This window comes from Achromobacter spanius (assembly GCF_029637605.1).
Taxonomy (GTDB): domain Bacteria; phylum Pseudomonadota; class Gammaproteobacteria; order Burkholderiales; family Burkholderiaceae_B; genus Achromobacter; species Achromobacter spanius_E.
Map to the genome: position 1 here is coordinate 3761513 of NZ_CP121261.1, position 114134 is coordinate 3875646.

The following is a 114134-nucleotide window of genomic DNA, read 5'->3' on the forward strand; positions in this document are numbered from 1 at the left end:
TCATACATGGGCGTGCAGCAGCGCGATGGCTGGCGCTATCTGTACGACGCATCGACAACGCTGTTGATCAGCCCTGACGGCACGGTGCAAAAGCTGGCGATACGCGACGGCCGCGTCGACATCGTTCAAGGCCAGGCGTGGGTTTACGGCATGCCGGCCGTCGGGGAGGTGGCCGACACCGCCAGCGCGGATGAGGCGGCGTCACATGCCGCCCTCGCGGTCAACGCCGAAGCTTCCCTCATGCAGGTGTACGCCGCCGACGGCAAGCCCTTGCTGGATGCGGATACCGCCATGCGCCTGCGCAGCTATGACGTCAGCGCGTTTTCTCCCGGCAAATCCGCCCAGCGCGGTTCCGGTGACCAGGCCATGCCGCTGGCACTCTTGCGCGACCTCAACGGCGCACGGCCCCTGGCCATCCTGACCGCCACGGGCAAGATCGTGTCGAACCCGCAATGGGAAAACATCAACACCTATGACGTGACGATGCCGCTGGTGGTGCGCGCCACGAACGATAAGGTGGGCGCCATCGACGGCCAGGGCGACTGGGCCGTGCCGCCCGAGTACAACGACATGCGCCGGTTCAAGGGCCCCTACACCTGGGCGCGCACCGGCGACATGCGTCGCAACGACGCCTTGCTGATCGATGCGCGCGGCAAACCGGCTAACTTGCCGGAAGCAGTCAGCGCGGCGGCGTCCGAGCTGGAAGGCGAGCTGCTGGTCTACCGCGCGGCGGACGGCAACCGCGAACGCCGCTGGGGCCTGTGGAACATTCGCCTGGGCGCGCCCGCGCTGAAGCCGGAATTTGATCGCATCAAGGAATTCGACGACGACTGGGCCCGTGTGCAGGACAAGGGCCGCTGGGGTGTCGTCAACCGCCAGGGCCAGTGGGTCGTGCCGGCCACGCACGACAGCGCCTACAACATGGAATACCTGGGCAACGGCTTCATGCTGGTCAACGAGCCCGAAGGCAAGGGCCTGGCTGGCCGTTATGGTGGCAGCCCATACCGGATGGTCAACCTGCGCACCGGCAAGCGCAGCGACATCATCTACGGCAAGCCGGACAAGCTGCAAAACGGACGCTACATCGGCGAACTGGCCGACGGCAGCGCCGTGCTGTTCGACGCGCAGGGCGGGACGACGAAGGTTTCAGATGGCCGCATCGACAGCAAAGCGCAGCATGGCGACTGGCTGATCGTGCACCAGGACGAACGCGAAGGCGCCATCAACGCGCGCGGCAACCTGCAAGTGCCGGCCCTGTATGGCGAATTCAATCCCTTCTTCGTGCAGCCCGAGGGCTTGGCGCGCGTCAACCAAGGGCCTGGCTATCGCGTCATCGACCAACACGGCAAGACGGTGCTGGAGAAGTACGGCGACGGCTTCCCGCTGGCGTCCATGCAACGCGTGCTGTTCGAAGACGACCGCGCGTCCACCTCCATACTGACGGACCTGCAGGGCCGCGAGGTCGCGCGCCTGTCCAACCGCTTTCCGGTGGGCTACCAGCGCGCCAGCGAAGGCGTGGTGCCTTACAGCGAAAGCTACGGCAAGCAAGGCTTTCTGAATGCGGCGGGCAAGCGCATCGTGGGCGCGCACTTCAGCGACCTGGGCGCGCTGAAGCACGGCCTGGCCCGGGCGCAACGCCTGGACCGCACGGGCAAGCTGTACGGCTACATCGATCTGAGCGGGCGCTTTGCCATTCCGCCCGCGTTCACGTGGGCGCAAGACTTCCAGGACGAACGCGCCATGGTGTTTCGCGACCACCTGGTCGAATTCATCGACACACGCGGCAAGACCACCACCACCTTCGGCATGCTGTGCGACCAGATCGTGATCTTCGACGCGGAAGAAAACCAGAGCTGGCCGCGCGAAGCCCTGACATGCCCTGACGCGACGCGCATCGATCCCCCCGCCCTAGACACCGCCAAAGCAGAATGACCATGACGTCACGAGTGATCCGCACCACCCGTATCGCCTGCGCCCTGGCCGCGCTGGGCGCATCCCTGTCCGCGCACGCGCAGATGGGCCATGTGTTTTGCGTTGACGAAACCCGCGCGCGCAACGACGTCGCTGTCGACGACATCTCGTACCACACGCCCTACGCCAACGGCTGCATCCGCAACCTGGCGGATGGGCGCGCCGCCGTGCTGCTGCCGTCCGCGCTGGAGCCGATGCGCCGCGTGCCATCGGACGAGTCCCTGCGCCGCCATGCCTGGGGCTTTCTGGATCAGAACGGCAGGCTGGTGATCCGCCCGATCTTCGAGAACGTGCGCGACTTTCGCCACGGGCTGGCCGCCGTGCAATGGCAAGGCAAGTGGGGCTTCATCAACCCGCAAGGCCGCATGGCCGTGCCGCCGCGCTACGACAGCGTGGGCGACTTTGCCGAAATTGGCCTTGCCGTGGCCACGCTGGACGGACGCCATGTGTTCATCAACCGCCAAGGCGACACGGTGGGCGAGCCGTTGGACGCCGGCGTCGAAAGTTTGGTGATTGAAGACGGCGTGCCCGCGCGGGCAACGGTAGCCTACAAGCTGGAATACCGGTCGCCAACGGGCGAACGCCGCTTCGCCACGCCCGGCGTGAAGGTGACGCAAGCCTATGGCCAGGGGTTTTTCATTGCCACCAACGGCGAGTATCGGCACGGCCTGGTCGACCGCGACTGGAACTGGGTGCTTGAACCCGTGTACGACGATATCTCGGTCAATCGCGACGGCATGCTGGCCGTGGCTTATGGGCCGGACGGCGTCGTGCTGCTGGGCACGGACGGCACGGTAATCGGCGCGGACCAGCACTACGAATCGCTGAACCCCGTGGGCCGCAAGTTCTGGAGCGCGCAGTTGGGCGATCGCAAGGGCTATGCGGTGCTGGACACCGCCGGCCAGCCGGTCGTGACCATGACGTCGCCCGAAGCCCGCGCCTCGCAGCGCTTTGGCGACGCGATCGTGTACCCGTCGGGTGACACGATGATGGCGTTGGTGCCCGGCCAGCCCAAGCCAGTGCCGCTGGGCGCGGGCCTTGCAGCCACCGTCGATGAAGAAGGCTTCGTGCTCTTCAAAGGCGACACAGGGATCGGCCTGCTGACGCCCCAGGGCGCGTGGCTGCACGGCGACACCGCCCCCGCCTGGCTGGCGGAGGCCGGCAAGATGGAAGTGCATCAAGGCCGGCTGTGGATCAGGAACCGGGAAGGCGCACTGCTCAATATCGTCGACGCCGACGGCCACGCATTGCTCAAGCCGGAAGCCGTCGAGGCCGTGCAGAACATGCAACTGAAGGCGTTGCCCATGGACTTGCCTGGCGCTCCCTTGGGGATGCTGGGCCAGTCGCATTGCCAATGCGGCCCTGCGGGCGCCGGCTTGCTGCTGGCGGACGGCAGCCTGGTGACCGACCCGTCGTGGACGGACCTGACGATGCTGGACGTTGACCCGGACGGCGACACCGATGCGCTGGTATCCACCGACGCCCTCAAGCCGGAACAACTGCGCTACGCCGCAACCACCGCTGACGGCATCCGCTTGCTGGACGCCCAGGGCCGCGTGATGAATCTGCCGGCGCAGCAATACATTGGCGCGTTTCACCTGGGTTATGCGCTGGTGTACGCCAACGGCGTGAACCAAATGATCGACCGCGACGGCAAGCTGTATGGCTTGCCCGCCGATGTGTTCGATTCGCAAGTGGTGGCGCCGGGTGTGATGCGCTACGTCAAGACAGCCAGCGCCGATGCGCCGTGGGGTCTGTACGACTTCGTGGCGGGCAAGGAACTGGCCGCGCCCGCGTTTCAGGAGATCGGTGCGTTTGAAAACGGGCGCGCTGTTGCATCGCTGGGCAGTGACCGCGTGGGCGTGATCGATCTGCAAGGCAAGTGGACCGTGCCGGCGCGCCATCATGCCGTCGCGCGGGTCAACGACAACTTGTGGAAGGTGATGCAGGCGGGCGCGCAGGACGAGGGCACCAACCGCCCCGTTGCGCTGTTCAATGACCAAGGCCGCGCGCTGACGCCCTTCATCAGCCGGTTGCAGATTGGCCAGACGGAAGACGGCACCATCACGGCCGAGAGCGATCATCGGCGTTGGATCTTTTCAGCAGATGGCGTCAACGCGCAGGACCTGGAAGACGCGTTATATACGCGCCTGGGCGACTGGCTGGAAATTCGGCGCACGGCTCGTCATGGATATCTGAACGAACTCGGCGAATGGCAGATTCCGCCCAGCGCCGCCACCGGCTCGGTGTTCCAGGGCTCGCCCGCGCGTGCGCTGGCCACTGATGAAAGCGGTGCGCGCCTGATCGACACGGCGGGCAAGACGGTGGCGACGCTGCCCGCGGGCGAATGGCAGTGGCCGCAAGGTTCACCGCAACTACTCAGGCATTACGAAGTGAACGGCCGGCTGCGTACGGACTATGTCGACACGAGCGGCAAGACGCGGCTCACGGCCGAGGGCGTCACGTCGGCATTCTCGGAAGGCCAGGCCGTGTCGTTGCTGCCGACCCGCGCGATGCGCGCGGTGGATGCCAAGGGCGCACTCACCGGCCCGGCGTTCAATGCGCTGGGCACGCTGCGCGACGGCCTGGCGCCGGCTTTGGCCGATGTGAACATCGGCTTTGTCGACCGCCAGGGGCAGTACGTCATTCAGCCCGCGTACAGCACCGTCACGCCGTTCAAGAACCAGCGCGCGGTGGTGTCCACGATGGACTATTCGGAACTCATCGACCCCGCCGGCCACGCGCTGGCCCGCGTGGAAATGATCTGCGGCGTGCGCGCGCTGTATGGCAGCGCGGGGCAGCGTTTGTGGCCCAACACGATGCCGGCGCGTTGCGACCGCTAAGGCGGCCGGGCGTTTGAAGCCCGTGCTTGAAGCGCATTCTTGAAGCGCGGGCGTGAAGCCCTGGCGTTGGACGCCTATTGCGTGTCCAACGCCAGGTAACGCTGGGTCTGAACGATGGCTTCGCGTTCCTTGAAGCTGGTCAACTGGTCGGCCAGCGCGCTGCTGTCGCCCGTTTGCTTGATGGCGGCCAGCGTGGCCTGCATGGCGTGAATGGCGGCGCGCTGCAGGTCCGACGGAATGATGGCCAGTCGATAACCCATGGCCGCCAGGTCGGGCAGCGGCACCAGCGGCGTCTTGCCGCCGTAGAACATGTTGATGAGCTTCAAGCCTGGCAGGCGATCGGCAATGGCGCGGATCTGCGCCAGCGTCTCAGGCGCTTCCACGAAAATCATGTCGGCGCCCGCCTTCAGGTAACGCTCGGCGCGCGCCAGGGCGGCGTCAAACCCTTCGACCGCGATGGCGTCCGTGCGCGCAATGACCAGCGTATCGGGGTCGCTCAATGTTTGCCGCGCGATGTGGACCTTGCGGCACATTTCCTCGACGTCCACCAGGCTCTTATCATCCAGGTGGCCGCAGCGCTTGGGAAACGATTGGTCTTCGATATGAAAGGCCGCCACGCCCGCGCGTTCCATGATGCGTACCGTGCGCTCAACATTGGCGGACCCGCCGAAGCCCGTGTCTGCGTCGGCCACCACCGGCAGCCCGCTTGCGTCCACGATCTTTTCCACGCGGTCCATCACTTCCGTAAAGCTGAGCAGGCCGATGTCCGGGTAGCCCGCCGCCCGTGCGATGGCGCCGCCGCTGGCGTACACAGCGTTGAATCCTGCCATGGCCACCAGCCGCGCGGACATGCCGTCATACGCGCCGGGCGCCACCACGATGCCATCGGCCAAATGCTGGCGCAGCAAGGCGCCGGGTGTCAGAGAGGAGTTCATGCGGGTTCCTGAAAGCGGGATCGATGCGTGCATGATCGGCTTGCCGGACTAGAATGTCCAATATATGGAATGTTGATGTTCAGTATTTAAAAGGTATCGATATGGAACTGCGGCATCTGCGGTATTTCGTGGTGACGGCCGAGGCCCAGCACTTCACGCGCGCGGCGGAAATCCTGGGCATGGCGCAGCCCCCGCTGAGCCAGCAGATTCGTCAGTTGGAACAGGAAGTGGGCACGCCGCTGTTCGACCGGACGGGGCGCGGGGTGGTGCTGAACGACGCGGGCCGCGCGTTCCTGGCCTGCGCGCAGGATATTCTGCATCGCGCGGAGGCCGCGGTGCAGACGGCCCAACGCGCTGCCCGAGGCGAGGTGGGAGAACTGGCGCTGGGTTTTACGGAGTCGGCCTCGTTCAATGGCGTGGTGACGGAAGTGATCCGACGCTATCGCCAGCAGTATCCCGACGTTGAGATGACGCTGTCGCAAGGCGATAGCGAGACGCTGGTGGCGCAACTGCGCGATGGGGCGATCGACGCCGCCTTCGTGCGCCCGCCGTTCGCGCTGGACGGCGGGCTGACGTTCACGCAGTTGACCGAGGAACCGCTGGTGGTGGCCTTGCCGCTGGGCCACGCGCTGGCGCGCCGCAAGCGCTTGGCGCCGAAGGATCTGACGCAGGAACGCTTCATCCTGTATTCGCGCAAATCCGGCTATGGGCTAAGCGCGGACATCATGGCGGCGTGCCGCCAGCACGGCTTGAACCCGCTGATCGGCCAGCGCGCACCGCAGTTATCGTCGGCGGTGAACCTGGTGGCTGCAAGCATGGGCGTGGCGGTGGTGCCGGCGTCATTACGCCCCCTGCGTCCCGACGGCGTGGTCTACCGCCCCTTCACCCTGGACTGGCCCCGCGCGGTGCTAGGCCTGGCGGTACGCGCAGAAAATCCCCGCGGCCGCATAGAAAACCTGTTGCGCCTGGCAAGCGAAAAGCCAAGGCCAACCCCGTAGGATGGGTGCAGCGCGAGGGGGCCAAAAAAAGAACGCAGACGCCGTTCGCGCGAAACCCATCAAGCAACGCCCCAATTCGTATCAAGCCCAACGCAAGAACCCGCACCGCAAGATGGGTTCCGCGCGCTAACCGCTTCGGTTTTTATCACGCCCCTGCCGCGCTGCACCCATCCTACGATGGCACTGACGTAAGATGGTCACCCCTCATGCGACTCATGTACCGCCACCGCCCCGCGCTTCCAATAGCTCGCGGCGCGGATACGAGACTTATCGATCGCATGCCGTGACACCATGATTTCGCGCACGGCCTTGGCCACGGCGGACTCTGCCGCGACCCAGACATAGCCTTCCCCTTCAGGCAGCGTCAATTCACGCGCCGCATCCAGCAGCAGCGTGCTATACCCCGGCGCGGTGCCGTTACGCGGCAACCAGCGCACCGACACATTCGCCGCCGACTTCAGCAGCATCTCGTTCTCAGCAGACGGCACTTCAATCAGCACCACCGCCTGCGCCTCTGCAGGCAATTCCTCCAGCCGGCGGGCAATTGCGGGCAGCGCGGTTTCGTCGCCGATCAGCACGTGCCAATCAAACGCCTTGGGCACCACGAACGAACCGCGCGGGCCGCCAATGCCCAACTGCTGACCCGGCTGAGCTTGTTCCGCCCACATGCAAGCCGGGCCGTCGCCATGCAGCACGAATTCAATCTCCAGCTCACGACGCTCCGCATCAAAACGGCGCGGCGTGTAATCACGCGCCGCAGGCTTCGGCACCCCTTCAGGAAACTTGACGCCATCCGGACCCACGCTGGGCAATGCCGGCGGCAGCAAAGGATCGGCAGAGAAAAACAGCTTCACGTGGTCGTCAAACGAAGCGGACACAAAGTCCTGCAAGTCGTCGCCGGTGAAGGTAACGCGGGCCAACAGGCCCGCGACGCGCTCAACGCGCTGAACAGTCAGTACGCGCATCTTCAAGTTGTGGCGCACGCGCTCCACGGTCAGGTCACTACGATTCATCAAAGCTCCAAATTCTGGAAAAGTGCGGGATCAAGCACAGGGCTTGCCGTTGATCTCGTCGGTAGCGCGCGCCAGGATGGCGGCAATGCGGCGTTGTTCGGCGGGCGAGGCATCGGTGCGTTCCATCAGCGCGCGGCGGATCGCGTGGCGGGCCTCGACAAACTCGGGCACCCAGCCCGTACGCGCGTCCTCGCCTTCCGGCCCCAGGCTGCGCGGCTCGCCGCTCCATGCCTGCCGCATCCAATCCATCTTGCGAGCGATGTGCTTGAAGCGGTTGAGCATCATCGACACGCGCTCACGATTCGCGTCCAGATGGACCCGGCCGGGTTCCGCCAGGTGGTAGCGCTTCTTGGCGCCGTCCTGCTCCACCGTGGCATAGCCCAGCTCTTCCAGATAGGTCAGCGCGGGGTACACCATGCCGGGGCTGGGCGTGTAGAAACCATTGCTAAGCGTGCCGAAGGCCTTGATGAGCTCATAGCCGTGGCTGGGGTTCTGTTCCAGCAAGCCCAGCAGCATCAATTGCAAGTCATCGGCGGACACGCGGCGGCCGCGGGTAAAGCCACGGCCGTCGCCGCCAAACCCGCCAGCGTCGCCGCGCCCCCCGTCAGGCGGTCCGGAAAACCAATCACCCCCGGCACTGGCGTGGTGGGGGTGATGGTGGCGGTGGTGGTGATGATGGCCACGATGCCCGTGGGCATGGGCGTGGCGATGGAAGGGATCGACGTTGTGCTGATGCATAGAATGCCTCTTACGATGTATCTAACGATATAGATCTTACGATACACCCGCAAAATTCCAGCCGTCAACCGGAAGCTTGTATCGCTAGGCGACGCCCCCCGTGTCGGAACCCGTAGCCAACCAGCGCGTAAACGCCGCCGCCCGGGGTTCGTCGGGCGCCGCCGCGTAGACGACCAGGCGCAGATGACGGCTTTCGTCGACAGTCAGCGTGGCGTGTTCCAACGCCACATCCCCCAGCGTCTCCACATGCAGCTTGCGCTGGCCCATGCAAGCAGATAAAGATGGCGGCGTTCGGCGGCGTCCAGCTTCAAAACGCGCGCCAGGTTTTCCAGGAAGGTGGCCGACACGCTGATGTTGCGGCCTTGCTCAAACCACGTGTACCAGGCCAGGCCCACGCCGGCCAACGCGGCGACTTCCTCGCGGCGCAGCCCGGGGGTGCGGCGGCGGCTGCCGGCGGGCAAACCCAGGTCCGACGGGTTGAGGCGTGCACGCCGCAGGCGCAGGAATTCGGCCAGGTCGGGACGCGTGCGGTCCAGGCGTTCGGGGATGGGGTTTGGGGTCATGAAGGGACGCGAATCGGGTTTGGTGGACGAGGCGACTGCGGGCTGATTACGGCTGACGGGTTACGGCTGGCACGTTGCTGTTGCCCGGCTATTGCCTGTAGTAACAGCATAAACAGCTAAATTGTATAAGGCTACGAGCCCGCCCAGAATAGCGCGGATCCCAATCCAATAGCGCTGACATGACCTCGAACGCCCTGCCTTCCCCACGCTCCCGCGCCACCCCCGACACCCCCACTCTGGGCCCGCTGGGTCTTGCTGTCCTATTGTCGGGCGGCTTCATCACCATCTTCGATTTGTTCGTGGTGAACGTCGCCATCCCCAGCATGCAAAGCACGCTGGCGGCCAGCTTTTCACAAATCAACTTCATCATTGCCGCCTACGAAATGGCGTATGGCGTGTTGCTGATCGCGGGCAGCCGCCTGGGCGACCGCCACGGCCGGCGCCGCTTGTTCATGCTGGGCATGGCGGGCTTCGCGCTGGCCTCCGCGCTGTGCGGACTGGCGCCCAACGCCAACGCGCTGATCGGCGCACGGGTACTGCAAGGCGTGGCGGCGGCCATGCTGTTTCCGCAGGTCTATGCGTTGATACGTGTCAGTTTCGACGGCCAGGCGCGGCGGCGCGCGTTCGGTCTGATGGGCATGACGCTGGGGCTGGCCGCCATTGCGGGCCAGGTGCTGGGCGGCTGGATCGTGCATGCCGACCTGTTTGGCCTGGCGTGGCGCACCATCTTCCTGATCAACGTGCCGCTGGGTTTGTTGGCCTGGCGCTTGGCGCGCCACATTCCCGAATCCCGCGAGCCTTACGGCGCGGCCATGGATTGGCACGGCGCGGTGTGCGTGGCCACGGGCCTGGCCTTGCTGCTGCTGGCGCTGATTGAGGGGCCGGCGCGACACTGGCCCTTGTGGTCGGTAGCGTGTGGCGCCGTGGCCGTGCTGCTGTTGCTGTCGTTCGTGCGTATGCAACGTAGTGTCAAGGCGCGCGGCGGCGCCCCGCTGGTCGACATGGGCTTGATGACGCAGCCGCGCTTTGCGGTGGGGTGCCTGTTGGTAATGCTGGTGTTCTCGACCGCCAGCGCCATGTTTCTTTGCTACGCAATGCTGGTGCAAACCGGCTTTGGTCTGGACGCGTTGACGGCCGGGTTGATATTCGCGCCGGCAAGCGTCGGCTTTGTGGCCGGGTCCATGGCCGCGCCACGCCTGGTGGCCCGCTTCGGCACGCCCGCCATTACGCTGGCCGCCCTGCTGTACGGCGGCGCCACCGCGGCATTGATGGTGCAGGTGGGCGTGGCCGGCGCGGACTTGTCGCCGTGGTCGCTGGTGCCCGCCCTGGTGTGGCTGGGCGCGGCGCAGGGCGCGGTCAATACGCCACTGGTCAACGTCGCGCTGGGCCTGGTCGAGGACCATCACGCCGGCATGGCGGCTGGCGTGGTGTCAACCCTGCAACAGGTAGGCGCCGCGCTGGGCGTCGCGGCGGCGGGCATGCTGTTTGGCGGCGCCTTGCAAACCCATGCCGACGCCAGCGCGCCCGAACGCTACGCGCATGCCTTCAGCGCGGCGATGCAGTTCAACGTCGCGGCGATCGCGGCGGCAGTGCTGTTGTTATGGTGGTTGAGCCGCCGGGGTTTGTAGCCTCGGGCCGCGCCACAAAAGCGGGTTGACCGCGGGCCTGAGCCGCTGACTCAGCCCACCGCCTCAGCCCGCCGACAACTCCCTCGCCCGCGCTTCGGCCTTGCGCACCGCCTGCGTGATCGCATCGGCCACGCCGGCATCCCGCATGTGCGACAGCGCCGCGTAGGTGGTGCCGCCCTTGGACGTGACGCGTTCCTGCAATTCCGTCAGTGGCACCGCTTCGCTAGCTGCCAAGCCCGCCGCCCCTCGAAACGTGGACACGGCCAGGCGGCGCGCATCGTCGGCCGAAAAGCCCAGTTCCAACGCCCCCTTTTCCAGAGCCGCCATGAAATGGAACACGTAGCCGGGGCCGCTGCCCGTCACGGCGGTCACGGCGTCGATCATGGCTTCGGTATCGGTCCAGATGCGCTCGCCCACGGCGGCGAACAGGGCGTCCACCCGATTGCGGTCGGCTTCCGCGCACGCCGGCGTGGCGTACAGGCCCGTCATGCCCAGGCCCACCTTGGCGGGCGTGTTGGGCATGGCGCGTACGATGCGCGCGTGTCCGCCCAGCCATTGCGACAACGACGCCAGATCCACTCCCGCCGCGATGCTGATCACGGTGGCGTCAGCCGGCAGGAATTCACGCACCTGCCCGCAGGCTTCTTGCAGCCCTTGCGGCTTGGTGGCCAGCACGCACAATACCGCGCCGCCAATGTCAGCCCCCACGCTTTCCCGGCAGGCCAGGCCGCGCGCGATGAGTGCGTCGCGCGTGGGCGCGTAAGGCTCAACCACCAGGAAATCGGCTAGTTCACGGCCCTGTCCGAGTAAGCCGTCAATGATGGCGGAGGCCATGTTGCCGCCTCCGATGAAAACGATTTTTTCGCGCATAGGGATGGGGTCCAAGGAAGATTGCAAGCCGGGTGTGCAAGCAGGTTTGCAGTAGATTGCATAACGCACGATATGATTGTATTTCGATCATTTTGGCGGCTGCAATCCGGGCGTGCCATTAGACGACGAGGCGGGCATTGCTGCACGCTAAGCCCGTGTCGCCATGCAGGATTTCCGCCTAGGACATACCCTAAAATCAATTGATATACGATTAATCAAATCGAAAAGCGATTTAATCGATCGTATGCTGTGCCTCAATGCACTCGGGTTCCCTTGAACCCCGAGCTTCATTCGGGACCACAGACATGACCAACGGCATCACCCTGCTAGACGCGTTGACCCAGGCCCTGGGCGCCGACGCCATCCTTCATACCGAGGCCGACACCGCGGGCTACACCGAAGACTGGCGCGGCCGGTACAAGGGGCCGGCGCTGTGCGTCGCCCTACCGGGCAACACGCAGCAGGTGGCCGACATCGTCAGGCTCTGCAAGGCGCATGCCACGCCGGTATTGCCCCAGGGTGGCAACACCAGCCTGTGCGGCGGCGCGGTGCCGGCCGCCAGCGGCAAGCCGCCCGTCATTGTGAACCTGGCCCGCATGCGTCGCGTGCGCCGGGTCGACGCGGCCAACAATTCCATGGAAGTCGAAGCAGGCTGCGTGTTGGCCACGGTGCAGGACGCCGCCGCCGCCGAAGGCCGGCTTTACCCGATCAGCCTGGGCGCCGAAGGCTCCTGCCAGATTGGCGGCACCATCGCCACCAACGCGGGCGGCACCGGCGTGCTGCGCTACGGCAATACCCGCGACAACATCCTGGGCCTGGAAGTGGTGCTGCCCGACGGCACCATCTGGAAAGGCCTGACGGCGCTGCGCAAGAACAACACGGGTTTCGACCTCAAGCATCTGTTCATCGGCGCCGAGGGCACGATGGGCATCGTCACCGCCGCCGTGCTCAAGCTGCATCCCCTGCCCACCCGCCACGCCGTGGCCTGGGTGGCGCCGGACAGCCCGCAAGCGGCGTTGGACATATTGGGCATGTTCCAACGCACCTGCGGTTCGCGCCTGTCTGCCTTTGAAATGATCGACAGCAACCAACTGGACATCGTGATGGCGCACGTGCCGGGGCGCAAGAATCCGCTGGACGGCACGCACCCGTGGCATGTGCTGATTGAACTGTCCGACACCGGCAGCGGCGAAGAACTGCAAGACCTGTTGCAGCAGACACTTGAGCAAGCTTCTGAACGTGGCCTGCTGCACGACGCCGTGCTGGCCAGCAACGACACCCAGCGCGCCGCGCTGTGGGAAGTGCGCCACAGCGTGTCCGAAGGCAATAAGAAAGCGGGCGTGGGGCTGACCACCGACAGCGCCGTGCCGGTCTCCAGCGTGCCGCGCTTTATCGACGAGGCCACCGCCGCCGTGCGCAGCTTGGTGCCGGACCTGCCCGTGCTGATCGTCGCGCATCTGGGCGATGGCAACGTGCACTTCATTCCCTTCTTCACGTTCGACGCCTGGAACGCCCTGCCCGACCGCGACACGATGGCCGCCGACATCCGCCGCGCCGTCAACGACGTGGCCGATGCGCTGGGCGGCACCTTCAGCGCCGAACACGGCGTGGGCCGCACGTCGCTGGCCGAGATGGCGCACTACAAGTCGCCGGTTGAGCTGGCGATGATGCGCGCATTGAAGTCCACCTTTGATCCCGCCAATTTGTTCAACCCCGGCCGCTTGCTGCCATGAACGGCGGTCTTTGACCCGCCGCCTTTGATCCCTATTCCTTGATTAGCCCCCTTGACCCGTCGTCCCTGACCCGACCCGCAGGAGTCTTCCATGAAATCCATCCCCCACAACGCTTCGCGCCGCAACGCGCTGAAATCCGTCGCCGCCGGCGCCGCCGCCCTGGCCATGCCCATGATCTGGACGCCGTCGCGCGCGGCCTCCAAGCGCATCGTGGTGCGCGATGACGGCGGCATCTACAGCAAGGCGTATGGCGCCGTGTTCTACAAGCCGTTCTCGGAAGCGACCGGCATCCAGGTGGTGGGCGTGCAGGCAAACGCCGAGCCCACCGCACAGATCCGCAGCATGGTCGACACCGGCAACTACACCTGGGACATGGCCAAGATCAGCCAGCCGGCCATCTTGATGCTGACCGAAGGCGGCAAGGTCTATCTGGAAAAGCACGGCCTGGAATCCGACCCGGTCATCTCCACCATTCCGAAGCAATACATGTCGCCCTTTGGCGTGGGCAACAACGTCTACACCACCGTGCTGGCGTACCGCACCGACGCCTTCAAGGGCCGCCGCGCGCCCGAGTCGTGGGCCGATTTCTGGAACGTGAAAGACATCCCCGGCCGTCGTGGCCTGCGCAAGCACCCGTTCGACACCATCGAAGAAGCCCTGATGGCCGACGGCGTGCCCGCCGACAAGGTCTACCCCTGCGACATCGACCGCGCCCTGGCCAGCCTGGACAAGATCAAGCCGTCGGTGGACGTGTGGTGGAACACGGGCGCGCAGGTCGAACAGATGCTGGGATCGGGCGAAGTCGACATGATCGCCACCTGGGTGTCGCGCGCGCAATCGGCCATTGCCAATGGCGCGCCGGTGCAGATCGTGTGGGACCAGAACATCTGGGGCTGCGACAACTGGGCCATTCTGAAAGGCTCGCCCAACGCCGACGCCTGCCGCGAATTCATCAAGTTTGCGTCCGACCCCAAGCGCCAGGCGTCGCTGGTGGAGTACTTTGCCGCCGGCGTCACGCAGCCCGCCGCCTTTGACTACATCAAGGCGGACGTGGCGCGCAATTGCCCCACCCACCCCGACAACATCAAGACCGGCTTGCACATCAACGCGGCGTACTGGCTGGACAAGCAGCGCGACGTGCTTGAGCGTTTCAACGGCTGGGTCCTGCAGTAAGTCGTCAACCGCGCGCCACGCCCGTGGCGCGCACCGGGCATCTTTAACGTGTTGAACACCATGTCTTCTTCCAATCTGCAAATTTCGGGCCTGGGCAAACGCTATGGCGATTTCGTTGCGCTGGCGCCCACGCACCTGGACGTCGCCCGCGGCGAATTCCTGACGCTGCTGGGTCCGTCCGGCTCGGGCAAGACCACCCTGTTGAGCCTGATCGCCGGCCTGGCGCAGCCCGACGAGGGCCGCGTGCTGATCGACGGCACCGACGTCACCTATGGCGCGCCGTACGAACGGGATATCGGCATGGTGTTCCAGAACTACGCGCTGTTTCCACACATGAGCATCGAGGAGAACATCGCGTTCCCCCTGAAGATGCGCAAGGTGCCGGCGGCCGAAGCGCGCCGCCGCGCGCACGAGGCGCTGGAAATGGTGCGCCTGCCGCACGTGGCCACGCGCCTGCCCCGCGAGTTGTCGGGCGGCCAGCAGCAACGCATTGCACTGGCGCGCTGCATGGTCTACCGCCCCGCCATCATCCTGATGGACGAACCGTTGGGCGCGCTGGACAAGAAGCTGCGCGACCAGATGCAGTTGGAGATCAAGCGCATCCACCGCGAGCTGGGCACCACCATCGTGTACGTCACGCATGACCAGGAAGAGGCCATGACGATGTCCGACCGCATCTGCCTGATGAACGGCGGCGCGATCGAACAACTGGGCACGCCGGCCGACCTGTACTTCCGCCCCCGTACCTTGTTCGTGGCCGATTTCCTGGGCGAATCGAACCTGCTGCAAGGCGAAGTCACGTCGGTGGACGGCGACACGCTGACCGTGAAGCTGGCGCATCAGGGCGTGACCGGCCAGGCGCTGTCCAACGGCGCCCCCATCAAGGCCGGCCAGAAGGTCACGGTGATGCTGCGTCCGCAGAACCTGCGCGTGGGCGTGGGCGCGGCCGAGCCCGGCCTGGCGCGGCCCGACCTGACGCGGCCCGACCTGACCGGCACGCTGCTGGACGTGATGGTGACCGGCAGCCTGACCAAGCTGTATCTGGACTCGGGCGTGCCAGACGCCGCGCCTATCGTCGTGGCGTATCCGACGCAGCGGCAGGCCGAGCAATACGCCATCGGACAACCCTTGACCGTTAGCTGGCAAGCCGCCGACGCAGTGGCGATTGCGGAGTGAACGCATGACTACCCTTGCCACCCCTCGCAAGCGCATGAGCCCGGGCCGCCGCCATTTCCTGATGGCGGCGCCGCTGGTCGTGCTGTTATTGGTGCTGCTGATTTACCCGGTCGGCCAGTTGCTGTTGTTAAGCGTGGTCGACGACCAGGGCTTCACGCTGGCGCAGTACCACCGGCTGTTCGATTCGTCGGTGTATATCAACGTGCTGCTGATCACGTTGAAGATCTCGTTGTGGACGACGTTCTTCTCGGTGGTCGCGGGCTACCCCGTGGCCTACCTGATCTCCAGCCTGACGGCAAAGCGCAAGACCTCGCTGTTGTTCTGGGTGCTGCTGTCGTTCTGGACCAGCTTCCTGGTGCGCACCTTTGCGTGGGTGGTGCTGCTGGGCCGCAATGGCGTGGTGAACCAGTTACTGCAGGCGCTGGGCATCCTGGATGCGCCCGCCAACCTGCTCTACAACTTCGGTAGCGTGCTGGTGGGCATGGTGCATGCGCTGATGCCGCTGGCGGTGCTGACGATGCTGTCCGTCATGGAGAACATCGACCGCAACCTGCCGCGCGCCGCGTCCACGCTGGGCGCGCGCCCGGGCACCGCGTTCTGGAAGATCTATTTTCCGTTGTCGATGCCGGGTGTCGCGGCGGCGGCCATCATGGTGTTCGTGACTGCCATCGGCTTCTTCATCACGCCCGCGCTGCTGGGCGGGCGCAAGGAGACGATGATCACGCAGATCATCATCGACCAGGTGCAGCAGACCATGAACTGGGAGTTCGCCGGCGCCGTGTCGGTGCTGCTGCTGGTGGTGGTGCTGGTGGTGTTCGCCATCTACGACAAGGTGCTGGGCCTGTCCACCATGACGGGCGGCGCGTCTACCCGCGTGCGCGCATCCGGCAAGGAAAGCCTGTCGCGCCGCGCGGGTGATGCGGTGCTGACGGTGCTGGCCAATGTGTCGGATGCGCTGTTCGCGCTGCTGCCCAAGCGCATGCGGCGCTCGGTGTCGGGCACCGGGCAGTCGCGCACGCTGTGGTGGATGGTGCTGATTGTGCTGGCGTTTCTTAGCGCGCCGGCGTTCTTGATGATTCCGCTGTCGTTTGATTCCGGGTCCGGGCTGACGTGGCCGCCCAAGGGCTTTTCGCTGCAATGGTACGAGCAGATGTTCACGTCGCCCGTATGGATGCAGGCCATTACGCGGTCGCTGATCGTGGGGGTGGGCACGGGCTTGCTGGCGATGCTGATCGGCACGCCCGCCGCCTTCCTGCTGGTGCGCGCCAACATGCGCGGCAAGTCGGCGATGCTGGCCTTCGTGCTGTCGCCCATCGTGGTGCCGCGCATGATCATCGCCGTGGGCATGTTCTATTTCTTCGCCCGCGTGGGCCTGGTGGGCTCGATGATCGGCCTGATCCTGGCGCACACGGTGGTGGCGGTGCCGTATGTGGTGATCACGATGATGGCGGTGCTGCGCAACTACGACACGCGACTGGATCTGGCGGCGCAAAGCCTGGGCGCGGGGCCGTGGTCCACGCTGCGCTTCGTGACGTTCCCGATTCTTGGCGCGGGGCTGATGTCGTCGTTCCTGTTCGCGTTCGCCACGTCGTTCGATGAATTGACGATTGCGCTGTTCGCCTCGGGCGGTCTGAACGCCACGCTGCCCAAGCAGTTCTGGGACGAGGTGACGCTGCAGATTTCACCCGTGATTGCGGCGGTATCCACCTGCTTGTTCATTTTCATTGCCGCGCTGATCTGGCTGGCCGACAGGCTGCGCCGCCGCAGCCTGGCCAACTGAACCCGGCGCGTTTGATTTATCTTTAGGAACCCCAATATGCTGAACGCAACCCATCTGCGCGGAGTCTTTCCCGCGATCCCGACGCCGGTCAACGCCGACGACACCATCAACGCCACGGCGGCCCAGGCGCTGGTGGCCTACCTGCTCAAGCAAGGCATCGACGGCATCGTGCCGTTGGGCGGCACGGGCGAGTACGGCGCGCTGGCCCGCGCCGAACGCATCCGCATGTGCAAGCTGACGGTGGACGCCGTGGCCGGCCGCGTGCCGGTGATCCCTGGTGTGCTGGACCCCGGCTTTCATGATGCGCTGCAAGCGGGCAATGAATTCGCGGATGCTGGCGCGGATGCCTTGATGGTGCTGACGCCGTACTACACGACCCCGACGCAAGCGGGCATACGCGATTATTTCCTGCGCTATGCGGACGCGTCGCCGCTGCCCGTGATGATCTACGAAATTCCGTACCGCACAAGGATTGCGATTGCGCCGGAGGTGCTGCATGAGCTGTCGCGCCATGAAAACATCATCGGCATGAAGGCCTGCAATACAGACATGTACCACTTCCTGCGCACGGTGGCGGGGGTGGATGAATCGTTCGCGGTGTTCAGCGGCGAAGACACCTTGTTGCCGGTGCATCTGGCCGCCGGCGCGAAGGGCGGGATCGTGGTGACGGCAAGCCTGCTGCCGTCGGCGTGGAAGCAGGTGTATTCGTTGGCAATGGAAGGTCGCACGAGTGAATCGATGGCACTGCATCGCCGCTTGATCCCGTTGATGAACCTGGCGTTCGCGGAAACGAATCCGGGGCCAATGAAGTCGGTGATGGATTTGATCGGAGTGAATGCGCCCGAGGTGCTGGATCCGTTGGTGGCGCCGGCGGAGGGGTTGCAGGCGGCGCTGCGTGAGGAGTTGATGCCGCTGTTGGCGGAGTTTGAGGGGGTGAGGTAGGCGGATTTGGCTGTGCGATGGGTTGCGCGCGGTGGGTGTTGGCGTTCTTGCGGTGATATTGTCGCGCTTCACCCATCCTACGATTTCTTCGGCATGCGTTGCACGATGGGTTACGCGCGATGGGTGTTGGCGTTCTTGCGGTGATCTTGCCGCGCTTCACCCATCCTACGGTGGCTTCGGCGTGCGTTGCGTGATGGGTTGCGCGCGGTGGGGGTTGGCGTTCTTGCGGTGATTTTGCCGCGCTTCACCCATCCTACGATGGGGCGCTTGAACGTCGCATTGTAGGATGGGTGAAGTGCGTGTGGGCGTGTAGAAGAACGCTGGCGCCTAGCGCACGGAACCCATCACAGAAGCATCCCCTACCTCGAATACCCCGCGAACTTCGATTTTGAAATCGATGTGGCCGCCACCTGCACGTGGGGGGCCAATTCGGCTTCGACGCGGGCCACTGTCCAACGTGTCGTGGGGACCGAAATATTGATGGCGGCCACCGCGAACCCGCGATGGTCCGTCACGGGCGCCGCCACTGAAATATCGCCCAACACCGTCTCGTTCACGATGATCGCGTAGCCTTTTTCGGCCACGCGCTGCACGCGGTCCAGCAACTTCTCGGGGTTCACTTCGGTATACGGTGTGATCGATTCCAGCCTGGTCTGCGCCAGAATCTCGCGGCGATGCTCATCCGACAGCCGTGACAAGATCGCCGTGCCTGACGCCGTGAAAAATGCCGGCAGGCGACTGCCGACAGCGATGTCCACGTTAACCAGATGATGGCCGGGAAAGCGTGCCACGAAGACGATCTCGTGGCCGTCCAGCTCTTGCAGGTTCGTCGTTTCACCCAGCGTGCGGCTGATGTCCAGCAGATACGGCGATGCCTTGTCGATCAGCTCGTTCGCGCGCACATAGTTGTACGAAAACTGCAGCACTTTCGGCGTCAGCCCATAGTTGCGCGTATCCGGGATGCGGCGCAGATAGCCCAGCGTTTCCAGCGTGTAGACCAAGCGCTGCGTGGCGCTGCGGTCCAGGCCCGACTCACGCGCGATGTCGGCCAGGGTCATGTGCCGTTTTGAACCGTCGAAGGCGTGCAACACCTGAAATGCTTTTTCTGTGGAACCGACAAACAGCGACGACCGGGTTGCGGTGGGCGCCTGCGGTTCTTGTGTGTCGTCGATGCTTGTTTTGCGCACGGGAACAGCCTATTGAGTTCTAGGGAGGCCACGCAAACATCAACGCGATGCGGGATTTGCCGGCCCGCATCGCGTATTGCGCTTGATTTAATTGTAATTCAATTATTAATAGCAGATATCAATCACTTTCAGCAGCCACCATCAGCGGCACGCCGGGCTGCGATGCCGAACGGGTGCCCGCCACGGGCTGGCATGACGCGGGGTGATAGGTGTGCACCACCGACAGCTTCACTTGATCACTACGATTACCTTGCGCCGCGTGCAACGTTCGGCAGTGGAAGAACACCACGTCGCCGGCCTGAAGCTCGGGGCACACCGCGCGCGCAATCCAATCGGTATTTTGCGGCACGTCTTCGCGAAAGAATTTCTTGTCGTCGAATTGTTCGGGCGCAAAGGCCGCCGCGTGGGAACCCGGGATGAAAGACAAACCGCCGTTGTTGCGCGTTTCGGGCCCCAGGGCCAGCCAACAGGAAACCAGGTCGGTGTCCGAAAAAGACCAATATCGAATGTCTTGATGCCACCCCGTCAGGCTGCCGTAGGCCGGGTGCTTGGTCATCACGCAGTTGTGATGAACCGTGGACAGCACGGGCGGTTCGTCGAAGTAACGCCCCAACCACTGGCCAATGCGCGGGTCCGTCGCCCATTGCGCAAACAAAGGGTCGCGGGCATAGGCGTTCAACAAGCGCCGCACCGTCAAGCCGCCTTCAGCCCCGCGCGACGCGGGCGCGCCGGGGTATTGCAGGTCGGCTTCGTATTCGATGGGCGCCACATGCTCCGCCAAGTGGCGCTGGGCCAGCGCGCGCAGCGAGGCCACCTGGCTGGGGTCCGCGAACTGGCGGGCCACCACAAAGCCCTGCTTGCGCAGGACGGCTATCTGATCATCATGCAGAAACCCGGACATCTCAATCCTCACACCCCGCGGCGGTTGCGAAGCGTCTGCCTGCGGGGCAGGCGCGTACCGGTCAGGCGCCGGTATACGCGGGGATGGCTAGATTACCAAAGCGCCCGGGGCCGCGCGTCAGGCGGAAGGCGTTTTTTCAGCCTGTGGCGGCAAGGGCCGCTGGGATCGTCCGGCGTCGCGTTCCTGGACCTCGTGATGGACCCATTCTCGCCACACGGCCACCAGCAGCGCCATCAACACGGGGCCGACAAACAAGCCCACGATGCCCATCGTCTTCACGCCCCCCACCAGCCCGAAGAAGGTCGGCAGAAACGGCAGTTTGACCGGGCCGCCCACCAGGCGCGGGCGCAGCGTTTTGTCGACGATGAACAGTTCGACACTGCCCCAGACCATCAGCGCGATGCCCGCAACCAGATGGCCGGAGCCCACCAAATACAGCGACACCAGCGTGAACGACAGCGGTGCGCCGCCCGGGATCAAGGCCATGAAGCCGGTCACCACGCCCAGCAGCACCGGCGACGGCACGCCCGCCACCCAGTACGCAATGCCCAGCACCAGACCTTCGCCCAGGGCAATCAGACCCATGCCCGTGACGGTGGAATTGATGGTGGCCGGCACCACGCGCGAAAAACGCTGCCAGCGGGCCGGCAGGATGCGTTCGCCCAGCACGTCCAATTGCGCCACCATGCGCACGCCGTCCTTGTAGACGAAGAACAGCGTGATCAGCATGAACAGCACGGTCAGTAACAGCTGGAACACGTTGCCCGTGGCCGCCAGCACCATGCGGTAGATGTTGCCCAGGTGCTCGCCGCTGACCGCCTCGACCAGTTCGCCCAGCGCATGCGGCTGGCCAATATAGGATTCCCAGTACTCGCCCAGGCGTTCGCCGAAGACGGGCATGGACGAGATCCAGTTGGGCACCGCCACCCCGTGGCGGTTGGCCGCGATGGCCCAGGCGAAGAAGGTGCTGGCTTCCTTGATGGCGTAGGACAGCGCGAATGACATCGGCACGATCAGCACCACGACGACCATCAGCAAGGCCAAGGAAGCCGCTATTGCCGTACGGCCACCGCAGCGCACGACCAGGCGCCGGTACAGCGGCCAGGTGGCCAGGCCGATAATCATTGCCGCCAGGGCGGGGACGAGGAATCCGCTAAGGAAGTACACCCCTGCCAACAGCACAAGCAGCAGCAGCCAACGGGCGATCAGGTAAGCGGGAAGTACAGGCTGCATAGAGCGGATCGACAGTAAGGGCGTTGTAGGCTTTGACTGTCGGACTATACAGACGTTTCAAAAAATACGAGGGACACGATCCCTGTATTTACTACGGGGTTTCCCGTGGTCTGACTGCGTGGCGTGAACGCGTGACGCGCCACCGGACGCGCCACGCTCAGGGCTTACAGCGCGTACTCGGCCGCTTCTTCGCGCGGGCTGCGACGGCGCGGCGGAGTTTGGGCCAGACCCGCTTGGGCCAAACCGGTTTGAGCCAATACGGGCTCGGCTTGGGGCTGAGCCGCCGGCGCGCCCATTGTCATGGCGCTGGGCATGCCCAGTTGACGCTGGTAGACGCCGCAACTGGCCGCCGCCGGGTCGGTTTCGTCACGGCCGCTAAGCAAGGGGCATCCGGCGAACAATTCCGCCACCCAGTCGGTAAAGGCGCGCACCTTGGGCGACAACTGCCGGCTTTGCGGGTACAGCACCGAAATCGCGGTGGAGCTGGGTTTCCACTGCGGCAGGATCTCGATCAGCTCGCCCGACTGCAAATAGGGCAACGCCATATAGCGGGCCACTTGTATCAGGCCGAATCCCTTCAAGCCGCAATCCAGATAGGCGCCGGCTTCATTCACCGCCACCGTGCCCTTCATGTCCACTTCCTGATGCTTGCCGTCCACCTTGAAGTCCCACGCGCAGTTACGGCCCGTGCGGCTCATGAAGTAATGCACCGCGTGGTGGTCGCGCAACGATTCGATGGTTTGCGGCATGCCATGGCGCGCCACATAGGTGGGCGACGCGCAGGTAACCGTCTGCAGGGTGCCGATACGGCGCGCCACCAGGCTGGAATCTTCCAGGTCGCCCGCGCGGATCACGCAGTCCACGGCCTCTTGCACCATATCCACCGGGCGGTCGCCCAGGCCAAGCACCAGCTCGACGTCGGGGTATTTGTCGTGGAAATCACACAATGCGGGAATCAGGATCAGCCGCCCGATGCAGGTCGGCACATCGATGCGCAACCGCCCTTTCAGGCGCAGCGCCGCTTCCTGGAAGCAGGCCTCGGTTTCTTCGACGTCTGCCAGGATGCGCACGCAGTGCTGGTAATAGCCCGCGCCGTCCGGCGTCAGGCCGATACGGCGCGTGGTGCGGTTGAGCAGGCGCACGCCCAGCAGGCGTTCGAGGTTCTGGATGATGGTGGTGACGGTGGTGCGCGGTAGCGAGAGGCTGTCGGCCGCCCGCGTGAAGCTGTTGGCGTCCACGACGCGCACAAACACCTGCATAGCCTGAAAACGGTCCATGGCAACGGTGTCCTTTAGGCAAATAAGTCGGGGTGAACGGAGCATAACCCGATTTCGGCGCTGATTAGTCATCCGTGTCGAACAGTGTTGCCGAAATAACTGAGTTTATCCGGCCCCACAAAACACTCAGAATGCAAACCATCTTGAAGTGCCCTTGCCTCCCGGCGATCCCACAGGGCATGTCAATCCTCAGCTTTCCGTCCCCGTAGAAACCAGCCGCCAACTGGGTTTTCTGCCTCGGGATCCCAACTCTGTTGAATGTTGCGATGCAGCATAAGCAAGGTCCAACGGATGCTCAGGACTGCCATGCCCGACCGCCGCGGCCGCCTCCGCCCCAGGCCCAAACAAGCGCGCTTTCGCACCTATACCACTCAAGGAAACATCATGGTTTCGCGTAATCGTATTGCTTTGCTCGTTGTTTTTGCTGCCGTGCTGGCGGCCGGAGGCGGCTACGCCCTGACCCGCGGCCCCGCCGGCGGCAATGTCGCCATGGCCCAGGGCGCCCCGGCCGCCCCGCCCGTGGAAGTGGCCGAAGTGGTCAACAAGACCATCGTGGACTGGCAGCGCTATTCCGGCCGCCTGGAAGCCATCGACCGCGTCGACATCCGCCCGCTGGTGTCGGGCACCCTGACCAAAGTGCATTTCCAGGACGGCAGCATCGTCAAGAAGGGCGACGTGCTCTTCACCATCGACCCGCGCCCCTACAAGGCCGAGGTGGACCGCGCCGCCGCCGCCCTGACCGCGGCCCGCGCCCGCGCCTCCTACACCGCCGCCGATCTTGCGCGCGGCCAGCGCCTGCTGAAGGACAACGCCATCGCCCGCCGCGATTTCGAGGAAAAGCAGAACGCCGCCCGCGAAGCCGCCGCCAACCTGCAAGGCGCGCAGGCCGCGCTGGACTACGCCAAGCTGAACCTGGGCTACACCAGCATCGAAGCGCCGGTTGACGGCCGCGTGTCGCGCGCCGAAGTCACCGAGGGCAACGTGGTGGCCGCCGGCGCCGGTTCGGTGCCGCTGACGACCCTGGTGTCGGTGTCGAAGATGTACGCATCGTTCGACGTGGACGAACAAACCTTCCTGAAGTACGTCAACCCCGCCCGCAACGACAAGGCGGGCTCGGTGCCGGTTCAACTGGGCCTGGCGAACGAAGAAGGTTATTCGCGCACGGGCGTCGTGCAGTCGGTGGACAACCGGCTGGATGCCACCTCGGGCACGATCCGTGTGCGCGCCGAGTTCGACAACGCCGACGGCTCGCTCTTGCCCGGTTTATATGCCCGCGTGCGCCTGGGCGGCAGCGAGCCCCGTTCCGCCGTGCTGATCGATGAGAAGGCCATCGGCACCGACCAGGACAAGCGCTACGTGCTGGTGCTGGACGACAAGAACCACGCCGTCTACCGCCAGATCAAGCTGGGCGCCAACCAGGAAGGCCTGCGGGTCGTGGATTCCGGGCTTGCCGTCGGCGACCGCATTGTCGTCAACGGCTTGCAACGCATCCGCCCCGGTGACGCCGTGACCCCCACCGTCGTGCCCATGGTCGCCGCCAAGCGCGCGCCGGTGCAGACCGCCGCGGCCCAAGTCCAGTAAGGCCCGCGCGTCTTCAGAGAACGTTCATGAATATCTCAAAGTTCTTCATCGACCGGCCGATCTTCGCCGGTGTGCTGTCCATCCTGGTGCTGTTGGCCGGCCTGCTGGCCATGTTCCAACTGCCCATTTCCGAATACCCGGAAGTCGTGCCGCCGTCGGTGGTGGTGCGCGCGCAGTATCCGGGCGCCAACCCCAAGGTCATCGCCGAGACCGTCGCGTCGCCGCTGGAAGAATCCATCAACGGCGTCGAAGACATGCTGTACATGCAGTCGCAAGCCAATAGCGACGGCAACCTGACGCTGACGGTCAACTTCAAGCTGGGCGTGGACCCGGACAAGGCGCAGCAACTGGTGCAGAACCGCGTGTCGCAAGCGCTGCCGCGCCTGCCGCCGGACGTGCAACGCCTGGGCGTGACCACGGCCAAGAGTTCGCCCACGCTGACGCTGGTGGTGCACCTGATCTCGCCTAACGACCGCTACGACATCACCTACCTGCGCAACTACGCAATCCTGAACATCAAGGATCGCCTGGCTCGCATCACGGGCGTGGGTGAAGTCACGGTGTGGGGCTCGGGCAACTACTCGATGCGCATCTGGCTGGACCCGCAAAAGGTCGCCCAGCGTGGCATGACGGCGTCGGAAGTCGTGGCCGCCATCCGCGAACAAAACGTGCAGGTGGCTGCCGGCGTGATCGGTGCATCGCCCACGCAAGGCGACGTGCCGCTGCAACTGAACGTGAATACGCGCGGCCGGCTGCAAACCGAGGAAGAGTTCCGCGACATCATCCTGAAGACCTCGCCCGATGGCGCCGTGACCTATCTGTCCGACGTTGCCCGCGTGGAACTGGACGCCCAGGAATACGGCCTGCGTTCGCTGCTGGACAACAAGCAGGCGGTGGGCATGGGCATCATGCAGTCGCCGGGCGCCAATGCCTTGGACGTGTCGTCCCAGGTGCGCGCCGCCATGGCCGAACTGTCGCAAGACTTCCCGCCGGGCGTGGAATACCGCATCGAATACGACCCCACGCAGTTCGTGCGGTCCAGTATCGAAGCCGTGGTGCACACGCTGCTGGAAGCCATTGCACTGGTGGTGCTGGTGGTGATCCTGTTCCTGCAAACCTGGCGCGCATCGATCATTCCGCTGCTGGCAGTGCCGGTTTCCATCGTGGGGACGTTCGCGCTGCTGCTGGTGTTCGGCTATTCCATCAACGCGCTGTCACTCTTCGGGATGGTGCTTGCCATCGGGATTGTGGTGGACGATGCGATCGTGGTGGTGGAAAACGTGGAACGCAACATCGCGGCGGGCTTGAGTCCACGCGACGCAACGTATCGGGCCATGCGTGAAGTCAGCGGCCCCATCATCGCCATCGCGCTGACGCTGTGCGCCGTATTCGTGCCGCTGGCCTTCATGACGGGCCTGACCGGCCAGTTCTACAAGCAGTTCGCCATGACCATCGCCATTTCGACGGTGATCTCGGCCTTCAACTCGCTGACCCTGTCGCCCGCGCTGTCGGCCCTGCTGCTGAAAAGCCATCACGACAAGCCGGATTGGCTGACCCGCGGCATGAACCGCGTCTTCGGCCGCTTCTTCAACTGGTTCAACAACATGTTCGGCCGCGCGTCCGAGTCCTACGGCACGGGTGTGTCGCGGGTGATCCGCCGCAAGGCAGGCGCCATGGGCGTGTACGCGGTGCTGGTGGCCGCGACGCTTGGCGTGTCGTACCTGGTGCCCGGCGGCTTCGTGCCCGCGCAGGACAAGCAGTACCTGATCGGCTTCACGCAGTTGCCCAACGGCGCGTCGCTGGACCGCACGGAAGCGGTGATCCGCCGCATGAGCGATATCGCCCTGAAAGAACCCGGCGTGCAATCCGCGATTGCGTTCCCCGGCCTGTCGATCAACGGCTTCACCAACAGTTCCAGCGCCGGCATCGTGTTCGTCACGCTCAAGCCCTTTGCCGAACGCAAGAGCGCCGAGCTGTCGGGCGACGCCATTGCCGCATCGCTGAACCAGAAGTTTGCCGCCATTCAGGACTCGTTCATTGCCGTGTTCCCGCCCCCGCCCGTGATGGGCCTGGGCACGCTGGGCGGCTTCAAGCTGCAACTGGAAGACCGCGCGGCGCTGGGCTATGCCGAACTGGACAAGGCCAAGCAGGCCTTCCTGGCAAAGGCGCGCGAAACGCCTGAACTGGGCCCGGCGTTCTCCAGCTATGAAATCAACGTGCCGCAATTGGATGTGGACCTGGACCGCGTGAAGGCCAAGCAGCTGGGTGTGCCGGTGACGGAAGTGTTCGACACCATGCAGATCTACCTGGGCTCGATGTACGTGAACGACTTCAACCGCTTTGGCCGCGTGTTCCAGGTGCGGGCGCAAGCCGATGCCCAGTTCCGCGCGCATGCCGACGACATCCTGCAACTGAAGACCCGCAACGCGGCGGGCGACATGGTTCCGCTGTCGTCCTTGGTGACGGTCAACCAAACGTTCGGCCCGGAAATGGTGGTGCGCTACAACGGCTACACCGCCGCCGACATCAACGGCGGCCCGGCGCCCGGCTATTCGTCTGACCAGGCGCAAGCCGCGGCGGAACGTGTCGCCGCCGAAACGCTGCCGCGTGGCGTGAAGTTCGAATGGACCGACCTGACGTATCAGCAGATCCTGGCGGGCAATGCCGGCTTGTGGGTGTTCCCCATCAGCGTGCTGTTGGTGTTCCTGGTGCTGGCCGCGTTGTACGAAAGCCTGACCTTGCCGCTGGCCGTGATCCTGATCGTGCCAATGAGCATCCTGGCCGCGCTGACGGGTGTGTACCTGACGGGCAACGACAACAACATCTTCACGCAGATCGGCTTGATGGTGCTGGTGGGCTTGTCGGCGAAGAACGCGATTCTGATCGTGGAGTTTGCCCGAGAGCTTGAGATGAGTGGCCGCACGCCGCTGGAAGCCGCGATTGAAGCCAGCCGCCTGCGTCTGCGCCCGATCTTGATGACGTCCATCGCCTTCATCATGGGTGTGGTGCCGCTGGTGCTGTCGTCGGGCGCCGGTTCGGAAATGCGCCATGCGATGGGGGTGGCCGTGTTCTTCGGGATGTTGGGCGTGACCTTGTTCGGCCTGTTCCTGACGCCGGTGTTCTACGTGTTGCTGCGTTCGCTGGGCGGCAAGCCGCTGCATTCGGCGGCCCCGCATGAAGCGCCAGAGTGCGCGCCGCACATCGACACGAACGCGCCGCCCACCACGCAGCCTCACGCCTGAAGTTGGCCAGAAGAGAAGCCAGCGCGTCTTGCCCCACAAGGCAAGGCGCGCGCCAAAGAGAATTCATCATGATCCAAAGACTGACCCGCGGTTCCGCCCTGCTTGCCGTCCTGCTCGTGCTGGCCGGCTGCGCGGTGGGCCCCACCTACGAAAAGCCCTCCGCCGCCGCGCCGGCGGCCTTCAAGGAAGCGGCCCTGCCCGCGTCTGAAGCCGGCACCTGGAAGCCCGCCGAACCGTCGGAAGACGCGCTGCGCGGCGCCTGGTGGAAGGTGTTCGGCGACGAAGGCCTGAACCAGTTGGAAGAAGAAGCGCAGCAGGCCAACCAGAACCTGCAAGCCGCCGCCGCCCGTCTGGCGCAGTCGCGCGCACTGCAACGCGAGGCCCGCGCCGGTTTCTTCCCGACGCTGGACGCGGCCTTTGGCCCGAACCGCCAGCGTCCGTCGGCCGTGTCGCAAGGCCTGCCCGACGGCACGTCCACCAGCCCGGTGACGACGTGGCGCGCGCAAGGCGCCGTGTCGTATGAAGCCGACCTGTTTGGCCGCGTGGCATCCACCGCGGACGCCGCCACCGCCGACGCCCAGCAAAGCGAGGCGCTGTACCGCTCGGTGCTGCTGGCCTTGCAGGCCGACGTGGCATCGACCTACTTCCTGGTCCGCGAGCAGGACGCCGAATCGCAGCTTTACCACCAGACGGTCAAGCTGCGCACCGACACGCTGCAATTGATCCAGCGCCGTTTCGACGCCGGCGACATCAGCGAACTGGACCTGGCGCGCGCCAAGTCCGAACTGGCCTCCGCGCAGTCGGAAGCGCTGGGCATCGACCGCCGCCGCGCCGCCGCCGAACACGCGCTGGCCGTGCTGCTGGGCCGCGCCCCGTCTGACTTCACGATGCCGCCGCAGCCGATTGAAAAGGTGGCGCTGTCGATTCCGGCAGGCTTGCCGTCCACCTTGCTGGAACGCCGCCCCGACATCGCCGCCGCCGAACGCGCCATGGCCGCCGCCAATGCCCGCGTGGGCGCGGCCAAGTCCGCGTTCTTCCCGCGCCTGGACATCACCGGCGCCTTTGGTTATGAATCGTCCGACCTGGGCAACCTGTTCCAGTGGTCCAGCCGCACGTTCCTGCTGGGCCCCCTGGTGGGCGCCGCGCTGTCGATGCCCATCTTCGACGGCGGCCGCCGTCAGGCCGGCCTGGACCGCGCCCGCGCCGTGTACGAGGAAGACGTTGCCGTGTATCGCCAGACGGTGCTGAACGCCTTCCGCGAAGTGGAAGACAATTTGGCCAACCTGCGCATCCTGGCCGACCAGACCAAGGCGCAAGACGCCGCCGTGCAAGCTTCGGCCCGCGCCGCGATGCTGTCGCACACGCAGTATCGCGAAGGTAGCATCAGCTACCTGGACGTGATCGAAGCCGACCGCAGCGTGCTGCTGCAGCAACGCGTTGCCGTACAGTTGAGCGGCGAACAGGCCCGCTCGGCGGTAGCCTTGATCCGCGCCATCGGCGGCGGCTGGGACAACCCCGTCCCCCCGGATTCAGTGGCAGCCCGGTAGGATGGGTAAAGCGCGGCAGGGGTCGACCAAAGAACACGACTTTTGAACGCGCGTAACCCATCACACGATGCCAAACCCGTAGGATGGGTGAAGCGCGGCACAGTCTGGCCTAGCACCCAAACGCCAATCGCGCGTAACCCATCATGCAACGGTTGCTGTGTGGCTAAGCTTCAGAAGAACTGTGGCGCTGCTTGATGGGTTTCGCGCGATTGGCAATTTTGTTCTATTGAAATCCCTGCCGCGCTGCACCCATCCTACGGTTGGGGTTTCTCGCGTTGCGCCACGCGCTGCGCCACGCGGTATCCGGCGAAGACATAGAACGCCGCGCTGTTCACGACCAGCCATGCGCCCAACCCGCCCAGCAGCGCTACCACCGGCCCCACGGCGCGCACCCCGCCTTGGGTCCATACCGCCACGCCCAGGGCGCCGATTGTCACCAGCGCCAGCACCAGCCACTTCACCACCACCAATCCGGCGGACCTGCCCGCCATCACCCACACCACGCCTATCGCCAGGGCCAGCGCCGTGCCCGCGCAGACCGCCACCAACGCGAACGCCGCCCACGCGGCGCCGGCGGATCGCAGCAACAGGCTCAGCACCTCAATCCCCACGCCTAAGCCGCCCGTCATGACCAGCACCGCCAGCGCCAACGGCGACCACATGCCCGGCGGCGCGCGGCGGGCGTCCATGTCGGCCACGAAGCGGTGCATCGCCGATGACGCCATCGGGTCGTCCGCATCCTCCGTGCCGGACAGCGCCGCCTCTACCTTGCGGCATTGCGCGATCAATGTGTTCAGTCCGGCCTTGGGCCTGTCGTCGGTTGAGGGCATCACAGTCTAGTCATCGTCCCATCGCAGTCAAATCATGGTCGGGTCTTCGTCACTTCACCGTCACCTCACAGCCTGGTCACGCCCGGCGCGTGTTCAGCCACCGTGTTGCGCAGCGCCGCCATGGCCTCTTGCACCGCCAGCGGCCGGAACGCATCTTCGCGCCAGTACATCGCCACCGATCCAAAGCCCGACAGCCGCACCGGAATGATCCGCATCGCCCGCATCTGCGAAAAACGCAGCGCCGCGCGGTGCGAGGCCACGCCAATCATGTCGCTGTTATTGATCAGCGTCAGGTTGATCGTGACCGAATTCGATTCCACGTGATCAGCCGGCGGCGCTTGCCCGGCCGCCGCCAGTGCCGCGTCCACCGCGTTGCGGATCGGTGTGCCCTTGGGCCACAGAATCCATCGATACGACAACAGATCCGGCCAGGTCGGCTGTTCAATCGCGAACAGCGGGTGACGCGGGCGCGCCACCAGGTGGATGGGTTCCAGGTACAGCGCTTCAAAGCGAATGGCCGGGTCGTGGTGTTCCGGCGCCGAGCGGCCCACCACGATATCCAGATCGCCTTGCGCCAATTGCGCCAGCAGCCGGTCGGTAGTGCCTTCCACCAGCTTGACGCGCGCTTGCGGCATGCGTTCCAACAGCTTCATCACCGCCAGCGGCACGGTGTCGGAGGCCGACGCGCCGGATGCCCCAATCACCACGCGGCCGCCACCGCCTTCGCGCAACGCAGCCATGTCGGCGCCGGCGCGGTCCAGTTGCGCCTCCAGCCGCTGCGCGTGCGCGATCAGCACCTCGCCATGCGGGGTGGGACGCAAGCCGCGCGCATGCCTTTCAAATAGCGGCAGCCCGATATCGTCTTCCAGGTCTTTCAGCCACTTCGACAGGCCGGGCTGCGTGGTGTTCAGCATGGCCGCCGAATGGCTGATGTTGCGGGTCTGCGCCAAGCTCAACAGCATCTTCAGATTGCGCAGCCGCAGGCGGTGGGTCCAGTCCATGCAGGCCCTCGTCCGTGGGGGGTTGTCTCGTATGTATATGGTTATTGGTATGGATAATAAGATAATTTCATTTCAAAACACATAGCTGTTCTACGCATAATCGTCTTCGAACTGGACCAGCCGCGAACCACGTGGCGGCCACCCGTAGAAGCCGGCATCAGCCGGACAACCCGGAGACAAGCATGCCCGACGGCCACACCACCGGTGCCGAGCGCAGCAACTACTACGCCCGCATCGCCAAGAAGCACATGGCCCCACTCTGGGAGTCATTGCATAACCTCGTACCCCGCGAGCCCGCCCCGCGCTGCGTGCCCGCCATCTGGAAGTACGACGACGTGCGCGACGACGTCATGGCCTCCGGCTCGCTGATTAGCGCCGAGGAAGCCGTGCGGCGCGTGCTGATCCTGGAGAACCCCGGCCTGCCGGGCCAGGCCAGCATCACGCAAAGCCTGTACGCGGGCCTGCAACTGATCCTGCCCGGCGAAGTGGCGCCCAGCCACCGCCACACGCAATCGGCGCTGCGCTTCATTGTCGAAGGCCGGGGCGCGTACACCGCCGTCAACGGTGAGCGCACCACCATGCATCCGGGCGACTTCATCATCACGCCCTCCTGGACCTGGCATGACCATGGCAATGCCGAAACCGTCGAGGGCGGTGAACCGGTCGTCTGGCTGGACGGCCTGGACATTCCCTTGCTGCGCTTTCTGGATGCCGGCTTTGCCGAGAACTATCCGCAAGCCGCCCAACCCGTGACCCGCCCGGAAGGCGACAGCATGGCGCGCTTTGGCCACAACATGGCGCCCGTGCGCCATCAGGTGTCCAGCGGCACCTCGCCCATCTTCAACTACCCCTACGAACGCAGCCGCGAAGCGCTGGACGCGCTCTATCGGCATGGCGAACTGGACGCCTGGGACGGCGTGAAGCTGCGCTACCTGAACCCGGCCACGGGCGGTTATCCCATGCCCACCATGGCCACCTTCATGCAGTTTCTGCCGGCCGGCTTTCAGGGCAAGTCCTATCGCAGCACCGACTCCACGGTCTACAGCGTGGTGGAGGGCCGGGGCATCGCGCGCATAGGCGAAGAGGAATTCCACTTCGGTCCCCGCGATGTCTTCGTGGCGCCATCGTGGCTGCCCGTGCAACTGGCCGCGCTGGACGACGCCACGTTGTTCAGCTATTCCGACCGCCCCGTGCAGGACGCGCTGGGCGTATGGCGAGAAGCGCGCATCGGCTGAGTCAAGCCGCGCGGTTCGCTGCTCGGCTTCCGCGGTCCGCTTCCTATGTTGTTTTCCCCTTCATCGATCAAAGGTTGATCCATGCCTTTCGTGTTTGCTCCCGCCGCTCCCGTCGCCGTGCCCGTAGCCGGCGGCCAGGATGCCTTCCCCGTGCGCCGCGTCTACTGCGTGGGCCGCAACTACGCCGCCCACGCGCGCGAGATGGGCTTTGACCCCGACCGCGAACCGCCCTTCTTTTTCTGCAAGCCCGCCGACGCCGTCGTCCCGGTGGCCGACGGCCAGACGCTGGAGCTGCCCTACCCCCCCGAGACCGCCAATCTGCATTACGAGATTGAACTGGTTGCCGCCATCGGCCGTGGCGGCGCCAACATTGCCGTGGAAGACGCGCTGCAACACGTCTGGGGCTACGCCGTGGGCCTGGACATGACGCGCCGCGACTTGCAGATGAAGATGCGCGAAGCCGGCCGCCCCTGGGAATTGGGCAAGGCCTTCGACCAGAGCGCGCCCATCGGCCCGTTGCATCCCGCCGCATCCATCGCGGGCATCGAGCAAGCGGGCATCTGGCTACAGGTCAACGGCGCCGACAAGCAACGCAGCGACATCGGCAAGCTGATCTGGTCCGTGGCGGAAACCATCGCCTACCTGTCGCGCTACTTCCGCCTGGAACCGGGCGACCTGATCTACACCGGCACGCCGGAAGGCGTGGGCCCCGTGGTGCGCGGCGACAAGATGCTGGGCGGCGTCGACGGCATGGGCACGCTGAGCGTGCAGATGGTCTGACCCGGAGCTCACCATGCAACTGCACAGCTTTTTCAATAGTTCCACGTCGTACCGCGTGCGCATCGCGCTGGCGCTCAAGGGCCTGCCCTACGAGGTCCTGCCCGTGAACCTGCGCAAGCAGGAGCAACGCGCGCCCGACTACGTGGCCAAGAACCCGTCGGCCGGTGTGCCGCTGCTGATTGATGGCGACGTCCAGTTGTCGCAATCGATGGCCATCATCGACTACCTGGACGTCACGCATCCCGAGCCGCGCCTGATACCCGTGGACACCCTGGCGCGCGCGCGGGTGCTGGAACTGTCCAACGCCATTGCCTGCGACATCCACCCCGTCAACAACATGCGCATCCTGCGCTATCTGCAAGACGTGCTGGGCGTCAGCGACGCGCAGAAAAACACCTGGTACCAGCACTGGGTAAGCGAAGGCCTGAGCGCAGTCGAAGAATTGCTGGTTCGCCATGGCCACGGCGCGTACTGCTTTGGTGATGCGCCCACGCTGGCCGATTGCTGCCTGGTGCCGCAAGTGGCCAACGCGCAGCGCATGGGCTGCGACCTGTCGGCCTTTCCACGCATCCTGAGCGTCCATGCGCACTGCAACGCGCAGCCCGCGTTCCAGCACGCCGCGCCCGCCCGCCAACCCGACGCCACCCCATGACGCAATGACCACGAGCACACCCATGCAAGAACCCGACACCCACGGCGCGCCGCTGCGCGAATACACCGACCCCGCCTACCAGCCCCTGTGCGCCAACCTGGCCGAGGTGCGCGCCCACATCGACCGGCTGGACGACGAGATCGTGCGCCTGATCGCTGAGCGCGCGATGTATGTGAAAGACGCGGCGCGCTTCAAGCGCGACGCCTACCAGGTCAGCGCGCCCGCGCGGCAGGCCCAGGTCTTTGACAAGGCGCGCGCGCTGGCCACCCGGCACAACCGCGGCTTTGCCAATCTGGAAGCGGTGGTGGACGCGACCTATCGCGCGATGGTGGCGGCGTTCATTGCCAACGAGCAAACCTATTTCGACAACATGAAAAATGTGGGAGACACGGATGACTAAGTTTTTGCCCCTGAGGCGCCCCCTGAGCGTGATGGCGCGCGCATTGACGTTGGCGGTGGCCTCCTGCGCTTCGCTGGCCGCCACGACTGCCAACTCACAGGCCGCCGACGCCTGGCCGTCGCAACCCTTGAAGGCCATCGTGCCGTTCGGTCCCGGGTCCAGCCCGGATCAGGTGGCGCGTGTGGTCGGTGAAAAGGCCAGCGCCATCCTCGGCCAAACCATCGTCATCGAAAACAAGCCCGGTGCCAGCGGCAACATCGGCACCTACGCCATCGCCAACGCCAAGCCCGACGGCTATACCTTCGGCGTGTCCATCACCGGCCCCCTGGTGAACAACACGCTGCTGTTCGACAAGCTGCCCTATGCGCCCGCCACCGACTTGTCGCCGCTGACGCTGGCCGTGCATCAGCCCAACGTGCTGGTCGTGCCCGCTTCGGCCGGCATCGCCAATGTGGGACAGTTGCTGGACGCGCTGAAGAAGAATCCGGACAAGTACAACTTTCCTTCGCCCGGCGCGGGCACGGTGTCGCATCTGGCTGTCGAGCTATTGCTGCAGCAGATTGGGGCACGCGCCACGCACGTGCCCTACCCGTCGTCACCCGCCGCGCTGACGTCCCTGCTGTCGGGCGATACGCAGTTTGCCGCGCTGCCGCCCATTGCCGTCATGCCGATGGTGAAGGACGGGCGCTTGAAGGCGCTGGCGGTGACCTCATCCAAGCGCTCCGCGCTGCTGCCCGATATTCCGACCTTGGCGGAAGTGGGCGTGCCGGGCATCGAGGGGTCGGCGTGGATCGGCTTCGTGGTGTCGTCCAAAGTGCCGGCCGACGTACAGAAAAAATTGTCGGATGCACTGATCCAGGCCATCCGTGACCCCGAGGTGGCCAAGCGCCTGCAAGCGCAGTACATGGACCCCGTGGGCAGCACGCCGGCCGAATTCCGCGCCTACATGGACGAAGAGCTCAAGCGCTGGGAACCCTTGATCAAGAAGCTGGGCATCAAGGGGCAGTAAGGCATACGCAAGACAAGCAAGGAGAACTCGATGGTCATTACCGAACCCTCCCGCCAGGTCCCGCTCTACGGCGAATTCGACGTCGTGGTGCTGGGCGGCGGCCCCGCTGGCGTGCTGGCCGCCACCAGCGCCGCCCGCAACGGCGCGCGCGTGCTGCTCGTGGAACGCTACGGCTTCCTGGGCGGCATGGGCACCGCCGCTGGCGTGTCCAATTTCTGCGGGCTGCACGCCAACATTCACGGCAACATCCGCCAGGTGGTGCACGGCATGACCGACGAACTGTTGGACCGCATGCGCGCCATGGATGGCTTGAACGACCCGCACCTGATCCTGGGCAAGATCCACGCCCAGGCCTATGACATATCCGCCTTCAAATGCGCGGCCGACGGCATGGTGCAGGACAGCGGCGCACAGGTGCTGTTCCACGCCCTCGCCACCGGCCTGGCGCGCGACGAACAAGGCCGCGTCGACGTCTTGTTCCTGGAGACCAAGTCCGGCCGCTGCGCGGTGCGCGCCAAGGTCTTCATCGACTGCTCGGGCGATGGCGACATCGCGCAATGGGGCGGCCTGCCGTTTGAGAAAGGCGACGAACACGGCCACATGCTGTATCCCACGCTGATGTTCAAGGTGGGCAACGTGGACGGCGCGCGAGCCCAAGAAGCCTGGAAGACCATTCCGCTGCTGATGGATGAAGCCGTGGCCAGCGGCGAATTCACGTTCCCGCGTCGCGGCGCCATCGTGCGCCCGCAAAAGCACGACTACGAATGGCGGGTGAACGTTACGCAACTGGCCAATCCCGATGGCAGCGCGGCCGACGGCACCGACGCCGGTTCACTGTCGGCCGGCGAACTGGAAGGCCGCCGCCAGATCATGCAGTACCTGGCCTTTCTACGCGCCAAGGTGCCGGGCTTTGAGCAAGCCTACGTGCTGGACATCGCACCGCAGCTTGGCATACGCGAAACCCGCCGCATCGTGGGCGAAGCCGTGTTAACCAAAGAGCACGTGCTGGGCTGCGCCGACTTTGAAGACAGCATTGGCGTGAACGGCTGGCCCTTGGAAATGCACACGGCCGGCGACGTGAAATGGGTCTGGCCGCCCATTCCGGAATCTCGCGGCTACAACCAACTGCCGTTTCGGATGATGGTGCCCAAGCGCGGGCCGGGCGTAGCCGACAACGTGCTGGTGGCGGGCCGCTGCGCGTCCATGACGCATGAAGGCCAGTCCGCCGCGCGCGTCAGCGGCAGTTGCTTTGTGATGGGCGAAGCGGCGGGCACGGCGGCGGCCATGGCGCTGCGCGCGGGCGTCGCGCCGGCCGAGTTGCCCATCGCGGCCTTGCAGGCGCAACTGACACGCCAGGGCGCCTTCCTGGGCGGCCAGGAATGAACCGGCACGGAACCTTGATATGAATGCATCCTCGACAACAACGACAACGGCAACAACCACACCCGCCACGCGCTCCGTCATCGTGGTCGGTGGCGGCATCGGCGGGCTTGCGGCCGCGCTGGCGCTGACCCGGCAAGGCATCGCCGTGCAACTGCTGGAGCAGGCCGCGCACATCGGCGAAATCGGCGCGGGCATCCAGCTTGGCCCCAACGCCTTCGCGGCGCTGGACGCGCTGGGCGTGGGCGACACAGCACGTGCGCGCGCGGTGTTCACCGACCACATCATCATGATGGACGCGGTGGATGCGCAGGAGGTGGTCCGCATCGACACGGGCGATGCGTTTCGTGCGCGCTTCGGCGGCCCGTATGCGGTGATCCATCGCGCCGACATCCACTTATCAATACTGGAAGCCGTGCAGCAGAATCCGCTGATCCGCTTTCGAACGTCGACGCAAATCGTCGCCATGTCGCAAGACGCGCAAGGCGTGGAGGTGGTCGACACGAATGGCGAACGCTACCGCGCGGACGCCGTGGTGGGCGCGGACGGCGTGAAGTCCGTGATCCGCGAACGCACCGTGGGAGACCCCGCGCGCGTGACGGGCCACGTGGTCTACCGCGCCGTGGTCGAACGCGAGAACATGCCCGAAGAACTCCGCATCAACGCACCCGTGCTGTGGGCGGGGCCGCGCTGCCATCTGGTGCATTACCCGCTGCGCGGCGGCCAGCAATACAACCTGGTCGTCACCTTCCACAGCCGCGAAGAAGAGCAATGGGGCGTGCGCGAAGGCAGCAAGGAAGAGGTGCTGTCGTACTTTGAAGGAATCCATCCGCGCCCGCATCAGATGCTGGACCGCCCGACGTCATGGAAGCGCTGGGCCACCGCCGACCGCGACCCCGTCGAGCACTGGGGCCAGGGCCGCGTCACCTTGGTGGGCGATGCCGCGCACCCCATGACGCAGTACATGGCGCAGGGTGCATGCATGGCGCTGGAAGACGCGGTCACGCTGGGCGAAGCCGTGCGCCAATGCGGGCACGATCTGGAAGCCGCATTCCGCTTGTACGAGTCGGTGCGTATTCCGCGCAGCGCGCGCGTGGTCTGGTCGACCCGGGAAATGGGCAGGCTGTATCACGCGCGTGGCGTCGAACGCACCGTGCGCAACATGCTGTGGACGGGCCGCGGCCAGTCCCAGTTCTACGACGCGTTGCAGTGGTTGTACGGCTGGAAGGTTGAGCACTGCCTGACGCCAGCGTAGGGACTCAATACAGAAGCACAAGACCGAAGCACAACAGGAGACAACCATGACATGCCATTTCCTACGGGGCGCCGCTGCCCTGGCGTTGGCGCTGACGGCATGCGCCGCTGGCGCGCAGGGCAAGCCGCTGGACATCGGCTTTATCGGCACGCTGTCCACGCCCGCCGGCTACATCGGCGAAGACGAGCGCGACGCCTTCATGCTGGCCGTCAAGGAAGGCGGCGGCAAGCTGGGCGGCGTGCCGGTCAATGTGCGCGTGGAAGACGACGCACTCAAGCCCGCCAACGCCAAGCAGACCGCCGACAGGATGGTGCAGGACGGCGTGCGGCTCTTCACGGGCGTGAACTTTTCGAATGTCATGGCGGCGGTTGGCCCCACGGTGCTGAACGCGGGCGGCTTCTACGTCAGCCTGAACGCCGGCCCCTCCAACTACGCGGGCAAGGCCTGCAACCCGAACTACTTCGCGGTCGCCTTTCAGAACGACTCGTACGCCGACACCGCGGGCATCGCCGCGAACGAATTGGGCGTGAAGCGCGTGGTGGTGATGGCGCCCAACTACCAGGCCGGCCGCGATGCCGTCGCCGGCTTCAAGCGCGCGTACAAGGGCGACATCGTTGAAGAGATCTACACGAAGTTGGATCAGTCGGATTTCTCGGTTGAACTAGCCCGCATCCGCGCGTTGAATCCCGATGCGATTTTCCAGTTTCATCCGGGCGGCGCGGGCATCAACCTGACCAAGCAGTTCGCCAATTCGGGCCTGTCGGACAAGATCAAGATGATCACGCCGATCTATTCCATGGACGAACGCATGCTGGCCGCGACGGGCACGGCGGGCAAGGGCTTCTACCTGAGTTCGCTATGGAGCGCGGATCTGGACAACGCGCAGAACAAACATTTCGTCGAGGCCTTCACCAAGACCTATCAGCGTGCGCCCACCGCGTATGCGGCGCAGGCCTACGACACCGCGAATCTGATCGCGTCAGCGTTAAAGGCGGTCAACGGCGACATCACCGGTCGCGCCGACGACTTCCGCGCCGCGCTGCGCAAAGCCGACTTCGCCAGCGTGCGCGGAAAGTTTAAATTTGGGCCGAATCAGCATCCCATCCAGGATTGGTATCTGCTGCACATCGAAGCGGATTCAAGCGGCAAACTGGTCTACAAAAACCTAAAGGTGCTGGCGCGCGATCACACGGACGTGCACGCGGCAAACTGCAAAATGTAGATGCACGCAGCAAACAGCAAAATGTAGGTGCACGCGGCAGACAGCAAAATATTGGTGCATGCGGCAGACAGCAAAATGTAGGATGGGTGGAGCGCGCCAAATCCGTGAAAAGAACACAGGTGTGAATCGCGCGTAACCCATCAGGCGATGCCGGATGACGCATACATCATCAGAATCAAAAAAACAGCCGACAGATGGATAGGCTCTTAGTCCATTCTGCCGGCTGTTTTTTCTATTGTGAGCGCTAAGCTGCTTTCACCGCTGCTTGATGGGTTCCGCGCGTTTGGCGTTCGTGTTCTTGCCTACACCATGCCGCGCTACACCCATCCTACGGGTCCGGGATCAATCCGCGTAGGATGGGTGTGGCGCGCGGGGCTCGTAAAAAGAACCCCACCGCCGATCGCGCAAACCCATCACTCCCTCAATTCAAACTAGCCCCCGAGATCTTCACGATCTCCTGGTACTTCGTTTTCTCACCTTTCACAAATTCGGCAAACGCTTCCGGCGTAATCGGCGCGGCTTCCGAACCCATCATCAACAGGCGCTGCTTCACGTCCGGCTGCTGCATCGCATCCGCATAGGCCTTGTTCAGCTTTGCCACCACCGGCGCGGGCGTGCCGCCGGTCGTGAACACCCCGAACCAGGTGCCCAGGTCAAAGCCCTTGATGCCCGACTCTTCAACCGTCGGCACGTCGGCCAGCAGCGACGAACGCTTGGCCGTGGTCACGGCAAGCGCCTTGACCTTGCCGTCCTTGATCAAGGGCGCCGATGCGGCCAGGTTGTCGAACATGAAATCCGATTGGCCAGACAACAAGGCCAACTGCGCGGGCGCCGCGCCTTGATAAGGAATGTGTTCAACCTTGATGTCGGCGCGCGCCTTCAGCAGTTCGCCCGACAAATGGCCCGCGCTGCCGTTGCCGCCCGAACCGTAGTTCAGCTTGCCCGGGTTTTTCTTCGCGTAGGCGATCAGGTCCGCCAGCGTCTTGATGTTGTTCTTCTCGGCGAATTCATTGTTCATCACCAGCACATTCGGCACCGCCGCCACAATCGTCACAGGCGCAAAGTCCTTGACCGGGTCGTAGGGCAGGTTGGCGAACAGCCAGGGATTGATGGCGTGCGTGGCCACCGCGCCCATGACCAGCGTGTAGCCGTCGGCCGGCGCCTTGGCCACCAGATCGGCGCCGATGTTGCCGCCCGCGCCCGACCGGTTTTCCACGATCACGGGTTGGCCGAGCGATGCGCGCACTTTTTCGGCAAGCAGGCGGGCCATGGTGTCCAGCGGGCCGCCGGGCGGGTAAGGCACGACAAAGCGGATCGGCTTGGTCGGGAAATCGGTGGCTTGGGCCAGCGCGGGAGCGCCGAAAGGCAAGGTGGCGGCAAGCGCCACGGCGCCTTGCAACAGGGCGCGGCGGACCGCGCTACGGGGGGGATTCGTCATGATGTTGTCTCCTCATCCAGATCAATGGCGGCCTGTAGCATACCGCAGCAAAGGCCTCGGCGTAACAAAGGGATACGCGCCAGATTGGCCTGATATTCGTGGGCGTTAACTAGCCTGAACGCGCTGCCCGCAGGATCAGCCTTGCGGCGTGGGATCGGATTTGCGCCTGACAAGGGCGGTGAGCGATACACCAAGCGCGTTCATGACCTTGCGCAGGGTGTGATAGCTGGGGTTCGCGCCGGGCGCGAGCACCCGATAAAGATTCGTTCTGGCAAGCCCTGTTTCACGAGCGATTTCTGTGATGCCGCGCGCGCGCGCCACGTCGCCTAGGGCTTGCAGGAACGCATCAGGATCGTCCTCCGCTGCCGCGTCGGCCAGGTAATGCGCGATCGTTTCGTCATCTTTCAAATAATTCGCTGCGTCGAAGTCGCGTAATTTGCTCATTTCTCGATGCTCCGCTTAATGTCCGTCCAAAGGCGTTTGGCGCGGGCGATATCCCTGGCCTGGCTGGTCTTGTCACCGCCACAAAGCAGCACGTAGACCAGCTCGTCGGCCCGGGCGTAATACAGGCGGTAGCCGGCGCCAATACTCACGCGCATTTCACTGACGCCCTCACCCACCGCCTCTACGTCGCCGAAATTCCCATGCATGGCGCGCGACAATCGGCGCAGGATTTGAGCACGCGCCCGGAGGTCTCGGCGAACCCAGCAAGCGGGAGAAAGCCTCGGTTTCTCGGAATCTAAGCATACCGAGGATTGTCGCTCAAAAGGTACATTTAGAACAACGGCCAGATCCTTCTTCGGCGTAAGCCGGCCACATACTTTCGTCGCGCTAAAAACAAAACACCCCAAAACCCGGATCGCAATCCAAGCTTTGGGGTGTTTGCCAAAACGGCGGTTCTTGACGGATCAGTGCAGGATCTGGCTCAGGAAAAGCTGGGTCCGTTCGTTCTGCGGGTTGTCGAAGAACTGGTCGGGCGTGTTCTGTTCGATGATTTCGCCACGGTCCATGAAGATGACGCGGTTGGCGACTTTGCGTGCGAAGCCCATTTCGTGGGTGACGCAGATCATCGTCATGCCGCTTTCCTGGGCCAGCGTGACCATCACGTCCAGCACTTCCTTGACCATTTCAGGGTCAAGCGCCGACGTCGGCTCATCAAACAGCATGATCTTCGGGCTCATGCACAACGACCGCGCAATGGCCACGCGCTGCTGCTGGCCGCCCGACAACTGGCCAGGGAACTTCTTGGCCTGCTCGGGAATGCGCACGCGCTCCAGGTATTGCATGGCTGTGGCCTCGGCTTCCGCGCGCGGCTTCTTCAGCACCCACATGGGTCCCAGCGTCAGGTTTTCCAGCACCGTCAGGTGCGGGAACAGGTTGAAGTGCTGGAACACCATGCCGACGTCCTTGCGGATCGTCTCAATGTGCTTCAAGTCATTGGTGAGCTCGGTGCCATCGACAATGATGTGGCCCTTCTGGTGCTCTTCCAGACGATTGATGCAGCGGATCATCGTGGACTTGCCCGAGCCCGACGGGCCGCACACCACAATGCGCTCACCCTGCGCCACGTCCAGATTGATATTGCGCAACACGTGGAACTGGCCGTACCACTTGTTCACGTCCTGCAAACGAATAATGGCATCCGACATGCCTGTACTCCCGTAAATATCGCTGTGCGCGCCCGCCGGCAGGCAGGCGCGCGGCATTGACTAGCGTTGGTGACCCGTCGCAAGACGTTTTTCAAGCGCCTGGCTGTACTTGGACATGGAAAAGCAGAACACGAAGTAGATCAGCGAGATGAACAGATACGCCTCTACGCCGAATCCACGCCATGCCGCATCCGACAAGGCTGCCTTGGCTGCCAGTGTCAGGTCGAAAATGCCGATGATGACCACCAGCGAGGTGTCCTTGAACAGCGCGATGAAAATGCTGACCAGCGGCGGAATCACGATCTTCAACGCCTGCGGCAAGATGATCTTGCGCATCTGCTGCCAGTACTTCAGGCCCAGCGAATCCGCGCCTTCGTACTGCCCCTTCGGGATCGCCTGCAAACCACCGCGCACCGTTTCCGCGATGTAGGCGGCGGCAAACATGATGATGGCGATCTGCGCGCGCAGAAGCTTGTCGATTGAAAACCCTTCCGGCAGGAACAGCGGCAGCATCACCGACGACATGAACAGCAGGCTGATCAGCGGCACGCCACGGATCAGCTCGATGTACACGACGCACAGCGCCTTGATGGCCGGCATCTTCGAGCGCCGGCCCAAGGCCAGCAGCACGCCGATGGGGAACGCGAAGGCGATGCCGAACGTGGACAGGATCAGCGTCAGCGGCAGGCCGCCCCAGCGCGCGTTTTCCACGTAGGTCAGGCCAAACACGCCGCCCCACATCAAGAGCGCAACCGCCGTCAGGCCCACGACCCAGATGACGGCCAGCTTCCAGTTCCAGAAGGCGCGGATGCCGCTGCACACAATCACGGCCACCAGCAGGATGGTGGCGATCAGCGGCCGCCATTGCTCGTCAAACGGATAGGTGCCGAACAGGATCAGCCGATGCTTCTCGATGATGAACGCCCAGCAGGCGCCACCCGAGGCCCGGCATTCCTGGGCATTGGCCGCGTTGAAGTCGGCTTTGAAGAACGCCCATTCCAGCAGCGCCGGCACCGACATCAGCAGGAACCACGCAAGCAGTACGGTGATGAGGATGTTCAGCGGCGACGAGAACAGGCGGGATTTCAGCCACGCCCAGGGGCCCACATGCGTGCTGGGCGGCGGCATGGCGTCGGTGGGGGTATGCGTAGTGCTGCTCATCTCAACGCTCCACCAGCGCGATGCGCTTGTTGTACCAGTTCATGAATATCGAGATCGAGAGGCTGACCGTGAGGTACGCGCCCATGATGATAAGGATGCCCTCGATGGCCTGGCCCGTCTGGTTCAGCGTGGTGTTGACCACCGACACGATGTCCGGATAGCCGATAGCCACGGCCAGCGAGCTGTTCTTCGTCAGGTTCAGGTACTGGCTGGTCATCGGGGGGATGATCACGCGCAACGCCTGCGGCAGGATCACCAGGCGCAGCACCTTCGCGCGCGGCAGGCCCAGCGAACCGGCGGCTTCCCATTGGCCGTTGTTGACGGCCTGGATGCCCGAGCGCACCACTTCGGCAATAAAGGCCGAGGTGTAGATCACCAGGCCCGCCAGCAGCGCGGCGAACTCCGGCGATAGCGTCAGTCCGCCCGCGAAGTTGAAGCCCTTGAGTTCCGGCATTTGCAGCGACAGCGATGCGCCGCTGACCAGCCAGCCAATGAACGGCAGCCCGATCAGCAAGCCGATGGCCCAGCGGCCCAGCGGAAACATCTGGCCTGTGGCTTCGTGACGCTTCTTGCCGTAGTGGCCCAGGACAATGATGGCGACGATCGCCAGGCCCAGGCCCCCCAGCATCCAGTCCAGCGAATTGCCTTCCAGCGACGGTACCTTCAGGCCCCGGTTGGAAATGAAGACGCCGGGCATCGGATTGTGCGCCTGGCGCGGACCCGGCATGTTTTCCGTGATCAGCGCGTACCAGAAGAACAATTGCAGCAAGAGCGGCACGTTGCGCATCACTTCGACGTAAACCGAGGTGATCTTGGCGACGAGCCAATTCTTGGACAGGCGGCCAATACCGATCAGGGTGCCCAGGATGGTGGCAAGCACGATGCCGATGACGGCGACGCGCAAGGTGTTGAGCAAGCCGACCAGAATGGCGCGGCCGTAATCATTCGTGGGGGAGTAGTCGATGGCCGTTTCGCCGATCGCAAACCCGGCTTCTCGGCTCAGGAACCCAAAGCCCGTGGCGATATTGCGCACGGACAGGTTGTGTAGCGTATTGGAAACCAGGAACCACACTGCCCAGGCCACCGCTGCCAGCGCGAACACCTGGTACACCACCGAGCGCACGCCCGGGTCGTTCCAGTTGAGCCGCCGGCGAGGAGCCGCAATTGGGGCATTATTTTTAGAAGTCGTCATGATGAATCTACAGAAGTCGTAAACCGGGCGGCAACGCCGGCAAGGCCACCCCTACTCCTGCCGCCCGCTCGGGTGGCGGGCTAGGCAAGACGGAGCGCCAGGCTCCGTCTTGCCAGGCAGCCGTGTTAGCGCACCGGCCAGCCGTACATCAAACCGCCTTGCTTGTACGACGCGTTCAAACCACGCTCCAGCTTCATCGCGCTGTTCTTGCCCAGCGTGTTTTCGAAGCTTTCGCCGTAGTTACCCACGCTCTTGATGATGTGGTAAGCCCACTTGTCGTCCACGCCCAGGTTCTTGCCCATGCCCGGAGTCACGCCCAGGATGCGCTGGATGTTGGGGTTGGAGCTCTTGGTCATTTCATCGACGTTCGCCTTGGTGATGCCGTATTCCTCGGCTTCCAGCATGGCGTTCAGCGTCCAGCGAACGATGTTGAACCATTGTTCGTCGCCCTGGCGGACCATGGGGCCCAGCGGCTCCTTGGAGAAGTCTTCCGGCAGGATGACGAACTTGTCCGGGTTCTCGAGCGTGGTGCGGGTGGAGGCCAGTTGCGACTTGTCGGTGGTGAAGGCGTCGCAGCGGCCGGCCGAGAAGGCGCGGATGATTTCGTCGTACTTGTCGATCACGACCGGCTTGAATTCAATCTTCTGCGCGCGGAACCAGTCGGCCAGGTTCAGCTCGGTGGTGGTGCCCGGCTGCACGCAGACGGTGGCGCCGTTCAATTCCTTGGCGCTCTTGATGTTCAGGTCCTTGGAGACCATCACGCCTTGCGAGTCGTAGTAGTTCACGCCCGCACCGATCAGGCCCAGCGTCGTGTCGCGCGTCAGCGTCACGGTGGTGTTGCGGGTCAGCACGTCGATTTCGCCGGATTGCAGGGCGGTGAAGCGTTGCTGGGTGTTCAGGGGCGTGAACTTGACCTTGGTGGGGTCGCCGAACATGGTCGCGGCGATGGCGCGGCACATGTCCACGTCAATGCCCTTGTATTCGCCCTTGCTGTCAGCAATCGAGAATCCCGGAATGCCCGTTGAAACCCCGCATTGGACAAACCCTTTCTTCTTAACGTTATCGAAGGTCGCGCCCGCATTGGCAGCCGCGGATGCAGCGAACAGTGCCGCGCCAATAGCAGCGAGTTTCAGTACTTTCATCGTGATCTCCGTGTGGGACAAATCGAGCTTGCGACGGCCGGGTTGGGCCGAAGCATGGGGCGGATGGTAGCGTCCGGACACGGGCGGGCACATCCGGGAATTCCCTTGAAATATAGGGACACTGGCGAAATCAATTGATGTTTTCGTTCGAAAACGGGGACGCCTTTTTTCGGTTGAACGGCGTTCGAAGATGCGTTCATTTCGTTCTGCTCAAAAGGTGTCCACTTGGTCACGCGGAAACGCTTTTTCACAGGACCGGGGTGAATCGGCTGATGCCTGGCTCCTGTCCCCGAGTTACTATGGCGGCTTCATCCGACAGCCGCCATGATCGAATTCCAGCACGTATTCAAATCATATGGTCGCGGCCGAAATATCCTGGCCGACATCAACTTCCGCGTAAGCGCGGGAGAATTCGTTTTCGTATCCGGGCCGTCTGGCGCCGGTAAATCCACGCTGCTCAAGCTGATTGGCGGGCTGGAGCCCGCCAGCCGCGGGTCCATCCAGGTCAACGGACAACGCCTGGACAAGCTGCCCGCGCGAGCGCGCCCCTACCTGCGGCGCGCCGTGGGCGTCATTTTGCAAGACACCCACCTACTGTTCGATCGAAGCGCGTTCGAAAACGTCATGCTGCCGCTGGCGGTCCAGGGCCACGCCTGGGATTCCGCCGCGTCGCGCGCCCGCGCCGCCTTGGACAAGGTGGGCCTGTCGGGCAAGGAAGACCTGAATCCCATTGAATTGTCCGGCGGCGAACAACAACGCCTGGCCATCGCGCGCGCCATCGTGAACCGGCCCGCCATCCTGATTGCCGACGAACCCACCGCCAACCTTGACGACGACAACGCGCAGCGCATCATGAACGTGTTCCGCGATTTCAACCGCGTTGGCGTGACGACGCTGATCGCCTCGCACGACCAGGGGCTGATGGCGCGCTACGCCTCTCGCACCCTGCGCATCGACCCGGGCAAGTTCGCCGACTCGCACGGCCCCGCCACGCCACCCTCCCCGCCACCCGCCGCGGGGCAGTCAGCTTCGGGCTCGGCGCGCGCAAGCGGCCGCACCGAGCCCGGCATGGGTAATCCGGGAGCCTCGTCATGAACGCCTGGCTGCGGCAACACCGCTATGCGTTGATGGTCACCGTGCGCCGGCTGGCCAAGCAACCGTTCTCATCCTTGGCCAATCTGCTGGTCATGGCCCTGGCGCTGGCCCTACCCTTGCTGGGCAGCGCCATCCTGGTGTCCGTGCAGCCCGTGGCACGCCAAATGTCCGTCACGCCGGAAGTCACCGTGTTCCTGCGGGTGGATGCCCCGGCGGGCGCCGCCGCGGACGTGGCCAAGCGCATCAAGGACGACTACCAGAACGACGTGCGCGCCGTGCGCGTGGTTGATCGCGACGCGGCGCTGGCCGACCTGCGCGCCAACCCCGCCTGGCAACAGGCGCTGGCCGTGCTGCCCGGCAATCCGCTGCCCGATGCCGTGGTCGTGACGCTGGCCGATGGCGACAACCTGGCCGGCCGTGCCGACAAGCTGGCGGGCGATTGGAAGCAATGGAACCATGTCGACCTGGTGCAGTTGGACAGCGCCTGGGTACAACGGCTTGAAGCCATCCTGCGGTTTGCCCGCATCGGCCTGGGCTTTTTGGCCGCCTGCGTGGCCGTCGTGGTGCTGGCCACGGTGTTCAACACCGTGCGCATGCAAGCGTTGTCGCAACGCGAAGAGATAGGCGTCGCCCGTCTGGTGGGCGCCACGGAATCCTTCGTGCGCCGTCCCTTCCTGTACTTGGGCGCGTTGTCGGGCGCGGTGGCCTCGCTGCTGGCGATCGGGGTGTCGGCCATCGCGCTGTCACCCTTGAACGAGGCCCTGCTGGGGCTGGCCCGCAGCTACGGCGCGGAATTCGCCCTGCACTTGCCCGGCGCGTCTGTCCTTGTCACGGCCGTGGTGGCATCCGCCGCGTTGGGCGCGCTGTCAGCCCGCTGGTCCGTCACGCGCAGCACCCGCTTCTAGGGCGCTTGCGTACACCGGGCGCCTGAAACCGAGCGCCTTGGTTGCGCATTAAAGCCACGTATAAAGCCCGAACCTCCCCGTGATCCGGGGAAAGACTCCGCGCGCGCCTGTGTACGATGGTTGCCAGTTGCCGGTGGCCAGCGCTGGTGTTGCGTTTGGTGTTGCGTTTGGTGCTGCGTTTGGTGCTGCGTTTGGTGCTGCGTTTGGTGCTGCGTTTAACGCTGTATGTGACGGCGTTTTGCCTTTGTCTCTGGCGCTGGGTTGGCTTTGCAATTGAATGAAAACGGGGCCGCATCACTCGCCGCCGTTACAAGCATTTCTCCCGTTGTCTTTCGGGATATGCAAGAATAAAGCGAAATTTTTCTACACTTTTTGAAACATACCGTCCCGCAGGGCTTAGTCCTTCATGTCCCAATCGCCGTTCTTGCCTGATAAGTCCCATGGTCTCCCGACTTGAAGCCCGCGCAACGCGCCACTACTTCGACAGCGCGTTCCAATGCCAAGCGGTGAAAGTGCTCCCCAACGAGTACTACGTCACCAACGAAGACCTGATGATCTCGACCGTGCTTGGGTCGTGTGTCGCCGCCTGCATTCACGATCCGGTGACCGGCGTGGGGGGCATGAACCATTTCATGTTGCCAGAAGGCGACATGCAGTCGCCTGCGTCGGCGACGATGCGCTACGGTGCGTTCGCCATGGAAGTGCTGATCAACGAATTGCTCAAGGCCGGTGCCTCGCGCGACCGGCTGGAGGCCAAGGTGTTCGGCGGCGGCGCGGTGCTTAGCGCCATGCAGCAGATGAACATCGGCGAACGCAACGGCATTTTTGTCCTGAACTACCTGAAGCTCGAAGGCATTCCGGTCAAGGCGCAGGACCTGGGCGACGTGCACGCGCGTCGCATCAATTATTTCCCGCGTGACGGCCGGGTGATGGTGCGCAGGATGGCGCCGCACCACCAGCGCGCCGAAGAAATCATCGCCAAGCGCGAACAGGCCGCGGCCCAAAGCGTGCAGGCAAAAACGCAAAGCCCGCCGCGTGTGGAACGCTTCACCCAACCTGGCGTCGAGCGTTTCGACAAACCGGCTCGGCCGGGCGTGGAACGTTTCGACAAGCCCGCGCGCCCTGGCGTGGAACGCTTCGACACCCCGGCCCGCCCCGCGCGTCCGGGCGTCGAACGCTTCGACACCGCGCTGTCGCGCCTGCGCAAATCGGAAACCACAGGGACTTGAACGGCGCTTCGGCAACGTAAGCGACGCCTGGCAAGGGTCCCGCGCCTACAATCGGCGCATGTCCGCCATCCGTCTTTTTTTCGCGTTGTGGCCATCACCGCCCTTGGCCGCGTCCTTGGCCGAATGGGCGCAAGCCGCCCGCCCGCATTGCGGCGGCCGCGTGATGCGCACCGAGACCCTGCATTTGACGCTGGCTTTCCTGGGGCCGGTAGAAGCGCAGTTGGCGGATGCGCTGGCCGCCGCCACGCCTGAGCGCAGCGTGCCTCCGGGGGAACTGGCGCTGGACGGCTACGGGGTGTTCAAGCGCCAACGCATTCTGTGGGCCGGGCCGCGTGAGGCCGGGCCGCGTGAGGCCGGGCCGCGAGAGGCCGAACCGCACAACGCGCCGGCCCCGCTGCAAGCCATCCACGACGGCCTGTGGCAATGGTTGGCCGGCCATGGCCTGGCCGCGCCGCCGCAGCCCTTTCGCCCGCACGTCACCTTGCTGCGCAACATCGAGCGCGACGACCCGCCGCCGCCCCCGCCCGACCCGTTGATCTGGCGCTATGACCGCCTGGTGCTGGTGGCGTCCGAATCGCAGACGGGCGGCAGCCGCTACCGGATCGTGGCGCAATCGCGTCCGCTTTCACCGTAGCCGCTCTGGCACAATCAGGCGGTTGCAACTCCTGGGATTGCCATGATCATCCTGCTGGACCAAGACGGCGTGCTGGCCGATTTCGAACACGCTTTCCTCGACGCCTGGCGTCTGCGCCATCCCGACATCCCGCCCGTGGAATTCGAAGACCGCAAGTCTTTCCATATCCGCGAGGACTACGCCCCCGAACTACGCAAGATGGCCGAGGCCATCTACACCGCGCCGGGCTTCATCCGCGAGCTGCCCCCGGTGCCCGGCGCCCTGGACGCCGTGCGCGAGTTGCTGGCATTGGGCATGGACGTGCGCATCTGCTCGTCGCCGCTCTCGCAGTTTGAAAACTGCGTGGCGGAAAAGTACCTGTGGGTGGAAAAGAACCTGGGCCGCGACGCCACCAACCGGCTGATCCTGACCAAGGACAAGACGCTGGTGCATGGCAACCTGCTGATCGACGACAAGCCCAAAATTGAAGGCGCCGTGAAGCCGCGCTGGAAGCACATTCTGTTTGACGCGCCCTACAACCGGCAGGTGACTGACCGCCCCCGCATCACCTGGGCCAACTGGCGCAATGTGCTGGCGGGCGAGCTCTATACCGCGGACGCATGAGGCCTGCTGGACGCTATTCAGCCGTCATGATTTAGGACTATTCTGTGCTGGCTGTACCCCCACCCCGGAGGAGTCCGCACCATGAATCTGCACCGCCTGCTCAAGCAGCGAGAAGCCGACCACAAGCCCTTGCGTGTTGCATTGCTGGGCGCCGGAAAGTTCGGCGCCATGTTCATGAGCCAGGCCCCCCGCACGCCGGGGATGCGGCTGGTGGCGGTGGCGGATCTGGCGCCCGATCGCGCCCGCGCCGCCCTAACCCGGGTGGGCTGGCCGGCCAGCGCGCTCAATGCCGCCAGCACCACTGACGCGCTGAAGAACGGCAAGGTTTTCTTCAGCGACGATCCGCTTGCCATCATTGCCAGCCCCGATGTCGACATCGTCATCGACGCCACCGGCCAAGCCGCCGCCGGCATCACCCACGTGCTGGCCTGCTGCGAATACGGCAAGCACATCATCATGGTCAACGTAGAAGCCGACGCCCTGGCCGGGCCGCTGCTGGCGCGCCGCGCGCGCGAAGCGGGCATCGTGTATTCACTGGCCTATGGCGACCAGCCCGCCCTGATCTGCGAAATGGTCGACTGGGCGCGCGCCAGCGGTTTCGAGGTCATGGCGGCCGGCAAGGGCACCAAGTACCTGCCGGAATTCCACACGTCCACGCCCGACACCGTCTGGCCGTACTACGGCTTCACCGCCGAAATGGTGGCCGCGGGCGACTTCAACGCGCAGATGTTCAACAGCTTTCTGGACGGCACCAAAAGCGCCATCGAAATGGCGGCGGTATCGAACGCCACCGGCCTCTTGCCCTCGCCGTCGGGCCTGCATTTTCCGCCGTGCGGCGTGGACGACCTGGCCCGCGTGCTGCGGCCTCGCGAAGACGGCGGCATTCTGCACCATCGCGGCCAGGTGGAAGTGATTTCATCGCTGGAGCGCGACGGCCGCCCCGTGTTTCGCGACCTGCGCTGGGGCGTCTACGTGACGCTGGCCGCCGACAGCGACTACGTGCGCCGCTGCTTCCAGGAATACGGCCTGGTCACCGACCCCAGCGGCAACTACACCGCCATGTACAAGCCCTATCACCTGATCGGCCTGGAACTGGGCATCAGCGTGGCCAGTGTGGGCTTGCGGCGTGAACCCACCGGCGCGCCGGCCGGTTGGCACGGCGACGTGGTCGCTACCGCCAAGCGCGACCTGCAAGCGGGCCAGATCCTGGACGGCGAAGGCGGCTACACGGTGTTTGGCCGCTTGATGCCGGCGCCCGACTCGGTGGAAGAAGGCTATCTGCCTTTGGGGCTGTCGCACGGGGTCAAGCTCAAGAATCCGGTGCGGCAATCGCAGGCCATACGCTGGCGCGACGTGGAGTACGACGAGACCTCAACGGCGGTGCAGTTCCGGCGGGAAATGGAACAGACTTTCGCTTGAACACACGCACCCGCACACAAACCCGCGCATAACGCCTCACACGAAAACTCGCACCCCGCCCCGCCCGCTACACCGGCGCGGGGCGTTCTGCCTGGAACAGCCGCAGGCGGTCGGCCGCGTTGCGCAGATGCTGTTCGGCCGCGCGGCCGGCGGCGTCCGGGTCCGCCCCTTCAATGGCGACGAAGATGGCCTGATGCTCGCTTTGCACCGCCGCCATGCGCTCTGCATACCGGCGCGCGGTGTTGTGACGCGCGCTGCGGATGACGCGGCGCACGTTCGCTTCCAGATAATCGTTCAGCGAAACCAGGTGCGGGTTGTGCGTGGCCTGCACGATGGCCTGATGGAATTGGTAGTCTTCCTCGTCGCCCAGCTTGTCGTTGATCAGCGCGTATTCCATGCCGACCAGCGCCTGACGCATCTTCTTCAAGTCCTGATCCGTGCGGCGCTGCGCGGCATAGCGCGCGGCGGTGACTTCAATGGACAGCATCAATTCCAGGATGTGTTCCAGGTCCTGCGTGTCGCCAGGCGTGGGCGCGTTGATGCGAAAGGCGTTGCGTTGAAAGTTGGGATCCACGAACACGCCGCTGCCCTGCTGCGACGTGATCAGCCCTTCGGATTTCAGGCGCGCCAGCGCCTCGCGCACCACCGCGCGGCTGACCGAATAGGTTTCGGTCAACTGCTTTTCGGTGGGCAGGCGGTCGCCAGGGGCCAGCGCCCCTTGGCGTATCTGCTCGGCCAGCGCATCGCCCAACGCGGCGGAAAGTGAGCTCTTGGGCGCGGTGCGCGGCGGATCCTGATCTTGATTCGGCGGCATGGAAGGTCGTGGAAACGTGATGGTTGCGTCCTGCACTTTAAGCGATATAGATGCCGCCGTTGACCTGCATGACTTCCCCCGTCACGAAGCCCGCCAGCGGTGAACACAGGAACGCGATCGCCCCCGCGATTTCATCGGCCGTGCCAAAGCGGCGCAGCGGCGTGCTTTCCAGCAGATGCGCGCCTTTCTGGCCGATCAGCTCTTGCGTCATGGACGTGGCGATGATGCCCGGGGCCACCGCATTCACCCGGATCTGCGGCGCCAGTTCCAGCGCCAGGCTGCGCGTGAAGCTTTGCACCGCGCCCTTGGACGCCGAATACGCCGCATGTGCGTAGCTGCCGCGCTGCGCGGCCAAGGACGTCAGCAACACGATAGACCCGTTGTGGCGCAGATGGCGCTGGGCCGCGCGGCACGCATAGAAGGTGCCGTCCAGGTTCACGCGCATCAGCGTGCGCCAAGCCTCGTCGCTGGTGTCCTTGACCAGTTGCTCCGGATAGATGCCGGCGCAATGCACCAGGTGGTCCAGCCCACCGAAATGCTTGGCCGCTGCCTCGAACACCCGTTCGCAATCATGCGACACCGACACATCCAGCGCATGCGTGTAGATGCGTTGGCCGGTCGGGTCGAGTTCGGCGGCGATGTCGTCCAGACGCGCGCCGTCGATGTCCGTCAGCACCAGGCGGGCGCCATGGGCCGCCATCAGGCGCGCCGTTGCCAAGCCGATGCCATTGCCCGCGCCCGTGATCGCGGCCACCTGTCCTTCAAATGAAATCATCCTGTCTCCAGTCGTCTGTCTTTGGTCTTCTTCGTGCGAGTTCGGCGGTCGTTCTGATCGCCGTGTCATTTGCGATTGAACTCCTGAATGCGCCGCTTGACACGAGAAAAACGCTTGCCCTATTATTTATCAGACAACTTAAGTAAGTTATCGGACAACTTGTCTGGAAAGCGTAAAGCAACTCACGTTTTCCGGCAAGCCAGTCAGACAAAAACAAGGCCGAAGCGCCGCAAAACAGGACGGGGACAACAGGGTGAATACCACCGGCAGCACGACGGTTTTCGCCCCCATCTTGCGATACCCCCATCCCGATTTGCCCGACTCCGGCCTACAAAAGCGGCCACCAAGCGCGCTTGATTGACGGTCGTACGCATTCTTGACGCACGTAAATGCGCACGTGAATGCGCACATAACTCGCACACAAAACCACTCCCGTCCCACGGAGGAGACACGCATGAAATTGGCTTTCACCACCGGCCTGCTGTGCCTGGCCGGCATCGCCGCATCGGCGCACGCCGCACCCGTCAAGATCGGCCTGATCGAAACGCTGTCCGGCCCGCAGGCCTCGACCGGCCTGATGTTCCGCGCCGCGGTCAAATATGAACTGGACCGCATCAACGCGGCGGGCGGCTGGAACGGCCAGCCGCTGGAACTGGTTGAATTCGACAACCAGGGCGGCCCCGTGGGCGCCTCCGACCGCTTCCGCGCCGCCGCCGCCGAAGGCGTGCAGGTGCTGGTCCAGGGCTCGTCGTCAGCCATTTCCGGCCAACTGACCGAAGACGTGCGCAAGCACAACCTGCGCAACCCCGGCAAGGAAGTCGTCTTCCTGAACGTGGGCGGCGAAGCGCTGGAACTGACCGGTCAGAAGTGCCACTTCTACCACTTCCGTTTCACCACCAATGCCGACTTGCGAGTGAAGTCGCTGGCCTCGGTCATGTCGGCCGACGGCACGCTGGGCAAGCGCGTGTACGCCATCAACCAGAACTATTCCTGGGGCCAGGACATGGAGGACGCCACCGAGCGTTTCGCCAAGCAATACGGCTATGAAGTGGTGGGCAAGACGCTGCACGAAGTCAACAAGATCCAGGACTTCGCCCCCTACGTCGCACGCATCCGCTCGGCGTCGCCCGACACCGTCATCACGGGCAACTGGTCCAACGACCTGCTGTTGCTGATGAAGGCCACGCAGGCCGGCGGCCTGAAGGTGCGCTTTGCCACCGTGTTCCTGGACCAGGTGGGCAACCTGGCCAACGCGGGCGAGGTGGCGATGGGGCATTACATCGCCCACCCGTACAACATCGAAGCGGCGGGCGAGGAAGGCGCCAAGTTCGCCGAAGACTACAAGGCCAAGACCGGCCACTACCCCAGCTATACGGAACCACAGACGGTGATCGGCATGCGCTTTCTGGGTGAAGCGCTGAAGCAGGTGCAGCCCCAAGACGGCAAGCTGTCCGTGCCGGCGCTGGCCAACGCGTTGGAGAAAGTCACCTATACCTCGGCGCTGGGCACCTACACGATGCGCGCCGAAGACCACCAGGTGCAATTGCCGATGGTGGTGTCCAAGGTCAGCAAGAACGCCAAGTACAAGGCCGACGGCACGGACATGGGCTTTGAGCCGGTGAAGGTGTTGGCGGCGGCGGACGTGTCGGCGCCGGTGCAGGCGACGTGCAAGATGAAGCGGCCGGAATAAGGGCTGCTTGATGGGTTGCGCGCGTTCGATAGTTGCTTGCGCGGCGTGATTTACGCGCGCTTCACCCATCCTACGTAGGATGGGTGGAGCGCGACAACCCCGCCCCGCGAACCCCGACTCGAACCGCGCGCAACCCATCACCCGCCCCACCAAAAAAAACATGCTCCCCGGCGCGGGCCGGCTCGCAACATGCCCCGCCGTCTTGACGCAAGAATGATGGATCAGACATGGAATACTTTACCGTCTCGCTGTTGAACGGCGTGATCTACGGCCTGCTGCTATTCATGGTGTCGGCGGGCCTGACGCTGATTTTCGGGATGATGGGCGTTCTGAACTTCGCGCACGCCTCGTTCTACATGATCGGCGCCTACGCCGCCTATACGCTTTCGCCCATCACCGGCTTCTGGACGGCGCTGGTGCTGGCCACCGCCATTGCGGGCGTGCTCGGCATGGGCGTGGAACGCTTTTTCCTGCGCCGCGTCCACAAGTTCGGCCATGCGCAGGAACTGCTGGTCACCTTCGGGCTGGCCTTCATCGTGGCCGAGCTCATCAAGCTGTTCTATGGCGACTTCCCCGTTGACTACCGCGTTCCCCAATTCCTGAACTTCGCGGCCTTCCGCGTGTTCGATGCGGACTACCCCTTCTACCGCCTCTTGATGGGCGGCGTGTCGCTGGCGATGTTTGCCGTCATCTACCTGCTGCTGTCGCGCACCCGCGTGGGCATCGTCGTGCGCTCGGCCATCTACCGGCCGCGCATGGCCGAGGCGCTGGGCCACAACGTGCCGCTCGTCTTCATGAGCGTGTTCGGCGTGGGCGCGGCCATGGCCGGCTTGGCCGGCGCGGTGGCGGGCGCGTTCTACACCACCAACCCCAACATGGCGCTTGAACTGGGCGTGCTGGTGTTCGTGGTGGTCGTCGTGGGCGGGCTGGGCTCGCTGGAAGGCGCCATGATCGCCTCGTTGCTGATCGGCCTGATCAGTTCGTTTTCGGTCGGTATCGACGCCAGCCTGGCGTCGCTCTTCGGCCTGTTCGGCGCGGGTGAATGGGCGGAGAGCGTGGGCGGCCTGATGACCGTGAAGGTATCCAGCCTGGCAGCCACCCTGCCCTTCCTGCTGATGCTGGTGGTGCTGCTGGTCAAGCCGTCGGGACTGAAAGGAGAGCAAGCATGAGCCACACCCGTCTTGCCTCCAGCGTCTTGCTGCTGGCCCTGTGCGTGGCCGCGCTGTGCGCCTTGCCCTGGCTGTTGCCTCCGGGCCAGTTGGTGGCAGCCGTGCAGATGCTGATTGCCGCGCTTTTCGCCTGCGCCTTCAACCTGCTGGCCGGCCAGGGCGGCATGCTGTCCTTTGGCCATGCCGCCTACTTTGGCGTGGGCACCTTCGCCACCATCCACGCCATGAACGCCCTGGGCGGCGCGGGCCTGCTGCCCACGCCCTTGATGCCGCTGGTGGGCGGCGTGGCCGGGTTGTTGTTCGGGCTGGTTGCCGGCTGGTTCGCCACCATGCGTTCGGGCGTGTACTTTTCGATGATCACGTTGGCCCTGGCCGAACTGCTGCACGCGCTGGCGCCGCATCTTAAGGGCGTGTTCGGCGGCGAAGCGGGTGTGTCCGCCATGCGCATGCCGGCCTGGGGCTTCACCTTCGGTTCCGACATCGAGGTGTACTTCCTGGTGCTGGCCTGGGTGCTGATTTCGCTTGCCGCGCTCTACGGACTGACCCGCACGCCACTGGGCCGTTTGACGCTGGGCCTGCGTGAAAACGCCAACCGCCTGCGCTACCTGGGCTACCGTCCGCACACGCTAAAGACCATGGTGTTTGCCTTGTCGGCCATGTTCGCCGGCATCGCGGGCGGCTTGCAGGGCTTGAATATCGAGGCCGGCAACTACGTGCTGTTCGAGGTCAAGCTGTCCACCGACGCCGTGCTGTTCGCCTACATCGGCGGCGTGAACGCCTTCCTGGGCCCCGTGCTGGGCGCCGCCGTGCTGACGTTCCTGTCGCAGACGCTGGCCGACATCACGCGCTCGTGGCTGCTGTACCAAGGCGTTCTGTTTGTGCTGGTGATGCTGTTCGTGCCCGACGGCCTGGTGGGCCTGGTGCAGCGCGCCGCCAAGTCGCTGCGTGAACGCGGCCTGGCCAACTGGTTGCCGCGCGCCCTGGTGTCGGTGGCGGGCGGCCTGCTGTTGACCGCCGCCACGGTGTTCTCGGTAGAGCTGCTGCAACGCATGTTCGCGCGCGACTACCGCTCGCTGCTGGCCATGAACCCCGACGCCGGCTGGCCCCCCATTACGCTGTTCGGCCAAGACTGGGCGCCGCTGGCCTTGTCGACCTGGCTGGTCCCCGTGGTGCTGTTCGCCTTGGGGCTTGCGGCCTGCCGCTGGGCGCTGGCCCTGTGGCGCAACGACGGCGACGCCGCCCCTGTGCTGGAGCCCGCAAAATGAGCCACGACATCCTGACCCTGACCGATGTGCGCAAGTCCTTTGGCCAAGCGGAAATAATCCGAGGCGTGAACCTGGCCGTCGAAGCCGGAGAACGCCATGCGGTCATCGGCCCCAACGGCGCGGGCAAGTCCACGCTGTTCCATTTGATGTCAGGCTCGTTCGCACCCACCTCGGGCGACATCAGCCTGCGCTCGCAATCCATCGGCGGCCTGACGCCCGAAGCCATCAACCGGCTGGGCCTGGCGCGTTCGTTCCAGATCACCAATGTGTTCCCGCGCCTGTCCGTCCGTGAAAACCTGCGCCTGGCGGTGCAGCGCATGCACGGGCTGGTCTACAACTTCTGGCGCCCCATCGCACGCAACCGCGCGGTGAATGAAGACGTGGACAGCCTGCTGGAAAAAGTGCGCCTGACGGACAAGCAACACACCGCCGCGGGCGACCTGAATTATTCCGAACAGCGCTCGCTGGAAATCGGCATGACGCTGGCCTCGCGCCCCAAGGTCATCCTGCTGGATGAACCCATGGCCGGCATGTCGCAGCACGAAGTCGATTACACGGTGGAACTGATCAAGGACGTGACGCGCGACTGCACCTTGTTGATCGTTGAACACGACATGCAGGTGGTGTTTTCGTTGGCCGATCGCATCAGCGTGCTGGTGTACGGCGAGATCCTGGCCACCGGCACGCCCGCCGACATCCGTGGCGACGCCCGCGTGCGCGAAGCCTACCTGGGAGAGGAAACGGTATGAGTATTTACCCAACAGCGCACCCCACCCCGCACCCAACCCCGCCGTCGCCCCTGCTCAGCCTGCAAGGCGTGCATGCGCACTACGGCAAGAGCCACATCCTGCACGGCATCGACCTGTCCATCGGACGCGGCGAAGTCGTCAGCCTGCTGGGCCGCAACGGCGCGGGCCGCTCCACCACTCTGAAGAGCATCATGGGCCTGGTGGATGTGACCGGCGGCCGCATCGCCATTGAAGGGCGCGACATCACCAACAAGCGCCCCTTTGAAATCGCGCGCGCCGGGCTGGGCTTTGTGCCGGAAGAACGCGAGGTCTTCGCCAACCTGACCGTGGACGAAAACCTGCGCATGGGCGAACAGCCCAAGCGCGACGACGCGCCCCACTGGACCGCTGCGCAGATGTTCGACTACTTCCCGCGCCTGAAGGAACGCAGCAACACGCGCGCGGGCAACCTGTCGGGCGGCGAACAGCAGATGCTGACCATGTGCCGTTCGCTGCTGGGCAACCCCAAGCTGATGCTGATCGACGAACCCACCGAAGGGCTGGCGCCGAAGATCGTGGAAGTGATCGCCGACGTGATCCGCGATATCCACCAGCGAGGCGTGTCGGTCGTGCTGGTGGAACAGAAGCTGACGATCGCGCTGAAAGTGTCGACGCGCGTCAGCGTCATGGGCCACGGCCGCATCGTGTTCGAAGGACCGCCCGCGCAGTTGCATGAGCGCCAGGACGTCGTCCAGGAATGGCTGGCGGTCTGACCGCCAGCATTGCGCAAATCCTCTACAGGCACCTATCTTGGACCACACTCCCTTGGACCACACCACAGAAGTCATCCACAGCGAGCTGCGCGGCCAAAGCGTCGTCATTACCGGCGGCGCCAAGGGCATCGGCTTTTCCACGGCGCAGGCCTTCTTGCGCCAGGGCGCGCGCGTGGCCTTGCTGGACATGGACGCCGCCGCACTGGACGCCGCCGTGGCGGAACTGACAGCGGCGGGCGGCGACGCCATGGCCGTGCAGGCGTCCGTGACTGACGCCGACGCGGTCGAGCGCGCGTTCGCCCAGGTCGAACAAGCCTGGGGCCGCATCGACGTATTGGTCAACAACGCCGGTATTTCCGCCAACAAACCCACGCTGGAAGTCACCGTCGACGAATGGCGCCGCGCCGTCGACATCAACCTGACGGGCGTGTTTCTTTGCGCGCAGGCGGCCGGCCGCCGCATGGTGCCGGCCGGCTCGGGCTGCATCATCAACCTGGCCTCGATGTACGGCGTGGTGGCCGCGCCCGACCGCGCCGCCTACTGCGCCACCAAGGGCGCCGTCGTGCTCTTGACCGAAACGCTGGCGGTGGAATGGGGCCCGATGGGGGTGCGCGTGAATGCGCTGGCGCCCGGCTACGTGGAAACCGACCTGGTGCGCGACCTGGCCGCGCGCGGCCGTCTTGACCCCGAACGTCTCAAGCAGCGCACGCCCCTGCGGCGCATGGCGCAGCCGGCCGAAATGGCCGACCTGGCGGTATTCCTGGCATCGCGCCAGGCCGCCTACATCACCGGACACACCCTGGTGGCCGATGGCGGCTGGAGCCGCTACAGCTACCTTTAATCGTACTGACGCAAAAAACATTCTGGAGACACACTCATGGCCACCTACCAACCGCTTGAGCCCCAGGCGCCCTGGCGGCAACTGACGGTCGACGCGGGCGACTGGCAGCAGGCGGACCCCGCCCTGCTCGGCACCATGCTGACCCAACTGCACTGGATACGCGCCTTCGAAGAGGCCGTGCTGGACCTGGCCGCCGAAGGCCTGGTGCACGGCCCCGCGCACTCGTCCGTGGGCCAGGAAGGCGGCGCGGTCGGTTCCGTGCTGGCGCTGGGCGCGGGCGACCAGATCAACGGCTCGCATCGTGGGCACCACCAGTTCCTGGCCAAGGCGCTGCAACACGTCGCCCCGCTGGGCCTGGACCCGCGCAACCCGCTCAGCCCCGCCATTGACGAGGTGCTGCAAAAGACACTGGCCGAGATCATGGGCCTGGCGCAAGGGTTTTGCCGGGGCCGTGGGGGCAGCATGCACTTGCGCTGGCTGGAAGCGGGTGCGCTGGGCACCAACGCCATCGTGGGCGGCGGCGTGCCGCTGGCGGCGGGCGCGGGTTGGGCGCACAAGCACGCGGGCACCGACCGCGTGGCCGTCACCTACTTCGGCGACGGCGCGGTGAACATCGGGTCCGTGCTGGAAACGATGAACCTGACCGCCGCGTGGAAAACGCCGCTGTGCTTCTTCATCGAAAACAACCGCTACGCCGTGTCCACCACGGTGGAAGAGTCCACCGCCGAACCGCGCCTGTCCGCGCGCGGCCTGGCCTTCAACATTCCGTCGTGGAAAGTCGACGGCATGGACCCGCTGGCCGTGCATCTGGCCATGTCCGAAGCCGTGGCGCACATGCGCGCGGGCAATGGTCCGACCATCGTGGAAGTGGACGTCTACCGCTTCTTCCACCAGAACGGCCCGTTTCCCGGCAGCGCCTTTGGCTACCGCACGAAGGACGAAGAAGCGCAATGGCGCCGCCGCGATCCGCTGGACAAGATCGCCAATGAAATGATTGGCCGCCAACTGATCACGCAAGCGGAAGTCGACGCGCTGCGCCAACGCTGCAAGGACGTCATGAAAGACGTGTGCGGCCGCCTGACCGAAGCGGCTGACGGCGGCAAGCGCCGCGTGCGCGCCGACCTCTGGCCGCGCCCTGACTTTCGCGACGTGGGCCTGCGCAGCGATGCTTCCGAGCTGGCCGGCCTGCGCTACCAGGACGCCGACGACTACACGGGCGCCAAGGTCGAACGCAAGTTCGTCGATGCCGTGGCCGACGTGCTGGACCGCCGCATGGAAACCGATGCCGGCGTCATCGTGCTGGGCGAAGACGTGCATCGCTTGAAGGGCGGTACCAACGGCGCCACGCGCGGCCTGAAGGACAAGTACCCGGACCGCGTGCTGGGCACCCCCATTTCTGAAAACGCCTTCGCCGGCTTGGGCGGCGGCCTGGCGATGGACGGGCGCTACAAGCCCATCGTTGAATTCATGTATCCCGACTTCATGTGGGTGGCGGCCGACCAGATCTTCAACCAGATCGGCAAGGCCCGCCACATGTTCGGCGGCGACATCGACGTGCCTTTCGTGCTGCGCACCAAGGTTGCGATGGGCACGGGCTACGGCTCGCAGCATTCGATGGACCCGGCCGGCATCTTCGCCACCGCGCCGGGATGGCGCATCGTGGCACCGTCCACGCCTTACGACTATGTGGGCCTGATGAACACCGCGCTGGCCTCCAAGGACCCGGTGCTGGTGATCGAACACGTGGACTTGTATGCCTCGTCGGGCGACGTGGCCGACGGTGACCTGGACTACGCCATTCCCTTTGGCCGCGCCCGCGTGCGCCGCGAGGGCGGCAAGGTCACCATCCTGACCTACCTGTCGATGGTCAGCCGCGCGCTCAAGGCGGCCGAGGAAGCGGGCGTGGACGCCGAGGTGATCGACCTGCGCACGCTGGACCGCGCAAGCCTGGACTGGGACACCATCGGCGCCAGCATCCAGAAGACCAACAACGTGCTGATCGTGGAGCAAGGCGCGCGCGGCACGTCCTACGGCGCGATGCTGTCCGACGAGATCCAGCGCCGCTACTTTGATTGGCTGGATCAGCCGATCAAGCGCGTCACCGGCGGCGAAGCCTCGCCCAGCATCTCGAAGGTGCTGGAACGCGCGGCGTTCGCCGACACCGAGGAAGTGCTGGCGGGCCTGGCCGACGTGCTGGCCGATCTGGGAGAACAGGCATGAGCGCGCTGCACATGACCGTGCCGATGGAAGTCGGCATCTGCTGCCAGGACCTGGACGCGCTGCTGGCGTTCTACACGGACGTCGTCGGCCTGACGCTGGTGAATCGCGTGAGCGTGCCGGCCGACAAGGCGCGCGCCACCGGCCTGACCGTGCACGGCTACGACGTGGCGCGCTTGCAGACGCCTTACGGCGAACGCATCAAGCTGCTGCAACCCAGCGTGGCGCCTGAGGCCGCCGTGCGCGGCGCGGCCATCCTGGACCGCCAGGGCGCCACCTACCTGACCTTCATCGTGCGTGACCTGGCCGGCGTGGTGCGCGGCCTGCAAGCGCGCGGCGTGGTGTTCGACAGCGCGCCCGCGCCGATGGAAGTGCGGCCCGGCACCTGGCTGGCGTTCTTCCGCGACCCCGAAGGCAACGTGCTGGAGCTGGTCGAATACGACGACCCCGCCGCCTACCGGCCCGACCTGGCCGCCGCCGCTCACTAGGACGAATATCGTGGCTCACTTAATCAAGCTCCCTTCAATTGCCGCCGATACGTCGGACGGCAACCTGCATCAGTGGCTCAAGAAAGAAGGCGACCCGGTTGCCGTCGGCGACGCGCTGGCGGAAATCGAAACCGAAAAGGCCATTGTCGAAATCAACGCCGAACACGCGGGCGTGCTGGGCCGCATCGTGGTCCCGGCCGGCGCGGCATCGGTGCCGATCAATACGGTGATCGGTGTGTTGCTGGCCGAGGGTGATGATGCATCGGTCATTGATCGCTTGCTGGCGGAACATGGCGGGGCGGCGGTGGTTGGCTCGTCGGGCAGCACGGCACCCGGAGTTGCGGCGTCGGCTGCCGCAACGTCGCCTGCCGCAGGATCGCCTGCCGCAGGATCGCCCGCCGCAGGATCGCCTGCCGCAGGATCGCCCGCCGCGCCCGACCTATCCGCGTCTGGCATTGCCCCTGCCTCCAACGCTCCCGTCCCCGGTGAACGCCTGTTCGCCAGCCCCTTGGCACGCCGGCTGGCCGCGCAGTGGCATGTGAACTTGCTCGGCGTGACAGGCACCGGCCCGCATGGCCGCATCGTGCGCCGCGATGTCGAATCCGCGCGCGACCGTGCGCCCAACGCCGCCGCAGCGGCCGCCACCACCCTGCCCTCGTCGAACCGCCCCGCCGCCCGCCGCGTGCCGCACACCGGCATGCGCCGCGCCATCGCCCGCCGCCTGACCGAGAGCAAGCAGAACGTGCCGCATTTCTACCTGTCGGTGGACTGCAAGATGGACGCACTGCTGGCGCTGCGAGCGCAAGCCAATCATGGCGGCGCGGTGAAGCTGTCGGTCAACGACTTCATCGTGCGCGCCGCCGCGCTGGCGCTGCGCGAAGTGCCTGAAGTGAATGTCAGTTGGCATGACGACGCCATCGAATACCACGCGGGCGCCGACATCTCGGTGGCGGTGGCCACCGACGGCGGCCTGGTCACGCCCATCGTGCGCGATGCCGACGTGAAGCCACTGTCCGCCATCGCTGCCGAAATCGTCGAGCTGGCCGGCCGCGCCAAGATCAACCGCTTGAAGCCCGAGGAATTCACGGGCGGCTCGTTGACCGTCAGCAACCTGGGCATGTACGGCATCACCCAGTTCGCCGCCATCATCAACCCGCCGCAGGCCGCCATCCTGGCCGTGGGCGCTGCCGAACGCCGACCTGTCGTGAGCGAGAACGGTGAATTGGTGGCAGCTACCGTCATGACGGTGACCCTGTCAGCCGACCACCGCGCGGTGGACGGCGCAGTCGGCGCGCGCTGGCTGGCGGCCTTTCGCACGTTGATCGAAAACCCCGTGCGGATTTTGCTGTGAGCCAGGCGATGACCAAGACTGATGCGGATGTTGCTGCGAGGCTCGGGATGACGAAGACCGATGCGGGGTTTGCTGTGCAGCCCGCGATGACGAAGACTGATGCGTTTTGTTTGCTGCGAGGCCCGCAATGACGAAGACCGAGTTTGACCTGATCGTCGTGGGCGGCGGCCCTGGCGGCTACGTGGCCGCCATCCGCGCCGCGCAGTTGGGCATGTCGGTGGCGCTGGTGGAACGCGCCGAGCTGGGCGGCATCTGCCTGAACTGGGGCTGCATTCCCACCAAGGCGCTGCTGCACAGCGCGACGGTACTGCGCGCCTGCCAGGAAGCCTCGCACTACGGCGTGGCAGGTTCCAGCGAGGCGCGCCCCGACCTTGGCGCCATGGTGGCGCGGTCACGCAAGGTGGCGGGCCGACTGGGCCAGGGCGTTGCACACCTGATGAAGAAGAACGGCGTGACGGTGTTCGCGGCCACGGCAAAGTTGGCGGGTGCGGGCAAGCTGTCGCTCGACAATGGCACGACGCTGTCGACCAAACTGGCGCTCGACAAGGGCACAACACCGACAAGCAAACTGGCGCTAGACAACTGCACCACGCTGACGGCCAAGCACATCATTCTGGCGACGGGCGCGCGCGCCCGCGAACTGCCCGCCTTGCCGGTGGGCGAACGCATCTGGACCTATCGCCAGGCCTTGATGCCCACCGAAATTCCGAAGACCTTGCTGGTGGTGGGTGCGGGCGCCATCGGCGCGGAGTTCGCCAGCTTCTACCGCGCCATCGGGTCCAACGTGACGCTGATCGACATGACACCCGAAATCCTGCCGCAGGAAGATGCGGAAATCTCGCAGTTGGCACGCAAGGCGTTTGAGAAGCAAGGCATCCGCGTCATGACGCAATGCGCCGTCACCACGTCTGCGTTGACCGACACGGGCGTGAAGGTGACGTTGGAACAGCAAGGCAAGAAGACAGACCTGGAGGTAGACCGCGTCATCGTCGCGGCAGGCATCGTGGGGAATGTGGAAAACCTGGGGTTGGAGCAAACGCGTGTGAAGGTCGAAAAAACCCACATCGTCACCGACGGTTTATGCCGCACGGACGAGCCGGGCATCTACGCTATCGGCGACGTGGCCGGCGCACCCTGGCTGGCCCACAAGGCCAGCCACGAAGCCGTGCTGTGCGTTGAAGCCATTGCCGGCAAAGCCGTCCACGCCATCGACCCCCTGCGCATTCCCGCCTGCACGTATTCGTATCCGCAAGTGGCCAGCATCGGCATGACGGAAGCCCGTGCGCGCGAACACGCGAAGGCGCACGGCGGCGACATCCGCGTCGGCAAATTCAGCTTCGCGGGCAACGGCAAGGCCATCGCCATGGGCGAAGACCAGGGCCTGGTGAAGACGGTGTTCGATGCAAAATCAGGAGAGTTGCTGGGCGCCCACATCATTCACCCGGAAGCGTCAGAGCTGATCACGGGCTACGGCGTGGCAACCTCACTGGAAGCCACCGAGGAAGATCTGATGCACACCGTCTTCGCGCACCCCACCTTGTCGGAAACACTGCATGAATCGGTGTTGAGCGCCTTTGGGCGGGCGTTGCATGGGTAAGATCGCCTGATGGGTTCCGCGCGATCATCACTAGCTCATCGGTGACGTACAGCGCGCGCTTCACCCATCCTACGTGGACCGGTCCACGTAAAATGACCGGTCCACGTAGGATGGGTGAAGCGCGACATCACCGCCAATAGCAAGCAAACATCCATCGCGCGAAACCCATCACACCCGCCCCGCAAAAAAATCCAAAAAGCACGCAATCCGTCGCGACAATTGCGTATTCCGGTGGTACACCGCGTGCATCGGCTGCAACTGATCGCTGTACACCCCTTCCATCACCTTCACCAACCGTCCCGCTGCAATATCCTCGCGCACGACAAAATCAGACAGGCAAGCGATGCCCACTCCCCGCAACGCCAACTGCCGCTGCGTCTCGCCACTTGACGTCGCCAAGGTCGGCGTCGCCTGATAGCTGGTTCCGCCCGCATGCTTCAGCGGCCACAGGTTCAGGCTTTCAGGCTGTGTAAAACCCAGCACCTCATGCTTGGCCAAATCCTCCACGGTTTCCGGCGCCCCATGCCGCGCGATGTATTCAGGGCTGGCCATCATCCAGCGAGGCGACGGCCGCAAGACGCGCGCGTGCAGCGTGGAATCCGTCAGCGGACCCATACGAATCGCAATATCCGTGCGGTGCTCCATCAAATCCACGATGCGGTCGTTGCTGGTCAGCTCCAGCGATATCTCGGGATATTCCCGCCGGAATTCCCCCACATGCGGCACCACGCAATGCAGCATCACCGGCACCGACGCATCCACCCGCAAGCGCCCCGCCGGCCGCTGATGCACCATGCGCATGCACTCTTCGGCCTCTTCCAACGACGCAACAATCTGCCGCGCCTTGGGCAGGAAACGCGCGCCCTCTTCCGTCAGCTCCATGCGCCTTGTGGTGCGGTTCAGCAGCATCACGCCAAGATCCTCTTCCAGGCGCGACAGCGCGCGGCTGACACCTGATGCGGTCTGGCCCAGGAGTTCAGCGGCGGCGCTGAGAGACCCCGCGTCCACCACCCCCAGGAACACGCGCAATGCGTCGGAATTCAAAGCCATGTGAAGCGTCCTTGCGCTTGAAAAACAGCTGATCTGCTGTGTGGGGAATTTACAGCTTTTATGCAGTATCCCGCAGCAGTACCCCGTAGCAGTATCCCGCAGCAGTACCCCGCAGCAGTACCCCGCAGCGCTACCCCGCAGCAGTACCCCGCATCCGCACTGCTGCCGCGCCACCCCAAAAAAAACGGCGCCCCCAAGGGCGCCGCTTCCTGCATCAACCAAGCCCGATCAACGCTTGGCTTTCTGCTTCAGTTGCGACAAGTCACGCACCGCGCCGCGATCGGCCGACGTGGCCAGCGCCGCATAAGCTTGCAAGGCCTGCGACACCACACGTTCACGCCCGACCGGTTCCCAGCCATCAGCACGCGCATCCATCGCGGCGCGGCGGCGGGCCAGTTCTTCGTCGGACACGGCCAGGTGCATCTTGCGGTTCGGGATGTCGATCTCGATGACGTCGCCTTCTTCCACCAAACCAATCGTGCCGCCCTCGGCCGCTTCCGGCGAGGCGTGGCCGATCACCAGGCCCGACGAGCCGCCCGAGAAACGGCCATCGGTGAACAGCGCGCAGGTCTTGCCCAGGCCCTTGGACTTCAGGTAGGACGTGGGGTACAGCATTTCCTGCATGCCCGGGCCGCCCTTGGGGCCTTCGTAGCGGATCACGACCACGTCGCCCGCCACGATCTTGTCGCCCAGGATGCCTTCAACGGCGTCGTCCTGGCTTTCGAACACGCGGGCGCGGCCCGTGAAGACCCATTGCGATTCGTCCACGCCGGCCGTCTTGACGATGCAGCCCTTCTCGGCCAGGTTGCCGTACAACACGGCCAGGCCGCCGTCCTTGGAATAGGCGTTTTCCTTGCTGCGGATGCAGCCCGTCTGGCGGTCGGTGTCCAGCGTCAGGAAGGTGGCGTCCTGGCTGAAGGCGACCGTGGTGGGGATGCCGCCGGGGGCCGCACGGTAGAACTTCTGCGCTTCTTCGCTTGCACCGCCGGCCACGTCCCACTGCTGGATGGCGTTGCCCAGCGTGCCGCTGTGCACGTTGCCGCAAGACAGGTCCAGCAGATCGGCGCGTGCCAGTTCGCCCAGGATGCCCAGGATGCCGCCTGCGCGGTGCACATCTTCAATGTGGTACTTGTCGGTGGCGGGCGCCGCCTTGCACAGGCAGGGCACCTTGCGCGAAATGCGGTCGATGTCGGCCATGGTGAAGTCCACGCCGGCTTCCTGCGCCGCGGCCAGCAAGTGCAGCACGGTATTGGTGGAGCCGCCCATGGCCACGTCCAGCGCCATCGCGTTCTGGAACGCGCTCTTGGTGGCGATGTTGCGCGGCAGAACCGATTCGTCTTCTTCCACGTAGTAGCGGCGGCACAGGTCCACGACCAAGCGGCCGGCTTGCTCGAACAAGCCCTTGCGCCAGGCGTGGGTAGCAACAATAGTGCCGTTACCCGGCAGCGCCAGGCCGATGGCTTCGGTCAGGCAGTTCATCGAGTTGGCGGTGAACATGCCGGAACAGGAGCCGCAGGTGGGGCACGCGCTGCGTTCCACTTCGGCGACTTCGGCGTCCGACACCTTCGGGTCGGCGGCCTTGATCATGGCATCGATCAGGTCGATCTTGGCGATGACCTTGCCGTCGGTGGGCGACTTGACCTTGCCGGCTTCCATCGGGCCGCCGGACACGAACACCACCGGAATGTTCAGGCGCATTGCGGCCATCAGCATTCCCGGGGTGATCTTGTCGCAGTTCGAAATGCAGACCATGGCATCGGCGCAATGCGCGTTGACCATGTATTCGACCGAGTCGGCGATGAGTTCGCGTGACGGCAGCGAATACAGCATGCCGCCGTGACCCATGGCGATGCCGTCATCGACGGCGATCGTGTTGAATTCCTTGGCGACGCCGCCGGCGGCTTCGATTTCCTTGGCGACCAGCGCGCCCAGGTCGCGCAGATGCACGTGGCCCGGCACGAACTGCGTGAAGGAGTTCACCACCGCGATAATCGGCTTGCCGAAATCACCGTCCTTCATGCCAGTGGCGCGCCACAGGGCGCGGGCGCCGGCCATGTTGCGGCCGTGGGTCGATGTGCGGGAACGGTAGTGCGGCATGATTTGTCTCGAGTGCTGTTAGCGTGGCGGCAAAACGCTAAATAATACGCTGGATCGGGGCGACGCTGCCCGCGAGCCGCCCGGACCCTTACTCCCGCAACGCCAGCAGCGCCTCTTGCAGGTGGCGCAGGCCCCGGCTAAGCGGCTTGTCGCGGCGCATCACGATGGCCAGGTCGCGCGACAGGCGCGGCGTCAGCGCATGCACCGCCAGCGCCTCGCGGTGCCCCGCGCCCGACACCGCCAGCTTGGGCAACACCGCGCAGCCCAGCCCCGCCGCCACGATTTCCTTCATGGCTTCAGTGCTGCCCAGCTCCATGAAGGGCTTGGCCGCCACGCCCGCCGCTTCGAACCAGTCATCCACCAGGCGGCGCGTGCGGGCACCGGGCTCAAACAGCACCAGCGGCCACGGCGCCAATGATTGAGGCGTCACCTGAACGGGAATGGAGGCCGCGTCGCGGGCGGGGAAGATCGCCACGAATTCGTCTTCGATCAGCGGCGTCACCTGGAACATCCGGCCCGGCGCGGGCAGGGTCACCAGCCCCATGTCCAGCGTGTTGTTCTCCAGCCCGCGCAGCATGTCCGCCGTGTTGCCGGTGCTGGCCACGATGTCCAGCGCGGGAAAGCGGCGGCGCAACTGGGCCAACACAGGGGGCAGCAGATAGGTGCAGGCGGTGGCGCCGGTGCCCAGCCGGATCCGGCCGGATACCTGCGAGGCATGCGCGGTCATGGCCTGCTCGGCCTGCGCCAGCGCGGCGTCGATCACGCGGATATGGGTCAGCAGTTCAAGCCCTGCCGCCGTGGGCCCGGCACGGCGACCCACCCGCTCAACCAGCTTCAAGCCAAAACGCCTTTCCAACTGACGCACTTGCAGGCTGACCGCCGGCTGGGTCACGCCCCCGCGCTCGGCGGCGGCGGAGAAACTGCCCAGCTCAATCACCTGCGCGAAGAGGCGCAGATGGTCCAGGTTCAAGCCTCGCATGACGTTCACCCAAAGTTTTACTTATGCAAATCATAATCTTCCAAAGCTTTATTTATGATTTATTTCGGACCACACTGGCGGCTGGCTTTTCCCCCCTCTTTTTTCCCTTTTTCTGCGCCTCACCCGCCCTGTTATGTCACCCAACACCCCCACCGTCCTGATCCGCGACAGCGCCGAAGCGGACCTGCCCGCCATCAAGACCATCTACGCCCACCACGTCGAACACGGCACCGCCTCGTTCGAGCTGGAACCGCCTTCCATCGCCGACATGCGGCAGCGCCGCGCGGGCGTGCTGGAAAAGGACATGCCGCACCTGGTGGCCGAGATCAACGGCGAGGTCGTCGGCTATGCCTACGTCACGCCCTACCGTCCGCGCCCCGCGTACCGGCATACGGTCGAGGACTCGGTCTACGTCAAGGCCGGCCGCGCGGGCTTGGGCATTGGCGGCAAGCTGCTGGCCGAGCTGATCACGCGTTGCACCACCACGGGCTGGCGCCAGATGCTGGCGGTGGTGGGCGACAGCCGCAACGCCGCGTCGCTGGCGCTACACGCCAGCCAGGGCTTTCATCCGGTGGGCACGCTGCGTTCGGTGGGCCATAAGCATGGGGAATGGCGCGACACGGTGCTGATGCAGCGCAGCCTGGGTGAAGGCGACAGCACGCCGCCGCAGCGCCCGTGATCGGCCCGCGCGCCGTCGTCTGCCTGGGTCTGACCCAGTTGGTGAACTGGGGCGTCACGTTCTATCTGATCGGCGCGTTCGGCCCCGCCATGACGGCCGACCTGGGCTGGGACGCCCCCCTCATCTATGGCGGGCTTTCCGCCGCCATCGTGACGATGGCGCTGGTGTCGCCGCTGGCGGGCAGCGCGGTGGACCGCTGGGGCGGGCATGTGGTGATGCCGGTGGGCGCGGTGGTGGCCGCCGCCGGTTGCGCGCTGCTGGCCGCCGCGCATACCGCGGCTTGGTATTACCTGGCATGGCTGTTGCTGGGCATTGGCATGCGGCTAAGCCTGTACGACGCCGCCTTTGCCGCGTTAGCGCGCGCGGGCGGTCCCACGGCGCGTCGGGCGATGTCGCAGATCACACTGTTTGGGGGCTTGTCGTCCACGGCGATGTGGCCGGCGGGTCACGCGCTGGCCGCCTGGCTGGGTTGGCGCGGCGCGGTGCTGGTCTATGCCGTGCTGGCCCTGGCCACCTTGCCGCTTTACCTGGCGCTACCCCGCCAACGCTACGCCGCGCCCGCCACCGCCGCCGACAGCAACGCCCCCGGCCTGACCCGCAGCCTGGCCGAACGCCGTCTGGCCGGCATGCTTTACGCCGTGATCGCCATGCTGACCAACTTCCTGGCGGCCGGTACCGCCGCGCATCTGATTGCCTTGCTGACCGGAGTGGGCCTGGCCAGCGCGGCAGCGGCCGGCGTGTCCGCCCTGTGGGGCATCGGCCAATTCGCCGCGCGCATGGCGGATGTGGCCGTGGGCGCCCGGCTGCATCCGTTGACGCTGAACTGGGCCGTCACCGCGCTGATGCCGTTTTGCTTCGTGCTGGGCTGGTTCTCGAACGGGAACCTGTATGCCACCGCCGCCTATGCGTTTTTCTACGGCGCCTGCAACGGCCTGTTGACGATCACGCGCGGCACACTGCCGTTGGCCTTGTTTGATTTCCGTAGCTACGGCGCGCTGGTCGGCGCGCTGCTGGTGCCCAGCTTCTTGCTGACGGCCGCGGCACCCGTGGCGTATGCCTTCGTGATTCAGACCCAAGGCGCGCGCGCCGCCATGGCGATGTCCGTGGTTTTGGCGGCCGTGATTGCCACGGCGGCTTGGCTATTGCGAAGGCGGTTTATCGGGAGGGTGACGGCAACGGCCGTGTAGGACTCGCGGCCGTTCCCAAAATCCCGGCCAATCCCGAAACCAAAGCTGTCGAAAAAATCAGCCTTCGGCGGCCGAAGCCACCACCCACTTTTCCCAGCCAATTTTCCTGAGCTTGCAGGCCGGACATTCGCCACAGCCATAACCCCAATCGTGCCGCGCGCCGCGCTCGCCCAGATAGCAGGTGTGGCTGTCTTCAACAATGGTTTCCACCAAGGCATCCCCGCCCAGTTGATGCGCCAGCGCCCAGGTTTCGGACTTGTCTATCCACATCAGCGGCGTTTCGATGGTGATGCGCGAACCCAGCCCCAAGCCCAGCGCCACCTGTTGCGCCTTGATGGTGTCGTCGCGGCAATCGGGGTAGCCCGAAAAATCCGTTTCGCACATGCCGCCCACCAGCACATCCAGTTGGCGTCGATACCCCAGCGCCGCCGCCAGCGTCAGGAACAGCAGGTTGCGCCCCGGCACGAAGGTATTGGGCAACCCGTTGGCCTGCATTTCGATGGCGCGGTCGCTGGTCATGGCGGTGTCGCCCACCTGGCCCAGCACCTTCAGGTCCAGCAGATGGTCTTCACCCAGGCGCGGCGCCCAGTCGGGAAAGTTCGCGCGGATCTCGCGCAGCACGTTCAGCCGGGCCGACAGTTCGATGTGATGGCGTTGGCCGTAGTCGAACGCCACCGTTTCCACATGGGCGTAACGGTCCAGCGCCCACGCCAGGCAAGTGGTGGAATCCTGGCCGCCCGAAAACAGCACGAGCGCGCGACGTTGATGATTTTGCATAAAGGGGGCTTCTAGAAAGACGAAGGGACATCACGGACTTTAACCGAGACAAACCCGCGCCCCGTAAGGAACGCTGCGTAAAATCAAGCGATTCGATTTTCCTGGTTTTACCGCAACGCCCACGCCTTTCCCTTTCCCTCCCTTCTTCAGCCCGACGGATCCACCGCCCGATGAAAGCCATTCGCCCGCAGTCCGACTCCGCAGAACCCTTGCGCCACGATATCCGGCTGCTAGGCCGTTTTTTAGGCGCCGTTATTGAAGAATGCGAAGGCAAGCGTGTCTTTGACACCATCGAAACACTGCGCCGCACGGCGGTGAAATTTCGTCGTGAAGGCAATGAGGCGGACAGCAAGCTGCTGGAGCAGCGCGTCAAGCGCTTGCAAGGCAACGACCCGAATTCGGTGGCGCGCGCCTTCAGCTACTTCCTGCACCTGGCCAACATTGCCGAAGACCGCGACCAGAACCGCAGCCAGCGCGCCCGCGCGTTGGCCGGCGACACCGCCCCGCGCGGCAGCCTGCGCGACGCCGTGCAGACGCTGGGCAAGCAAGGGGTGGGCGTGGCCCGCATACGCAAGCTGCTGGCCGACGCCAGCGTGGTGCCGGTGCTGACCGCGCACCCCACCGAAGTGCAGCGCAAAAGCACGCTGGACGTGCATCGCGAAATTGCCGCCGCGCTGACCCAGCGCGGCAACCCGCTGACGCCGGAAGAGCTGGCCGAACTGGATGCCGCGCTGCTTGGCCGCGTGGCCACCTTGTGGCAGACCCGCATGCTGCGCTACACGCGCCTGACGGTGGCCGACGAGATCGAGAACGCGCTGTCGTACTACCGCAGCACCTTCCTGCAAGTTATCCCGCGCCTGTACGCGGATTTATCCAAGCTCTTGAACCGCGAAACCGCCAAGCCGTTTGCCGCCCCGCCCCCGCCGCTGGAACCGTTCCTGCGCATGGGTAGCTGGATCGGCGGCGACCGCGACGGCAATCCCAATGTGGACGCAAGCACACTGGAGCGCGCGCTGCTGCGCCAGGCCACCGTGCTGTTCGAACACTATCTGCAAGAGGTCCACGCGCTGGGCGCGGAGCTGTCGATCACCACCATGCTGATCTCGGCCGACCCGGAATTGCTGGCGCTGGCCGACAACAGCGGCGACGATTCCCCCCACCGCCGCGACGAGCCCTACCGCCGCGCGCTGGTCGGTGTGTACGCCCGCCTGGCTGCCACCGCCCAGGCGCTGACCGGGCAGAATCTGGCGCGCCGCCGCACCGTGGCGGCGCCCGCCTACCAGGCGCCACAAGAACTGTCGGCCGATCTGGCCGTCATCGCCGCGTCGCTGGCCGCGCACCACGGTTCGCCGCTGGCCAAGCTGCGGCTGTCCGGCCTGCAACAAGCCATTGAGGTGTTCGGATTCCACCTGGCCACCGTCGACCTGCGCCAAAGCTCCGACGTGCATGAAAACGCATTGGCTGAATTGTTCGAACGCGCCGGCGTCCAGCATGAGGGCAAGCCGCTGGACTACCTGTCGCTGGACGAAGACCAGCGCGTGGCGCTCTTGCGGGCCGAACTGGCCCAGGCCCGCCCCCTGGCCTCGCCCTGGATTGCTTACAGCGAAGACACCACGCGCGAACTGGCCGTGCTGCGCGCCGCCGCCGCCGGCCGCGCGCGCTACGGCAAGCAGGCGGTACGCCAGACCATCGTGTCGCACACCGAAACCTTGAGCGACCTGCTGGAAGTGATGGTGTTGCAAAAGGAAGCCGGCCTGATCGCGCCGGCCGGCCAGGACATTGCGCCCGAAGACGGCCTGATGGTGGTGCCGCTCTTCGAAACGATTCCCGACTTGCAGCGCGGGGCAGACATCATGGCCGCCTGGCTGGACTTGCCCGAAGTGCGCCAGCGCGTGAAGCAGGCGCAGAACGGCGCGCAGGAAGTCATGCTGGGCTATTCCGACAGCAACAAGGACGGCGGTTTCCTCACGTCGAACTGGTCGCTGTACCAGGCTGAACGCGCACTAGTGGATGTGTTTTCTTCCCGCCACGTGCGCCTGCGCCTGTTCCACGGACGCGGCGGTTCGGTGGGACGCGGCGGTGGCTCCAGCTTTGACGCCATCCTGTCGCAGCCCCCGGGCACGGTGGCGGGCCAGATCCGCCTGACCGAGCAAGGCGAAGTCATCCAAAGCAAGTACAAGGACGCCGAGGTGGGCCGCTGGCACCTGGAACTGCTGGTGGCCGCCACGCTGGAATCCAGCCTGGCGCCGCGCGCCGAGGCCACCAGCGCCGAAGACGCGCACATGGCGCAGCACGGCCCGGCGATGTCATTCATGTCCGAAACGGCGCAGCGCACCTACCGTGGCCTGGTCTACGACACGCCGCGCTTTGCCGAGTACTTCTTTGCCGCCACGCCCATCAGCGAAATCGCGGGCTTGAACATCGGTTCACGCCCGGCCTCACGCAAGAAGGGCCAGCGCATTGAAGACCTGCGCGCCATTCCCTGGGGCTTTTCGTGGGCGCAATGCCGGCTGATGCTGACTGGCTGGTACGGCATGGGATCGGCCATCGAGGCTTATCTGGAAACGGGCGCCCCCGACGCGCCCCGCTCGCGCCGCGCCCGCCTGGCGCAACTGCGCGAGATGGCGCGCGAATGGCCGGCGTTTCGCACGCTGCTGTCCAATATGGAAATGGTGCTGGCCAAGTCCGACCTGGCCATCGCCGCGCGCTACGCGCAACTGGTTCCGCAGCGCGCGCTGCGCGAGCGCGTGTTCGGCATGATCAGCGCCGAACACGGCCGCACGCTGGCCATGCTGAAGCTGCTGACCCAGCGCGAACTGCTGGCCGACAACCCGGCCCTGCAAGATTCCTTGCGCGAACGCTTCGCCTACATCGATCCCTTGAATTATCTGCAGATCGACCTGATCCGCCGCCACCGCGCGGCGCAGAAACACCCCGAGGCGGATGTCGACAAGCGGGTGCAGCGCGCCATCCACTTAACAATCAACGGCATCGCGGCGGGGCTGCGCAATTCCGGTTAGGCGGCAGCGTCCACCAGCCGAACACCCGCTAATGCCCGTTTGTCCACCCCTGGCGACTTTTAGTACTATCCCTGACAGAAATTCTAAGTACGCACAAATGTTCGTATATAGAACACAATGATTTTTCTGGCCGAACGGCACGGAAAGGCACCCCGGACGAGACAGAGATCCACCAGATCCCCCCTGATTCCCCGCGTGCCCGCCGCGACGTTCGCCTGCAAGCATCAAGCGAGCCGTCATGGATACTCCCCTTAAAAATCTGGCCGTCATCGGCGCAGGCGCCATGGGCAGCGGCATTGCCGCCTTGTTCGCATCGAAGGGACTGAACATCGTCCTGATCGACCCGATGGAAGGCGCGTTGGACCGCGCTCGCGCCGTCATCGACCGCCAACTGAACGTCTACGCCCCTACCCAGGTGCAGGAAGCGCTCCAGCGCATTCGCATGGAACCGGGCCTGGAAGCCGCCGCGAACTGCGAACTGGTCATCGAGGCCGTACCGGAGAACCTGGAACTCAAGCGCGGCATCTTCGCCAAGCTTGACGCGCTGTGCGCCCCGTACACGCTGTTCGCCACCAACACATCAGGCCTGTCCATCAACGCGATTGCCAGCGCCGTGGCGCGCCGCGACCGCTTCGTGGGCACCCACTTCTTCACGCCAGCCGACGTCATCCCGCTGGTGGAAGTGGTGCGCAACGACGACACCTCGGAAGCGACCGTCGCCCAAGTCATGGCGACCTTGCGCTTTGCCGGCAAGCGGCCGGTGCTGGTGCGCCAGGACATCCCCGGCTTCATCGCCAACCGCATCCAGCACGCTCTGGCCCGCGAAGCCATTTCGCTTTTGGAAAAGGGCGTGGCCAGCGCGGAAGACATCGACGAAGTGGTCAAGTGGAGCCTGGGCATCCGCCTGGCCCTGTCGGGCCCGCTGGAACAGCGCGACATGAACGGCATCGACGTGCACTACGCGATTGCCAGCTACCTGTACAAAGACCTGGAAAACCGCACCGAGCCGTCCGACCTGCTGAAAAGCAAGGTCGACAGCGGCCAGATCGGCGCCAAGAGCGGCCAGGGTTTCTACACCTGGAGCCCCGAACGCCGCGAGCGCGTGCTGCGCGAGAAAAGCGCCACGCTGGGTGAACTGGCTGCCTGGCTGAACAGCAAGGCCGGCGACACCTGACGGCGCTTTTTTTCCGACGCCGCAATCGAATTCAAGACAAAGACAGATAAGGCGCGGGGGCCACGCCCACCGCGCCATCGGGCCACGAGCCCCACCACACAAAGAAACCAATCGTCGGTCTACCCGCGCATCGCCCCCCGATGACGCCCGGGACCAGACACTAGAGAACCGCCTACGGAGTTGTTGGAGGCACCATGAATAAACTGGCTTCATTTTTCACCGAGCTGATGCGCAAGTATCTGCCGGATCCTTTTGTTTTCGCGATTGCACTGACGCTATTGACCGTGCTGCTGGCCATGGGCATCGAAGGCCAGAGCATCGGCGACGTGACCCGCGCCTGGGGCAAGGGCTTCTGGAGCCTGTTGGCGTTCACGACCCAGATGGCCGTGATTCTGGCCATGGGCTACGTGCTGGCCACCGCGCCGCTGACCGACCGGCTGCTGAACCGCATCGTCAGCCACGTGCACAAGCCGCATACCGCCATCATCGTCGCCACCCTGGTGGGCGGCGTGGGCAGCTACCTGAACTGGGGCTTTGGTCTGGTCATCGGCGGCATCGTCGCCAAGAAGCTGGCGTTGAAGGTCAAGGGCGTGCACTACCCGCTGATCATCGCGGCGGCCTACAGCGGCTTCACGATGTACGGCCTGGGCCTGTCCGCCAGCATCCCCGTGCTGGTCGCCACCCCCGGCCACCCCACCGCCAATCAGATGGGCACCATCCCGCTGTCGGAAACCATTTTCTCGGTGCCCATGCTGATCACCAGCTTGGTCATCATCATCACGCTGCCGCTGCTGAACGCCTGGCTGCACCCCAAGAAGGGCGAGAAGGTCGTTGAAGTGGACCCGGGCATCGACCGCGACGCCAACGCTTCCAACGCCGGCGAAGACATGCTGGAAAAGGGCACCATCGCCTCGAAGCTGAACAACAGCCGCATCCTGAGCATGCTGATCGGCGCGCTGGGCATTGCCTACGTCACGTTCCACTTCATGGACGGCGGCTCGCTGGACCTGAATCTGATCAACTTCATCATCCTGTTCCTGGGCATCATCCTGCTGGGCACGCCGGCCGCCTACGTGGCCAAGCTGACCGAAGGCATCAAGACGATCTCCGGCATCATCCTGCAATACCCGTTCTACGCCGGCATCATGGCCATCATGGCCGCGTCGGGCCTGGTGACGTCAATCTCGCAATTGTTCGTTGACTTCGCCACGCCGGCCACGCTGCCGTTCTGGGGCCTGATCAGCTCGTTCTTCATCAACTTCTTCGCACCGTCCGCCGGTGGCCACTGGGTGATCCAGGGTCCGTTCATGATCGACGCGGCCAAGGAAATCGGCAGCGCGATGAACCAGACGACCATGGCCGTCATGCTGGGCAACGCCTGGAACGACCTGGTGCAACCCTTCTGGATCCTGCCGGCGCTGGCTTTGTCGAAGCTGAAGCTGCGCGACGTGATGGGCTATACCGTCATCATGATGCTGTGGGTGGGCGTGATCCACATCACCGCCGTGCTGGCCTGGGGCTACGCCACGCACTGATTCCCACGCGCTTACCTCAAACAGACAGGAAACCGATATGAGCAAACCGACTGCGTATCTCGTCACCGGCGGCAGCGCCGGCATTGGCGCCGCCATCATCCGCATGCTGCTGGATGCGGGCCATAAAGTGGTCAACATCGACTACCGACTGCCCGAGAATCCGCCGGCCGGGCTGGTCTCGTATCAGGCCGATCTGACCGATGAAGCGCGCACGAAAGCAGTCGCCGCCGAAGTCACCAACGCCTACAACATCGTGGGCCTGGTGAACAACGCCGGCGCCACCCGCCCGGGCACGGCCGACACGGCCACCCTGGCGGATCTGGACTATGTAGTGAACCTGCACCTGCGCACGGCGCTGATCCTGGTGCAGGCCGCGCTGCCCGCCATGCGCGAAGCCGGCTTTGGCCGCATCGTGAACATGTCGTCGCGCGCCGCGCTGGGCAAGCCCGAGCGCGTGGTCTATTCGGCCACCAAGGCCGGGCTGGTGGGCCTGACGCGCACGCTGGCCATGGAGCTGGGCGGCGACGGCATCACAGTCAACGCCATCGGCCCGGGCCCGATCGCCACCGACCTCTTCACCAAGAGCAATCCGGCGGGCGCTCCGCAAACCGAACGCATCATCAACAGCATCGTCGTCAAGCGCCTGGGCACGCCGGAAGACGTGGCGCGCGCCGCCATGTTCTTCCTGTCGCCCGACAACGGCTTCGTGACGGGCCAGATGCTGTATGTGTGTGGCGGCACGACGCTGGGCGTCGCCCCCATCTGAGCGCGCGCGCCATGGCTGCCCACCTTCACCTTCGTGCCTGCCCGCCGCAACTAGCGACGCAGCAGCGCGTGGTTGATCTGGTCGGCGGCGCGGCGCAAGGGCGGCAGGAAGGCGTCCAGCATGGCTTCGCGCGAAAAGCGGTTGGACTGACCGCTGACGTTCATCGCGGCAATCACGCGGCCGCTGCGGTCAACAATGGGCACGGCCACCGATTGCAAGCCGGGTTCCAGTTCCTGTGCCACGCAGGCGTAGCCATCGGCGCGCACGCCGGCCAGCAGGCGCTTGAGCTCGGCGATGTCGGTAACGGTTTGCGGGGTGTAGGCCTGGATCTGGCTCATGGCCAGCACCCGGTCCAGTTCCGCTTCCGGCAGGCCGGCCAGCAGCACGCGGCCCATCGACGTGACCCACGCCGGCAGGCGGCTGCCCACGGCCAGGTTGATGGTCATGACCTTGTGCGTGGACAGGCGCAGGATGTAGACGATGTCGGCGCCTTCCAGCACCGACACCGAGCACGATTCGCGCGTCTGCTCTGCCACTTCTTCCATGTAGGGCAAGGCCAGGTTCCACAGCGGCGTGCCGGACAGGTAGGCGTAGCCCAGTTCCAGGATGCGCGGGGTCAGTTCGAACTTGCGGTCGGTGACAGTGACGTAGCCCAGGTGTTCCAGGGTCAGCAGGATGCGGCGCGCGCCGGCACGGGTCAGCCCGGTAACGGCGGCCACTTCCGACAGCGTCATCTGCGAGCGGCCGGGGCCGAACGCCCGGATCACCGACAGGCCGCGCGCGAAGGACTGCACGTAGCTGTCGCTGGGTTGTTGGGGGTCAAGCTCGGCCATCCGTATGGTCCCAAGAGTAAAAAGCTCGCCGCTGGCGAGCCGTTCGTTGCCATCACCGGCAACGCCAAACGATGGAGGATCGCCGTGCGTCGGCCTGCCTTGACGCTGTGCGGTCCCCATGAAACGATGTTCTTCAGCAGAACGTAAGTTCTAATGAAGAACAAATTATGACACGCCACCTATGAGCGAACATCATGATCTCTAAGCTTGTTGCAAGCGCGGCGGCCGCCCTGGCGGACGTACCCGACGGCGCCACCGTCATGATCGGCGGCTTCGGCACTGCCGGCCAGCCCATGGAATTGATCGACGCCCTGCTCGAACAGGGCGCGAAAGACCTGGTCATCATCAACAACAACGCCGGCAACGGCACCACGGGCCTTGCCGCCCTGCTGGGCGCGAACCGCGTGCGCAAGATCATCTGCTCGTTCCCGCGCCAGGCGGACTCGCAGATTTTCGACGGCCTGTACCGCAGCGGCAAGCTGGAGCTGGAACTGGTGCCGCAAGGCAACCTGGCCGAGCGCATCCGCGCCGCCGGCGCCGGCATCGGCGCGTTCTTCTCACCCACCGGCTACGGCACCCCGCTGGCCGATGGCAAGGAAGTGCGTGAGATCAACGGCCGCCACTACGTTCTGGAATATCCGCTGCACGCCGACTACGCGCTGATCAAGGCCGAACGCGGCGACCGCTGGGGCAACCTGGTCTACCGCAAGACGGCCCGCAACTTCGGCCCCATCATGGCCAGCGCCGCGCGCGTGGCCGTGGCGCAGGTGCGCGAAGTGGTTGAACTGGGCACGCTGGACCCCGAAACCGTCGTCACCCCCGGCATCTTCGTGCAGCGCGTCGTAGAAATCGACGCCGCCCCGGCCGCCAAGGAGCAGAAATGAGCACCAAACTGACCCGCGACCAGATCGCCGCCCGCGTCGCGCAGGACATTCCCGAAGGCGCCTACGTCAACCTGGGCATCGGCTTGCCCACGCTGGTGGCCAACCACCTGCCGGCTGACCGCGAAGTCATCCTGCATACCGAAAACGGCATGCTGGGCATGGGCCCCGCGCCCGCCAAGGGCGAAGAAGACTACGACCTGATCAACGCCGGCAAGCAGCCCGTGACCGAACTGCCGGGCTGCTCGTTCTTCCATCACGCCGACTCGTTCGCAATGATGCGCGGCGGCCATCTGGACATCTGCGTGCTGGGCGCCTTCCAGGTGTCGCAACACGGCGATCTGGCCAACTGGCACACCGGCGCGCCCGACGCCATCCCCGCCGTGGGCGGCGCGATGGACCTGGCCATCGGCGCCAAAGACGTCTTCGTGATGATGGAACTGCAAACGCGCGAAGGCCAGAGCAAGCTGGTCGAAGCCTGCACGTATCCGCTGACGGGCGTGCGCTGCGTATCGCGCGTGTACACCGACGTGGCTGTGTTCGACATCCGCGCCGACGGCGTGACCGTCACCGATATATTCGGCGACGTCACCGCCGACGAACTGCTGGCCCTGACCGGCCTGCCGCTGAAGTTTTCCCGCTAATCAGGAGCCCCCATCATGCTGTTCATGGTTCAAATGCAAGTCAACCTGCCCGTCGACATGCCGGGCGAGCAAGCCAACAAACTGAAGGCGGACGAAAAGGCGCTGGCCCAACAACTGCAACGCGACGGCAAGTGGAAAGAGCTGTGGCGCGTGGTTGGCCGCTACGCCAACGTCAGCATTTTCGATGTCGAAAGCAATGACGAACTGCACACGCTGCTGTCGTCGCTGCCGCTGTTTCCGTACATGGACATCAACGTCACGGCGCTGGCGCGCCACCCCTCGGCGATCTGACCGGAGCCTTCCATGCCCTACATCATCGAAACCTTCGACAAGCCCAACCACCAGGAAGTGCGCCAGCAGCATCGCGCGGCGCATCTGGAATACCTGGACGCCAACAAGCAGTTGCTGCTGGCCTGCGGCGCCAAGCTGCAAGACGACGGCAAGGACGCGGGCGGCGGTTTGTACATCGTGGACCTGGACACGCGCGAAGCCGCGCAACAGTTCATCGACGCCGACCCGTTCTCGCAAGCCAATCTGTTCGACCGCGTGACCATCACGCGCTGGCGCAAAGCCTACGTCGACGGCACCTGCCACCTGTAATCCTGTCGCGGCCGCCTTTGCGCGGCCGCGTTTTCATCCGAGGTATCCCCACATGGCTTACGCCGATCTCAGCCAGGCCCGGCTGTTCTACGTCATCGATGGCCCCGCCGACGCGCCGGTGCTGGTGTTTTCCAATTCGTTGGGCACCTGCTCCGACATGTGGGCGCGCCAGATTCCCGAACTGACCAAGCATTTTCGTGTGCTGCGCTACGACACGCGCGGCCACGGCAAGTCGTCGATTCCAGATGGCGAATACAGCTTTGCGGCGCTTGCCGGCGACGTCGCCGAACTGCTGGCGCACCTGAATATCAAGCGCGCGCATTTCTGCGGCCTGTCGATGGGCGGCCCCACCGGCATCGCGCTGGCGTTGGCGCACCCGGAACTGGTTGGCAAGCTGGTGCTGTGCAACACGGCCGCGCGCATCGGGTCGGTGGAAGGCTGGAGCACCCGCATCGCCGCCGTGGCCGATCAGACGTTGGAAAAGATGGCGCCCACGCTCGTGGAACGCTGGTTGACCGACGACTACCGCGCCGCCGAGCCGGGCCTGACGCAAGTGCTGATCGACATGCTGCGCCGCACGCCGGACGCGGGCTATTCGGCCAACTGCGCCGCGCTGCGCGACGCCGACTACCGCGACCAAGTGTCCGCCATCACCGCGCCCACGCTGGTCATCAGCAGCACGCACGACCTGGCTGCCACGCCTGCGCAGGGCCAGGAATTGGCCGCTGCCATTCCCGGCGCGCGCTATGTTGAATTGAATACGTCCCATATTTCAAACTGGGAACAACCGGAAGCCTTCACCCGCGCGGTCGTCGACTTCCTGACGGAGTAACCGCATGCAGCGCTGGAAACATCGGCCCGAAGGCTCCAATTGGGGCGACTTCGGACCCGACGACCAACTCGGCCGCCTGAATCTGATCACCGAAGAACAAGTGCTGAAGGGCGCCCGGGAAATCCGCGCGGGCAAGACGTTCTGCTTGTCGCTGCCTTTGGACCTGCCCGGCGGCAATGTGCTGAACCCACGCCGCCATCCGCCGCAACTAAGCCCGACCAAGCTAGCGGATACGCCGTACCTGAACTTTCCGTTGCGCAACGTCAACCCGGACGCGGTGGATGTATTGAGCGATGACCAGGTGCTGCTGTCGATGCAGTATTCGACGCAGTGGGATGCGTTGGCGCACGTGGGTGCCCTGTTTGACGCCGATGGCGATGGCAAGCCCGAGCTGCGCTACTACAACGGCTTTCAGGCGGGTGTGGACGTGGTCGGCCCGGCGGATAGCGAACATACCGGCTGCGGTTGCTCAACCGGCGGCCCGTCCGCGGCGCTGAAGCTGGGCGTGGAGAATCTGGCGCAGAAAGGAATGCAGGGGCGTGGCGTGCTGGTGGACCTGTTCCGCCACTACGGCCCGGGCCGCACGCTGATCGGCCATGCCGAGTTGATGCATGTGCTGGAGAAGGATGGCGTCACGGTGGAGCCCGGCGACATGCTGGTGCTGCGCACAGGCTACGCCGAGGCCGTCGTGGCGATGAACGGCACGCCGGATCCGGAAGTGCTGCATACGTACGGCGCGGCGCTGGACGGTACGGACACGGCCTTGCTGCAATGGATCACGGACAGCGGCATCGCCGCGATCTGCGCGGACAACTACGCGGTCGAGGCTTACCCGGCACGCGAAAAGACCGGCCCGCGCGCAATGTTGCCGCTGCATCACCATTGTCTGTTCAAGCTGGGATTGCCGCTGGCGGAGCTTTGGTATTTGAAAGACCTGGCGGAGTTTTTGCAGGCGAATGGCAGGCATCATTTCATGCTGACCGCCCCACCGCTGCGTTTGCCGCACGCGATCGGGTCACCGGTAACGCCAATCGCGACTGCTTGATGGGTTTCGCGCGATTTCCATTGTGTTCCTTGCGGATGCCTTCTCGCGCTGCACCCATCCTACGGGTTGATGGATGGTGGCGGGGTTGTGGCGGGATGGGTTGTGATGTCACCGCTGCATGATGGGTTTCGCGCGATTTCCATTGTGTTCCTTGCGGATGCCTTCTCGCGCTGCACCCATCCTACGGGTTGATGGATGGTGGCGGGGTTGTGGCTGGATGGGTTGTGATGTCACCGCTGCATGATGGGTTTCGCGCGATTTCGATTGTGTTCCTTGCGGATGCCTTCTCGCGCTGCACCCATCCTACGGGTTGATGGATGGTGGCGGGGTTGTGGCTGGATGGGTTGTGGTGTCACCGCTGCATGATGGGTTTCGCGCGATGGGCGTTGCGTTCCTTGCGAAGGCCGGCACGCGCTGCACCCATCCTACGGGTTGATGGATGGTGGCGGGGTTGTGGCTGGATGGGTTGTGATGTCACCGCTGCATGATGGGTTTCGCGCGATTTCCATTGTGTTCCTTGCGGATGCCTTCTCGCGCTGCACCCATCCTACGGGTTGATGGATGGTGGCGGGGTTGTGGCGGGATGGGTTGTGATGTCGCCGCTGCATGATGGGGTTCGCGCGATTTCCATTGTGTTCCTTGCGGATGCCTTCTCGCGCTGCACCCATCCTACGGTCGTGAATTGTAGGATGGGTGCAGCGCGCCGGATTGATGGCAAGAACACTGCCGCGCATCGCGCGAAACCCATCAAGCGGCGGTGATGTTGTGGCTGGAATGGCGATGTAGCCACCGCTGTTTGATGGGTTTCGCGCGATTTGCGTTGTGTTCTTTGCGGATGCCTTCTCGCGCTGCACCCATCCTACGTGCCTATGAACGACGGCGCGGCGCGACGAATACCATCGCGTGCCTGTGCACGGCGTTGCCCCACCACGATCATCCCTTCAGGCATGCACCACGATTATCCCTTCAGGCATGCATCACGATCATCCCTTCAGACACGTACTCATGAACGTCTTGCGCGCATCGCCCGTCAATTTTTGATCGCCCGCCTTGGCGTTGCAGTCTTTCATTTTTTGCTGCTGCGGCGTCAGCGGCTTGCCGGATGACGTTGTCTCGCCTTTCAGGCAACTGCTCATGTAGGCCTTGCGGTCGTCGCCCGTCTTGCCCGTGGCCGACTTATTGCATTCCGTCATGCGCTGCTGCTGCGGCGTGGGGGTCTTGGCGGGGGTAGCGGGGGTTTGGGCGTAGGCCCCAAAAAAACATGCGGACAACACCATGGCCGAGGCCATCCGAGTAGTACGGGAAAGCATGAGTTTTCTCCCTGGCGTGTAGGACCCGCCTGCGTGGATACACGCATCAGACCGGGCTGCCGGCCGGTTGCCGACCCGGCCATCATCGAACAAACCGCCACGCACCGCAAGCATCGGAAAGTTAGGAAAAGACAAGGCCGAAAAATCTCAATCTAGAGACATTCCGACGCATCCTTGTCATTAGCCGACGAATCTAGGAACAACCCACGCAACCTGTTACCGAATCATCCTTTTGACCCGTTGTGCATGGGCGCGGAAAGGTGTGAGATAGCCCTGTCCGCCCCAATAAGCGGATGGCGCAAACGGCGGCGCGGACAGCTAAGCGCCCCACCGCCGGCACACCTGGAGACCGCCATGAAACTCGCCCTTGCTTCCCTTGCTTTGCTGGCCGGGATGTCCGGCGCCGCCAGCGCGCAAAACCTCACTTACGGCGTCACGCTGGGTAATGTGCAATCGGTACGCGACACCAACATCAATATGTCCACCATCACCGGGTCGCTGGCCAACCTGTCGGGTCGCCCCGTCTCCAGCGCGGTGCTGACTTACGTGCTGTACGACGCGCAAGGCCGCGAAGTGGGCCGGGTCAACGATGACGTGATCGGCCCGATTCCCCCGGGGCAGATCCGGCTGGTCAAGGCGGTGACGCCGCTGCAATTCACGAAGGTCACCGTGCTGGACGTCCGGGCGCAATAGGCCGACGCGGCAAAAACCCTTATTCAAGCAGGGTTTAGACAGGCAGTTGTAGGGGCAAATATGGGAAAATTCCGCTTGCCGACTCGATAACAGGGGCTTCCAAACGAAGCCCCTTATTGCGTCTGTCGGCGTGCCAGCAAGCCTGGCCTAGATACTAGGAAGCCACCACCATGTTCCCCAAAAGACTCACCGAAGGCTATCAATCATTCCTGGACGGCCGTTTCCATTCGGAAAGCAGCCGCTATCAAAAACTTGCCGAACTGGGGCAAAGCCCGGAAATCCTGCTTATTGGCTGCTGCGATTCGCGCGTGTCGCCGGAAGTGATCTTTGATGCCGGCCCGGGCGAGATGTTCGTGGTGCGCAACGTTGCCAACCTGGTTCCGCCCTGTGAGCCGGATTCCGAATCGTCCTACCACGGCACCAGCGCCGCCATCGAGTTCGCGGTCAACGGCCTGAACGTAAAGCACATCGTCGTGCTGGGTCACGCCTCTTGCGGCGGCATCCGTTCTTTCTTCGACGATGCCAAGCCGCTGTCCAAGGGCGACTTCATCGGCAAGTGGATGTCGCAGATCGAACCGATGGCCGAGCGCCTGGGCCCCGGATCGGGCGACCGCCAGACCAAGCTCAAGCGCCTGGAACTGGCCGTCGTCGAGCACAGCCTGAACAACTTGATGACCTTCCCGTCCATCCGCCGCCGCGTGGAAAAGGGCGAACTGGAATTGCACGGCACCTACTTCGGCGTGGCCACCGGCGTGCTGTTCCTGCGCGATCCGGCAACGGGTGAATTCAACCCTTGCCTGGAAACCGGCGTCACCGAATAAGGCGCATATCCGGTACGCTTGCGGCTGCTTTTCGCTTTGTTCAAAGACGCTACGCAACCGACAAGGACCGCTATGAAATTGTTTTTCTCGCCGGCTTCACCCTTCGTGCGCAAATGCATGGTCATTGCCCACGAACTGAACCTGACAGAACGCATTGAAAAACTGCCCAGCGCCGCTGGCCCCGTCGCCCGCGACAAGACCATCATCCCCAGCAACCCGCTGGGCAAGGTGCCCACCTTGATCACGGACGACGGCCAGGTGCTGTACGACAGCCGCGTCATCTGCGAATACCTGAACGACCTGGGCGGCGGCACGCTGTTCCCCGCGAACGGCCGCGCGCGCTGGCAGGCGCTGGCTGATCAGGCCTTGGGCGATGGCGTCATGGACGCGGCGCTGCTGGCTCGCTATGAAACCGCCCTGCGCCCGGAAGCCTTGCGCTGGTCCGATTGGGTCGACGGCCAGATGAGCAAGGCGCACGATGCGCTGGCGCAACTGGAAAAGAACGTGGCCAGCCTGGAAGGCCGAGTGGATATCGGCACCATCACCATCGGCTGCGCCTTGGGCTACCTGGACTTCCGTTTCGCCAGCTACGACTGGCGCAGCACCCACCCCGGCGTTGCCGCATGGTTCAAAACCTTCAACGCACGCCCGTCGATGCAGGCAACCCTGCCCCCGACCTGACACGGTTACGCCTTGACGCCTAGTGCGACGGGCTGACACGACGCCGCGCCCGCAACGCGGTAAATTTTGACGCAGGAAGTTCTGACGCCAAATATTGAACTTGTCAGCCCCCGGCAGAACCAAACCTCTGGTTCTTGTCGACTCGCACAGGGAGCAAGGATGAACGTCACTGCGATCTCCCCCGTTGCCCGCGTTGCCGCGCCCTACTCGGCGCATATCGCGCGGGTAGACGACACCCGCCCCAGTTGGGAAGCCGAACGCCTGGCCCAGACAGCTGCCACGCGCGAGGCCCAGCGCAGCGCGCAGGCGCAAGCCGCGTGGGAAGCCCGGCGCGTTGCCCGCGTACGTGAAACAGCTGAAGCGGCTGATTCCGCCAAAGCGGCCAACGCCACCGAATCTCCGTCACAAACCATACACGCCCGCGCCGACGCGGCCACCCTGGCGGCGGCCGACGCGCTGCCCAAGCTGGATATCTTTCGCGATCAATACGCGGACTCGCGCCTGCGCCGCGCCCTTGACGCGTACGCCGCCCAACCCGATCCGGTGGCCCAGCGCGCCGGCAACGCGAACGACCTGGGCACCATCGAAGGCCTGATGCCCTTGCAGGCGTATCGCGTTGCGATGGCCAACCCGCAGGTGCAGGAACTGCAAACCGCCGTGGCCATGAAGGCGGCGTCGGTGGCAGTGCCGGCGGTGGCCAACATCGGCGCCACCGAAAACGCCACGGACAACGCACGTTATCGTCCCGGGTTTGCACCCGCCACTTCCTGAGCGCTGTACCGCGCTCAGCCCACGACGCGCCATATTAAAAAGGCCGCCTGAGTATCAATCAGGCGGCCTTTCGCTATTCAGCGCGGTCAGATCAGTGGAAGAATTCCGCGATCATCGTGGCGCCCATGAAGGTGCCGGCATTGGCGGCCAAGGACACCACCACGATCTTCCAGCCCAGCTTGCGGAAGGCGGGCAGATCCTTCAGGATCGACAGCCCGGCCATGGCCAGGATCACGGTGGTGAACGGCAGGAAGTTCACCTTGCCGACCAGCGCGATGATCTGGTCCGAGTACGGCAGCACGCCGGGGCAGCCCGCGGTCATGGCAATCAGCGACAGCACGAACACGGCCGGCAGCTTGGGCACCACACGCAGGATCAGATCGGTCAACACCACCAGCAGGATGATGATGCCCATGCCCGGCAGCGCGTCCATGAACGGCACGTTGTAGCCCAGGCGGTTACCCACCAGCGCAAACAGGCCGCAGATGACATAGGCGGTCAGGCGGTCACCAAAGCCCAATTTGGAGTTATGCGCCGGCACGTCTTCCGACACACTGTTGTCGACCACGGCTTCATCGGACTTGCCGCGCGAAAAGCGGCCCAGCACGGGTTCCAGCTTGCCGTACAGGAAGATGGTGGTCGGCAGCGAAATGAACAGCGTGAAGTACACGCCCACCACCGTCGTCAGCAAGTTGGCGGCGGCGGCCAGCGCGGCTACCTGGTGCGCCATTTCGGGCGTCTGCTGAGACGCGATGGCGCCCACGCCGGCGGCCATCATGCTGCCCGAACCGACGCCTGCGCCCATGGCCAGCGATCGCGGATCAAAAATATTCAGGCTGGTGATGAAGCCCGCCATCAGCGCCACGAACAGCGCACCGATCACGGTGCCCGTGATGTACTCGGCCATCACGCCACGACCTTCCGGTGAATTCATGCCGTAACGCTCGCCAATGATGGCCAGGCTGGGCTCGCGGCCCACCGAGAACGTGGCGCCGATGGCTTCACGCTTGATGCCCAGCAACAGCGCCAACGGCAGGCCGATGGCCATGGTGCCGAAGAAGTGGCCGAATTCCTGAAACACCAGCGCCCAGCCGGCTTCGCGCACCTGCGGCAGCGCGCCGCCCACCATCAGGCCCAGCTTGGCCAGGAACGGCAGCAAGGCGTATTGCAGATAGCCGCTGATGCGGGTCTGCATGGCTTTGTCGATGGCGCTGCCCACGGGCAGCCGCTGGCCAAAAGCCGCCACGATGGCGCCAATGAAGATGGCCCAAAGCATCGGTTGCAGAACGATCTTGCCCGGGCCCACCGAAAACGTGACGCTGCCGATCGCTTCGGAAATGACCACCACCAACAAGATGGCGGCAAGCATTCGAACGCGGGCGGATAGCGACATGGAAGGCGCGGCCAGACTGGCGCTGGCGTAAGACATCAAATTCCCCTGATGAACGTGAGTATGTTTTCGTCGGTCCGGCGATCCGGCGGCCGGCGGTCGGCGATCCGGCGGCCGGCGGCCGGCGATCCGGCGGCCGGCGGTCGGCGATCCGGCGGCCGGCGATCCGGCGGCCGGCGATCCGGGCACTCGGCGGCGTGCGCGAACAGCAGGCGCGATTTTCGCCCGCGGGTCCGATCGGCAACCATGACAGCGCGCGGGCATAAGCGTTGCGTAAAATGCAACACACGGCCTTTTCCTGGGAAAATTTTGCACGGCATTCCAGCAAATACGGGTAAACCCTCATCTCCTACTGTGGATCTGCCGCCGCACCCACCCCGCCAGTCGCCCGCCTTCAAGAGCCCGCCATGGATGAAAAACTCGACGCCCGCCGCACCCACTATTTCATGCAGGTCATGAGCCGCGGTTCAGTGCGCGGCGCCGCCGAGGTGCTGGACATGGACCCGTCCGCCGTCAGCCGCGCCATCGCCGCACTGGAGCGCGACTGCGGCATGGCGCTGTTCGAACGCCGAGGGCGCGGGGTCGTCCCCACCGACGCCGGCCACATCCTGGCGCGCTATGTAAAGCGCCAGCAGAACATCCAGGAAAGCTTCTTTTCCGAGATCGACAGCCTGCGCAACGCCGAACGCGGCCATATCGACCTGGTGCTGGGTGAAGGCTTCGTCGAGCTGATGTTCGACCGCGTCCTGCCCGGCTATTGGCGCAGCCACCCCGAGGTGACGTTGGACATCGACGTGGCGCGCACGTCGGAAATCGTGCAGCGCATCGTGGACGACCGCGCTTACATCGGGCTGGTGTTCCAGCCGCCCAACGACGCGCGCCTGCGCACGCACTATTCGCGCCCTGAGCCCATCCGCGCCATCGTGCAGCAAGATCACCCGCTGACGCTTCTGGGCCGGCCGCTGCTGTTGACGGACCTGGCCGATTATCCCGGCGCGTCGATGCAGGAAGGGTTCGGCGTGCGGCAGCACATCCAGGCCGCCGAAATCAGCGAACAGGTGCGGCTGCGCAATGTGCTGACGACGTCGTCCTTCAAGGCGTTGTGGCAGTTCGCGGCGGCGGGCATCGGGTATGCACTGACCCCGCCCATCGCCGTCACCGCCGACATGCGCGCCCAACGCCTGGCCAGCCTGCCGCTGGCCAACCCGATCCTGAACCAAGGCAGCCTGCACGTCCTGAGCCGCGCCGGCCGCCACATTTCCCCCGCGGCAAGAGAGCTGCTGGACCACATCGTGCGCGGAATCGGCGCAGCGTAGCGCCAATCGCTGATCGTAGGATGGGTGAAGCGCGGGAGGGCCGACAAAAGAACCCCAACGCCAAACGCGCGCAACCCATCGAACGGTGTTGGTGCCATGGCGGGAATTGCCGTGTGTTCACCGGCGTTTGATGGGTTTCGCGCGGTTGGCGTTGGGGTTCTTGCAAGTGACCTAATCGCGCTGACCAGGCGGATCGCCGCCTTATTTTCTTATTACCATAATGACTTAGACGCTGATATCTGCTGCCTGTTACGGTTATGAATCCCCTTTTCCGCCGCCCCGCGCCGGGCGCAAAAAGGCTCGAACCGAGAAGACTACAAGGGCAGTAGACATGTACGTGTATGACCCCGTCGACCAGCAGCTTGTCGAGCAACGTGTGGCGCAGTTTGCCGATCAGACGCGCCGCTTCCTCGACGGCCAGCTTACCGAAGATGAATTCCGCGTTCTGCGCTTGCAGAACGGCCTGTACATCCAGCGCCACGCGCCCATGCTGCGCGTGGCCATTCCGTACGGCATGCTGGCGTCGCGCCAACTGCGCACGCTGGCGCACATCGCGCGCAAGTGGGATCGCGGCTACGGCCACTTCAGCACCCGCCAGAACATCCAGTTCAACTGGCCCAAGCTGGAAGACGTGCCGGACATCCTGGCGGAACTCGCCACCGTCCAGATGCATGCCATCCAGACCAGCGGCAACTGCATCCGCAACACCACCACCGACCACTTCGCCGGCGTCGCGCCCGATGAACTCGTCGATCCGCTCGTCTGGTGCGAAATCATTCGCCAGTGGTCCACGCTGCACCCCGAATTCGCTTTCCTGCCGCGCAAATTCAAGATCGCCGTCAGCGGTGCCGTGCAAGACCGCGCGGCCGTGGGCGTGCACGATATCGGCCTGCAAGCCGTTGAACGCGAAGGCAAGCTGGGCTTTCGCGTGTGGGTCGGCGGCGGCATGGGCCGCACGCCCATCGTCGGCAAGCTGATCAACCCCTTCGTGGAATGGCAGCATCTGCTGACCTATCTGCAAGCCGCGCTGCGGGTCTACAACCTGCACGGCCGCCGCGACAACAAGTACAAGGCGCGCATCAAGATCCTGGTCAAGGACCTGACGCCCGAAGTCTATGCCCAGCAGGTCGATGAACAGTGGCAGCTGATCAAAGACGGCCCCGACACCATCACCCAGGAATTCGTCGACGGCATCAAGGCCCGCTTCGTGTGGCCGCAATACGATGACGCCGCCGCGCAAGACACCGACAACACCGACGCCCTGGCCGCTGGCGACAAGCGCTTTGCGCGCTGGCTGCGCACCAACGTGCACGCGCACAAGGTCACGGGCTACACCGCCGTCACCGTTTCGCTCAAGCCCACCGGCGTGCCGCCCGGCGACATCACCGCCGACCAGATGGACGCGGTGGCCGACCTGGCCGACGCCTACGGTTTCGGCGAACTGCGCGTCTCGCACGAGCAGAACCTGATCCTGGCCGACGTGCGCCGCGCCCGTCTGCACGAGCTTTGGCAGAAGCTGGAAGCGCTGAACCTGGCCACGCCCAACGTCGGCCTGCTGACCAACATCATCGCCTGTCCGGGCGGCGACTTCTGCGCGCTGGCCAACGCCGTGTCCATCCCCGTGGCCGAAGCCATCCAACGCCAATTCGACGACCTGGACTACCTGTTCGAAATCGGCGAACTGGACCTGAACATCTCGGGCTGCATCAACTCCTGTGGCCACCACCACGTGGGGCACATCGGCATCCTGGGTGTCGATAAGGCCGGCGAAGAGTGGTATCAAGTGACGCTGGGTGGCCGCCAGAACGGCGCGGCCAAGCCCCTGCCCGACCTGGAATCCACCCGTGGCGGCGGCGCCGCCGTGGGCCGCATCATCGGCCCCTCGTTCGCGCGCGACCAGGTGCCCGGCGTGGTCGACCGCCTGATCCGCACCTACCTGGGCCTGCGCGACAGTGAAACCGAGCGCTTCATCGACGTGGTGGACCGCGTTGGCATCGACCCCTTCAAGCAGGACGTCTACGCCGATCCCGCCTTCGCCAAACCCGCACAAAGCGCCGAGCCCGCCCATGTCTGACCTCTACGCCCACGACGCCCCCGGCCCCCACCTGATTCTTGACGGCCGCCTGCAAGCCGATACGTCTCGCCCTTTCGTGCCCGAACCCGAAGTGGCCGCCGAAGGCCAGGTGCCCACGGACGAACCCGGCTGGGTCGTGCCGCTGTCCATCTGGAAGACCTCGCGCGCCACCTTGCGCCGCCACCAGCATCCCGTGGCCGTGCTGCTGGAACCCGACGCTGACCTGCGCGACCTGCTTGATGCCGACGGCACCCTGAACCCCGCCGGCATCGCCTTCATCGCCGTGGACTTTCCCAACTACACAGATGGCCGTGGCTATTCGCTGGCGCAATTGCTGCGCACGCAATACCAATGGGCCGGCGAACTACGCGCGGTAGGTGACGTGATGATCGACACCATCCACTACCAGGCCCGCGTCGGCTTCAACAGCTTCCTGGTCAAGCCCGGCCACGACCCGCACAAGGCGCTGGACGCCTTCAAGACGTTCACGGTGCATTACCAGAAAACGTATCGCGCGCCCCCGTCGGCCGCGGCCGCCTGATACCCCCGCGCGCCGCGCTACAGCCGAGCTTCATCCTGCGCCAGGTGCGTGCGGATCAGCTCGGCAATGCTGCGCTGGCGCGTGGCCTGCATGCGGTCGATCACGCTGGACACGCTGACCGCCAGACGCGGATAGCCGCTGGCATCGCACAGCGCCACGCCCACGCCCAGCACACCGGGCACGGCGGCGTTGCCCACCACCGACCATCCCCGGCCCCGCGTGTTTTCCACCAGGCGCCGCATGTGCGCGGCGGTCATGCCGCCATAGGCGCTCAGCGCTTGCGCGTTTTGCGTCACCACATCATCGGCTTCGCCTGGCGGCAAGGCGGCCAGTAGCGCCAGCCCCGCCGCCCCCACGCCCAAGGGCTGGCGGTGGCCCACCGTTACCGCCAGCACCTGCACGGCGTAGTTGCCGACCTCGCGGTGCAGGCACAGCGAATCGTTGGCCGCGCGGCAAATCAGGAAGGCCGAGTCGCCCGTTACATCGCTGATCTGGCGCAGTATCGGGCGCAACCGCCGCACCGCCTGCGCGTGGGGGTCGTCCGCCATCATCACGCCCAGTTCCGCCATCCGCCAGCGCGGCGCATTTGGCTCGCGCAGCGCGTAGCCCTCTTCCATCAGCACATCCAGGTAACGGTAGACGGTAGACCGCTGCATACCCGCCGCGCGCGCGATATCGGCCACATGCATGCCCCCCGCCCCCGCCTGCCGCAACACCCCCAACACCCGCAACCCACGGCGCAGGATGCGCGGGCCAGTCTCTTCCGAATCACGTTTGTTCATATTTTGGACACGCTGCGTTGATGACGCCCTTGACTAAGCCCAATATGAAAACGGGCAGACAAAGATCTGTCCAAATACTAGACAAACAGGACGGAGACAACAATGAAGACAATCACCAGGAGGCTGGCCGCCATCGCGGCCGCCCTGAGCGGCACGCTAGCCGTCAATGGCGCTTCGCTTGCGGCCGCGCCCTATCCCGACCGACCCGTGACCATCGTGGTGGGCTACGCCGCCGGCGGCGCCACCGACATCGTCGCGCGCTTGATGGCCAAGTCGCTGACCGAAGAGCTTGGGCAAAGCTTCGTCGTCGAAAACAAGACGGGCGCCAACAGCAACATCGGCGCGGAAATCGTGTCACGCGCCACGGCCGACGGCTACACGCTGTACATGGGCTCCATCGCCAACACCATCAATCGCTCGCTGTACAGCAAGCTCAACTACGACTTCGTCAAAGACTTCAAGCCGGTCGGGCTGGTCGCCACCATTCCCAACATTCTTGTCGTCAACCCCAAGGTGCCGATCAAGACGGTGCAGGAATACATCGCCTACGCCAAGGCGAATCCGGGCAAGCTGACCTGCGCCTCGTCCGGCAGCGGCTCGTCCATTCACCTGTCGTGCGAGCTCTTCAAGATGGAAACCAGCACCGACATCCTGCACGTGCCGTATCGCGGCAGCGGTCCGGCCGTGGCCGATCTGCTGGGCGGACAAGTGGATTCCATGTTCGACAACCTGCCGTCGTCGCTGCCGCATGTGCAGGCCGGCAAGCTGCGCGCGCTGGGGGTCACGTCACCCAAGCGGCTGGACGCCACCCCCGATGTGCCCACGCTGGCCGAATCCGGTTTGGCGGGCTTTGACGTGGAATCGTGGTTCGGCCTGATGGCGCCCGCCGGCACGCCCGACGCTGTCGTCAAGCGCTTGAACGAGGCCTTGAACAAGGCGCTGGCCAGCGCGGCGGTGCAGGCGTCCTACAAGCAGTCGGGCTTCTACGCGCCGCAACCGCCGAATACCCCGCAGACTTTCAGCAAGAAGATCGCCAGCGAAATCGACAAATGGGGCGCCGTGGTCAAGCGCGCCAACATCAAGGCCAACTAGGTTTCAAGGAGCACAGGGTGTACCCGATCGATTTTTTCTTTCGCGCTGCCGAGCAGTATCCGCAGCGCGTGGCCCTGGACGGCCCCGATGGCGTCGTGACCTACGCCGAACTCGCGGCCGACACACGCGCTCTGGCGGCCGCCTTGCAAGAGCTGGACCCGGCCCCGCAAACCCGTGTGGCCATCTGCGCGGGCAATTCCGCTCGGCACATTCTTGCCTTGCTGGCGGTGATGGCCAGCGGCAAGGTCTGGGTACCGCTCAACTACCGCAGCACCGAGCGTGAGATCGGTCGCATCCTGGACGCCACGGCGCCGTCGATCGTCATCGTCGACGGCGTCGGGGCGCCGCTGGCGCGCGCATCGGATGGCGCCCGCATCCATCTGGAAGACAGCGCCGAAGAACTGGCGGCGGGCGCACTGCTCAAGCGTTATGCCGGACGCGAGCCCGTGCGCCACGACTTGTCACGCGATGCCACCCAGGCCATCAAGTTCACGGGCGGCACGACCGGGCTGCCCAAGGGCGTGATGCAGCCGTACCGCGCGTGGAACGCGGGCATCATCAACCAAATCGCCAGTTGGGAACTGACCCACGAAGACCGCTACGTGGTGTCCGCGCCCATCACGCACGGCACAGGCACCTATCTGCTGCCCATCCTGGCGCGTGGCGGCGCGCATCTGCTGCTGGACAGCGTGACGCCGGCCAGCATCACGGCGGCGTTTCGCGAACGAGGCGGCACGCTGAGCTTCATGCCGCCCACGCTGATCTACATGATCATGGCGCAGCCAGGTGTGTCGCGCGCCGACTTCCCTCGCCTGCGCAACCTGATCTACGGCGGCGCGCCCATGCCGCCTGAAAAAATCGACCAGGCGCGCGACTTCTTCGGCCCCGTGATGGGCACTACCTACGGCCAGACCGAAGCACCGCAGATCGTCACGGTGCTGCGCCCCGCCGACCTGGAAACGCCCGAGAACCGCGCCTCGGTCGGCCGGGTAACCTGGTTGTCGGACGTGGCCATCATGGGCGCCGACGGCGCGCTGCTGCCCCGAGGCGAGATCGGTGAAGTGGTGGTGCAGGGCGACCTGACCATGACCGGCTACTGGCGCCTGCCCGAGAAGACGGCGGAAACGGTGGTCGACGGTTGGCTGCACACGGGCGATACCGGCCTGATCGATGCGCGCGGCTTCCTGTTCCTGAAAGACCGCTTGCGCGACGTCATCATCACCGGCGGCTTCAACGTGTATCCCGTGGACGTCGAGAACGCGCTGTCGGCGCACCCCTCGGTGTACGAATGCTCGGTGTTCGGCCTGCCCGACGACAAATGGGGCGAGGCCGTTCACGCCGCCGTCCAACTACAACCTGGCGCGCAAGCCGACGCCGATGCGCTCAAAGCCCATGTGCGCGCGCTGCTGGGCCCGGTCGCCACCCCCAAACAATTCCATTTCCACGACAGCCTGCCACGCTCCAGCGTGGGCAAGGTGTTGAAGAACGCCGTGCGCGACGCCGCGCAAAAGGAAACACCATGAGCACCACCCCTGAAACCCGTCTTTGTGCCCACCACCTGACCGGCATGTCGTACCGGGATGTAGACCTGGTTGAAGACCTGATCGGCAAGAAGACGTTTACCGAAGTCATGATCATGCAGATCCTGGGGCGTGATGCGCGCCCCGTGGACATGCGCATCGTCGACGCCGTGCTGGTGACCTTGATGGAACACGGCATGACGCCCAGCGCCATTGCCACGCGCCTGATCTACATGAGCGCGCCCGAGAACCTGCAAGGCGCGGTCGCCTCCGGGCTGATGGCGGTGGGCAGCCAGTTTGTAGGCACCATGGAAAACTGCTCGCGCCTGCTGGACCGCATCAAGCAGGCGGCGGATGGCCGGGCCGAAGCGCTAGCCATCGCACGCGAGTTCCGCGAGCAGCGCCGCGCCCTGCCCGGCTTTGGCCACCATCTGCACAAGCCCGACGACCCGCGTTCGATCAAGCTGCTGGCGCTGGCTGAAGCCGAGCCGGACCTGGACGGCGCATCGCTGCGGGCGCTGCGCCTGCTGGGGACAGCGGTGGACGAGACCTATGGCAAGCACATCACCATCAACGCCACGGGCGCGGTGGCGGCGCTGCTGAGCGAGATCGGCGTCCCCACCGACCTGATGCGCGGCTTCGCCGTCATTTCACGCGCGGCCGGCCTGGTGTCGCACGTGGCGGAAGAACAGCAGAGCCCGTCGGGCCGCTACATCTGGGAAACCATCGACCACGCCATTCCCTATGTGGGCAAGGGCAAGACGCATCAGCAGGACGGCGAGGGCTCGGCGTGACCGCCACGGCCAATGCGGCCACCCCGGCTAGCGCCCCCGCCGCCACAACGGCCTCTGGCAACGGGCGCCTGGCGGGCAAGATCGCCTTGGTGGCCGGCGCCGGCGCGTCGGCCGCCGGCTGGAGCATCGGCCGCGCAAGCTGCGTGACGCTGGCGCGCGAAGGCGCGGCGGTGGTGGCGCTGGACGTGGATCTTGCCGCCGCCGAAGACGCCGCGCACCAGGTCGAACTGGCGGGCGGCAGCGCCTTGGCCGTGCAAGCGGACGTGGCCGACCCGGACGCCATGCAGGCCGCGGTGGACGCCGCGCTGCGCCGCTACGGGCGCATCGACATCCTGCAAGCCAATGCGGGCATCGGCAAGGTGGGCGGGCCGGAGGATATTTCGTTGGATGACTGGAACCGCATCCAGCAAGTGAACGTGACCAGCCTGCTGATCGCCACGCGCATCCTGGCGCCGCTGATGCGCCAGCAAGGCGGCGGGGCCATCGTCACGGTGTCGTCCATTGCGGGCATCCGCTATACCGGCTATCCGCATCTGGCCTATAGCGTCAGCAAGGCCGCGGTGATTCATTTTGCGCGCATGGCGGCGCAGCAATACGCGGGCGACGGCATCCGCGTGAACACCGTCATCCCCGGCCTGATCGACACGCCGCGCGTGGCGCAAAACGTGGCGCGCATGTTCGACCCCAACGACCTACAGGCGGCGCTGGCCGCGCGCGACAAACAGGTGCCGATGGGCCGCATGGGCACGCCCTGGGAAGTGGCGAAGGCTGTGGCCTTCCTGGCGTCGGACGATGCGTCCTACATCACCGGCACGGAACTGGTGGTGGATGGCGGGCTGACAGGCAAGTACGCCTGACGCGGACGGCATCAGGCGTCAGGTAACTGGCAAGGGACTGCTTACTTCATGCCTTCCCAGTGCGGGCCGGGCACGACGATGTCGAAAAGCTCCAGCACGCGCGCCACGGTGTGGTCCACCATTTCTTCAATGCTTGCCGGGCGGTGATAGAACGCCGGCAGCGGCGGAAACACGATGCCGCCCATTTCGGTCACGGCGGTCATGTTGCGCAAGTGCGCCAGATTGAAGGGCGTTTCGCGCACCATCAGCACCAGGCGCCGGCGTTCCTTCAAGGTAACGTCGGCGGCCCGCGTGATGAGGTTATCTGACAGGCCATGCGCCACGGCCGCCAAGGTGCGCATCGAACACGGCACGATCACCATGCCCGCCGTCTGAAACGCACCGCTGGCCAGTGTGGCGCCCACATCGCGCACCGAATGCACGTGGTCGGCCAGCGCATAGATATCGTGGCGGCTGACATCAAGCTCGTGCTTGATGTTCAACACGCCCGAGGCCGACACCACCAGGTGCGTCTCAACATCGTCCACGCCACGCAAGGCTTGCAGCATGCGCACCGCGTAGAGCGCGCCGGTGGCGCCCGTGATGCCGATGACAAGTCGCCGCATGGGCGGCTTAAGCCGTGGCGCCGGATTGCTCCAGCAGCGTCTTCAGTTCGCCGGATTCATTCATCTCGTTCATGATGTCCGAGCCGCCGATGAATTCGCCCGCCACGTAGAGCTGCGGGATGGTGGGCCAGCTGGAGAATTCCTTGATGCCCTGGCGGACTTCGTCGTCTTCCAGCACGTTGACGGTAACCAGCTTCTTCACGCCACAGCCCTTGAGGATCTGGATGGCCTTGCCGGAAAAGCCGCATTGCGGGAATTGGGCGGTGCCCTTCATGAACAGCACGACGGGGTGCTGGGTCACGGTTTCGCGGATGAATTCTTGAACGTCGCTCATGGTGGTCTCTTGGACAGGCATAACGGAATACGCCAATTATAGGTACAGCGGAAAAAACGGCCGTAAATACCCGTAAACCTCGCCGGATACCTACCCCCCGCGCCGGGCGACCCGGGCGGGCTTTTCGCGGGTTTCCCGCCCTGAAAATCTGTAACAACCGGGACGGTCAACGCCCCCCGGCCGGCCAGCGCCCGCCGGAAATTCTTTCAATGCCCGCCAGGTCGTGCCGGCTGTGCACCGATTCGAAGCCCGCATCCGCCAGCAAGCCGCGTACCGCCTGCGCCTGGTCCCAGCCATGTTCCATCCATAACTGCGCGCCCGGCTTCAGGTGCGGGCCGGCGCCAGCCACGATGCGGCCCAGGTCTTCCAGTCCGCTCGCGCCATCAGTCAGCGCGCCGCGCGGTTCGAAACGCAGGTCGCCCTGATCCAGATGCGGATCGTTATTAGCGACATAGGGCGGATTGGACACGATCAGATCAAAGCCTTCGCCCGCGGGCACGGCGTCGAACCAGCTGCCTTCCACGAAACGCACCGACGCGGTCAGATCCCAGGCGTTGGCCGCCGCCACTTTCAGCGCGGCAGCACTGACGTCGGACGCCATCACGCGCGCGTCGCGGCGCGCCAGGGCGATCGAAATCGCGATGGCGCCACTGCCGGTACCCAGGTCCAGCACGGCCGGCCCCGCGATACCCGCCACGCATTCCAGCGCGGTTTCCACCAGCACTTCGGTGTCGGGACGCGGTATCAGCACGTCAGGCGTCACGCGAAAGCGGTGGCCCATGAACTCGCGATGGCCCAGCAGATACGCCATGGGTTCGCCGGCCAGGCGGCGCGCCAGCAAGGCCTCGAACGCCGCCGCCACGTCGGGCGCAAGCGGGTCGGTGTCGTGCGCCAGCAGCCAGGCGCGCGGCTTTTGCAGCACGTGTTCAAGCAGCATGCGCACTTCCAGGCGCGGCAGGCGCGTATCCAGCAGCAGGCTTTTCAGCTGGGGCGTCGTCATGGCGTCGCCTTAGATGTCGTCGCCCAGCGCCGCCAACTGCTCGGCCTGATGCTCGGCGATCAGCGCGCCGGTCAGCTCTTCCAGGTCGCCTTCCATGATCTGCTGCAATTTGTACAGCGTCAGGTTGATGCGGTGATCCGTCACACGGCCCTGCGGGAAGTTATAGGTGCGGATGCGCTCGGAGCGGTCGCCCGTGCCGATCAGGCTCTTGCGCTCGGCCGCTTCCTTGCTTTGCCGTTCGCGCGTTTCCTTGTCTTTCAAACGCGCGGCCAGCACCTGCATGGCCTTGTCCTTGTTGCGGTGCTGGGACCGGTCGTCCTGGCATTCCACCACCAACCCCGTCGGCAAGTGCGTGATGCGCACGGCGGAATCGGTCTTGTTGATGTGCTGGCCGCCCGCGCCGCTGGCACGGAACGTGTCGATGCGCAGGTCATTGGCGTTGATGACGATTTCCGACATCTCGTCGGCTTCGGCCATGACGGCCACGGTGCAGGCCGACGTGTGGATGCGCCCCTGCGCTTCGGTGGCGGGCACGCGCTGCACGCGGTGCGCGCCGGACTCGAACTTCAAGCGGCCATAGGCGCCGTCGCCGTCGATACGCGCGATCACTTCCTTGTAGCCGCCCAGTTCCGAGGCGCTTTCCGACATCAGCTCGACGCGCCAGCCGCGTGTTTCCGCGTAGCGCGTGTACATGCGCAGCAGGTCACCCGAGAACAGCGCGCTTTCGTCGCCGCCCGTGCCCGCGCGGATTTCCAGGAACACGCTGCGCCCGTCATTGGGGTCGCGCGGCAGCAGCAGCAATTGCAGCGCGCTTTCCAGGCTTTCCAGCTTGACGCGGCCCGACTTGATCTCGTCTTCGGCCATGGATTTCATGTCCGGATCGGACAGCATTTCCTGTGCCGTCGCCAGGTCTTCCTCGGTGCGGGCAAAAGCGGTGAAAGCCTCCACAACGGGTTCCAGCTCGGCGCGTTCGCGTGAGAGTTTGCGGAAACGGTCCATATCGGACGCGGTTTCCGGTTGAGCGAGCAATGCGTCCACCTCGATCAGGCGGTTACACAGATGCTCCAGCCGGCTGCGCATGGAAGATTTCATGGGGAATGACCAAAGAGAAAACAGGAATAGCGGGCGCCCACAAAGACGAACGCCCGCCAGGAGGCGGGACGTGGGGCAGATTCGCTAACGGCGGGAGTCGCGGCCGGGGAACAGGCGCGGCATCCAGGCAAGCAGTTGCTTGCGGTCGTCGCCTTCGCTGCGGTTCAACGCAGCCAGCGGGCCGTGCAGATATTTTTGTGTCAGCCCGTGCGCCAGTTGTTCCAACACGGCTTCGGGCGATTCGCCGCGCGCCAGCAGGCGGCGGGCGCGCTCAAGTTCAGCGGCGCGGACGTCTTCGGCGGCCTGGTGCAGGTCGCGGATGACGGGCACCACTTCGCGGGACTGCATCCAGTGCATGAAGCCCTGGACGCGGGTTTCGATAATGGCTTCGGCCTGCACCACGGCAGCGCGGCGCGCGTCGGTGCCGGTCTGCACCAGGCGGCCCAGGTCATCCACCGAATACAGGTAGACGTCGTCCAGGCGGCCGACTTCGGGTTCGATGTCGCGCGGCACGGCCAGGTCGATCATGACCATGGGGCGGTGGCGGCGCAGGCGCGTGGCCCGTTCCACCATCCCCAGACCGAGGATGGGCAGGGAGCTTGCCGTACAGGACACGATGACGTCGAATTCCGACAGGCGCTCGGTCAGGTCGGACAGCTTCATGGTGCTGGCCGAAAAACGGTTGGCCAGGATCTCGGCGCGCTCGGCCGTGCGGTTGGCCACGACCATGCTGCGCGGGCGTTGCGCCGCAAAGTGGGTGGCGCACAGTTCAATCATTTCGCCCGCGCCGATGAACAGCGTGCGGGCCTGATCCAGGTTGCCGAACACGCGCTCGGCCAGGCGGACGGCGGCGGCAGCCATGGACACCGACTGCGCGCCGATGGCGGTTTGCGACCGCACTTCCTTGGCCACCGAGAACGTGCGCTGGAACATCTGGTGCAGCAAGGTGCCCAGCGACCCGGCTTCGCCGGCGGCGCGCACGGCGTCTTTCATCTGACCGACGATCTGGGTTTCACCCAGCACCATGGAATCCAGCCCGCTGGCCACGCGGAAAGCGTGACGCACGGCGTCGTCTTGATGATGGCGGTACAGGTGTGGGCGCAGCGTGCCGGCGTCCAGGCGGTTGTGTTCAGCCAGCCAGGCGGGCAGTTGATCGGCAACGTGGCCGTCGGCTGCGCAATAGATTTCGGTGCGGTTACAGGTGGACAGGATGGCGGCTTCGCGAACGGAACCACCGAATGCCGAACGCAGGCCTTCCAGCGCGGGCTTGACCAGATCGACGGGCATGGACACGCGCTCGCGAACCGAAACCGGCGCGGACGTGTGGTTCAGACCGAAGGCAAGGACAGCTACCGACATGGAGGATGCGTAAAAGACTGCCACGAAATAACTGAAAGATTATACCCCTGCGGGTTATCCCCAGCGCAGTTCCGCCCCCGGCCGCGACGCTGCGTCGCACCTATTCGTGCCATTCACCCAACAGTCAGGGCGCAAACCGGGGCGGAAAAATAGTTGGCGATCTGGCCCCGCCTTGCTGGCGTGGGCCAAAAAAATTGTGTATAGTTGCGGACTTCGTTGGCCTGGTAGCTCAGTCGGTAGAGCAGAGGATTGAAAATCCTTGTGTCGGTGGTTCGATTCCGCCCCAGGCCACCAAAAGAATTATTGGGATTGCGGTAGCAATATCAAGTCCCAAAAAGAGCCCAGCCGCCGCGCTGGGCTTTTTGCACCGTGTACGTGTTGGCCTGGTAGCTCAGTCGGTAGAGCAGAGGATTGAAAATCCTTGTGTCGGTGGTTCGATTCCGCCCCAGGCCACCAAAAGATTCAAGCATTGAGCCCCGCCTTGGCGGGGCTTTTTGCGTTTGGCTGTCAGTTTTCTAAAATCTCGTGCTTACTGCGGCCGGCCGTCGTCAATCCAGGCTTGCGTCACGCTCAGCGTGAGCCGGTAGCGCGCGTAGTTGAATACCTCCAACTTCTTCAGGTCATCCAGCAGCATTGCCTGAAAGCCAGGCGCCGCGCTCTCAGTGAGGCCGAGCGCTTCAACAGCGGCCTGCACGGACCTTCTGTCCCGAACCACCAAGCCGATGGCGTCATTCAGGCTCTCGCGGTAACGCAGTCGCAGCGGGTTCGGTTTGCCCCGCGATTCCATCACCACGGCATACTTCTTCTGCGAGCGACGGTACGTCCAGGCAAACAGCTCCACCGCGAGCGCAACATCCAGGAACTCGTACACACCCAGCATCGCGCGCGCGTAATCGTGCGGGTCGACGTCCAGGAACGAGAGCGGCGAGCAGTTGTAAAGCATCAGCGGAATGTTCGCTGCCAGCCGGCCGGTGCGCTTGTTGCCATCCTCAAACGGCTGCAGGTATGCCAGGTTGACCCAGAGGAAGAAGGCTGCCTCGACCGGATTCTTGATGTGCCTGGCCTTGTGCAAGATGGCCTCCAACATTTCTTCGAGAATTGCCGGCACCTGGGTGGGCACATAGACGGTGTCGCTGATGTTGACCACTTTCTGTCGGATAGCCCCAAGCCCGTTACTGTCAGCAAGCAGGTCCTGCATGAGCACTGCGTGCAGATTTCTGACGACCGCGGTCGAGAGGCCCTGAAGCGGAACCGCTTCCACAAGGAACTCGATAGCTGCTTTGTGATTAAGCAGCATCACCGCGTTCGCATCATCGCCGGCAGTCCCTTTCTTGAACAGTTCCTCGGTAGCCAGCATGGTGTAGGGGTTGCCCTCCAATCGAGAGGACGACCAGGATAAGTCAATAAGCAGTTGCTCCAGTACCTCGCGGGCGTAGGTTCCGGCCGGCAGTTGCTCTTTCATGCTCCCTGAGCGATACAACTCTTCAGCCAAGGATTTCGGCACCAACCAGCTCTCGTTGGGCACGTAGCTATCGACAAACTCGCGCCGGTACGTCACCGGGTCGCGCGCGGCGAGGGGCACGTCGAGTTTCTTGTTCAACTCAACCGCGGCAGCCGACCAAGTCGGATGCAGGCGGACCTCAAGTTCGGGCGGCAGCTCGGTGACGGCCGGTTTTTCGGTAGCCGCTGCGTCCGTTAGCCGATAGCGGGTTGCCCGCGCTTGGCCGCTGCGTGTGAGTTGCCCACCAGCGCACAGCGCATCGAGATGTCGCCGCACGGTGGCCGAGCTGCCTTGCGTCGCAAAGATGATGTCGGTGGAGGAGACCTCCTGCTGCCCGGCCGCAGCCAAGTGCCGGATAGCATCCAGGACTGATTTCGGGGTCACTTTGCTCATGGTTATCTGCTCAGTATCTGCTCAGGACAGTAGTATCTGCCCAGTATCTGCTCATTAATGAGCAAATACTACCCTCTGAGCAGATAGTTCACGATTTTGAGCGGCTGGCGGTATGGGTGGAGGCGCTTGCCTTGGTCCGTGTACCGCTCACGACCTTTGGCCAGTCGCTCGTAGCCGCCACTCAACAACTGCTCGCGCAAGCGAGCAAAAACCGTCTATATCGTCCGGATTCGACCTAAGCGACGAACCCTAGAGCGGGTTAACATTGCCTCTGCTCCGGGGTGCACGCCAGTGCTGAGAATCAAACCCGCGAACTTGACCCGGTTCATGCCGGCGTAAGAAGAGCATTCGCCCTGCCGCGCCTTTGCGCCGCTTGTGCGGGCGGGCTTCGGAGCTTCCCTGTATTGGAATCAACGAACGCCCATGAACAACGCCGCCCCGCCCGTCGCGGAACTCCTCGAATTCATTGCCCAGGACGGCTGCACCGACGCGCAGTTTGATCAACTTGCGCTGCGGCTGTTTGCGTATCAGTACGGTGCCAACGCCCCCTACCGCAGCTTCTGCCAGCGCCGGGGCGCCACGGTGCGCAATGTGAAGACCTGGAGCGACATTCCCGCCGTGCCCATCGACGCCTTCAAGGCGATGGAACTGCGCTGTGAGCCGCCCCGCCCCGGCGAGCGCGTCTTCATGACCAGCGGCACGACACGCGCCGATATGCGTGGGCGCCACTTTCATCCGCACCTGGACGTCTACGACCTGTCCATGACGCGCAACTTCGCCGCCCGCGTCATGCGGGGCACGCCGCGCTTGCCCATGGGCATCTTGTTCCCGGACGAAGCGGCCATGCCGAATTCGTCGCTGGCGCATTATCTGGCGCTGGCCAAGACCGCGTTTGGCACCGACGACAGCCGCTACTTCATGTCGCCGCAGGGCATTGATCTTGACGGCTTGTGGCACCGCCTGGAAGCCGCCGAGCGCGATGGCGAGCCCTACGCCCTGCTGGGCGCCAGCTTCAGCTTCGTGCATGTGATCGACGCGCTGCGCAAGGCAGGCCGAACGTTCCGCCTGCCGCCGGGCAGCCGGATCCTGGACACCGGCGGCTACAAGGGCCAGTCGCGCGAATTGCCGCTGGACACGTTCTATTCAGAACTGTCCGACCTGCTGGGCGTGCCGCGCGCGCTGTGCATCAACATGTACGGCATGACCGAACTCAGCACGCAGTTCTATGACGACGGCAACGCCAGCGTTCCTTCCGTGAAATCGGGGCCGCACTGGATTCGCTCGCGCCTGGTGGACCCGGCCACGGGGCGCACGGTGCCGGCTGGCGAACGCGGCATCCTGGCGCACTGCGACCTGGGCAACTTCAATTCCGTCAGCACCATCCTCACCGAAGACGTGGGCGAACCCGCCAACGGCGGCTTTCTCTTGCTGGGCCGCGCCGAGGGCGCACAGGCCAAGGGCTGCTCGCTGGCGGTCGAAGAATTCATTCAGTCGACGCGGCCATGAACGTGCAACGGGTCGAAGCGGGCTATCTGCCGGGGCTGGCTTCGGCCGACGTCCAATGGCAGACGCTGCCCTTCGAGCAGGACGGACGGCGCGTCGACGTCGCCGTGCCGGTGCTGACCGCCCCGCAGATGCAGGTGCTGGCCCAGCGCGTCCAACAGGCCAGCGCGCGGCATCTGAAGACGATGACGGTGTCGGAAATCATCGACGTCATCGACCGCGCCATCGCTCGTCTGCTGGATCCCAACGACCCATACCGGCAACAAGCCGACGCGCTGCTGCCGATTATCAGCGGCTACGACGCGCAGATGGTGCGGCTGGGCCTCACCGGCTTTTTCAAGACGTTCCGCGCGCCGCAACTGCACCGCTTTGTGGCCGAGGACTTCGCCAACCCCAAGGTGCTGGACGGCTTTCAGCCTGCGCCGAAAGGCGGCGCGGTGCGCGCCCATGGCCCGCAATTGCTGGTGCATAGCTGGGCGGGCAACGTGCCCGCGCTGGCGTTGTGGAGCCTGATCTGCGGGCTGCTGGTGAAGGCGGGCAATATCGGCAAGCTGCCCAGCGCCGAGCCGCTGTTTGCCGGCTGGTTCGCGCGCCTGCTGGCCGAGGTGCACCCGCCGCTGGCCGACTGCCTGGCCGTGGTCTGGTGGCGCGGCGCGGGTGATGAAGACGCCGCCGCGCTCTATGCGCAGGCGGATACAGTGGTGGCTTACGGCGGCAACGACGCGCTGCACGCCATTCAGCAACGCCTGCCCGTCACCACACGCTTTCTGGCGCATGGCCACAAGCTGGGCTTTGGCGTGGTCAGCGCGGCGGCGCTGGATGCGCAGAAGGCGCCCGCTTTGGCGCGCCGCGCGGCCTGGGATGTAATGCGTTACGACCAGCAAGGCTGTTACTCGCCGCAGGTTTTCTACGTGCAGCGCGGCGGCCCCGTATCGCCGCGCGACTTTGCCGGATATCTGGCGGGCGAGCTGAACAATCTGCAACGCCGCTTCCCGCGCCGCGCCCTGGATCTGGCCGAATCCGCCGCGGTTGCCAAGTGGCGGCAGGCCATCGAATGGCAGTTGCCGGCCGACGGCGCCAACACACTGATCGGCGCCCCCGACGCAGCCTGGAGCGTCTCATACACCGATGCCGCCGCGCCGCTTGCGCCCACGGCCCTGCAACGCAGCATCGTGGTGGCCGGCATCGACACGCTGGATGACGTGGCACCGCTGGTAGCCGCGCACAGCCGCTATCTGCAAACGGCGGGCGTGGCGGCCTCGCCCGAAGAACTCTACCGCCTGGCCGACCAACTGGGCGCGGCGGGCGTCACCCGCATCAGCGCTATCGGCGCGATGAGCGTGCCCGAAGCCGGCTGGCATCACGACGGCCGCTTCAACCTGCTGGACCTGGTTCGCATGACCGAAATCGAGCAATCCGCCGAAGCCGCCGCCGACCCCTACGCGTCGTACGAACCATGATTGCGGACCCGTCCCTGCCCTTTCTTCACATCGAAGGGGTGGTCTACACCTACCCCGGCCGCGCGCCCATCGTGAACGGCATCGACTGGCGCCTGCAAGCCGGCGGCTTTCATTGCCTGGTTGGTCGCAGCGGCTGCGGCAAGACGACGCTGCTGAAACTGGCCGCCGGCCTGCTCACGCCGCAGTCCGGCCGCGTCGTGCTGCAAGACGGCACGCCCGCCGCGCCCGGCCCGCAACTGGGATACGTCTTTCAAGCGCCCACGCTGCTGGAATGGCAACGCGTGATCGACAACGTGCTGCTGCCCGTGTCACTGCAACGCCGGCCACTGCCGGAAGACCTGGAACGCGCGCACGGCTTGCTGGCCATGCTGGGGCTGTCCGACCATGCACAACACTATCCTCGCCAACTATCCGGTGGCCAACAAAGCCGCGTCGCGCTGGCGCGGGCCTTGATTCTTGAGCCGGCCTTGCTGTTGCTGGACGAACCTTTTGCCGCGCTGGACGCCATCACGCGCGGCGAGCTGCAAGACGACCTGCTGCGCATGTGCCGCCTGCGCAATACCACCGTGCTGTTCGTCACCCACGACATCAGCGAAGCGGTGTACCTGGGCGACCGTGTCGCGGTAATGCACCAGGGCGGCATGCTGGCCGACCTGCCGGTGGACCTGCCCGCGCCGCGCACGCAGGCCATGCGCCATGGCGCGGCGTTCAATGCGACCTGCGCGCAGGTATTTGAATTCATGAACGAGGCGCGCCGATGAAGCCGACCGCCACCAAAGCGGCAGCCCAAGCCGCCAATAAAGCCGATGTTGAGGCCGCTGCTAAAGCCGCCCCCCACGCCACCATCAAGCCCCGCCTGCTTGCCCTGGCGCTGCTGGTACTGCTGCTGGCCGCCTGGGAAATCACCGTGCGGCAGGTGGGGATATCGGCACTGGTGCTGCCCGCCCCCTCGGCCGTGGCGAAGACGTTGTGGACCAGTCTTGCCACCGGCTACCTCTGGCCCCACATCGGCGCAACGCTTGCCGAGATGCTGCTGGGCCTGGCGATCGGCGGCGCGGCGGGGCTGGGCATCGGCGTGGCGCTGGCGGAATCCGCCTTGCTGGACCGCGTGCTCAAGCCCTATGTCATCGTCAGCCAGGTTGTCCCCAAGCTGGCGCTCGCACCGCTGTTCGTGGTGTGGTTCGGCTTCGGCATGGCGCCCACCGTGGTCATGACCGCGCTGATCTGCTTCTTTCCCTTGATGGAAAACACCCTGACCGCCCTGCGGCAGGTCGACCCGAACCGGCTGCAACTGTTCCGCATGCTGGGCGCTACGCGCACACAGACCTTGTTGCGCCTGAAGCTGCCCGCCGGCCTGCCGGGCATCCTGGCCGGGCTGCGCGTGGCGTTGGTGCTGGCGCTGGTGGGCGCCGTGGTGGGTGAATTCATCGGCGCCAGCCGGGGGCTGGGCGCGGTCATCATCGCCGCGCAAGGCATGATGGACACGCCCCTGATGTTCGCCGCGCTGGCCGCCATCGCCGTCATCGGGCGGCTGGGCTATCAGGCCACGCTGCTGCTGGAACGGCGCCTGCTGCGCCCCTATGCCGATCAATCATGACTATCTTCCGGACCCCTTCCATGCCTCCGCACCCCACCCGCCGCGCCCTGCTGACCGCCGCCGCAAGCCTTGCCGCCGTGTCACTGGCGCCACTGGCCGCGCGCGCCCAAAGCGCCCAGGCTGCCGTATCCGGCAAGGTCACCCTGGCTGGCTGGAGCAAGCCCATCAGCGAAATCACCAACCTGCTGGCCGAACCCGACAAAGGCTTCTTCAAGGCGCAGGGTGTGGAACTGGTTTACCTGCCCGGCGCGGGCGGCGGCGACGCGATCCGCAACATCCTCAGCGGTCAGGCCGACGTGGCCTTCACCGACCCCGGTTCGTTCTTCATGGCCTTGGACAAGGGCGAGAAGCTGCGCGCCATCTACGACATCTATCCGCAGAACGTGTTCAACGTGGTGTCGTTGAAGTCGGCCAACATCACGCGGCCCGCCGACCTGAAGGGCAAGCGCATCGGCGTCTACAGCCTGGCCAGTGGCACCCGCCAGAATCTGCTGGTGATGCTGCACCAGGCTGGCCTGACCGAAGCCGATGTCGAAATCGTGGTGACCGGCGTGCTGAACTTCGCGCCGCTGCTGCAAGGCCAGGTGGATGCCACCGCCGCCACCGACACGGGCCTGCTGGTTGGGCGGCGGCGCGGCCTGGGCGAGGTCAACGTCATGGAAGTGCGCGACACGCTCAACGTGTCCAGCGACCTGTTCGTGGTGCGCGAAGCGGTCTACCAACAAAAGCAGCCGCTGCTGCGCGCCTTTCTGAAGGCGTATCGCGACAGCGCGGCCTGGATGATCGCTCAGCCGGAAGAAGCCGCCACGCTGGCCGGCAAGCGCGCCATCGACGGCACCGACCGCGCAATCAGCCTGGACGTGATCCGGCTGCGCAATGCGGCCTCGACCGCCGCCGGCCGGCCGCTGGGCGCGTTCGACCTGGACTCGCTGCAAAAGGCAGCCGACGCCTACCGCGCCTTGGGCCTGATCGAAAAGCCCATCGACATCGCAACCGTGGTCGACACCGGCCTGCTGCCGGGAGACTGACGTGAACACCCCAAAGAAATTCGCAGGCAAGGTCGTGTTGGTGACAGGCGCCAGCCGAGGCATCGGCGCCGAGATCGCACGTGGTTTCGCGCGCGAAGGCGCGACGGTGGTCGTCAATTATTTGAGCAATAGCGCCGCCGCCGAGTCCGTGGTGGCGCAATGCCAGGCGGCGGGCGGCGACGCCTGGGCCGTGCAGGCCGACGTGAGCTTGCCGGACGCGGTGCGCGCCATGGTGGACGGCATTGTGCAAGACGCCGGTCGGCTGGACGTGGTGGTCAACAACGCCTTGCGGCCATACGCTTTCGACCCCCGCCAGCGGACCGCGTTCGACGCGCTGTCGTGGCAGCACTACCAGTCGCAGTTCGATGGTTCGGTGGGCGCCGCGTTCAACGTCTGCCACGCCGCGCTGCCGCACTTCAAGCTGCGCGCCCAGGGCTGCATCGTCAACATTGCCAGCAACCTGGTCGAGCACCCCGTCGTGCCGTATCACGACTACACCACCGCCCGGGCAGCGCTGGTGGCCTTCAGCCGCAACCTGGCGGCTGAATTGGGCCCCTACGGCATACGGGTGAATTGCGTGGCGCCCGGCCTCGTCTACCCGACCGAGGCCAGCGGCGGTACCCAGGAGTCGTTCCGCGACGCCTTGATAGCCGCGACGCCGCTACGCCGCATCGCCCGGCCCGAGGATGTAGCCGGCCCGGTGCTGTTCCTGGCGTCCGACTGGAGCGGCTTCATGACCGGGCAGGTGCTGTTCGTGGACGGCGGACTAGTGATGCGCTAGAGTGGCTTAGCCCCCGCTTCGCAGCACCCCACGGAGCCGCCCCATGCGCGTCCGAGCACGACTTTTTACCTGCCTGTTCGGATTGATCCTTGGCTTGCTGGGCCTGACCCAGGCACGCCTTGCGCTGGCCGACCCGCCCGCCGCCACGCCCACCACACCCGCGGCACCCGCCGCCATTCAAATGGGCGACATTCCGCTGCGCGCCGACAGCGACACCCGCTACGCCGAAGCCGTGTTGCAGCGCGTCGCCACCACCGATCCCGACGCAAAGTTTGGCCCGCTGCTGGAAGCGATCTCCAAGTCCGCCGACGAAAAACTCTACGAATTCCAGCCAGCCCAATTGCGCACACTGCCCATCATGCGGGTCGAGAGCCTGGAACGGCATTGGGTCTTTGACGCGCACCGGCTGGCGCGCTGGCAGGCGGATCTGCGCCAGGCCACCGCCTGGTACGCCAGCGACGCGGCTGAACTGCTCAGGCGGCGCGACGCCTGGCAGGCCATCAAGAGCTCGGCCTCGGCCGCCAACCTGCCCCCCGCGCTGGCCGACCGCGTGGATGCCGTTCTAGCGCAATTGACCGCGGCCGCGCAGGCGCTGTCCAGCCCGCTGTCCCGCCAAACCGAACTTGAACAGCGCGCCAACGCCATCGAAGAACGCATCAAGGCGGGCCAGCGCGCCGTGGCCGAAGCCATCAATGACATCGACGCGCGCCTGATGCGCGTGGATTCCCCGCCGCTTTGGGATCTGGCCAAGACGCAAGACACCAGCGAAGACACCATGGCCTTGCTGCGCACCGGCATCGACATCGAAGCCCGCTTCGCGCGCGACTACAGCGGCACCGGCAGCGGCAACCAGCGCGTACTGCATGGGATTCAGATCGTGCTGCTGGTGTTTCTGCTGTGGCTGGCCAGGAAGAGCCGCGATGCCATCCGCGCGGGCGTCATGAGCGAAACCGCCGCGGGCGTGCTGGGCCGCCCCTTGTCCACCTGGCTGCTGCTGTCGATGGTGGCCGTGCTGGCGCTGGAGCCCGACGCGCCGCTGATGGTGCAGCAAGTGGCGCTGGTGCTGGCGGCAGTGCCGGTGCTGCGTCTGCTGCCGCCCTCCGCGCGCCGCCAACTGGATCTATGGCCTTATGCCATCACCGCCCTGTTCCTGGCGGAGCGGCTGGGCTTCCTGTTCCTGGCCAACACATTGTTCTACCGCCTGTCCACCGTGGCGCTGACCGGGGTGGCGCTGTCCGCCATCCTGTGGCTGCTGCGCCGTGGTCGGCGCCCCAAGTCGTCCCCCGCCCCCACCCGCCTGGCGGGCATGCTGCGCGGCATCGCCTGGGTTGCGGTGGCGTTGCTATGCGTCTCGCTGGCGGCCAACCTGGTCGGCAATGTCTCGCTGGCCGAAATGCTGACCAGCGCCGTCATCGGTTGCGGCTACTTTGGGCTGGTGCTCTACGCCGGCGTCACCGTCATCATCACCCTGGTGCAGGTGATGTTGGCGCGCCAAGGCATTGCGCGCTTCCGACTGGCGCGCGAACATGCGCCGCCGCTGGTGCAGTTGCTGATCCGCCTGCTGACTGTTGCCGCCGTCGTGGGCTGGGCAGTCTATGCCATGGACCGCTTCCGCATCCTGCGCGCCACCTATGCGTTCACCGCGCAGGTGCTGTCCTACACCCTGACCGTGGGCGAAGTGTCCATCAGCCTGGGCAACGTGCTGCTCTTCCTGATTTCGGTGGTGATTGCGTTCTGGGCCGCGCGCACCATCCGCCTGATCCTGCGCGACGAAGTGCTGACCCGCATGGCGTTGCCGCGCGGCGTGGGCAACAGCATCGCGTCGCTGTCGTACTACCTGGTGCTGCTGCTGGGCCTGGGCATCGCGCTGTCGGCGGCGGGCTTTCAGACCAGCCAGTTGACCATCGTGTTCGGCGCGCTGGGCGTGGGCATCGGCTTTGGCCTGCAAGGGGTGGTGAACAACTTCGTGTCGGGCCTGATCCTGATGTTTGAACGGCCGATACAGCCGGGCGACGTGGTGGATATCAGCGGCACGTCCGGACAGGTGCGCGACATCGGCATGCGAGCCACCCGCATCAAGACCTTCGAAGGCGCCGATGTGATCGTGCCCAACGGCACGCTGCTATCCGACAAGCTCACCAACTGGACCCTGCTGGACCGCAGCCGCCGCATCGAAGTCAGTATCGGCCTGGCCTACGGCACCGAGCCCAGGCGGGCGATCGAGGTGCTGGACGCCGTGGCCCGCGACACGCCCGGCGTCGTCGTCGAACCGGCGCCCACCGTCTTGTTCATGGGCTTTGGCGCCAGCACGCTGGATTTCAGCGTCCGCGCCTGGACCTACGACTTCGACCGCTGGATCAACATCCGCAGCGACCTGATGACGCGCATGGTCGACGCGCTGCGGCAGGCAGACATCGAGATCGCGTTTCCGCAACGCGACCTGCATTTACGCAGCGTGTCGGAAGAAGCGGGCGCGGCGTTGGACGCCGTATTGAGCGGTGCGCGCAAGCCCCAAGCGCCCGCGTCCAACGCCCCCTTGGCGCCCGACACGCAGGCGCGCTAGGCCGGCATCATTTCATGCTGACCGCCCCACCGATGACGCCGATCGCGACTATGTAGGATGGGTGGAGCGCGCCAGATTGAAGGCAAGAACCCCGCTGCCCATCGCGCGAAACCCATCACGCGGCAGTTGCGTTGTGGCTGGATCTGCCGACTATTCACCGCTGCTTGATGGGTTTCGCGCGATATGCGTTGCGTTATTTGCGGGCGGCGGCGCGCGCTGCACCCATCCTACGTGCCTATCGCGGTGATTCGCGGGACGCCTTGCGGCTGGCGGAGCTGGCGCCTTAGACGGGCCTCAAACCGATGTAGTCAGCGGCACCGTCAGCGTGTTCTTCACCGGGTTCATCACCACCAGGGTGGAGAAGCGCTTGACGTTCGGGTTGCCCCAAAAGTGGCGTTGGGCAAAGGTGTCGTAGTCGGCCATGTCGACCATGGTCAGCGTCAGCACGAAGTCGACCTCACCCGTGACGGAAAGGCACTGCATGACCTCGGGCGCGCCCTGCATGGCGCGCTTGAACACGTCCAGCTTGTCGGCGCGCTCGCTCTCCAGCGACACCAGCACCACCATCATGATGCCGCGCCCCACCGCCGCCGGGTCCACCACGGACACGTCGGCCGTCACCACCCCGGCTTCGCGCAGCCGCTTCATGCGGCGCAGGCACGACACGGGTGACAGGTTCACCCGCTGGGCGAGGTCCTGGCTGGTGCGCTGATTGTCTTCCTGCAGGCTTTGCAGGATTTGAAGGTCGAAATCGTCTAGTTCCATGGGGGCTTGGAAACGCTGGGGAGTCGGGCTGAAGCGAATAAAGCTCGCGATGAAAACCGGCAAAGACCGGGCAAACGGTGGCCTACGCAGATTCTAAGCCCGGCCGCGACAGACTCTGGCCCCAATACGACGGGAAACTTCA

The 114134-nt window shown here is 65.0% G+C and carries 102 protein-coding genes, 2 tRNA genes and 1 riboswitch (1 of these 105 cut by a window edge); of the genes, 68 read left to right on the forward strand and 36 right to left on the reverse strand.

The features are described from left to right. Positions 1 to 1932, forward strand: the 3' portion of a protein-coding gene (locus tag P8T11_RS16765; RefSeq protein WP_268080911.1) for a WG repeat-containing protein. 909 nt of this gene lie to the left of the window's left edge; the window shows 1932 of its 2841 coding nt (coding positions 910-2841); its start codon lies beyond the left edge, outside the window; the stop codon is at positions 1930 to 1932. A 2-nt stretch (positions 1933 to 1934) separates the two neighbouring features. Further along, entirely contained in the window at positions 1935 to 4814 is a 2880-nt protein-coding gene (locus P8T11_RS16770) for a WG repeat-containing protein (protein WP_268080910.1), read from the forward strand. Between the two features lie 74 nt (positions 4815 to 4888). On the opposite strand, the gene P8T11_RS16775 is transcribed toward P8T11_RS16770, so the two are convergent. Continuing rightward, entirely contained in the window at positions 4889 to 5749 is an 861-nt protein-coding gene (locus P8T11_RS16775; RefSeq protein WP_268080909.1) for an isocitrate lyase/PEP mutase family protein, read from the reverse strand. A gap of 101 nt (positions 5750 to 5850) precedes the next feature. On the opposite strand from P8T11_RS16775, the gene P8T11_RS16780 reads away from it, so the two are divergent. Further along, complete coding sequence (locus P8T11_RS16780; RefSeq protein WP_268080908.1) at positions 5851 to 6747, forward strand: LysR family transcriptional regulator; 897 nt, start codon at positions 5851 to 5853, stop codon at positions 6745 to 6747. Positions 6748 to 6944: 197 nt separating this feature from the next. On the opposite strand, the gene P8T11_RS16785 is transcribed toward P8T11_RS16780, so the two are convergent. The 4 genes from P8T11_RS16785 to P8T11_RS16800 form a co-directional block, all read right to left on the reverse strand. Then, on the reverse strand, positions 6945 to 7760 hold the full coding sequence (locus tag P8T11_RS16785; RefSeq protein WP_268080907.1) for a siderophore-interacting protein: 816 nt from the start codon (positions 7758 to 7760) through the stop codon (positions 6945 to 6947). A 30-nt stretch (positions 7761 to 7790) separates the two neighbouring features. Beyond that, a complete protein-coding gene (locus P8T11_RS16790) occupies positions 7791 to 8498 on the reverse strand; it encodes a PadR family transcriptional regulator (RefSeq protein ID WP_268080906.1) in 708 nt (235 codons plus the stop codon). Between the two features lie 84 nt (positions 8499 to 8582). Further along, the gene (locus tag P8T11_RS16795) at positions 8583 to 8726 is read right to left on the reverse strand and encodes a hypothetical protein (RefSeq protein ID WP_268080905.1); all 144 of its coding nucleotides are present in this window, start codon (positions 8724 to 8726) and stop codon (positions 8583 to 8585) included. Beyond that, on the reverse strand, positions 8702 to 9061 hold the full coding sequence (locus P8T11_RS16800) for a helix-turn-helix domain-containing protein (protein WP_268080904.1): 360 nt from the start codon (positions 9059 to 9061) through the stop codon (positions 8702 to 8704). The genes P8T11_RS16795 and P8T11_RS16800 overlap by 25 nt, the downstream gene beginning before the upstream one ends. Positions 9062 to 9240: 179 nt before the next feature. Between P8T11_RS16800 and P8T11_RS16805 the strand changes: the two genes are divergently transcribed. After that, a complete protein-coding gene (locus P8T11_RS16805) occupies positions 9241 to 10689 on the forward strand; it encodes an MFS transporter (protein WP_268080903.1) in 1449 nt (482 codons plus the stop codon). 63 nt (positions 10690 to 10752) lie between these two features. On the opposite strand, the gene proC is transcribed toward P8T11_RS16805, so the two are convergent. After that, the gene (gene proC / locus P8T11_RS16810; RefSeq protein ID WP_268082336.1) at positions 10753 to 11559 is read right to left on the reverse strand and encodes a pyrroline-5-carboxylate reductase; all 807 of its coding nucleotides are present in this window, start codon (positions 11557 to 11559) and stop codon (positions 10753 to 10755) included. A gap of 305 nt (positions 11560 to 11864) precedes the next feature. Between proC and P8T11_RS16815 the strand changes: the two genes are divergently transcribed. The 5 genes from P8T11_RS16815 to dapA all read left to right on the forward strand — a co-directional run bounded on the left by P8T11_RS16815 (position 11865) and on the right by dapA (position 18363). Then, on the forward strand, positions 11865 to 13292 hold the full coding sequence (locus P8T11_RS16815; RefSeq protein WP_268080902.1) for an FAD-binding oxidoreductase: 1428 nt from the start codon (positions 11865 to 11867) through the stop codon (positions 13290 to 13292). A gap of 90 nt (positions 13293 to 13382) precedes the next feature. After that, on the forward strand, positions 13383 to 14465 hold the full coding sequence (locus P8T11_RS16820; protein ID WP_268080901.1) for an ABC transporter substrate-binding protein: 1083 nt from the start codon (positions 13383 to 13385) through the stop codon (positions 14463 to 14465). Between the two features lie 60 nt (positions 14466 to 14525). Then, positions 14526 to 15641, forward strand: a complete 1116-nt coding sequence (locus P8T11_RS16825) for an ABC transporter ATP-binding protein (protein ID WP_268080900.1) — start codon at positions 14526 to 14528, stop codon at positions 15639 to 15641. Positions 15642 to 15645: 4 nt separating this feature from the next. Then, positions 15646 to 17421, forward strand: coding sequence for an ABC transporter permease subunit (locus tag P8T11_RS16830; protein ID WP_268080899.1), 1776 nt, complete (start codon positions 15646 to 15648; stop codon positions 17419 to 17421). Between the two features lie 36 nt (positions 17422 to 17457). Beyond that, positions 17458 to 18363 (forward strand): 4-hydroxy-tetrahydrodipicolinate synthase, encoded by a 906-nt coding sequence (dapA, locus tag P8T11_RS16835; protein WP_268080898.1) that lies wholly within the window; start codon positions 17458 to 17460, stop codon positions 18361 to 18363. A 359-nt stretch (positions 18364 to 18722) separates the two neighbouring features. Here dapA and P8T11_RS16840 read toward each other — a convergent pair whose 3' ends face one another. The 4 genes from P8T11_RS16840 to P8T11_RS16855 all read right to left on the reverse strand — a co-directional run bounded on the left by P8T11_RS16840 (position 18723) and on the right by P8T11_RS16855 (position 22961). Further along, positions 18723 to 19550 carry an IclR family transcriptional regulator gene (locus tag P8T11_RS16840; protein ID WP_268080897.1) on the reverse strand — a complete coding sequence of 276 codons (828 nt, stop codon included), beginning with the start codon at positions 19548 to 19550 and terminating at the stop codon, positions 18723 to 18725. A gap of 118 nt (positions 19551 to 19668) precedes the next feature. Continuing rightward, a complete protein-coding gene (locus P8T11_RS16845) occupies positions 19669 to 20451 on the reverse strand; it encodes a phytanoyl-CoA dioxygenase family protein (protein WP_268080896.1) in 783 nt (260 codons plus the stop codon). Between the two features lie 117 nt (positions 20452 to 20568). Further along, positions 20569 to 21684: an AI-2E family transporter gene (locus P8T11_RS16850; RefSeq protein ID WP_268080895.1), complete on the reverse strand. Its 1116-nt coding sequence runs from the start codon at positions 21682 to 21684 to the stop codon at positions 20569 to 20571. A gap of 164 nt (positions 21685 to 21848) precedes the next feature. After that, a complete protein-coding gene (locus tag P8T11_RS16855; RefSeq protein ID WP_268080894.1) occupies positions 21849 to 22961 on the reverse strand; it encodes a LysR family transcriptional regulator in 1113 nt (370 codons plus the stop codon). Between the two features lie 384 nt (positions 22962 to 23345). Between P8T11_RS16855 and P8T11_RS16860 the strand changes: the two genes are divergently transcribed. The 3 genes from P8T11_RS16860 (at position 23346) to P8T11_RS16870 (ending at position 29331) form a co-directional block, all read left to right on the forward strand. Beyond that, positions 23346 to 24542 carry an efflux RND transporter periplasmic adaptor subunit gene (locus P8T11_RS16860; protein ID WP_277550006.1) on the forward strand — a complete coding sequence of 399 codons (1197 nt, stop codon included), beginning with the start codon at positions 23346 to 23348 and terminating at the stop codon, positions 24540 to 24542. Positions 24543 to 24568: 26 nt separating this feature from the next. Next, positions 24569 to 27784: an efflux RND transporter permease subunit gene (locus P8T11_RS16865; RefSeq protein ID WP_268080893.1), complete on the forward strand. Its 3216-nt coding sequence runs from the start codon at positions 24569 to 24571 to the stop codon at positions 27782 to 27784. 68 nt (positions 27785 to 27852) lie between these two features. After that, a complete protein-coding gene (locus P8T11_RS16870; RefSeq protein ID WP_268080892.1) occupies positions 27853 to 29331 on the forward strand; it encodes an efflux transporter outer membrane subunit in 1479 nt (492 codons plus the stop codon). Between the two features lie 254 nt (positions 29332 to 29585). Here P8T11_RS16870 and P8T11_RS16875 read toward each other — a convergent pair whose 3' ends face one another. Beyond that, positions 29586 to 30161, reverse strand: coding sequence for a hypothetical protein (locus tag P8T11_RS16875; RefSeq protein ID WP_268080891.1), 576 nt, complete (start codon positions 30159 to 30161; stop codon positions 29586 to 29588). Between the two features lie 65 nt (positions 30162 to 30226). Continuing rightward, complete coding sequence (locus P8T11_RS16880; protein WP_268080890.1) at positions 30227 to 31162, reverse strand: LysR family transcriptional regulator; 936 nt, start codon at positions 31160 to 31162, stop codon at positions 30227 to 30229. 182 nt (positions 31163 to 31344) lie between these two features. Here P8T11_RS16880 and gtdA point away from each other — a divergent pair, with 182 nt between their 5' ends. The 8 genes from gtdA (at position 31345) to P8T11_RS16920 (ending at position 39095) form a co-directional block, all read left to right on the forward strand. Then, on the forward strand, positions 31345 to 32397 hold the full coding sequence (gene gtdA / locus P8T11_RS16885; protein ID WP_268080889.1) for a gentisate 1,2-dioxygenase: 1053 nt from the start codon (positions 31345 to 31347) through the stop codon (positions 32395 to 32397). An 81-nt stretch (positions 32398 to 32478) separates the two neighbouring features. Then, positions 32479 to 33177, forward strand: a complete 699-nt coding sequence (locus tag P8T11_RS16890; protein WP_277550003.1) for a fumarylacetoacetate hydrolase family protein — start codon at positions 32479 to 32481, stop codon at positions 33175 to 33177. A 13-nt stretch (positions 33178 to 33190) separates the two neighbouring features. Next, complete coding sequence (gene maiA, locus P8T11_RS16895) at positions 33191 to 33829, forward strand: maleylacetoacetate isomerase (protein WP_268080888.1); 639 nt, start codon at positions 33191 to 33193, stop codon at positions 33827 to 33829. A gap of 22 nt (positions 33830 to 33851) precedes the next feature. After that, positions 33852 to 34229 (forward strand): chorismate mutase, encoded by a 378-nt coding sequence (locus P8T11_RS16900; protein ID WP_418910295.1) that lies wholly within the window; start codon positions 33852 to 33854, stop codon positions 34227 to 34229. Next, the gene (locus tag P8T11_RS16905; RefSeq protein WP_268080886.1) at positions 34222 to 35238 is read left to right on the forward strand and encodes a Bug family tripartite tricarboxylate transporter substrate binding protein; all 1017 of its coding nucleotides are present in this window, start codon (positions 34222 to 34224) and stop codon (positions 35236 to 35238) included. Before P8T11_RS16900 ends, P8T11_RS16905 begins: the two co-directional genes overlap by 8 nt. 30 nt (positions 35239 to 35268) lie before the next feature. Continuing rightward, positions 35269 to 36621, forward strand: a complete 1353-nt coding sequence (locus tag P8T11_RS16910; protein ID WP_268080885.1) for an FAD-dependent oxidoreductase — start codon at positions 35269 to 35271, stop codon at positions 36619 to 36621. Between the two features lie 19 nt (positions 36622 to 36640). Beyond that, positions 36641 to 37873 (forward strand): 3-hydroxybenzoate 6-monooxygenase, encoded by a 1233-nt coding sequence (locus P8T11_RS16915; protein ID WP_268080884.1) that lies wholly within the window; start codon positions 36641 to 36643, stop codon positions 37871 to 37873. Between the two features lie 46 nt (positions 37874 to 37919). After that, complete coding sequence (locus P8T11_RS16920) at positions 37920 to 39095, forward strand: ABC transporter substrate-binding protein (RefSeq protein WP_268080883.1); 1176 nt, start codon at positions 37920 to 37922, stop codon at positions 39093 to 39095. Positions 39096 to 39516: 421 nt separating this feature from the next. On the opposite strand, the gene P8T11_RS16925 is transcribed toward P8T11_RS16920, so the two are convergent. From P8T11_RS16925 to P8T11_RS16955, 7 genes are all read right to left on the reverse strand, one after another. After that, positions 39517 to 40533, reverse strand: coding sequence for a Bug family tripartite tricarboxylate transporter substrate binding protein (locus tag P8T11_RS16925; protein ID WP_268080882.1), 1017 nt, complete (start codon positions 40531 to 40533; stop codon positions 39517 to 39519). Positions 40534 to 40668: 135 nt separating this feature from the next. Beyond that, positions 40669 to 40977, reverse strand: a complete 309-nt coding sequence (locus tag P8T11_RS16930; protein ID WP_268080881.1) for an addiction module antidote protein — start codon at positions 40975 to 40977, stop codon at positions 40669 to 40671. After that, entirely contained in the window at positions 40974 to 41183 is a 210-nt protein-coding gene (locus P8T11_RS29255; RefSeq protein WP_268080880.1) for a type II toxin-antitoxin system RelE/ParE family toxin, read from the reverse strand. Before P8T11_RS29255 ends, P8T11_RS16930 begins: the two co-directional genes overlap by 4 nt. 258 nt (positions 41184 to 41441) lie before the next feature. Continuing rightward, positions 41442 to 42182 carry an amino acid ABC transporter ATP-binding protein gene (locus P8T11_RS16940; protein WP_268080879.1) on the reverse strand — a complete coding sequence of 247 codons (741 nt, stop codon included), beginning with the start codon at positions 42180 to 42182 and terminating at the stop codon, positions 41442 to 41444. Positions 42183 to 42242: 60 nt separating this feature from the next. Beyond that, entirely contained in the window at positions 42243 to 43343 is a 1101-nt protein-coding gene (locus P8T11_RS16945) for an amino acid ABC transporter permease (RefSeq protein ID WP_268080878.1), read from the reverse strand. A gap of 1 nt (position 43344) precedes the next feature. Further along, entirely contained in the window at positions 43345 to 44535 is a 1191-nt protein-coding gene (locus tag P8T11_RS16950; protein WP_268080877.1) for an amino acid ABC transporter permease, read from the reverse strand. 125 nt (positions 44536 to 44660) lie between these two features. Next, the gene (locus P8T11_RS16955; protein ID WP_268080876.1) at positions 44661 to 45677 is read right to left on the reverse strand and encodes an amino acid ABC transporter substrate-binding protein; all 1017 of its coding nucleotides are present in this window, start codon (positions 45675 to 45677) and stop codon (positions 44661 to 44663) included. Positions 45678 to 46001: 324 nt separating this feature from the next. Between P8T11_RS16955 and P8T11_RS16960 the strand changes: the two genes are divergently transcribed. The 6 genes from P8T11_RS16960 (at position 46002) to P8T11_RS16985 (ending at position 51562) form a co-directional block, all read left to right on the forward strand. Further along, the gene (locus P8T11_RS16960) at positions 46002 to 46772 is read left to right on the forward strand and encodes a cell division ATP-binding protein FtsE (protein WP_268080875.1); all 771 of its coding nucleotides are present in this window, start codon (positions 46002 to 46004) and stop codon (positions 46770 to 46772) included. Beyond that, positions 46769 to 47677 carry a cell division protein FtsX gene (locus P8T11_RS16965; RefSeq protein WP_268080874.1) on the forward strand — a complete coding sequence of 303 codons (909 nt, stop codon included), beginning with the start codon at positions 46769 to 46771 and terminating at the stop codon, positions 47675 to 47677. The genes P8T11_RS16960 and P8T11_RS16965 overlap by 4 nt, the downstream gene beginning before the upstream one ends. A 440-nt stretch (positions 47678 to 48117) precedes the next feature. Beyond that, a complete protein-coding gene (gene cheD / locus P8T11_RS16970; RefSeq protein ID WP_268080873.1) occupies positions 48118 to 48906 on the forward strand; it encodes a chemoreceptor glutamine deamidase CheD in 789 nt (262 codons plus the stop codon). 58 nt (positions 48907 to 48964) lie between these two features. Beyond that, positions 48965 to 49540 (forward strand): RNA 2',3'-cyclic phosphodiesterase, encoded by a 576-nt coding sequence (gene thpR / locus P8T11_RS16975; protein ID WP_268080872.1) that lies wholly within the window; start codon positions 48965 to 48967, stop codon positions 49538 to 49540. A gap of 42 nt (positions 49541 to 49582) precedes the next feature. Beyond that, complete coding sequence (locus P8T11_RS16980) at positions 49583 to 50143, forward strand: 5'-3'-deoxyribonucleotidase (RefSeq protein ID WP_268080871.1); 561 nt, start codon at positions 49583 to 49585, stop codon at positions 50141 to 50143. 81 nt (positions 50144 to 50224) lie between these two features. Beyond that, the gene (locus P8T11_RS16985; RefSeq protein WP_268080870.1) at positions 50225 to 51562 is read left to right on the forward strand and encodes an NAD(P)H-dependent oxidoreductase; all 1338 of its coding nucleotides are present in this window, start codon (positions 50225 to 50227) and stop codon (positions 51560 to 51562) included. Positions 51563 to 51629: 67 nt separating this feature from the next. Here P8T11_RS16985 and P8T11_RS16990 read toward each other — a convergent pair whose 3' ends face one another. Together P8T11_RS16990 and P8T11_RS16995 are read right to left on the reverse strand one after the other, a co-directional pair. Then, positions 51630 to 52376 carry a FadR/GntR family transcriptional regulator gene (locus P8T11_RS16990; RefSeq protein WP_259250751.1) on the reverse strand — a complete coding sequence of 249 codons (747 nt, stop codon included), beginning with the start codon at positions 52374 to 52376 and terminating at the stop codon, positions 51630 to 51632. A 37-nt stretch (positions 52377 to 52413) separates the two neighbouring features. Next, positions 52414 to 53151 carry an SDR family NAD(P)-dependent oxidoreductase gene (locus P8T11_RS16995; protein WP_268080869.1) on the reverse strand — a complete coding sequence of 246 codons (738 nt, stop codon included), beginning with the start codon at positions 53149 to 53151 and terminating at the stop codon, positions 52414 to 52416. A 454-nt stretch (positions 53152 to 53605) separates the two neighbouring features. On the opposite strand from P8T11_RS16995, the gene P8T11_RS17000 reads away from it, so the two are divergent. The 10 genes from P8T11_RS17000 to lpdA all read left to right on the forward strand — a co-directional run bounded on the left by P8T11_RS17000 (position 53606) and on the right by lpdA (position 65270). Then, positions 53606 to 54841 carry a branched-chain amino acid ABC transporter substrate-binding protein gene (locus P8T11_RS17000; protein WP_268080868.1) on the forward strand — a complete coding sequence of 412 codons (1236 nt, stop codon included), beginning with the start codon at positions 53606 to 53608 and terminating at the stop codon, positions 54839 to 54841. Positions 54842 to 55068: 227 nt separating this feature from the next. Beyond that, positions 55069 to 56010 (forward strand): branched-chain amino acid ABC transporter permease, encoded by a 942-nt coding sequence (locus P8T11_RS17005; protein ID WP_268080867.1) that lies wholly within the window; start codon positions 55069 to 55071, stop codon positions 56008 to 56010. Beyond that, a complete protein-coding gene (locus P8T11_RS17010) occupies positions 56007 to 57275 on the forward strand; it encodes a branched-chain amino acid ABC transporter permease (RefSeq protein ID WP_268080866.1) in 1269 nt (422 codons plus the stop codon). Before P8T11_RS17005 ends, P8T11_RS17010 begins: the two co-directional genes overlap by 4 nt. Then, on the forward strand, positions 57272 to 58024 hold the full coding sequence (locus tag P8T11_RS17015; RefSeq protein ID WP_268080865.1) for an ABC transporter ATP-binding protein: 753 nt from the start codon (positions 57272 to 57274) through the stop codon (positions 58022 to 58024). The genes P8T11_RS17010 and P8T11_RS17015 overlap by 4 nt, the downstream gene beginning before the upstream one ends. Continuing rightward, positions 58021 to 58776 (forward strand): ABC transporter ATP-binding protein, encoded by a 756-nt coding sequence (locus tag P8T11_RS17020; protein WP_268080864.1) that lies wholly within the window; start codon positions 58021 to 58023, stop codon positions 58774 to 58776. Before P8T11_RS17015 ends, P8T11_RS17020 begins: the two co-directional genes overlap by 4 nt. A 52-nt stretch (positions 58777 to 58828) precedes the next feature. Continuing rightward, positions 58829 to 59617: an SDR family NAD(P)-dependent oxidoreductase gene (locus P8T11_RS17025; RefSeq protein WP_268080863.1), complete on the forward strand. Its 789-nt coding sequence runs from the start codon at positions 58829 to 58831 to the stop codon at positions 59615 to 59617. Positions 59618 to 59653: 36 nt separating this feature from the next. Next, positions 59654 to 61837: an alpha-ketoacid dehydrogenase subunit alpha/beta gene (locus tag P8T11_RS17030; RefSeq protein WP_268080862.1), complete on the forward strand. Its 2184-nt coding sequence runs from the start codon at positions 59654 to 59656 to the stop codon at positions 61835 to 61837. After that, positions 61834 to 62322 carry a VOC family protein gene (locus P8T11_RS17035; protein WP_268080861.1) on the forward strand — a complete coding sequence of 163 codons (489 nt, stop codon included), beginning with the start codon at positions 61834 to 61836 and terminating at the stop codon, positions 62320 to 62322. Before P8T11_RS17030 ends, P8T11_RS17035 begins: the two co-directional genes overlap by 4 nt. A 10-nt stretch (positions 62323 to 62332) precedes the next feature. Continuing rightward, positions 62333 to 63673: a pyruvate dehydrogenase complex dihydrolipoamide acetyltransferase gene (locus P8T11_RS17040; protein WP_268080860.1), complete on the forward strand. Its 1341-nt coding sequence runs from the start codon at positions 62333 to 62335 to the stop codon at positions 63671 to 63673. A 127-nt stretch (positions 63674 to 63800) separates the two neighbouring features. Then, positions 63801 to 65270, forward strand: coding sequence for a dihydrolipoyl dehydrogenase (gene lpdA / locus P8T11_RS17045; protein WP_268080859.1), 1470 nt, complete (start codon positions 63801 to 63803; stop codon positions 65268 to 65270). Positions 65271 to 65438: 168 nt separating this feature from the next. On the opposite strand, the gene P8T11_RS17050 is transcribed toward lpdA, so the two are convergent. From P8T11_RS17050 to P8T11_RS17060, 3 genes are all read right to left on the reverse strand, one after another. Next, positions 65439 to 66320: a LysR family transcriptional regulator gene (locus tag P8T11_RS17050; protein WP_268080858.1), complete on the reverse strand. Its 882-nt coding sequence runs from the start codon at positions 66318 to 66320 to the stop codon at positions 65439 to 65441. Positions 66321 to 66548: 228 nt separating this feature from the next. Then, entirely contained in the window at positions 66549 to 68417 is a 1869-nt protein-coding gene (gene ilvD, locus P8T11_RS17055) for a dihydroxy-acid dehydratase (protein ID WP_268080857.1), read from the reverse strand. A gap of 88 nt (positions 68418 to 68505) precedes the next feature. After that, positions 68506 to 69396: a LysR family transcriptional regulator gene (locus P8T11_RS17060; protein ID WP_268080856.1), complete on the reverse strand. Its 891-nt coding sequence runs from the start codon at positions 69394 to 69396 to the stop codon at positions 68506 to 68508. Positions 69397 to 69529: 133 nt separating this feature from the next. Here P8T11_RS17060 and P8T11_RS17065 point away from each other — a divergent pair, with 133 nt between their 5' ends. Beyond that, positions 69530 to 70075, forward strand: a complete 546-nt coding sequence (locus tag P8T11_RS17065; RefSeq protein ID WP_268080855.1) for a GNAT family N-acetyltransferase — start codon at positions 69530 to 69532, stop codon at positions 70073 to 70075. Next, positions 70072 to 71262, forward strand: coding sequence for an MFS transporter (locus P8T11_RS17070; protein ID WP_268080854.1), 1191 nt, complete (start codon positions 70072 to 70074; stop codon positions 71260 to 71262). The genes P8T11_RS17065 and P8T11_RS17070 overlap by 4 nt, the downstream gene beginning before the upstream one ends. Before the next feature lie 57 nt (positions 71263 to 71319). On the opposite strand, the gene queC is transcribed toward P8T11_RS17070, so the two are convergent. After that, positions 71320 to 72039 (reverse strand): 7-cyano-7-deazaguanine synthase QueC, encoded by a 720-nt coding sequence (gene queC, locus P8T11_RS17075; protein ID WP_268080853.1) that lies wholly within the window; start codon positions 72037 to 72039, stop codon positions 71320 to 71322. 170 nt (positions 72040 to 72209) lie between these two features. On the opposite strand from queC, the gene ppc reads away from it, so the two are divergent. From ppc to P8T11_RS17095, 4 genes are all read left to right on the forward strand, one after another. Beyond that, positions 72210 to 75059, forward strand: a complete 2850-nt coding sequence (gene ppc / locus P8T11_RS17080; protein WP_268080852.1) for a phosphoenolpyruvate carboxylase — start codon at positions 72210 to 72212, stop codon at positions 75057 to 75059. Between the two features lie 238 nt (positions 75060 to 75297). Next, positions 75298 to 76233 (forward strand): 3-hydroxyacyl-CoA dehydrogenase family protein, encoded by a 936-nt coding sequence (locus tag P8T11_RS17085; protein ID WP_268080851.1) that lies wholly within the window; start codon positions 75298 to 75300, stop codon positions 76231 to 76233. A 194-nt stretch (positions 76234 to 76427) separates the two neighbouring features. After that, positions 76428 to 77768 (forward strand): short-chain fatty acid transporter, encoded by a 1341-nt coding sequence (locus P8T11_RS17090; protein ID WP_268080850.1) that lies wholly within the window; start codon positions 76428 to 76430, stop codon positions 77766 to 77768. Between the two features lie 37 nt (positions 77769 to 77805). Then, the gene (locus P8T11_RS17095; RefSeq protein ID WP_268080849.1) at positions 77806 to 78534 is read left to right on the forward strand and encodes an SDR family NAD(P)-dependent oxidoreductase; all 729 of its coding nucleotides are present in this window, start codon (positions 77806 to 77808) and stop codon (positions 78532 to 78534) included. A 50-nt stretch (positions 78535 to 78584) separates the two neighbouring features. On the opposite strand, the gene P8T11_RS17100 is transcribed toward P8T11_RS17095, so the two are convergent. Next, on the reverse strand, positions 78585 to 79367 hold the full coding sequence (locus P8T11_RS17100) for an IclR family transcriptional regulator (protein WP_268080848.1): 783 nt from the start codon (positions 79365 to 79367) through the stop codon (positions 78585 to 78587). A gap of 194 nt (positions 79368 to 79561) precedes the next feature. Between P8T11_RS17100 and P8T11_RS17105 the strand changes: the two genes are divergently transcribed. From P8T11_RS17105 to P8T11_RS17130, 6 genes are read left to right on the forward strand one after another with little or no spacing between them, the layout of a single operon-like run. Continuing rightward, entirely contained in the window at positions 79562 to 80251 is a 690-nt protein-coding gene (locus tag P8T11_RS17105) for a 3-oxoacid CoA-transferase subunit A (RefSeq protein ID WP_268080847.1), read from the forward strand. Then, a complete protein-coding gene (locus tag P8T11_RS17110; protein WP_050450214.1) occupies positions 80248 to 80892 on the forward strand; it encodes a 3-oxoacid CoA-transferase subunit B in 645 nt (214 codons plus the stop codon). Before P8T11_RS17105 ends, P8T11_RS17110 begins: the two co-directional genes overlap by 4 nt. Positions 80893 to 80907: 15 nt before the next feature. After that, a complete protein-coding gene (gene catC / locus P8T11_RS17115) occupies positions 80908 to 81183 on the forward strand; it encodes a muconolactone Delta-isomerase (protein ID WP_268080846.1) in 276 nt (91 codons plus the stop codon). Between the two features lie 12 nt (positions 81184 to 81195). Further along, positions 81196 to 81492 (forward strand): YciI family protein, encoded by a 297-nt coding sequence (locus P8T11_RS17120; protein WP_006216052.1) that lies wholly within the window; start codon positions 81196 to 81198, stop codon positions 81490 to 81492. 52 nt (positions 81493 to 81544) lie between these two features. Next, positions 81545 to 82324 carry a 3-oxoadipate enol-lactonase gene (gene pcaD / locus P8T11_RS17125; protein WP_268080845.1) on the forward strand — a complete coding sequence of 260 codons (780 nt, stop codon included), beginning with the start codon at positions 81545 to 81547 and terminating at the stop codon, positions 82322 to 82324. A gap of 4 nt (positions 82325 to 82328) precedes the next feature. Then, positions 82329 to 83369, forward strand: a complete 1041-nt coding sequence (locus tag P8T11_RS17130) for a cyclase family protein (protein ID WP_268080844.1) — start codon at positions 82329 to 82331, stop codon at positions 83367 to 83369. Positions 83370 to 84352: 983 nt separating this feature from the next. On the opposite strand, the gene P8T11_RS17135 is transcribed toward P8T11_RS17130, so the two are convergent. Then, a complete protein-coding gene (locus P8T11_RS17135; RefSeq protein ID WP_268080843.1) occupies positions 84353 to 84679 on the reverse strand; it encodes a PsiF family protein in 327 nt (108 codons plus the stop codon). 354 nt (positions 84680 to 85033) lie between these two features. On the opposite strand from P8T11_RS17135, the gene P8T11_RS17140 reads away from it, so the two are divergent. From P8T11_RS17140 to P8T11_RS17155, 4 genes are all read left to right on the forward strand, one after another. Next, positions 85034 to 85372, forward strand: coding sequence for an FxLYD domain-containing protein (locus tag P8T11_RS17140; RefSeq protein ID WP_268080842.1), 339 nt, complete (start codon positions 85034 to 85036; stop codon positions 85370 to 85372). 170 nt (positions 85373 to 85542) lie between these two features. Continuing rightward, a complete protein-coding gene (locus P8T11_RS17145; RefSeq protein WP_268080841.1) occupies positions 85543 to 86193 on the forward strand; it encodes a carbonic anhydrase in 651 nt (216 codons plus the stop codon). Positions 86194 to 86265: 72 nt separating this feature from the next. After that, complete coding sequence (locus P8T11_RS17150; protein WP_268080840.1) at positions 86266 to 86874, forward strand: glutathione S-transferase; 609 nt, start codon at positions 86266 to 86268, stop codon at positions 86872 to 86874. 159 nt (positions 86875 to 87033) lie between these two features. Then, positions 87034 to 87645, forward strand: a complete 612-nt coding sequence (locus tag P8T11_RS17155) for a hypothetical protein (protein WP_268080839.1) — start codon at positions 87034 to 87036, stop codon at positions 87643 to 87645. Between the two features lie 91 nt (positions 87646 to 87736). Here P8T11_RS17155 and P8T11_RS17160 read toward each other — a convergent pair whose 3' ends face one another. Further along, the gene (locus P8T11_RS17160; RefSeq protein WP_268080838.1) at positions 87737 to 89074 is read right to left on the reverse strand and encodes a DUF3100 domain-containing protein; all 1338 of its coding nucleotides are present in this window, start codon (positions 89072 to 89074) and stop codon (positions 87737 to 87739) included. Between the two features lie 368 nt (positions 89075 to 89442). On the opposite strand from P8T11_RS17160, the gene P8T11_RS17165 reads away from it, so the two are divergent. From P8T11_RS17165 to P8T11_RS17175, 3 genes are all read left to right on the forward strand, one after another. Continuing rightward, the gene (locus P8T11_RS17165; RefSeq protein ID WP_268080837.1) at positions 89443 to 90351 is read left to right on the forward strand and encodes a LysR family transcriptional regulator; all 909 of its coding nucleotides are present in this window, start codon (positions 89443 to 89445) and stop codon (positions 90349 to 90351) included. A 331-nt stretch (positions 90352 to 90682) separates the two neighbouring features. Further along, positions 90683 to 92425 (forward strand): nitrite/sulfite reductase, encoded by a 1743-nt coding sequence (locus tag P8T11_RS17170; protein WP_268080836.1) that lies wholly within the window; start codon positions 90683 to 90685, stop codon positions 92423 to 92425. Next, positions 92418 to 92966, forward strand: coding sequence for a DUF934 domain-containing protein (locus P8T11_RS17175; protein ID WP_230695596.1), 549 nt, complete (start codon positions 92418 to 92420; stop codon positions 92964 to 92966). Before P8T11_RS17170 ends, P8T11_RS17175 begins: the two co-directional genes overlap by 8 nt. 17 nt (positions 92967 to 92983) lie before the next feature. Here the strand turns inward: P8T11_RS17175 and P8T11_RS17180 are convergent, their stop codons facing one another. Then, positions 92984 to 93748 (reverse strand): IclR family transcriptional regulator, encoded by a 765-nt coding sequence (locus tag P8T11_RS17180; protein ID WP_268080835.1) that lies wholly within the window; start codon positions 93746 to 93748, stop codon positions 92984 to 92986. Positions 93749 to 93850: 102 nt separating this feature from the next. Between P8T11_RS17180 and P8T11_RS17185 the strand changes: the two genes are divergently transcribed. From P8T11_RS17185 to P8T11_RS17200, 4 genes are all read left to right on the forward strand, one after another. Continuing rightward, positions 93851 to 94840, forward strand: coding sequence for a Bug family tripartite tricarboxylate transporter substrate binding protein (locus P8T11_RS17185; protein ID WP_268080834.1), 990 nt, complete (start codon positions 93851 to 93853; stop codon positions 94838 to 94840). A 17-nt stretch (positions 94841 to 94857) separates the two neighbouring features. Then, positions 94858 to 96363, forward strand: a complete 1506-nt coding sequence (locus P8T11_RS17190; RefSeq protein ID WP_268080833.1) for a class I adenylate-forming enzyme family protein — start codon at positions 94858 to 94860, stop codon at positions 96361 to 96363. After that, positions 96360 to 97154, forward strand: coding sequence for a citryl-CoA lyase (locus P8T11_RS17195; RefSeq protein ID WP_268080832.1), 795 nt, complete (start codon positions 96360 to 96362; stop codon positions 97152 to 97154). The genes P8T11_RS17190 and P8T11_RS17195 overlap by 4 nt, the downstream gene beginning before the upstream one ends. Positions 97155 to 97222: 68 nt before the next feature. Beyond that, a complete protein-coding gene (locus P8T11_RS17200; protein WP_268082334.1) occupies positions 97223 to 98011 on the forward strand; it encodes an SDR family NAD(P)-dependent oxidoreductase in 789 nt (262 codons plus the stop codon). Positions 98012 to 98052: 41 nt separating this feature from the next. Here the strand turns inward: P8T11_RS17200 and P8T11_RS17205 are convergent, their stop codons facing one another. The 5 genes from P8T11_RS17205 to hemA all read right to left on the reverse strand — a co-directional run bounded on the left by P8T11_RS17205 (position 98053) and on the right by hemA (position 102401). Continuing rightward, on the reverse strand, positions 98053 to 98616 hold the full coding sequence (locus P8T11_RS17205) for a UbiX family flavin prenyltransferase (RefSeq protein ID WP_006227138.1): 564 nt from the start codon (positions 98614 to 98616) through the stop codon (positions 98053 to 98055). A 7-nt stretch (positions 98617 to 98623) separates the two neighbouring features. Continuing rightward, positions 98624 to 98950 carry a Grx4 family monothiol glutaredoxin gene (grxD, locus tag P8T11_RS17210; RefSeq protein WP_006227137.1) on the reverse strand — a complete coding sequence of 109 codons (327 nt, stop codon included), beginning with the start codon at positions 98948 to 98950 and terminating at the stop codon, positions 98624 to 98626. A 166-nt stretch (positions 98951 to 99116) separates the two neighbouring features. Continuing rightward, positions 99117 to 99950: a peptide chain release factor N(5)-glutamine methyltransferase gene (gene prmC / locus P8T11_RS17215; protein ID WP_268080831.1), complete on the reverse strand. Its 834-nt coding sequence runs from the start codon at positions 99948 to 99950 to the stop codon at positions 99117 to 99119. A 9-nt stretch (positions 99951 to 99959) separates the two neighbouring features. Beyond that, positions 99960 to 101042 carry a peptide chain release factor 1 gene (gene prfA, locus P8T11_RS17220; RefSeq protein ID WP_268080830.1) on the reverse strand — a complete coding sequence of 361 codons (1083 nt, stop codon included), beginning with the start codon at positions 101040 to 101042 and terminating at the stop codon, positions 99960 to 99962. Positions 101043 to 101126: 84 nt separating this feature from the next. Continuing rightward, positions 101127 to 102401, reverse strand: a complete 1275-nt coding sequence (gene hemA / locus P8T11_RS17225) for a glutamyl-tRNA reductase (protein WP_006216078.1) — start codon at positions 102399 to 102401, stop codon at positions 101127 to 101129. A 218-nt stretch (positions 102402 to 102619) separates the two neighbouring features. On the opposite strand from hemA, the gene P8T11_RS17230 reads away from it, so the two are divergent. Both P8T11_RS17230 and P8T11_RS17235 read left to right on the forward strand, forming a co-directional pair. Continuing rightward, positions 102620 to 102695 (forward strand) — tRNA-Phe (locus tag P8T11_RS17230). A gap of 86 nt (positions 102696 to 102781) precedes the next feature. Next, positions 102782 to 102857: transfer RNA gene (locus P8T11_RS17235), tRNA-Phe, on the forward strand. Positions 102858 to 102930: 73 nt separating this feature from the next. Here P8T11_RS17235 and P8T11_RS17240 read toward each other — a convergent pair. Then, on the reverse strand, positions 102931 to 104295 hold the full coding sequence (locus P8T11_RS17240) for a Fic family protein (protein ID WP_268080829.1): 1365 nt from the start codon (positions 104293 to 104295) through the stop codon (positions 102931 to 102933). 267 nt (positions 104296 to 104562) lie between these two features. After that, a riboswitch (TPP riboswitch) is annotated at positions 104563 to 104654 on the forward strand. A gap of 64 nt (positions 104655 to 104718) precedes the next feature. Here P8T11_RS17240 and P8T11_RS17245 point away from each other — a divergent pair. From P8T11_RS17245 to P8T11_RS17275, 7 genes are read left to right on the forward strand one after another with little or no spacing between them, the layout of a single operon-like run. Then, a complete protein-coding gene (locus P8T11_RS17245; RefSeq protein WP_268080828.1) occupies positions 104719 to 105801 on the forward strand; it encodes a long-chain fatty acid--CoA ligase in 1083 nt (360 codons plus the stop codon). Further along, positions 105798 to 107258, forward strand: coding sequence for an acyl-CoA reductase (locus tag P8T11_RS17250; protein ID WP_268080827.1), 1461 nt, complete (start codon positions 105798 to 105800; stop codon positions 107256 to 107258). Before P8T11_RS17245 ends, P8T11_RS17250 begins: the two co-directional genes overlap by 4 nt. Next, a complete protein-coding gene (locus tag P8T11_RS17255; RefSeq protein ID WP_268080826.1) occupies positions 107255 to 108019 on the forward strand; it encodes an ABC transporter ATP-binding protein in 765 nt (254 codons plus the stop codon). Before P8T11_RS17250 ends, P8T11_RS17255 begins: the two co-directional genes overlap by 4 nt. Beyond that, positions 108016 to 108855 carry an ABC transporter permease gene (locus P8T11_RS17260; RefSeq protein WP_268080825.1) on the forward strand — a complete coding sequence of 280 codons (840 nt, stop codon included), beginning with the start codon at positions 108016 to 108018 and terminating at the stop codon, positions 108853 to 108855. Before P8T11_RS17255 ends, P8T11_RS17260 begins: the two co-directional genes overlap by 4 nt. 20 nt (positions 108856 to 108875) lie before the next feature. Further along, the gene (locus P8T11_RS17265) at positions 108876 to 109883 is read left to right on the forward strand and encodes an ABC transporter substrate-binding protein (protein WP_268080824.1); all 1008 of its coding nucleotides are present in this window, start codon (positions 108876 to 108878) and stop codon (positions 109881 to 109883) included. Between the two features lies 1 nt (position 109884). Further along, a complete protein-coding gene (locus tag P8T11_RS17270) occupies positions 109885 to 110664 on the forward strand; it encodes an SDR family oxidoreductase (protein WP_268080823.1) in 780 nt (259 codons plus the stop codon). A gap of 43 nt (positions 110665 to 110707) precedes the next feature. After that, positions 110708 to 113227 carry a mechanosensitive ion channel family protein gene (locus P8T11_RS17275; RefSeq protein ID WP_268080822.1) on the forward strand — a complete coding sequence of 840 codons (2520 nt, stop codon included), beginning with the start codon at positions 110708 to 110710 and terminating at the stop codon, positions 113225 to 113227. A 294-nt stretch (positions 113228 to 113521) separates the two neighbouring features. Here P8T11_RS17275 and P8T11_RS17280 read toward each other — a convergent pair whose 3' ends face one another. Continuing rightward, entirely contained in the window at positions 113522 to 113992 is a 471-nt protein-coding gene (locus P8T11_RS17280; RefSeq protein ID WP_268080821.1) for an Lrp/AsnC family transcriptional regulator, read from the reverse strand. Positions 113993 to 114134: the final 142 nt, after the last annotated feature.

Coding starts and splice junctions, on each gene's coding strand:
- P8T11_RS16805 (WP_268080903.1), top strand. CDS start 9,241: ATGACCTCGAACGCCCTGCCTTCCCCACGCTCCCGCGCCACCCCCGAC.
- P8T11_RS16905 (WP_268080886.1), top strand. CDS start 34,222: ATGACTAAGTTTTTGCCCCTGAGGCGCCCCCTGAGCGTGATGGCGCGC.
- P8T11_RS16855 (WP_268080894.1), bottom strand. CDS start 22,961: ATGGACCGTTTTCAGGCTATGCAGGTGTTTGTGCGCGTCGTGGACGCC.
- P8T11_RS17065 (WP_268080855.1), top strand. CDS start 69,530: ATGTCACCCAACACCCCCACCGTCCTGATCCGCGACAGCGCCGAAGCG.
- gtdA (WP_268080889.1), top strand. CDS start 31,345: ATGCCCGACGGCCACACCACCGGTGCCGAGCGCAGCAACTACTACGCC.
- P8T11_RS17100 (WP_268080848.1), bottom strand. CDS start 79,367: ATGGCCGAGCTTGACCCCCAACAACCCAGCGACAGCTACGTGCAGTCC.
- P8T11_RS17105 (WP_268080847.1), top strand. CDS start 79,562: ATGATCTCTAAGCTTGTTGCAAGCGCGGCGGCCGCCCTGGCGGACGTA.
- P8T11_RS17120 (WP_006216052.1), top strand. CDS start 81,196: ATGCCCTACATCATCGAAACCTTCGACAAGCCCAACCACCAGGAAGTG.
- P8T11_RS16860 (WP_277550006.1), top strand. CDS start 23,346: ATGGTTTCGCGTAATCGTATTGCTTTGCTCGTTGTTTTTGCTGCCGTG.
- P8T11_RS17275 (WP_268080822.1), top strand. CDS start 110,708: ATGCGCGTCCGAGCACGACTTTTTACCTGCCTGTTCGGATTGATCCTT.
- P8T11_RS17250 (WP_268080827.1), top strand. CDS start 105,798: ATGAACGTGCAACGGGTCGAAGCGGGCTATCTGCCGGGGCTGGCTTCG.
- P8T11_RS17050 (WP_268080858.1), bottom strand. CDS start 66,320: ATGGCTTTGAATTCCGACGCATTGCGCGTGTTCCTGGGGGTGGTGGAC.
- queC (WP_268080853.1), bottom strand. CDS start 72,039: ATGCAAAATCATCAACGTCGCGCGCTCGTGCTGTTTTCGGGCGGCCAG.
- P8T11_RS16920 (WP_268080883.1), top strand. CDS start 37,920: ATGACATGCCATTTCCTACGGGGCGCCGCTGCCCTGGCGTTGGCGCTG.
- P8T11_RS16965 (WP_268080874.1), top strand. CDS start 46,769: ATGAACGCCTGGCTGCGGCAACACCGCTATGCGTTGATGGTCACCGTG.
- P8T11_RS17020 (WP_268080864.1), top strand. CDS start 58,021: ATGAGTATTTACCCAACAGCGCACCCCACCCCGCACCCAACCCCGCCG.
- P8T11_RS17110 (WP_050450214.1), top strand. CDS start 80,248: ATGAGCACCAAACTGACCCGCGACCAGATCGCCGCCCGCGTCGCGCAG.
- P8T11_RS17130 (WP_268080844.1), top strand. CDS start 82,329: ATGCAGCGCTGGAAACATCGGCCCGAAGGCTCCAATTGGGGCGACTTC.
- P8T11_RS16770 (WP_268080910.1), top strand. CDS start 1,935: ATGACGTCACGAGTGATCCGCACCACCCGTATCGCCTGCGCCCTGGCC.
- P8T11_RS16800 (WP_268080904.1), bottom strand. CDS start 9,061: ATGACCCCAAACCCCATCCCCGAACGCCTGGACCGCACGCGTCCCGAC.
- P8T11_RS17155 (WP_268080839.1), top strand. CDS start 87,034: ATGAACGTCACTGCGATCTCCCCCGTTGCCCGCGTTGCCGCGCCCTAC.
- P8T11_RS17135 (WP_268080843.1), bottom strand. CDS start 84,679: ATGCTTTCCCGTACTACTCGGATGGCCTCGGCCATGGTGTTGTCCGCA.
- P8T11_RS17010 (WP_268080866.1), top strand. CDS start 56,007: ATGAGCCACACCCGTCTTGCCTCCAGCGTCTTGCTGCTGGCCCTGTGC.
- P8T11_RS17000 (WP_268080868.1), top strand. CDS start 53,606: ATGAAATTGGCTTTCACCACCGGCCTGCTGTGCCTGGCCGGCATCGCC.
- P8T11_RS17035 (WP_268080861.1), top strand. CDS start 61,834: ATGAGCGCGCTGCACATGACCGTGCCGATGGAAGTCGGCATCTGCTGC.
- P8T11_RS16990 (WP_259250751.1), bottom strand. CDS start 52,376: ATGCCGCCGAATCAAGATCAGGATCCGCCGCGCACCGCGCCCAAGAGC.
- maiA (WP_268080888.1), top strand. CDS start 33,191: ATGCAACTGCACAGCTTTTTCAATAGTTCCACGTCGTACCGCGTGCGC.
- P8T11_RS16955 (WP_268080876.1), bottom strand. CDS start 45,677: ATGAAAGTACTGAAACTCGCTGCTATTGGCGCGGCACTGTTCGCTGCA.
- cheD (WP_268080873.1), top strand. CDS start 48,118: ATGGTCTCCCGACTTGAAGCCCGCGCAACGCGCCACTACTTCGACAGC.
- P8T11_RS17255 (WP_268080826.1), top strand. CDS start 107,255: ATGATTGCGGACCCGTCCCTGCCCTTTCTTCACATCGAAGGGGTGGTC.
- P8T11_RS17260 (WP_268080825.1), top strand. CDS start 108,016: ATGAAGCCGACCGCCACCAAAGCGGCAGCCCAAGCCGCCAATAAAGCC.
- P8T11_RS17280 (WP_268080821.1), bottom strand. CDS start 113,992: ATGGAACTAGACGATTTCGACCTTCAAATCCTGCAAAGCCTGCAGGAA.
- P8T11_RS16780 (WP_268080908.1), top strand. CDS start 5,851: ATGGAACTGCGGCATCTGCGGTATTTCGTGGTGACGGCCGAGGCCCAG.
- pcaD (WP_268080845.1), top strand. CDS start 81,545: ATGGCTTACGCCGATCTCAGCCAGGCCCGGCTGTTCTACGTCATCGAT.
- P8T11_RS16945 (WP_268080878.1), bottom strand. CDS start 43,343: ATGAGCAGCACTACGCATACCCCCACCGACGCCATGCCGCCGCCCAGC.
- grxD (WP_006227137.1), bottom strand. CDS start 98,950: ATGAGCGACGTTCAAGAATTCATCCGCGAAACCGTGACCCAGCACCCC.
- P8T11_RS17145 (WP_268080841.1), top strand. CDS start 85,543: ATGTTCCCCAAAAGACTCACCGAAGGCTATCAATCATTCCTGGACGGC.
- P8T11_RS16830 (WP_268080899.1), top strand. CDS start 15,646: ATGACTACCCTTGCCACCCCTCGCAAGCGCATGAGCCCGGGCCGCCGC.
- P8T11_RS16940 (WP_268080879.1), bottom strand. CDS start 42,182: ATGTCGGATGCCATTATTCGTTTGCAGGACGTGAACAAGTGGTACGGC.
- P8T11_RS16785 (WP_268080907.1), bottom strand. CDS start 7,760: ATGAATCGTAGTGACCTGACCGTGGAGCGCGTGCGCCACAACTTGAAG.
- ilvD (WP_268080857.1), bottom strand. CDS start 68,417: ATGCCGCACTACCGTTCCCGCACATCGACCCACGGCCGCAACATGGCC.
- hemA (WP_006216078.1), bottom strand. CDS start 102,401: ATGTCGGTAGCTGTCCTTGCCTTCGGTCTGAACCACACGTCCGCGCCG.
- P8T11_RS17170 (WP_268080836.1), top strand. CDS start 90,683: ATGTACGTGTATGACCCCGTCGACCAGCAGCTTGTCGAGCAACGTGTG.
- P8T11_RS17245 (WP_268080828.1), top strand. CDS start 104,719: ATGAACAACGCCGCCCCGCCCGTCGCGGAACTCCTCGAATTCATTGCC.
- P8T11_RS16995 (WP_268080869.1), bottom strand. CDS start 53,151: ATGATTTCATTTGAAGGACAGGTGGCCGCGATCACGGGCGCGGGCAAT.
- P8T11_RS16890 (WP_277550003.1), top strand. CDS start 32,479: ATGCCTTTCGTGTTTGCTCCCGCCGCTCCCGTCGCCGTGCCCGTAGCC.
- P8T11_RS16925 (WP_268080882.1), bottom strand. CDS start 40,533: ATGACGAATCCCCCCCGTAGCGCGGTCCGCCGCGCCCTGTTGCAAGGC.
- P8T11_RS17180 (WP_268080835.1), bottom strand. CDS start 93,748: ATGAACAAACGTGATTCGGAAGAGACTGGCCCGCGCATCCTGCGCCGT.
- P8T11_RS29255 (WP_268080880.1), bottom strand. CDS start 41,183: ATGCATGGGAATTTCGGCGACGTAGAGGCGGTGGGTGAGGGCGTCAGT.
- P8T11_RS17150 (WP_268080840.1), top strand. CDS start 86,266: ATGAAATTGTTTTTCTCGCCGGCTTCACCCTTCGTGCGCAAATGCATG.
- P8T11_RS17090 (WP_268080850.1), top strand. CDS start 76,428: ATGAATAAACTGGCTTCATTTTTCACCGAGCTGATGCGCAAGTATCTG.
- P8T11_RS16775 (WP_268080909.1), bottom strand. CDS start 5,749: ATGAACTCCTCTCTGACACCCGGCGCCTTGCTGCGCCAGCATTTGGCC.
- P8T11_RS16910 (WP_268080885.1), top strand. CDS start 35,269: ATGGTCATTACCGAACCCTCCCGCCAGGTCCCGCTCTACGGCGAATTC.
- P8T11_RS17085 (WP_268080851.1), top strand. CDS start 75,298: ATGGATACTCCCCTTAAAAATCTGGCCGTCATCGGCGCAGGCGCCATG.
- P8T11_RS17030 (WP_268080862.1), top strand. CDS start 59,654: ATGGCCACCTACCAACCGCTTGAGCCCCAGGCGCCCTGGCGGCAACTG.
- lpdA (WP_268080859.1), top strand. CDS start 63,801: ATGACGAAGACCGAGTTTGACCTGATCGTCGTGGGCGGCGGCCCTGGC.
- P8T11_RS16960 (WP_268080875.1), top strand. CDS start 46,002: ATGATCGAATTCCAGCACGTATTCAAATCATATGGTCGCGGCCGAAAT.
- P8T11_RS16875 (WP_268080891.1), bottom strand. CDS start 30,161: ATGCCCTCAACCGACGACAGGCCCAAGGCCGGACTGAACACATTGATC.
- P8T11_RS16845 (WP_268080896.1), bottom strand. CDS start 20,451: ATGTCCGGGTTTCTGCATGATGATCAGATAGCCGTCCTGCGCAAGCAG.
- thpR (WP_268080872.1), top strand. CDS start 48,965: ATGTCCGCCATCCGTCTTTTTTTCGCGTTGTGGCCATCACCGCCCTTG.
- P8T11_RS16850 (WP_268080895.1), bottom strand. CDS start 21,684: ATGCAGCCTGTACTTCCCGCTTACCTGATCGCCCGTTGGCTGCTGCTG.
- proC (WP_268082336.1), bottom strand. CDS start 11,559: ATGCGCGAAAAAATCGTTTTCATCGGAGGCGGCAACATGGCCTCCGCC.
- P8T11_RS17205 (WP_006227138.1), bottom strand. CDS start 98,616: ATGCGGCGACTTGTCATCGGCATCACGGGCGCCACCGGCGCGCTCTAC.
- P8T11_RS16880 (WP_268080890.1), bottom strand. CDS start 31,162: ATGGACTGGACCCACCGCCTGCGGCTGCGCAATCTGAAGATGCTGTTG.
- P8T11_RS17095 (WP_268080849.1), top strand. CDS start 77,806: ATGAGCAAACCGACTGCGTATCTCGTCACCGGCGGCAGCGCCGGCATT.
- P8T11_RS16980 (WP_268080871.1), top strand. CDS start 49,583: ATGATCATCCTGCTGGACCAAGACGGCGTGCTGGCCGATTTCGAACAC.
- P8T11_RS17160 (WP_268080838.1), bottom strand. CDS start 89,074: ATGTCTTACGCCAGCGCCAGTCTGGCCGCGCCTTCCATGTCGCTATCC.
- P8T11_RS17265 (WP_268080824.1), top strand. CDS start 108,876: ATGCCTCCGCACCCCACCCGCCGCGCCCTGCTGACCGCCGCCGCAAGC.
- P8T11_RS17015 (WP_268080865.1), top strand. CDS start 57,272: ATGAGCCACGACATCCTGACCCTGACCGATGTGCGCAAGTCCTTTGGC.
- P8T11_RS16915 (WP_268080884.1), top strand. CDS start 36,641: ATGAATGCATCCTCGACAACAACGACAACGGCAACAACCACACCCGCC.
- dapA (WP_268080898.1), top strand. CDS start 17,458: ATGCTGAACGCAACCCATCTGCGCGGAGTCTTTCCCGCGATCCCGACG.
- P8T11_RS17175 (WP_230695596.1), top strand. CDS start 92,418: ATGTCTGACCTCTACGCCCACGACGCCCCCGGCCCCCACCTGATTCTT.
- P8T11_RS17005 (WP_268080867.1), top strand. CDS start 55,069: ATGGAATACTTTACCGTCTCGCTGTTGAACGGCGTGATCTACGGCCTG.
- P8T11_RS16930 (WP_268080881.1), bottom strand. CDS start 40,977: ATGAGCAAATTACGCGACTTCGACGCAGCGAATTATTTGAAAGATGAC.
- P8T11_RS16900 (WP_418910295.1), top strand. CDS start 33,852: ATGCAAGAACCCGACACCCACGGCGCGCCGCTGCGCGAATACACCGAC.
- prmC (WP_268080831.1), bottom strand. CDS start 99,950: ATGACGACGCCCCAGCTGAAAAGCCTGCTGCTGGATACGCGCCTGCCG.
- P8T11_RS17185 (WP_268080834.1), top strand. CDS start 93,851: ATGAAGACAATCACCAGGAGGCTGGCCGCCATCGCGGCCGCCCTGAGC.
- P8T11_RS16870 (WP_268080892.1), top strand. CDS start 27,853: ATGATCCAAAGACTGACCCGCGGTTCCGCCCTGCTTGCCGTCCTGCTC.
- P8T11_RS16985 (WP_268080870.1), top strand. CDS start 50,225: ATGAATCTGCACCGCCTGCTCAAGCAGCGAGAAGCCGACCACAAGCCC.
- P8T11_RS16820 (WP_268080901.1), top strand. CDS start 13,383: ATGAAATCCATCCCCCACAACGCTTCGCGCCGCAACGCGCTGAAATCC.
- P8T11_RS16815 (WP_268080902.1), top strand. CDS start 11,865: ATGACCAACGGCATCACCCTGCTAGACGCGTTGACCCAGGCCCTGGGC.
- prfA (WP_268080830.1), bottom strand. CDS start 101,042: ATGAAATCTTCCATGCGCAGCCGGCTGGAGCATCTGTGTAACCGCCTG.
- catC (WP_268080846.1), top strand. CDS start 80,908: ATGCTGTTCATGGTTCAAATGCAAGTCAACCTGCCCGTCGACATGCCG.
- P8T11_RS17060 (WP_268080856.1), bottom strand. CDS start 69,396: ATGCGAGGCTTGAACCTGGACCATCTGCGCCTCTTCGCGCAGGTGATT.
- P8T11_RS16790 (WP_268080906.1), bottom strand. CDS start 8,498: ATGCATCAGCACAACGTCGATCCCTTCCATCGCCACGCCCATGCCCAC.
- P8T11_RS17140 (WP_268080842.1), top strand. CDS start 85,034: ATGAAACTCGCCCTTGCTTCCCTTGCTTTGCTGGCCGGGATGTCCGGC.
- P8T11_RS17240 (WP_268080829.1), bottom strand. CDS start 104,295: ATGAGCAAAGTGACCCCGAAATCAGTCCTGGATGCTATCCGGCACTTG.
- P8T11_RS17165 (WP_268080837.1), top strand. CDS start 89,443: ATGGATGAAAAACTCGACGCCCGCCGCACCCACTATTTCATGCAGGTC.
- P8T11_RS16950 (WP_268080877.1), bottom strand. CDS start 44,535: ATGACGACTTCTAAAAATAATGCCCCAATTGCGGCTCCTCGCCGGCGG.
- P8T11_RS16865 (WP_268080893.1), top strand. CDS start 24,569: ATGAATATCTCAAAGTTCTTCATCGACCGGCCGATCTTCGCCGGTGTG.
- P8T11_RS17195 (WP_268080832.1), top strand. CDS start 96,360: ATGAGCACCACCCCTGAAACCCGTCTTTGTGCCCACCACCTGACCGGC.
- ppc (WP_268080852.1), top strand. CDS start 72,210: ATGAAAGCCATTCGCCCGCAGTCCGACTCCGCAGAACCCTTGCGCCAC.
- P8T11_RS16825 (WP_268080900.1), top strand. CDS start 14,526: ATGTCTTCTTCCAATCTGCAAATTTCGGGCCTGGGCAAACGCTATGGC.